114 protein-coding genes and 2 tRNA genes (2 of these 116 cut by a window edge) are annotated in these 113,097 nt (G+C 59.6%); 61 read left to right on the forward strand and 55 right to left on the reverse strand.

The genetic code is table 11. From position 1 onward, the window contains the following. The 10 genes from HU742_RS14130 to HU742_RS14175 form a co-directional block, all read right to left on the reverse strand. Positions 1-116, reverse strand: partial view of a HeH/LEM domain-containing protein gene (locus HU742_RS14130; protein ID WP_186642870.1) — the beginning only. 322 nt of this gene lie to the left of the window's left edge; 116 of the gene's 438 nt are visible here — the first part of the coding sequence; the start codon lies at positions 114-116; its stop codon lies off the left edge, out of view. Between the two features lie 51 nt (positions 117-167). Next, entirely contained in the window at positions 168-1,145 is a 978-nt protein-coding gene (locus tag HU742_RS14135) for a major capsid protein (protein WP_186642871.1), read from the reverse strand. A 3-nt stretch (positions 1,146-1,148) separates the two neighbouring features. Beyond that, a complete protein-coding gene (locus HU742_RS14140; RefSeq protein ID WP_186642872.1) occupies positions 1,149-1,886 on the reverse strand; it encodes a hypothetical protein in 738 nt (245 codons plus the stop codon). 93 nt (positions 1,887-1,979) lie between these two features. After that, the gene (locus HU742_RS14145; RefSeq protein WP_186642873.1) at positions 1,980-2,819 is read right to left on the reverse strand and encodes a hypothetical protein; all 840 of its coding nucleotides are present in this window, start codon (positions 2,817-2,819) and stop codon (positions 1,980-1,982) included. Positions 2,820-2,848: 29 nt separating this feature from the next. Beyond that, positions 2,849-3,334, reverse strand: coding sequence for a DnaT-like ssDNA-binding protein (locus HU742_RS14150; protein ID WP_186642874.1), 486 nt, complete (start codon positions 3,332-3,334; stop codon positions 2,849-2,851). An 8-nt stretch (positions 3,335-3,342) separates the two neighbouring features. After that, positions 3,343-4,455 (reverse strand): minor capsid protein, encoded by a 1,113-nt coding sequence (locus HU742_RS14155; RefSeq protein WP_186642875.1) that lies wholly within the window; start codon positions 4,453-4,455, stop codon positions 3,343-3,345. Then, positions 4,373-5,833 (reverse strand): DUF4055 domain-containing protein, encoded by a 1,461-nt coding sequence (locus HU742_RS14160; protein WP_186642876.1) that lies wholly within the window; start codon positions 5,831-5,833, stop codon positions 4,373-4,375. The genes HU742_RS14155 and HU742_RS14160 overlap by 83 nt, the downstream gene beginning before the upstream one ends. Continuing rightward, positions 5,833-7,152 (reverse strand): phage terminase large subunit family protein, encoded by a 1,320-nt coding sequence (locus HU742_RS14165; protein WP_186642877.1) that lies wholly within the window; start codon positions 7,150-7,152, stop codon positions 5,833-5,835. The genes HU742_RS14160 and HU742_RS14165 overlap by 1 nt, the downstream gene beginning before the upstream one ends. Beyond that, entirely contained in the window at positions 7,127-7,600 is a 474-nt protein-coding gene (locus HU742_RS14170; protein WP_186642878.1) for a DUF2280 domain-containing protein, read from the reverse strand. Before HU742_RS14170 ends, HU742_RS14165 begins: the two co-directional genes overlap by 26 nt. Positions 7,601-7,632: 32 nt before the next feature. Beyond that, positions 7,633-8,256: a putative metallopeptidase gene (locus HU742_RS14175; protein ID WP_186642879.1), complete on the reverse strand. Its 624-nt coding sequence runs from the start codon at positions 8,254-8,256 to the stop codon at positions 7,633-7,635. A gap of 120 nt (positions 8,257-8,376) precedes the next feature. On the opposite strand from HU742_RS14175, the gene HU742_RS14180 reads away from it, so the two are divergent. Together HU742_RS14180 and HU742_RS14185 are read left to right on the forward strand one after the other, a co-directional pair. After that, the gene (locus tag HU742_RS14180; protein WP_186642880.1) at positions 8,377-8,808 is read left to right on the forward strand and encodes a hypothetical protein; all 432 of its coding nucleotides are present in this window, start codon (positions 8,377-8,379) and stop codon (positions 8,806-8,808) included. A gap of 335 nt (positions 8,809-9,143) precedes the next feature. After that, positions 9,144-9,482, forward strand: a complete 339-nt coding sequence (locus HU742_RS14185; RefSeq protein ID WP_186642881.1) for a YceK/YidQ family lipoprotein — start codon at positions 9,144-9,146, stop codon at positions 9,480-9,482. Positions 9,483-9,552: 70 nt separating this feature from the next. Here the strand turns inward: HU742_RS14185 and HU742_RS14190 are convergent, their stop codons facing one another. The 16 genes from HU742_RS14190 to HU742_RS14265 all read right to left on the reverse strand — a co-directional run bounded on the left by HU742_RS14190 (position 9,553) and on the right by HU742_RS14265 (position 18,168). Then, a complete protein-coding gene (locus tag HU742_RS14190) occupies positions 9,553-9,897 on the reverse strand; it encodes a hypothetical protein (protein WP_186642882.1) in 345 nt (114 codons plus the stop codon). After that, entirely contained in the window at positions 9,894-10,223 is a 330-nt protein-coding gene (locus HU742_RS14195) for an MFS transporter (RefSeq protein ID WP_186639173.1), read from the reverse strand. The genes HU742_RS14190 and HU742_RS14195 overlap by 4 nt, the downstream gene beginning before the upstream one ends. 92 nt (positions 10,224-10,315) lie before the next feature. Further along, on the reverse strand, positions 10,316-11,143 hold the full coding sequence (locus tag HU742_RS14200) for a putidacin L1 family lectin-like bacteriocin (RefSeq protein WP_186639171.1): 828 nt from the start codon (positions 11,141-11,143) through the stop codon (positions 10,316-10,318). A 9-nt stretch (positions 11,144-11,152) separates the two neighbouring features. Next, positions 11,153-11,341: a Com family DNA-binding transcriptional regulator gene (locus tag HU742_RS14205; protein ID WP_186639169.1), complete on the reverse strand. Its 189-nt coding sequence runs from the start codon at positions 11,339-11,341 to the stop codon at positions 11,153-11,155. A gap of 385 nt (positions 11,342-11,726) precedes the next feature. Further along, on the reverse strand, positions 11,727-12,404 hold the full coding sequence (locus HU742_RS14210; protein ID WP_186642883.1) for a bacteriophage antitermination protein Q: 678 nt from the start codon (positions 12,402-12,404) through the stop codon (positions 11,727-11,729). Then, positions 12,401-13,015, reverse strand: a complete 615-nt coding sequence (locus HU742_RS14215; protein ID WP_186642884.1) for a recombination protein NinG — start codon at positions 13,013-13,015, stop codon at positions 12,401-12,403. Before HU742_RS14215 ends, HU742_RS14210 begins: the two co-directional genes overlap by 4 nt. Then, positions 13,012-13,479 carry a recombination protein NinB gene (locus HU742_RS14220; RefSeq protein WP_186642885.1) on the reverse strand — a complete coding sequence of 156 codons (468 nt, stop codon included), beginning with the start codon at positions 13,477-13,479 and terminating at the stop codon, positions 13,012-13,014. Before HU742_RS14220 ends, HU742_RS14215 begins: the two co-directional genes overlap by 4 nt. After that, entirely contained in the window at positions 13,476-13,667 is a 192-nt protein-coding gene (locus HU742_RS14225; RefSeq protein ID WP_186642886.1) for a hypothetical protein, read from the reverse strand. Before HU742_RS14225 ends, HU742_RS14220 begins: the two co-directional genes overlap by 4 nt. Beyond that, positions 13,664-14,062 (reverse strand): hypothetical protein, encoded by a 399-nt coding sequence (locus HU742_RS14230; RefSeq protein ID WP_186642887.1) that lies wholly within the window; start codon positions 14,060-14,062, stop codon positions 13,664-13,666. Before HU742_RS14230 ends, HU742_RS14225 begins: the two co-directional genes overlap by 4 nt. Beyond that, on the reverse strand, positions 14,059-14,355 hold the full coding sequence (locus HU742_RS14235) for a phiTE_015 family protein (protein WP_186642888.1): 297 nt from the start codon (positions 14,353-14,355) through the stop codon (positions 14,059-14,061). Before HU742_RS14235 ends, HU742_RS14230 begins: the two co-directional genes overlap by 4 nt. After that, positions 14,352-14,540, reverse strand: a complete 189-nt coding sequence (locus HU742_RS14240) for a DUF1382 family protein (protein ID WP_186642889.1) — start codon at positions 14,538-14,540, stop codon at positions 14,352-14,354. Before HU742_RS14240 ends, HU742_RS14235 begins: the two co-directional genes overlap by 4 nt. Next, on the reverse strand, positions 14,537-15,325 hold the full coding sequence (locus HU742_RS14245; RefSeq protein ID WP_186642890.1) for a hypothetical protein: 789 nt from the start codon (positions 15,323-15,325) through the stop codon (positions 14,537-14,539). The genes HU742_RS14240 and HU742_RS14245 overlap by 4 nt, the downstream gene beginning before the upstream one ends. Beyond that, a complete protein-coding gene (locus HU742_RS14250) occupies positions 15,312-16,283 on the reverse strand; it encodes an SIR2 family protein (RefSeq protein WP_186642891.1) in 972 nt (323 codons plus the stop codon). Before HU742_RS14250 ends, HU742_RS14245 begins: the two co-directional genes overlap by 14 nt. A 1-nt stretch (position 16,284) precedes the next feature. Beyond that, entirely contained in the window at positions 16,285-17,133 is an 849-nt protein-coding gene (locus tag HU742_RS14255; protein ID WP_186642892.1) for a BRO-N domain-containing protein, read from the reverse strand. Between the two features lie 70 nt (positions 17,134-17,203). Then, positions 17,204-17,722 (reverse strand): phage regulatory CII family protein, encoded by a 519-nt coding sequence (locus tag HU742_RS14260; protein WP_225923577.1) that lies wholly within the window; start codon positions 17,720-17,722, stop codon positions 17,204-17,206. A 209-nt stretch (positions 17,723-17,931) separates the two neighbouring features. Next, positions 17,932-18,168: a helix-turn-helix domain-containing protein gene (locus HU742_RS14265; RefSeq protein WP_047698707.1), complete on the reverse strand. Its 237-nt coding sequence runs from the start codon at positions 18,166-18,168 to the stop codon at positions 17,932-17,934. 113 nt (positions 18,169-18,281) lie between these two features. Between HU742_RS14265 and HU742_RS14270 the strand changes: the two genes are divergently transcribed. Genes HU742_RS14270 through HU742_RS14285 form a run of 4 tightly spaced genes read left to right on the forward strand, consistent with a single transcriptional unit; the run spans position 18,282 to position 20,871 of the window. Then, complete coding sequence (locus HU742_RS14270) at positions 18,282-19,136, forward strand: S24 family peptidase (protein WP_186639376.1); 855 nt, start codon at positions 18,282-18,284, stop codon at positions 19,134-19,136. Positions 19,137-19,196: 60 nt separating this feature from the next. Beyond that, the gene (locus HU742_RS14275; protein ID WP_186639155.1) at positions 19,197-19,673 is read left to right on the forward strand and encodes a hypothetical protein; all 477 of its coding nucleotides are present in this window, start codon (positions 19,197-19,199) and stop codon (positions 19,671-19,673) included. 46 nt (positions 19,674-19,719) lie between these two features. Beyond that, complete coding sequence (locus tag HU742_RS14280; protein WP_186639153.1) at positions 19,720-19,953, forward strand: hypothetical protein; 234 nt, start codon at positions 19,720-19,722, stop codon at positions 19,951-19,953. A 24-nt stretch (positions 19,954-19,977) separates the two neighbouring features. Then, a complete protein-coding gene (locus HU742_RS14285) occupies positions 19,978-20,871 on the forward strand; it encodes a DUF6731 family protein (protein ID WP_186639151.1) in 894 nt (297 codons plus the stop codon). A gap of 478 nt (positions 20,872-21,349) precedes the next feature. Here the strand turns inward: HU742_RS14285 and HU742_RS14290 are convergent, their stop codons facing one another. Further along, positions 21,350-21,658 (reverse strand): DUF1654 domain-containing protein, encoded by a 309-nt coding sequence (locus tag HU742_RS14290; protein WP_186639149.1) that lies wholly within the window; start codon positions 21,656-21,658, stop codon positions 21,350-21,352. Positions 21,659-21,773: 115 nt separating this feature from the next. On the opposite strand from HU742_RS14290, the gene HU742_RS14295 reads away from it, so the two are divergent. The 16 genes from HU742_RS14295 to HU742_RS14370 all read left to right on the forward strand — a co-directional run bounded on the left by HU742_RS14295 (position 21,774) and on the right by HU742_RS14370 (position 30,537). Beyond that, on the forward strand, positions 21,774-22,244 hold the full coding sequence (locus HU742_RS14295) for a hypothetical protein (protein ID WP_186639147.1): 471 nt from the start codon (positions 21,774-21,776) through the stop codon (positions 22,242-22,244). 422 nt (positions 22,245-22,666) lie between these two features. Continuing rightward, the gene (locus HU742_RS14300) at positions 22,667-22,867 is read left to right on the forward strand and encodes a hypothetical protein (RefSeq protein ID WP_186642893.1); all 201 of its coding nucleotides are present in this window, start codon (positions 22,667-22,669) and stop codon (positions 22,865-22,867) included. A 59-nt stretch (positions 22,868-22,926) separates the two neighbouring features. Further along, positions 22,927-23,190: a hypothetical protein gene (locus tag HU742_RS14305; RefSeq protein WP_186639144.1), complete on the forward strand. Its 264-nt coding sequence runs from the start codon at positions 22,927-22,929 to the stop codon at positions 23,188-23,190. A gap of 759 nt (positions 23,191-23,949) precedes the next feature. Next, positions 23,950-24,249 carry an XkdD/Y8K6 family phage-associated protein gene (locus HU742_RS14310; protein ID WP_186639142.1) on the forward strand — a complete coding sequence of 100 codons (300 nt, stop codon included), beginning with the start codon at positions 23,950-23,952 and terminating at the stop codon, positions 24,247-24,249. Between the two features lie 21 nt (positions 24,250-24,270). Next, complete coding sequence (locus tag HU742_RS14315; protein ID WP_186639140.1) at positions 24,271-24,483, forward strand: hypothetical protein; 213 nt, start codon at positions 24,271-24,273, stop codon at positions 24,481-24,483. Positions 24,484-24,504: 21 nt separating this feature from the next. Next, positions 24,505-24,927: a hypothetical protein gene (locus HU742_RS14320; RefSeq protein WP_186639138.1), complete on the forward strand. Its 423-nt coding sequence runs from the start codon at positions 24,505-24,507 to the stop codon at positions 24,925-24,927. Positions 24,928-24,929: 2 nt separating this feature from the next. After that, positions 24,930-25,136: a hypothetical protein gene (locus tag HU742_RS14325; RefSeq protein WP_186639136.1), complete on the forward strand. Its 207-nt coding sequence runs from the start codon at positions 24,930-24,932 to the stop codon at positions 25,134-25,136. Further along, positions 25,118-25,312 (forward strand): hypothetical protein, encoded by a 195-nt coding sequence (locus tag HU742_RS14330; protein ID WP_186642894.1) that lies wholly within the window; start codon positions 25,118-25,120, stop codon positions 25,310-25,312. The genes HU742_RS14325 and HU742_RS14330 overlap by 19 nt, the downstream gene beginning before the upstream one ends. A 29-nt stretch (positions 25,313-25,341) precedes the next feature. Then, on the forward strand, positions 25,342-25,608 hold the full coding sequence (locus HU742_RS14335) for a hypothetical protein (RefSeq protein WP_225923578.1): 267 nt from the start codon (positions 25,342-25,344) through the stop codon (positions 25,606-25,608). A 278-nt stretch (positions 25,609-25,886) separates the two neighbouring features. Further along, entirely contained in the window at positions 25,887-27,044 is a 1,158-nt protein-coding gene (locus tag HU742_RS14340; RefSeq protein ID WP_186639131.1) for a hypothetical protein, read from the forward strand. Between the two features lie 7 nt (positions 27,045-27,051). Further along, the gene (locus HU742_RS14345) at positions 27,052-27,798 is read left to right on the forward strand and encodes an ERF family protein (RefSeq protein ID WP_202883644.1); all 747 of its coding nucleotides are present in this window, start codon (positions 27,052-27,054) and stop codon (positions 27,796-27,798) included. Positions 27,799-27,800: 2 nt separating this feature from the next. Continuing rightward, positions 27,801-28,418, forward strand: a complete 618-nt coding sequence (locus HU742_RS14350; protein ID WP_186639129.1) for a lambda exonuclease family protein — start codon at positions 27,801-27,803, stop codon at positions 28,416-28,418. Further along, positions 28,415-28,657 carry a hypothetical protein gene (locus HU742_RS14355; protein ID WP_186642895.1) on the forward strand — a complete coding sequence of 81 codons (243 nt, stop codon included), beginning with the start codon at positions 28,415-28,417 and terminating at the stop codon, positions 28,655-28,657. Before HU742_RS14350 ends, HU742_RS14355 begins: the two co-directional genes overlap by 4 nt. Continuing rightward, positions 28,654-29,118 carry a hypothetical protein gene (locus tag HU742_RS14360; RefSeq protein WP_186642896.1) on the forward strand — a complete coding sequence of 155 codons (465 nt, stop codon included), beginning with the start codon at positions 28,654-28,656 and terminating at the stop codon, positions 29,116-29,118. Before HU742_RS14355 ends, HU742_RS14360 begins: the two co-directional genes overlap by 4 nt. Positions 29,119-29,193: 75 nt before the next feature. Next, the gene (locus HU742_RS14365) at positions 29,194-29,577 is read left to right on the forward strand and encodes a hypothetical protein (RefSeq protein ID WP_186642897.1); all 384 of its coding nucleotides are present in this window, start codon (positions 29,194-29,196) and stop codon (positions 29,575-29,577) included. Between the two features lie 399 nt (positions 29,578-29,976). Beyond that, positions 29,977-30,537: a Mu-Gp12 family protein gene (locus HU742_RS14370; protein WP_186642898.1), complete on the forward strand. Its 561-nt coding sequence runs from the start codon at positions 29,977-29,979 to the stop codon at positions 30,535-30,537. A gap of 1 nt (position 30,538) precedes the next feature. Here HU742_RS14370 and HU742_RS14375 read toward each other — a convergent pair whose 3' ends face one another. Further along, complete coding sequence (locus tag HU742_RS14375; RefSeq protein WP_186642899.1) at positions 30,539-30,730, reverse strand: hypothetical protein; 192 nt, start codon at positions 30,728-30,730, stop codon at positions 30,539-30,541. A gap of 139 nt (positions 30,731-30,869) precedes the next feature. Next, positions 30,870-31,532 carry a hypothetical protein gene (locus HU742_RS14380; RefSeq protein ID WP_186642900.1) on the reverse strand — a complete coding sequence of 221 codons (663 nt, stop codon included), beginning with the start codon at positions 31,530-31,532 and terminating at the stop codon, positions 30,870-30,872. A 47-nt stretch (positions 31,533-31,579) separates the two neighbouring features. Between HU742_RS14380 and HU742_RS14385 the strand changes: the two genes are divergently transcribed. Next, a complete protein-coding gene (locus HU742_RS14385) occupies positions 31,580-32,359 on the forward strand; it encodes a DUF2786 domain-containing protein (protein WP_186642901.1) in 780 nt (259 codons plus the stop codon). 19 nt (positions 32,360-32,378) lie between these two features. On the opposite strand, the gene HU742_RS14390 is transcribed toward HU742_RS14385, so the two are convergent. Beyond that, entirely contained in the window at positions 32,379-33,176 is a 798-nt protein-coding gene (locus tag HU742_RS14390) for a DUF2971 domain-containing protein (RefSeq protein WP_186642902.1), read from the reverse strand. Positions 33,177-33,298: 122 nt separating this feature from the next. Between HU742_RS14390 and HU742_RS14395 the strand changes: the two genes are divergently transcribed. From HU742_RS14395 to HU742_RS14430, 8 genes are all read left to right on the forward strand, one after another. After that, positions 33,299-33,940, forward strand: a complete 642-nt coding sequence (locus HU742_RS14395; RefSeq protein WP_186642903.1) for a phiTE_072 family protein — start codon at positions 33,299-33,301, stop codon at positions 33,938-33,940. Beyond that, a complete protein-coding gene (locus HU742_RS14400) occupies positions 33,937-34,248 on the forward strand; it encodes a DUF4406 domain-containing protein (protein ID WP_186642904.1) in 312 nt (103 codons plus the stop codon). Before HU742_RS14395 ends, HU742_RS14400 begins: the two co-directional genes overlap by 4 nt. Then, positions 34,245-35,219: a hypothetical protein gene (locus tag HU742_RS14405; protein WP_186642905.1), complete on the forward strand. Its 975-nt coding sequence runs from the start codon at positions 34,245-34,247 to the stop codon at positions 35,217-35,219. Before HU742_RS14400 ends, HU742_RS14405 begins: the two co-directional genes overlap by 4 nt. A 47-nt stretch (positions 35,220-35,266) precedes the next feature. Then, positions 35,267-35,530, forward strand: coding sequence for a phiTE_015 family protein (locus HU742_RS14410; RefSeq protein ID WP_186642906.1), 264 nt, complete (start codon positions 35,267-35,269; stop codon positions 35,528-35,530). Positions 35,531-35,579: 49 nt separating this feature from the next. Next, positions 35,580-35,984 (forward strand): phage protein NinX family protein, encoded by a 405-nt coding sequence (locus HU742_RS14415; RefSeq protein ID WP_186642907.1) that lies wholly within the window; start codon positions 35,580-35,582, stop codon positions 35,982-35,984. A 292-nt stretch (positions 35,985-36,276) separates the two neighbouring features. Then, positions 36,277-36,927, forward strand: a complete 651-nt coding sequence (locus HU742_RS14420; RefSeq protein WP_186642908.1) for a DUF1281 family ferredoxin-like fold protein — start codon at positions 36,277-36,279, stop codon at positions 36,925-36,927. Between the two features lie 44 nt (positions 36,928-36,971). Then, positions 36,972-37,178, forward strand: coding sequence for a DUF4224 domain-containing protein (locus HU742_RS14425; protein WP_186642909.1), 207 nt, complete (start codon positions 36,972-36,974; stop codon positions 37,176-37,178). 1 nt (position 37,179) lies between these two features. Beyond that, a complete protein-coding gene (locus HU742_RS14430) occupies positions 37,180-38,211 on the forward strand; it encodes a tyrosine-type recombinase/integrase (RefSeq protein WP_186642910.1) in 1,032 nt (343 codons plus the stop codon). Positions 38,212-38,292: 81 nt separating this feature from the next. Here the strand turns inward: HU742_RS14430 and HU742_RS14435 are convergent. Beyond that, a tRNA-Leu gene (locus HU742_RS14435) sits at positions 38,293-38,379 on the reverse strand. Between the two features lie 196 nt (positions 38,380-38,575). Beyond that, positions 38,576-38,649: transfer RNA gene (locus HU742_RS14440), tRNA-Cys, on the reverse strand. 340 nt (positions 38,650-38,989) lie between these two features. Between HU742_RS14440 and HU742_RS14445 the strand changes: the two genes are divergently transcribed. From HU742_RS14445 to HU742_RS14490, 10 genes are all read left to right on the forward strand, one after another. Beyond that, on the forward strand, positions 38,990-39,826 hold the full coding sequence (locus HU742_RS14445; RefSeq protein ID WP_186639106.1) for an SRPBCC family protein: 837 nt from the start codon (positions 38,990-38,992) through the stop codon (positions 39,824-39,826). Further along, on the forward strand, positions 39,826-40,998 hold the full coding sequence (locus HU742_RS14450; protein WP_186639104.1) for a zinc-dependent alcohol dehydrogenase: 1,173 nt from the start codon (positions 39,826-39,828) through the stop codon (positions 40,996-40,998). The genes HU742_RS14445 and HU742_RS14450 overlap by 1 nt, the downstream gene beginning before the upstream one ends. Positions 40,999-41,141: 143 nt before the next feature. After that, positions 41,142-42,371 (forward strand): MFS transporter, encoded by a 1,230-nt coding sequence (locus HU742_RS14455; protein ID WP_186642911.1) that lies wholly within the window; start codon positions 41,142-41,144, stop codon positions 42,369-42,371. 105 nt (positions 42,372-42,476) lie between these two features. Further along, positions 42,477-42,992 (forward strand): sigma-70 family RNA polymerase sigma factor, encoded by a 516-nt coding sequence (locus HU742_RS14460; RefSeq protein ID WP_186639100.1) that lies wholly within the window; start codon positions 42,477-42,479, stop codon positions 42,990-42,992. Further along, on the forward strand, positions 42,993-43,955 hold the full coding sequence (locus HU742_RS14465; protein ID WP_186642912.1) for a FecR domain-containing protein: 963 nt from the start codon (positions 42,993-42,995) through the stop codon (positions 43,953-43,955). Between the two features lie 87 nt (positions 43,956-44,042). Then, the gene (locus HU742_RS14470; RefSeq protein WP_186642913.1) at positions 44,043-46,478 is read left to right on the forward strand and encodes a TonB-dependent receptor; all 2,436 of its coding nucleotides are present in this window, start codon (positions 44,043-44,045) and stop codon (positions 46,476-46,478) included. Positions 46,479-46,540: 62 nt separating this feature from the next. Further along, the gene (locus HU742_RS14475) at positions 46,541-47,713 is read left to right on the forward strand and encodes an ABC transporter substrate-binding protein (RefSeq protein WP_186642914.1); all 1,173 of its coding nucleotides are present in this window, start codon (positions 46,541-46,543) and stop codon (positions 47,711-47,713) included. Next, the gene (locus tag HU742_RS14480; RefSeq protein ID WP_186642915.1) at positions 47,710-48,768 is read left to right on the forward strand and encodes a FecCD family ABC transporter permease; all 1,059 of its coding nucleotides are present in this window, start codon (positions 47,710-47,712) and stop codon (positions 48,766-48,768) included. The genes HU742_RS14475 and HU742_RS14480 overlap by 4 nt, the downstream gene beginning before the upstream one ends. Then, on the forward strand, positions 48,762-49,517 hold the full coding sequence (locus HU742_RS14485) for an ABC transporter ATP-binding protein (RefSeq protein WP_186642916.1): 756 nt from the start codon (positions 48,762-48,764) through the stop codon (positions 49,515-49,517). The genes HU742_RS14480 and HU742_RS14485 overlap by 7 nt, the downstream gene beginning before the upstream one ends. Before the next feature lie 115 nt (positions 49,518-49,632). Further along, positions 49,633-50,412 (forward strand): TSUP family transporter, encoded by a 780-nt coding sequence (locus tag HU742_RS14490; protein WP_186639090.1) that lies wholly within the window; start codon positions 49,633-49,635, stop codon positions 50,410-50,412. Here HU742_RS14490 and nudC read toward each other — a convergent pair. The 8 genes from nudC to HU742_RS14530 form a co-directional block, all read right to left on the reverse strand. After that, on the reverse strand, positions 50,380-51,210 hold the full coding sequence (gene nudC / locus HU742_RS14495) for an NAD(+) diphosphatase (protein ID WP_186639088.1): 831 nt from the start codon (positions 51,208-51,210) through the stop codon (positions 50,380-50,382). The two genes, HU742_RS14490 and nudC, sit on opposite strands and share 33 nt — an antisense overlap. Before the next feature lie 6 nt (positions 51,211-51,216). Continuing rightward, a complete protein-coding gene (locus tag HU742_RS14500) occupies positions 51,217-52,029 on the reverse strand; it encodes a crotonase/enoyl-CoA hydratase family protein (RefSeq protein WP_186642917.1) in 813 nt (270 codons plus the stop codon). Between the two features lie 153 nt (positions 52,030-52,182). Next, positions 52,183-53,664: an efflux transporter outer membrane subunit gene (locus tag HU742_RS14505; protein WP_186642918.1), complete on the reverse strand. Its 1,482-nt coding sequence runs from the start codon at positions 53,662-53,664 to the stop codon at positions 52,183-52,185. Next, positions 53,661-56,765 (reverse strand): efflux RND transporter permease subunit, encoded by a 3,105-nt coding sequence (locus HU742_RS14510; RefSeq protein ID WP_186642919.1) that lies wholly within the window; start codon positions 56,763-56,765, stop codon positions 53,661-53,663. Before HU742_RS14510 ends, HU742_RS14505 begins: the two co-directional genes overlap by 4 nt. 169 nt (positions 56,766-56,934) lie before the next feature. Next, positions 56,935-60,030, reverse strand: coding sequence for an MdtB/MuxB family multidrug efflux RND transporter permease subunit (locus tag HU742_RS14515; protein ID WP_186639082.1), 3,096 nt, complete (start codon positions 60,028-60,030; stop codon positions 56,935-56,937). Then, complete coding sequence (locus tag HU742_RS14520) at positions 60,027-61,343, reverse strand: MdtA/MuxA family multidrug efflux RND transporter periplasmic adaptor subunit (RefSeq protein ID WP_186642920.1); 1,317 nt, start codon at positions 61,341-61,343, stop codon at positions 60,027-60,029. Before HU742_RS14520 ends, HU742_RS14515 begins: the two co-directional genes overlap by 4 nt. A gap of 204 nt (positions 61,344-61,547) precedes the next feature. After that, the gene (tpx, locus tag HU742_RS14525; RefSeq protein WP_186609969.1) at positions 61,548-62,048 is read right to left on the reverse strand and encodes a thiol peroxidase; all 501 of its coding nucleotides are present in this window, start codon (positions 62,046-62,048) and stop codon (positions 61,548-61,550) included. A 115-nt stretch (positions 62,049-62,163) separates the two neighbouring features. Continuing rightward, entirely contained in the window at positions 62,164-62,835 is a 672-nt protein-coding gene (locus tag HU742_RS14530) for a DUF3313 domain-containing protein (RefSeq protein WP_186639078.1), read from the reverse strand. Between the two features lie 426 nt (positions 62,836-63,261). Here HU742_RS14530 and HU742_RS14535 point away from each other — a divergent pair, with 426 nt between their 5' ends. The 3 genes from HU742_RS14535 to HU742_RS14545 all read left to right on the forward strand — a co-directional run bounded on the left by HU742_RS14535 (position 63,262) and on the right by HU742_RS14545 (position 66,373). Then, positions 63,262-63,741: a DUF2599 domain-containing protein gene (locus tag HU742_RS14535; RefSeq protein ID WP_186642921.1), complete on the forward strand. Its 480-nt coding sequence runs from the start codon at positions 63,262-63,264 to the stop codon at positions 63,739-63,741. 245 nt (positions 63,742-63,986) lie between these two features. After that, entirely contained in the window at positions 63,987-65,372 is a 1,386-nt protein-coding gene (locus tag HU742_RS14540) for a hypothetical protein (RefSeq protein WP_186642922.1), read from the forward strand. Positions 65,373-65,443: 71 nt separating this feature from the next. Then, positions 65,444-66,373, forward strand: a complete 930-nt coding sequence (locus HU742_RS14545) for a halovibrin HvnC (protein WP_186642923.1) — start codon at positions 65,444-65,446, stop codon at positions 66,371-66,373. A gap of 440 nt (positions 66,374-66,813) precedes the next feature. On the opposite strand, the gene HU742_RS14550 is transcribed toward HU742_RS14545, so the two are convergent. From HU742_RS14550 to HU742_RS14580, 7 genes are all read right to left on the reverse strand, one after another. Then, positions 66,814-67,308, reverse strand: coding sequence for a hypothetical protein (locus HU742_RS14550; RefSeq protein ID WP_186642924.1), 495 nt, complete (start codon positions 67,306-67,308; stop codon positions 66,814-66,816). A 105-nt stretch (positions 67,309-67,413) separates the two neighbouring features. Continuing rightward, positions 67,414-68,211 (reverse strand): transglutaminase family protein, encoded by a 798-nt coding sequence (locus HU742_RS14555; protein WP_186639070.1) that lies wholly within the window; start codon positions 68,209-68,211, stop codon positions 67,414-67,416. Then, positions 68,208-69,158, reverse strand: coding sequence for an alpha-E domain-containing protein (locus HU742_RS14560; protein WP_186639069.1), 951 nt, complete (start codon positions 69,156-69,158; stop codon positions 68,208-68,210). Before HU742_RS14560 ends, HU742_RS14555 begins: the two co-directional genes overlap by 4 nt. 3 nt (positions 69,159-69,161) lie before the next feature. Beyond that, entirely contained in the window at positions 69,162-70,571 is a 1,410-nt protein-coding gene (locus HU742_RS14565) for a circularly permuted type 2 ATP-grasp protein (protein WP_186642925.1), read from the reverse strand. A gap of 641 nt (positions 70,572-71,212) precedes the next feature. After that, positions 71,213-73,252, reverse strand: a complete 2,040-nt coding sequence (locus tag HU742_RS14570) for a TonB-dependent siderophore receptor (protein ID WP_437179900.1) — start codon at positions 73,250-73,252, stop codon at positions 71,213-71,215. Between the two features lie 235 nt (positions 73,253-73,487). Beyond that, positions 73,488-75,257, reverse strand: coding sequence for a sodium:solute symporter family protein (locus HU742_RS14575; RefSeq protein WP_186639064.1), 1,770 nt, complete (start codon positions 75,255-75,257; stop codon positions 73,488-73,490). An 11-nt stretch (positions 75,258-75,268) separates the two neighbouring features. Further along, on the reverse strand, positions 75,269-75,535 hold the full coding sequence (locus HU742_RS14580; RefSeq protein ID WP_186639063.1) for a DUF4212 domain-containing protein: 267 nt from the start codon (positions 75,533-75,535) through the stop codon (positions 75,269-75,271). Between the two features lie 241 nt (positions 75,536-75,776). Between HU742_RS14580 and HU742_RS14585 the strand changes: the two genes are divergently transcribed. Next, positions 75,777-77,573 (forward strand): methyl-accepting chemotaxis protein, encoded by a 1,797-nt coding sequence (locus HU742_RS14585; RefSeq protein WP_186642927.1) that lies wholly within the window; start codon positions 75,777-75,779, stop codon positions 77,571-77,573. 236 nt (positions 77,574-77,809) lie between these two features. Here HU742_RS14585 and HU742_RS14590 read toward each other — a convergent pair whose 3' ends face one another. Together HU742_RS14590 and HU742_RS14595 are read right to left on the reverse strand one after the other, a co-directional pair. After that, on the reverse strand, positions 77,810-78,007 hold the full coding sequence (locus HU742_RS14590) for a YbdD/YjiX family protein (RefSeq protein ID WP_003201656.1): 198 nt from the start codon (positions 78,005-78,007) through the stop codon (positions 77,810-77,812). Between the two features lie 15 nt (positions 78,008-78,022). Next, the gene (locus HU742_RS14595; protein ID WP_217828368.1) at positions 78,023-80,083 is read right to left on the reverse strand and encodes a carbon starvation CstA family protein; all 2,061 of its coding nucleotides are present in this window, start codon (positions 80,081-80,083) and stop codon (positions 78,023-78,025) included. A 241-nt stretch (positions 80,084-80,324) separates the two neighbouring features. On the opposite strand from HU742_RS14595, the gene HU742_RS14600 reads away from it, so the two are divergent. The 5 genes from HU742_RS14600 (at position 80,325) to HU742_RS14620 (ending at position 85,939) form a co-directional block, all read left to right on the forward strand. Then, complete coding sequence (locus HU742_RS14600) at positions 80,325-81,686, forward strand: cache domain-containing protein (RefSeq protein WP_186640217.1); 1,362 nt, start codon at positions 80,325-80,327, stop codon at positions 81,684-81,686. Between the two features lie 31 nt (positions 81,687-81,717). After that, complete coding sequence (locus tag HU742_RS14605) at positions 81,718-82,350, forward strand: response regulator (protein ID WP_186613793.1); 633 nt, start codon at positions 81,718-81,720, stop codon at positions 82,348-82,350. A 107-nt stretch (positions 82,351-82,457) separates the two neighbouring features. Further along, positions 82,458-83,249 carry a transporter substrate-binding domain-containing protein gene (locus tag HU742_RS14610; RefSeq protein WP_186644552.1) on the forward strand — a complete coding sequence of 264 codons (792 nt, stop codon included), beginning with the start codon at positions 82,458-82,460 and terminating at the stop codon, positions 83,247-83,249. A 96-nt stretch (positions 83,250-83,345) separates the two neighbouring features. Further along, on the forward strand, positions 83,346-85,223 hold the full coding sequence (locus HU742_RS14615; RefSeq protein WP_186644553.1) for a DUF294 nucleotidyltransferase-like domain-containing protein: 1,878 nt from the start codon (positions 83,346-83,348) through the stop codon (positions 85,221-85,223). Beyond that, a complete protein-coding gene (locus tag HU742_RS14620) occupies positions 85,220-85,939 on the forward strand; it encodes a 3'-5' exonuclease (protein WP_437179883.1) in 720 nt (239 codons plus the stop codon). The genes HU742_RS14615 and HU742_RS14620 overlap by 4 nt, the downstream gene beginning before the upstream one ends. Positions 85,940-85,986: 47 nt before the next feature. Here the strand turns inward: HU742_RS14620 and HU742_RS14625 are convergent, their stop codons facing one another. The 4 genes from HU742_RS14625 to HU742_RS14640 all read right to left on the reverse strand — a co-directional run bounded on the left by HU742_RS14625 (position 85,987) and on the right by HU742_RS14640 (position 90,841). Beyond that, positions 85,987-87,657, reverse strand: coding sequence for a BCCT family transporter (locus HU742_RS14625; RefSeq protein WP_186644554.1), 1,671 nt, complete (start codon positions 87,655-87,657; stop codon positions 85,987-85,989). 285 nt (positions 87,658-87,942) lie between these two features. Beyond that, positions 87,943-88,962, reverse strand: coding sequence for a TRAP transporter substrate-binding protein (locus HU742_RS14630; protein WP_186644555.1), 1,020 nt, complete (start codon positions 88,960-88,962; stop codon positions 87,943-87,945). A gap of 56 nt (positions 88,963-89,018) precedes the next feature. Next, positions 89,019-90,299: a TRAP transporter large permease subunit gene (locus tag HU742_RS14635; RefSeq protein WP_186644557.1), complete on the reverse strand. Its 1,281-nt coding sequence runs from the start codon at positions 90,297-90,299 to the stop codon at positions 89,019-89,021. After that, a complete protein-coding gene (locus tag HU742_RS14640; protein ID WP_186644559.1) occupies positions 90,296-90,841 on the reverse strand; it encodes a TRAP transporter small permease in 546 nt (181 codons plus the stop codon). The genes HU742_RS14635 and HU742_RS14640 overlap by 4 nt, the downstream gene beginning before the upstream one ends. A gap of 993 nt (positions 90,842-91,834) precedes the next feature. Here HU742_RS14640 and wecB point away from each other — a divergent pair. The 6 genes from wecB to HU742_RS14670 all read left to right on the forward strand — a co-directional run bounded on the left by wecB (position 91,835) and on the right by HU742_RS14670 (position 101,347). After that, positions 91,835-92,998 (forward strand): non-hydrolyzing UDP-N-acetylglucosamine 2-epimerase, encoded by a 1,164-nt coding sequence (wecB, locus tag HU742_RS14645; protein WP_264082672.1) that lies wholly within the window; start codon positions 91,835-91,837, stop codon positions 92,996-92,998. 37 nt (positions 92,999-93,035) lie between these two features. Next, the gene (locus tag HU742_RS14650; RefSeq protein WP_186644561.1) at positions 93,036-95,249 is read left to right on the forward strand and encodes a hypothetical protein; all 2,214 of its coding nucleotides are present in this window, start codon (positions 93,036-93,038) and stop codon (positions 95,247-95,249) included. Between the two features lie 12 nt (positions 95,250-95,261). Next, positions 95,262-97,376, forward strand: coding sequence for a glycosyl transferase family protein (locus tag HU742_RS14655; RefSeq protein WP_186640200.1), 2,115 nt, complete (start codon positions 95,262-95,264; stop codon positions 97,374-97,376). Next, on the forward strand, positions 97,373-99,919 hold the full coding sequence (locus HU742_RS14660) for an NfrA family protein (protein WP_186644563.1): 2,547 nt from the start codon (positions 97,373-97,375) through the stop codon (positions 99,917-99,919). Before HU742_RS14655 ends, HU742_RS14660 begins: the two co-directional genes overlap by 4 nt. A 128-nt stretch (positions 99,920-100,047) precedes the next feature. Continuing rightward, positions 100,048-100,833, forward strand: coding sequence for an alpha-amylase family protein (locus tag HU742_RS14665; protein ID WP_437179901.1), 786 nt, complete (start codon positions 100,048-100,050; stop codon positions 100,831-100,833). Between the two features lie 184 nt (positions 100,834-101,017). Continuing rightward, a complete protein-coding gene (locus HU742_RS14670) occupies positions 101,018-101,347 on the forward strand; it encodes a hypothetical protein (protein WP_186644567.1) in 330 nt (109 codons plus the stop codon). Between the two features lie 90 nt (positions 101,348-101,437). Here HU742_RS14670 and HU742_RS14675 read toward each other — a convergent pair whose 3' ends face one another. Next, positions 101,438-106,306 carry an NAD-glutamate dehydrogenase gene (locus HU742_RS14675; protein WP_186640193.1) on the reverse strand — a complete coding sequence of 1,623 codons (4,869 nt, stop codon included), beginning with the start codon at positions 106,304-106,306 and terminating at the stop codon, positions 101,438-101,440. Between the two features lie 432 nt (positions 106,307-106,738). Here HU742_RS14675 and HU742_RS14680 point away from each other — a divergent pair, with 432 nt between their 5' ends. Further along, positions 106,739-107,092: a hypothetical protein gene (locus HU742_RS14680; RefSeq protein WP_186640191.1), complete on the forward strand. Its 354-nt coding sequence runs from the start codon at positions 106,739-106,741 to the stop codon at positions 107,090-107,092. Positions 107,093-107,257: 165 nt separating this feature from the next. On the opposite strand, the gene HU742_RS14685 is transcribed toward HU742_RS14680, so the two are convergent. After that, the gene (locus tag HU742_RS14685) at positions 107,258-109,411 is read right to left on the reverse strand and encodes a WG repeat-containing protein (protein ID WP_186644569.1); all 2,154 of its coding nucleotides are present in this window, start codon (positions 109,409-109,411) and stop codon (positions 107,258-107,260) included. A 345-nt stretch (positions 109,412-109,756) separates the two neighbouring features. Here HU742_RS14685 and HU742_RS14690 point away from each other — a divergent pair, with 345 nt between their 5' ends. The 4 genes from HU742_RS14690 to HU742_RS14705 all read left to right on the forward strand — a co-directional run. Next, complete coding sequence (locus HU742_RS14690; protein ID WP_186644571.1) at positions 109,757-110,275, forward strand: RICIN domain-containing protein; 519 nt, start codon at positions 109,757-109,759, stop codon at positions 110,273-110,275. Between the two features lie 375 nt (positions 110,276-110,650). Continuing rightward, positions 110,651-111,676, forward strand: coding sequence for a substrate-binding domain-containing protein (locus HU742_RS14695; protein ID WP_186640187.1), 1,026 nt, complete (start codon positions 110,651-110,653; stop codon positions 111,674-111,676). Between the two features lie 83 nt (positions 111,677-111,759). Further along, positions 111,760-112,542, forward strand: coding sequence for a sugar phosphate isomerase/epimerase family protein (locus tag HU742_RS14700; RefSeq protein ID WP_186644573.1), 783 nt, complete (start codon positions 111,760-111,762; stop codon positions 112,540-112,542). Then, positions 112,535-113,097, forward strand: partial view of a sugar kinase gene (locus HU742_RS14705; protein WP_186640183.1) — the 5' portion only. The gene runs 391 nt beyond the window's last position; only the first 563 of its 954 coding nucleotides appear in the window; the start codon lies at positions 112,535-112,537; its stop codon lies off the right edge, out of view. Before HU742_RS14700 ends, HU742_RS14705 begins: the two co-directional genes overlap by 8 nt.

The raw sequence follows: 113,097 nt of genomic DNA on the forward strand, positions 1-113,097 counted from the left end.
TTGTCGCCCTGGACGAATACATCCGTCGCCGCGCTGATGACGCCGAAGAACTCACTGAGCAGGCGATAGCAAACCCCAGGCTCATTGCCGGGCTTGTCGGTGTAAATAACCTTCATGATTCTCTCCATGTCGGCCAGGGCGCAATCAAGCGCCCTGCCGAGGCTGAGTTACGGGGTGACGGTGCCGCTGATCACGGCGGCGAAAGGAACCTGCTTGCGGTCGAAGACGCGCTCCCAGTTCGCAGCAGCCGCGTACTGAGTAGCGGTCGGACTGAGGTTTTGGTTGTTGCTCCCTTTCCAGCTGAAGCCCGCAGGTTGCAGGATGAAAGTCTTACGCTCCCAAAGCACTTCAGCGCCACCACCATTGCCGCCGCCTGGCTTACGCTCCAGTTCGACCGGTACGGCTGGAGTGCCTTCGCCGTAGCCGAACGCGCCTTGGCCGAAGAGCACCGACAGGTAACGGCCTGCGCCGTAAACGAGGCTGTCGTCCATGAACACCGGCTTGCCCAGGTAGGTGGCCAGAATGATGCGACCGTCAGAGTCCCGCAGGTACTCGATGAGGTCCTGCTTGACCATCTGGTTCATCACGACCGAGTGCACGCCGATCGCGGAGAACACGTCAGCAGCATCACCAGAAGTGAAGGCAGCATCCTGAAAGGCGCCGGCGCTGATGGTCGCACCCGCATCCACCACCATGTCACCGGCGTTGTTCGCGATGTTCGATGCGATCACACCGCGAGCCGCGCCAAGCAGGTAACGCTGCCAGCGGCGGGTCCAGTAGGTGCCGAAACGGTTGCGGATGTGCTGCATCGGCTCGGTGTTGGCCAGCTCAGACGTCAGGTCGGCAACGCCGTAGCCTTTGTTGAGGTAGAGCGTACGGGCGCGCATGCTGCCCTGCTCTGCCTTGCCGACTTCGCCCAGGTCATCCGGGTTGTCGTTGGAGATGTTGGGCTCTTCGTCAGCGTCCAGGTCCTGCCAGTAGCTAATTTCCGAGGTTCCCTGACCGTTCTGCGCGATGGCGTCCAGTTCAGGCGATTTGACGATGATCCCGGACTCGAAGACCGCAGTCTTTTCGGGGGAGTTTACCGGCGCGATAGTGCCGTAATAGTCGGCGACAAAGATGTCCGCCAGTTGGGTCGTTGCCATGGATTAGGTTCCTTTGGTGGCCAAGAGTTTTTTGAACGCATCTGGGTTGTCACGGGCCAGCGCTGCGCGCTCGGACTCCGTGTACTCGCCCCACTTCTTCGTGGCCTTGCCACCGTTGTCGCCGGTCTGCCCGGCACCCTGAGCCCTTGGCCAGAGGTGTGTTGCTGTTTCACGCAGCGATTCCGCCCATTCGAGCGGGGACAGCGGGGTTTTCCCGTCCTTCCCGTAAACGACCTCGCCATCACGGTCAGTGGCGATCGCCTCGCCGTCTTCACTGAGTTTGAAAGTGCCCCGGGCGCGCAGGATGATGTCCTCGGCAGCCTCAGGGAGCGCACCGGCCTTGATGGCGGCGGCGCGGATTGAGTCGGCCAGGACTTTGTCGCTGTACTTGGCGGCGAAGGCCTCGGCCTTGTCGGCCCGCTCTTTCTGAGCGGCCAACTGTTTGTCGTAATCGGTGCGCAGGCGCTCGGTGCGACGGGTGATGACCTCGTCGAGCTTGCCTTCTGCGATGAGTTTGGTTTCCTCATCCTGGCCGACTTTGTTCAGCAAGCCCTTCACCGCATCGATGTCCAGGCCTTCGAACTGGGTCTTGAAGCCGTCCAGCTCGGTCTTGGTGGTTTTGAGCGAGCCAAGCAGCTCGGTGTTTTTGTTCTTGAGGCCTTGAGTCGCTGCTTCTACTGCGGCAGCAATGGCGGTTTTGACTACTGGATCTTCAAGATCAATCTGGTTTTCGTCTGCCACTTGGTGCACCCCTTGGGTTTGTTTTCCCGCTTTGCGGACATAAAAAAACCCGCGGGCCTGTGCACGCGGGTTGAGCAAAGAATTTAGTTGTAGCTATACCGTATGGTCCGGTATGAGAACCTGAATCAGGTTAGACTCATAAAGATCAGACTCTCCAATAAGGCCTGTATAGCCCCAAGCCTTTAGCTCGCGGATCCGGTTTTTCAACTCGAACGCTTCAAGCCTTGGATCAAAGGTGACTTCATCGAAAAGACGGTTAGTGTCGAGTGTTACAGGTAGCACTTTGTCCTGTGATCTTGGTGGTCCGGTAAATACAGCCACCAATCTAACTTCGTCCTCATGAGCGAATCCAGCCCTCTTCATCATGAGAAGCTTTGCTCTGTTAACGGGATCATGGAAGACATTCGGCCCTTTCCCCCCTACTTCGTTCGCTATGTGCTGAATAAGCTGTGGTTTAGCGAGGTATCTAACCTTTCCGATAAAAGGGACCGCATGTTCTTGAATTTCCAGGCCGTGAATCAGCGCAGAGAAAAGTTTTCTTGGAGTGCTTCGGACGCGTACACCTTCTTCACCTGGATATAGATTTCGCTTATGGCGGGGATCTTTTACTACCCGTGAATAAGCACGCAGCAAAGTGTCAGAATCCATTGTTGCAGACCAGCTTTGAGCAAAAATGGGATGGAGTCCATTGCCAGGAAACATCTGCGGCCCCATCTTTCCGCCAGAAATTCGCTGTACGGCTATTCGGCTTTCAATAACTTCGAATGGATCCTCCCAAAAAGACGGAGGGACCAACGTAATGCACCGCAACCTCAGGGCCTCTTCCAGCGCCCATTGCGGGAAGATCCTATAAATCGGCTGATCAAGGTCATTGATATCCAAAACATTGTCTAACATCACGTTGTCTAAATTTTCGCTTGCCCCGCGGATCATCCTGAAGTTCCCGTACTGAATGCCAAGCCCTATTTAACGACTTGTAGCCCCCTCAACACCAGATAATCGGCGAACTGCGTCCTGCTCGGTGCATACGGTGGAGGTCGAAGCATGGCGCCAGGGTTGCCGCGCAGCAATGTCACGCGCTCCCCGTCTTTTTCGGTGCCGAAGGCAGGCTCAGGAATACCGAAGCCGTTATCCGCTGCGTACAGCTCTACTGCCAGCCGGAGTTGACCCCATTCAATTTCGAACGGGACAAACGTTTCAGACAGAATTTCCATTCCAACCCTGCACTGCCGCCGAGGCCAGGCCATCGCCTGCGCGTCTCGCGTCTTGGCGCCCTTCCATTCCATGGCGTTCATGTCGGCAGCAGCACGCAACAGCAAGGCCTTCTGCTCGTTTTCAGTAGCAGGAAGCGGGAAGCCATAGTAATTGCGGTAGAAGACCAGCTTCTCCAACGGCACAAAGCTGTTTGCGTCCGGTCTTCCTGTTCCATCTTCGACGATGACAAGCATAGGTAGGCTCAGCCTGATTGAACGCCGAGTGTAACGCCTGCTCGGGTGAACATGTCAGGCTCGAGTTCCTTGAGTTGAGCCAGGGTCAGCGGCTTGAATGACTTGTCAAGCTGCAGTTTGGCGAACTTTTCCGGCGTCAGGCCGCCGTTGCGAAACAACTTGCCGCGTACCGGCCCCAAGGCATGATCCTGAAAGCTCGCTGGTTGCGTTGCCAGCCACTCGTAATAGTTCAGGCTTGCGTCGACCTGGGCCCCGCCGTGGTCGCCAACCGAGGCGCGCGTGGCATCCTTGGCGAACATCTCCGAAATCCTGGTTGTCGGTACCGTCGTCGACCGGCAGTTGATATGCGCCGGCGGCAGCGGTCCTTTGCCAAGATCGAAGCGCATGCCATCCAGGCCCTTGCATTGCTGCGAGGTTTTGCGGTCGAGCGTCGACACCCAACGATAACCCAGCACCACGTCGCTGTTGGCCCTCAGCGTCCCCATTCGTGCCGTCGTGGCCACATGCTGGATTGCCGTCTGCACCACAGCAGCGGCATTGCGGTTGCTCACCGCCAGGACGCCATCCGTGAAGTTCTGCGCTGCGGTGCCGCGAATCGCCTGGATAATCTGGGCGTTTGTCTGCCCCTGGCCGAAGCCGAGCCTGATGGTGTTGGTGACTCGCATAGTTTCGGTTCGGGTCCAGCCGCTCAGGAAGCTTTTCAGCAGCTTGCCACCGTCGATCCCCTTCACCTGCAGCGGATAGGAGAACACTGCCGCGCGGATCACCGTGTTTGTCGGCACCACCGCGTCGATGGAGAGCGCATTGCTCAGGCTTCTGGCTTCAAAACTCGACTCGTACAACGCGATGTCAACCAAATCGGCTTGCACCAGGTCGCCGTAGGCCTTGTAGATGTCCAGCAGCTTGCCGTCCACGCGGCCGAGAAACTGCTCAAGGCGGTCCCGGCTGTAGGTGGTCAGCTCCTTGCGGGTCAACTGCTCCCGCACTAGCTTATCGATCTGGCGCAGGTACTTCTCGAACTTCTTGACCTCGCCAGCCTTAAGCCGCTCGATCATCACCGAGTGGCGGGTCGTCTGCTCTATTAGCTGGCTGTCCACCTGCGCCAGGTTTGTCGTCGGCATCGTCTTTGTCCAAGTTGATGCCGGCTGACTCACGCTCTTCGCTGATCAGATCGGCTTCTTCGTTGTATGGGCGCTCCGGCAGCTTGCCCGTGGTGAGGTACTGCCAGTAGGTGTCGGCGCTGATCGTGCCCGCCATCACCCCCTTGTGCAGTTCGGCGAGCACCTGGGCATCTACTTCAGGCATCACAAACTCTGGCGTCACCTTGAACGCGACCTGCTCCGGGTCGTAACCCTTCCACTCGGCGGCGTACCGCAATGCCTGCTCCACCGCTTCTGCCACCGTGATGACAATGCTGTGCAGCGTGGCGTGCTGGTCGTTCTGGCGAGTTTTACGAGCCTCCCCTGACTCAGTGCCGCCCACATCCATGACCTTGGCGCCAGCTTCAAGAGCGGCGTTCTTCTGGTCGTCCATGGCCGTGCGAACCGCTTCAATGCCAGCCCCCTGGAACTCGAGATAGCCGCACTTGCCATTCGGGCCTAGATCCCATGCTGCCGATGGGCCGGTTACGCTCAGCTCTACCGAATCATCAAGCCCGGAAACCCATGGTTGTGGGTGACTGGTCTGGTGCAGCGCGGTGAAGTAGTCAGCGCTGAGTTGGTAGGATTTCAAGGCGGCCCGCGCCATGGTCAGCAGCGGCACCTCGTCCACTTCAGGCGAGTTGTCTGTCGAGCCGCAATAGATCACCGGCAAGTAATACAGCCCCTTGATCAGGCGGGCATCAGCACCGGTGGTGCCAAGCGGCCTCAGGTCTTCGATAGTCGCGCCATCTTCCCCCAGTACTTCGCTGTGGCAGACGTTGTCGATCATCTTGAAGACGCGATAGACCATCTTGCTGTCGTGGTCGTACTCATCCTCCTTGTTGTCGCGGAACTCGAGAAACACGGAGAGGATCAGGTCCTGACGGCCGCCCTGGCTGCCTACCTTCCAGTTGATGGCGTTGCGAGTGGCATAAGTCGAGAAATACGGCTCACCACCCTCATCGATGTTGACCACCAGCGGCACCCGGCCATGGGAAATAGCCTGGCGCACCATTCGAAAGAACAGCTGCTTGAGGCCGAAGCCGTCAGAGGTGGCGTTTTCCTCCAGCCCCCGCATGCCAGATGGAAGCTTGATTTCGGGAATCAACCGCGATACCAGCCCCATCATCGAACGCAACGCATCGCGGACCCAGTGCTCGTACTGAGCACGGGCCGTGTAGTTCTCATACAGGTATTTGTTGCCCACGCCGTCGAGCTTCTCAGCTTCGGTCATGCCGCTGGGCTTGGGTAGATTGCTCTGGTTGCGCTTGACTGCGCATTCGCCCTCGAGCGCATCGTCCATCATTTTCCACTCGGCGATGTGCGCGTCGTAGTCGGGGTTTGTCGATTGCACTGGCATCAGGCCAAGCCTCCAATTCGGCGTGTTCCGCCTGTGCGTGTCTTGATCGGGTAGCGCTTGGCAATGAAGTAGCCGGGTGCGTCCACCAGGTGGTCATAGCCGGCCTTCTTGTCGGGCTCGCCCTTGTCGGTGTAAATCTGGCGCTCTAGGCACTGCGTGTATTTCGGGCACTGGTCGACGTTGACCAGGTAGCGATGCTCGCCGTATGTGTTGGCGAACATTGCGCACATGGCGTTGACGCGGTCCTTCACCGCGGGGTTTGTCGAGTCCACGACAACGGTGAAGCCCGCCTTCTTCAGTAGTGACAGGTCCGACTCGCTTGCGCTCTTGCTGCTGGTGTTCTGGCCGCTGGCGTCCGGGTAGATCGCAATACTGTGATCAGGAAACCGAAGCTTGATCTTCTCGATCATCTCGGGCGTGTCGCGCACCTCCGAGAACTCGCTGAGCGCCAAGGGCAGATCGTCACGAATGACGTGCACCACGGCCGCCATCTTCATAACGTTGAAGTCCATGCCGATGTGTAGCGCCTCACCGCGCTTAATCGTCTCGCTGGTGCGGTTCGCCTCACGGTTGAACGTGTAGTAGACGACGCCCTGGTAGTTCTCAAAGCTGGCCTCATACTCTTGCCGGAACGTCCGGGGATCCATCTTGCGACGGGCAGCCTCGATTTCTTCCGGCGGAACGTTGCCACCATCGAGTGACGTGTAAAGCCAGCTACGGTGGTCAGGCTCATGTCCTGGCTTACCGTCTTGAAACGTGTCGTAGCAGTGGTTGAATCCTTTTGGCGTGCCAATGCGCAGCGCATGGCCGCCCTTTCGAACTTCACCGCTCGGCAGTGTGTAGGTGCAGGTGGAAAGCATCGGCCGGATGACTTCTTCCCATGCCGCATATTTGCAGTCGGCCCATTCGTCCACAAGGATGAAGAACAGACCCGAACCACGCAGATCGTCGTAGTTCTCCAGACCGACACACCGGAGCAAGTGACCGCTCTTCAGCGTGATCAACATGTCCGTTTCGTTCGGCTTGGTCGCCAGCCAAGATTTCGGGATGGCCTGCTTCAGCCTGCGCCAGAAAACCCGACGGGCCTGCTTCTGTGTCGGCGCGGCGTACCAGATTTCATCCTCGACGCTGACGTTCCAGGCCGCAGCGAGCTTCGCGGCCCGACGCATTTCCGCCTTGCCCAGGAAGGTCTTGCCGAACCGACGGCCACACACCGCGTCGCGGAAGCGCGCCTCAGGCTGGAAGCCCCAGCAGTAAATGTTCGCCTGTTTCGGCGTCAGCGCGACCAGCCCATCAGAGATACGGGCTGGTAGGGACATCTTCGTCAGGCCTCAGTACGTATTCAGCGGCAGGTTCGGCCCCCGCCTCTGATCCAGGGGGCTTGATCGGTTCAAGGCGACGATTCACGAAGACGTCCCCCACCTCTTTGGCGGCCTGCTCCAGTAGTTGGGCAGTCAGCGCCATGTTCTTCATGTTCTCGGCTTTCTCAGCCATGCGCCCAAGCGTGCGGAGGCGAAACGCACGGTTGGCAATCGGTATGTCCGCGGTCTCTTCGCGGAAACGCTTTCGGGCAGCATGGAATAGCTCCACCCACTTCGCGCCAAGCCCCTGCCCTGCATACTTAGTCGGGTCGTGCGATTCACACTGCTGACGACTGATCTCTATGCCGAATTCCGTCTTGACCGCTGTCACCACCTGAGATGGCGTATCAAAGCAGGCAAGTGCCTGAACAATGAAGGCTTTGACCTCGCTTCGTAGTACTGCCATATGGGGTTCATCCGTCAAAACCTGTCACAGAATCAGGCCAACTTGAGCAGACAGGTTCCGCAGGCCCTCGCAATGTTCAATTTCCCCACCTCAGCAGGACTGTTTGCAGCATCCACCAACGCTTGAACGTCAGGGCTCGCACCGTAGCGGCGGACCACACCAACGAACTCTTCAACGTCGTGTCCGCGCATCTCGAGCTTGGGCAATCCTTCCTGGGTGAACTTGGGCTGGCCGTATCCATCCCGTGCTTGGGCTATGTGGTACAGCTCATGCTCTACCAGGGCGCAGAAGTCTGTGTCACTGCACTGGGCGCAGTAGTCGGCAGCCAGGGTGATGATGTAGGCCGGCACACCGCCGAACCAGTCACGCATCTGCTGCTCCATCCGGGCCTTCTGCCAGCCGCCGGCACGGAACGCTACCTGCTCAGCCTGGCCTAGCACTGTCCGTCCCTGCTTCTCGAAGCTCGACGAGGCCCACATGACGCGGATGTCCGCATCCAGTAGGTGGGCATGGTCTTCGTTGTGAATGCTGCCGGTATCGGCAAGGATCTCGGCTTGGAGCCATTCCCACACCTCTGGGGCCGGGGTTAGGTGGATGCCAGTATCGGGTAGATCGGACAACCCAAGCAGTGACATCGATGGCTGCGGTCTACCCATGTTTTTACTCTCATAAAATTTCATCACCCAGCATCAGTCCAGTTGAGCGATGTGCCCTTCCTAGCTTGTGGCGATAAGGCATCAGGGGTAGGGTTGCTGGTTTTGTCACAGGGGAAAAGAGTGAACAACACCACGAAATGGATAATAAGTACTGTTGTTGCAATTGTGATTGGATGTGGAGGCGGAGCGTTCGCATACCTTCAATATTCGTCGCAACAATCGCGGGAGATAGGGCGCACCGAGGCTGAAAATAGTTATCTGAGAGAACAAATCGCTCAGCTTAAACAAGAAAAAGAAAAGCTCATCGTCGAGTTGAACGCTTGGGACTCGGCATACCGTAAGATTGACACGGAACTGTCAACTACCAGATTGAGGCTCGCTGCTGTACAAAACGACGAATGCGAAGCAATCTGGGGCGAGGTTCTAAGCCTAGAAATTACCGCAAGTAGAGCTGATGGTTGGAACTACAGTTTGGAGCGAAAGCAGGAAGTACAAAAGCAGATCTCAGAAACTAAAAAAATTCATCAGACTTGCCTTTCTTCCAGGAAATAAAGCTCGAGCCAGGAATTCTCATATGAGATTACGATATGAAGTACAAACTGATAAAGACATCAAGAACGGGAGATGGACAGGCAAGATCGTGTACACCGTACTAGACATGCAAGATTTCAACGCACCTCGGGTAGTGGTTTCTCACGACACCAAAGAGTCTGCCCGTTCACATTGTGAACGTCTAAATAGTACAGGTAGCTAGCGCTCAGCGAGCGGCCGTAAAATGGCGCGACACGATCCGCTGATGCGCAAAACGTGTCGAAACCTATGAATTGAGAATTCGCGATTCCACCCACTCGTCTACAATCCAAAATTCTTCTAAAGGACTTGAATCAATGAATTTCAGGTGCACTCTGTTGGTGCTCGCGGCCGCTTCAGCGTCGGGATGCGGAACGATCAATACGACCTTTCGAGATGATGCTGTGGCTAGCGGTAAACTGGCTCGCTGGCATTCCCACTGTGACTCGGTTCCACGAATCTATAGTGGTGCAGTTTTTGATTACTGCACACTAGATGCGGAACCACGGCAAAGCACTGGTTTCGATGGATACCCCGCCCCAGCGCTCATTGTCCTCGACATGGGCCTCTCAGCTGTCGCGGACACTCTCTTATTGCCTTACTCCGTCTATTTGCAAAACAAACACGGTGACATCAGGAAGGCGCGTTTCGAATAGCAAGGCGAGCCGATCACAGCCGGGCCATTTGCATCTGTCACGTTTTTGCATAATTGAAGCGTACCCCGGCTTACTTGGGTCGGCGTTCGACCCCGTTGGAAGTCTTGTCACACCGCATGCAATGCTCACAGTTCAGATGCCGGCAGATCCAGGCTTTCACCCGCTGCCAGTACGTGACCATGAATAGGTGGCGGATGCCGGCCAAAGCCAAGGCGATGTGCAGGGTCAACCCGGCAGTAGTGGGGCCGAACAGAAAGCTGTCATGCCGAGTGGTGACCACGTAGGCGCTGATGGCGATCGTCGAGTAGATCAGCTTCCCAAGGATGCCGTCCTTCACCTTCCCGCTCACCACGCACCAGAACGCCCACAAGGCAATCATGCCGCAGGCGATGGAGTTGATCAGTTCAAGATTCATGGTGGATTGCCTCCCCCAAACCGCTGGCGGATGAACGCCCAGAGGTCAGCGGCTTTGATGGCCCGGGTGATGGCGGCGATAAGCGACCCGCCGAAGGTCCCCAGGAGGAAACCGACACCGGCAACACTGCGCGGCTCGACCACTCCGAAGTAGGAACTGATCAGGCCCGTCAGGTAATGGGCGCAGACGGCACCCGAGAAAATAAAGATGGCCCAGGCCTTTCGGTCTACCAGGTCATCGCGGTGCCAGAAGCTGGCGGCTATAGCGCCAAGCAGCCCAGCAAATGCCCAGTCGAGCTTCTCGAACAGGCGCTGTAAAAACTCCATGCCTTCGACTCCGACTGTGCATGATTGAATAAAAAAGGCCGGCGTAGCCGGCCAAACACTGGGGAGCATCATCGATACAAAAGTAGTCGGCTTTAGAAATGCCAGGTCCAGATGTCGTGGGTTTTCAAAGAGCCACCGTCGAACAAGCGAACAGCACGGTATTTCGGCGTGTAACCGAACCGCGCCCAAACAGGCAAATCCTTGATTACTGCCAGACCGCCATTCGGCTGCAAACGAAGAACTGCGTCAGGGTTTTTTGCGGTACCCGAGTTCCAGAGAACTTTGTTGCTGGCATCGTAGATCACAAAGTTGCCGTCGGCTTGGAACACCGCCCTCGCAGCACCTTTGTTCTGAGTGCGGCTGGACCACAGCATGCCCCCATCCGGACCGTAGCTCACGACACCGCCGTCGGCCTCAAACACAAGTGCGCAATTGCCTGTGGCATATCGAACCCCTCGTACCATTTCGAATGGACCAGAAAAGATCAACGAGTTCGTCGCGCCAGGTACCAGTGGAATCGACGGAGTGCCGTTCCAGATCGCTCGCGAGTCAAGAAGCACGATGTTCCCATCGTCCTGAAGGACCATATGGGTTCGGTTCCACTGGTCGTTACTGGTGAAAGTCGTGTTGTCGGTCAGCCAGGTGCGCTTACGAATCGGGTCGTCCAGGAACGCGCCGTATTGAACGTAGAGCTGTGGGGGTACCTTGTAGCGCAGGGGAACGTGCGAGCTGTAGGGCTGTGTATTGTCAGCTACCCATACCACCGCGCCATTGTCCTGCAGAACCAGGTTTCCATCAGCCTGAAGCAAAAGTTTGAAGCGGCCATTTGGCGAGAGAAGATACTGACCTGCGGTCATTGTTTGGTATGCGGGCAGAACTGAAGTACCGCTGCCGGCAAAGGGAATACGTGTACGAGCCATTTTATTACCTTAAGTCGAATGATTTTTCGCGGAGGATTCCGCATTCATGTCGCTCAAAGGCGATCGCTCGAGGCTCGGGGCCTTCACATGATTCAACGTCCCGCAACGGGAACATTTGATCTGGAGCTGGGTGTACTCGCCCACGCGGGCCAGTAGTCTGTTGCACTTTCCACATCTGCAATCTTTAAGCATCTGCAAAGCCTTGTCGTTTTCTGCTAGGCTCCGCCCCGCTCGCGCGAGCAGTGAGGGCCTTGGCTGGCTTGCAGGCTGGTTCTGCGATCTGGCGTCTCCCTTGGGTGTTCCCGCACCCTCTGGAGTCGCCCTCTCTTTTCTCCGCGCCGAAATGAAAAAGCCCCGAATCTGTCGGGGCTTTTTGTGTTCTGACAGGCACAAAAAAGCTCTGCAAGTGCAGAGGCCCTGAATAGGTCCCTCATCAGCGTGACAAGTCAGAGGCTCTGAGGGCTTTGGGGAAATCTTGACGCAAAAAACCCGGCGCTTGGCCGGGTTCAGGGTTTCGTGTGCGTTTCGCGTTACTTGTGCACTATGGGAAAAGTACCCTAAAAACCCCACCATGTCAATATCATTATGCCGCCTCCTGGTCTTTTTCCGCGTGAATCACCTGCCAGATCGGCTGCTGGGCCTGAACATCCACTTCCTTGATCACCTCTTTCAGGGATTCCCACAATGTCAGCCAGTCGCGATTCCAGTGCTTTGGCTCGATTGAAACGCCGAAGAAGGTTTCCATTTCAGCCGCAACCCTCGCCGGCCCCCACTCACTCGAGCCGTGAACCTCCCCCTTGTACGATTGCAGCGCCATGGTGACTAGATACTGGGCCTTCACACGCTTGGCTGATGTAAGGTCCGGCAGTGCCGCCTTGGCGGTGACCAGCAGCACTGCGTTCATGACGTGTCGCATGTTCATCGCCGGGTGGTACAGGTAGTGACCGAACTGCTGCACCTGGAACGGCAGCGTGTCAATTGCCCGGAGCACCTTGCCAATGGTCGCCAGGTGCGCAGCACGGGCGGTGGACCGGCCTACCGGCGTACGGCGCGTCTCGCTGATGCTGATCTTCTGGCGCACAACCTGGATGCGCTCCTCCTTGTCCTCGCCCAGGGCGGCGAACACGGCCTCATGGCGCCGCATACGGGTGCCCTTCTTCACCGGTGCGGATGCCGCCTTGTCGATCGCTGCAGCGCTGATCGAAGCGTTCGATTCATGCTGGGCCTCGGTCCATACTTGCCTTGCGTTGATCAGCTTCATGCAGCTTCCCCTTTTTTCAGTTCGCGAGTCTTGGCCCGGTATTCGGCGGTCATCGCCTTCAGCTGTTCGATGGTGTACTTCTTGGCCTCATGAGGGCCTTCCAGCCACTCGACCGCCTCGGCGCCGATGCGCTTCACCAACTCGATGCGGTAGTTCACGATGTCGCCGGACTTGTGGTTGTTGCATGGGGCACATTGCTTGTGCACGTTCAACGGTTCGAAGCGAAGCTCAGGGCTGGCAGCAACCGTCCTGTAATGCCCTGCGTGGTATTGGCCTTCATGGTGGCGACCACAGCTCACACACGGCAGATCGACATCGCGCAGACGAACCCACTTGTTGAACGCTTGCTGCGTATCGCGAGCATGGTCCGCCCTACTCTTCAGCTTCTCCTTGCGTACCTTGATCTCTCGGCGCTCGACCTGGGCCAGGGACTTGCGGGCGGCTTCCTTGCCCTTTTCCGACTGGGCGTGAGCGATGGCGCAGGCGATCTCCCCGCACACGGCTTGCGATTCTCGGGCCGGCGCGTACATCACGCGGCATTCTGGGCAGCGCTTGCGGCGTGGGACTGCGGACTTGAGCGGAGTTTTGCGCAGTAGAGGGGTGCGCTTCATGCTGCCGCCTCCCACTGCTCGGGCATCTGCCCTTTCGGCTCGCTCCAGTTCACGCCCTTGTCGGCGCCGAAGGCGTACATGCACTCGATCACGTCGCCCAGCTCGGCCACAGTCATGCGCTTGGTGCTCTCGCCTAGCATCACAACCCCACCGTTGATGCCCTGGGCCATGCGGATCTCCTGGCGGGCGGCTGCGGTCATGAGGGCTTTCCAGTCCTCGCTGTCCAGCTTCTGCATCACGCCATTGACCGGCCATTCAACCTGGCGGGATATGTCGCCCAGCATTGCCCACAGCTTGGCGTTCTGCTCCAGGGTGCGACGGGACTTAACCGGGCGGACAATGATCTCTACGGCGCCGGCGGCAGATAGCTCAGTGGCGAACAGGTAGGCTAGGCGAAATATCTCGCGGATGCGCGAAGGACCGGACGACCAGAAGTGGCGGGGTTTATGGATGACGTTGCTCATTGCCTGGCCCTCCCCTCTGCCAGGAAATCACGCAGGGACTTCTCAATGCCCAAGTGATCCAGGTAGGTGGCGGCGAGCACGGCCGGAACCGCGGCGAACATAAAGCTATCGTCCACCAGCATCACAAGGCCGATGAGGATCAGGCTGACCACGGACAGGATCACACTGAGGACGCTGAATGCGTTCATGACTGCTCTCCCTGGCCTAGGGCGGCGCCAATTTGCCCAGATCGAGTCTCTGGCAGTTCAGCCTGAGCCGTCACACGTATAACCGGGCACGGCAGACCACCCAGGCCGTAGTGATAACCACCGCACGCCAGGCACTTGGTATCGGGACCTGTCATCGGCGCACCCTTGAATGGCGACAGGTCGTCGATGCGTTTACGCAGCGCCTCGTTCTCAGCCTTCAGCTCAGCATTCACCCGCTCGTAGGCTTCGTAGCCGGTCTTGAGGCCGGCGATCTCTGCGCGGAGTTCGTCGTAGGCCCACGCCATGACAATATCCGGACCGTGCGGTTCGTAGCTGATCCGACCGCCCTCTTCGGAGAGCATCTGGACGACCGTGTAGCGATGGACTTCGCTCATGGCTTCACCTTCAGGCCGACGGCTTCGATGAACTTTGAACAGGCGTGACGCATTCCAACGGACGAGTGATAGGCGTCCATATGGCTATCGTCAATTGCGTCTTCAGGCTCTTCTGGCATTTCCGGCACAGGAGGCAGCTCAATCACCAGCGCCTCGCGGGATGCCTTCCATCCATCCCACCCACCATTTGCATAGGGGCTTTCGTAATATTCGGGGTGTGTGGCGGACCGGGTGAAATCCATGCCCCGGAAGCGCGGGCTTTTCTCAAACTCTTCACGCATCTTGTCGGTCATGTCCGCTTCTCCTGCGCTTCCGCGATCAATGCCATGCGCTCCAGGCGCTCGGCGGCCTGGCTGGCGAGGTTCGCGGCGTCCGCCTCGTCGATCACAGGGATGCACACGAAGTTGATTCCGTGCTTGACCAGGGTGTTGGCTACCTCAAGGGCTTGGCGTAGCTGTACTGGGGACGCTCGTTTCATGTCCGTTGCTCCAATTCCTGGGCCTGCTTGATCAGCAGCGCGCGGCGATCCGCCAGTTCGTTGGCAGCCTCAATCCGCATTTCGTCTTTTTTGTCAGCGCTGGCGGCGCGCATTTCCAACATCGAGGACTTCACCAGATGCAGTTTTTCGCGCAGGGATGGGGCTGGCCGGCTGACGGCGCCAGTGAGCAATCCCGCGATGGCCCGCCCGTCTTCGGTGATAGGCACGACGCTCAGGTCGGCCAGGTACTTCTGGGCGCGCTCCTGGGGGATGCGCTTCAGCTCCATGGCTTTGGTGACGGCCTGGATACGGCTATTGGCGTCGAAACCCACGGACACATGCCAGTTGACCGGTTTGGTTTCTTCCCGGGCCTGGGCGACGAAACGTTCGTAAGCGCTAATGAACGCCATGCGGGCACCGACCCTGTCGCCGGCGTCGAGGACAGGTTTCGCTGCAGCCAGGGCCAGCTGGATTTCATCAGTCAGCACCACGGTTTCGAATTCATCGTTCGTAGTCATGGCGATTGCCCAGGCCTCGTCCTTGCCTGGGCGGCCGTCGGATGACTGGACGCGCTGCAGGATGTCGGCCATAGCCAGCTTGCCCTTCACTTCGAAGCGGCACGCCTTCAACGCGGCTTTGACGACAGGAACCGAGTAGGCGCAGAGGTCTTCGGCCATCATCGCCGCGGTGCCGGGGTTCATTTCTTGCCCCATTGCCTCGGCCGTAGCGCAGATGGCGGCAGCCAGTCCGGCGACCTGTTGATCGTTCATTTCAAAGGTACTCATTGCGCTCTCCCGCTTGGCGCTTGGCCAAGACCATTTGCGCGGCCTGCTCCGCTGCGGATACGTTCGCCTCAGTGCGCTCCATCTGGCGGGCGGTTGTGCCGTTGATACGCTGCCCGGTAACCCACTGGGTGTGGTAGCTCTCGGCGTTGGCCAGCAGTTCGTTGAGGCTGTGGCACTTGCGCAGGACCGCGGCATCGCTGGTTTTCAGAAAGTGAGCCGCAACGTGGTGGGCGACATCGGCGCCGAGGCGGTCAACCAGTTGGCCGAGCTGACCACCGACCTTGGCGTTCCACACCGGCCAGGTGCTGTAGCGCTTGCGGTAGGCCATGGCGTAGTTCGCCCAGACCTTGAAGGTTTTGCAGGACTGGTCTTTGGGGCCAGGCATGTCGACGGGGATCTCAACCCGTGGCCCATCGGTGCGATCAATCACCAGAACCAGATTGCGGGCCGGCTTGTCCGGGCTGCCTTGCAAGTCCTGACTGGTATCCTGATTGGTACCCTGATGATTGGTATCCTGATTTGTCGGAGATTTTTCCGACCCTTGCCCGGATTTTTCTCCGACCTTGCCCGGATTTTTTTCCGGGGTAGATCGGATTTTTTTCCGACCTTCTTGCTTTGGTGGGGTCGGATATTTTTCCGACCCATCCAACTTCCGGTTCCACTCGACCGCCTTCTCTGTCAGGCGAAACAGTGTGATATTCGAAGTACTGGAAAGCTCAATCAAACCGGCCTCCTCCAGAGCCTTCAGCATGCGGTACGCGGTATCTGGCTTGTCAGTGAGCAGTGGCAACTCCTCAATGATCTTGGCCTTGCTCAGCGCGAAGAAGATGCCGTCGTCGGTCTTGATTGGCTTGGTCCAGCTTGGGCAGCCATAGACGAAGGCGAACAGCAGGGCCTGCTGAGAATTCAGCCCCCACTCCAGCGCCTTCACCTGGTTTATCGTGACGGTGTATTGCATGTCAGGCCTTCCCGACCATTGCGGCCAGTTCGAGGAAGCGATCCACATACCAATGAGGCTGCGTTTCGCGGGGGCATTGAGGACTGGTAAGGTTCTTGCCGTACTGCAGGCCCTTCTCAGTCACCGACCAGAAGCCAACGTATTCCTGCTTGGAGTTGCGGCGCTGCATTTCCTTGAGGTATCCGTGAGCCTCCAGCAGTTTGTTAAAAGCTGGAGCGGACGTTCGCAGGTCGAAGTCCTTGATCAGAGCGGTGACGGCCTTTGTTGGCATCGACGAGCCGCCGACAGCATCAGGGGCGGCGTCGACCGCGTAGCCTGGAAGAAACTTGGCGTCGAGACCGTTGTTGGTGGCGATCTGGGCGAGCATCATCATCTTGCTCGACGGCGCCGGCTTCAGCAGGCGGTCGAAGCACTCCAGAATCGCCAGCTCGCCGATGACTTTCGAATTGTCGATCGACCGCGCAGCGTATGTGCCTGTCTTGCGAATTGAGGGCAGGACCTGGCCGACCACCCATTCCTCGAACCTCTCGGCGGCTGGCAGCTTTGACTTCATCACCAGTCGGTAAAGGTCTCGCTCTGGAATGATGGTCAGGAACCCACCACCCTGTTTCGGGGTAGTGGTTGCAGCCTTGCAATGGCGAGCCACGGCATTTTCCGGCTTGGAGTAGCCCAAAGCGTCGGCGACGTCACGAGCAACAAACCATGGCTCCCCGAGCTTGTCAGTGATCACCCGGATGGCCGCACCATCGAAGTCGAACGGGATAACTGAAGAATCACGCGACACGTTTTCAGAATTGCTAAAACGTGTCGCGACCTGTCCGGTATTGTCCTGTTGTGGTTGTGCGTGCATAATCTTCTCCACTTGCTTTACCGCTGTAGAAAAAGCCGACCTCGTACGTCGGCTTTTTTGTGTCTGAAATTCAGGCGACCTTTAGCGATTCGCGCAGTACATGCAGCGCGTCGATGGCTTCTTGAATGGCTTTGTCGCCCTGGGCTTTTTCGTGCTGGCTGATGTGGTTGTCTGCGGTGGCATCGAAGATCAGTCGGCCTACGTCGCCGCACTCGGCGGTCAAGTGGCACAGCGCGGCCATGAGCGGCTTCGGCTCTGGGCGCTTACGCCGAATCACATCGCACTCGAACTCGTTAGCCAGCGAGCCAAGCACGGCAAGACGCCCTTCTTCGGAGAGGTGCGTGAGAACCTGCCCGAACATCTCCAGGTTCATGCGGTGCGCTTCACGATTCGGATTCGCGCAATCAAGCAGCCGGGTTTCATTGACGCCCATGCGCTTCGCGAGCGCGGTACCGCCGCCCGCCTTTACTTCGCGATGCAGGGTTCGTTCGAATTCTTCCATTGCGAAAACCTCTCTTCTTCTCGCGTGGCAGTCCGCCACTACTTTCACGATGATTTGCTTACCAAAACGAATCACGGAAAATTCCATGACCGACCAACCTGAACTCCAGGGTGAGATAGCTGCCCTCTTCTGCTTCATCGCTGCCTTGGGGTCCATCCTTCCGCTGTCTTGCCAAATAAGGCTTTCCCCAGCGTTCGAATCTCGATGTGAGGCGATGCGACAGCGACTGAAACCCGAGGAGCTGCCGGGCTTTGATAAGGCGGCGCTCTCCCTCAGATCAGCGCGCCAAGTCTCCCTTAAGCAGCGCCGCGCAGAACCTTATGGGCCAGATCAACGAGATCGGGCCGCAGGCCGGCAATAGTGATCTCTCCACCCGATGCATCCTGAAGGCGTTCAGCAAGCTCCGCAGAGGCTTTGCGATGGCCGCCTGCTAACTGCCAAAGGTGACCTACAGTGGTCTTTGCGGCGGCCGCGACGTCTTGGCGCCGATCATTCGCAGCATTAGCGAGCCAGTCGCGCAGATGGTCATTCATGGAATTCTCCTTACACATGTAGCGAATTTAGCTTAGGGCTAATTTCAGAGCAAGGAAATAATTTAGCTATGAGCACATTTAGCAATGAGCTAAACGCTGGCATTCTTGCGCGTATGGATATTTATGAAATTCGTAAACGCAACCTGGTGAAGCTGATAGGCAACCAGAGAAAGGGAGCTTGCGCTGAGCGCTGGGGGATGGCTCCTGCGCATCTCAGCCAGATCCTCTCCGACAAGACAGCCAAGAACCTTGGCGACGACGTAGCTCGCCGAATCGAAAGCGTCGAAGGATTGCCTAGGGGATGGTTTGATTCCGTACCTTTGAGCGATGCAATCGCTGTCACCGAATTGAGCGGATTCGAGCCAGCAACGGAGGGGGTAAAGGGAAGCGCCGTTTTATCTGCTGCTGACCTCGTTAAGCAGATGCTTGCAAAGCAGGGTAGCGGCTTGTCAGATCAGGCTCGCCACCGATTGTTGGCAGCTGCTGAAGCAGACGATGGCGGCGGCACGATCGAATTAGACTACTACCGCCCAGGCGTGGTGGGTGATGAGGTATGGATCGCCCACTACGACGTTCGCGCGGCCATGGGCGGCGGGCAGATCCCGCACGACTATCCTGAAATGCTCCAGGACATCCGCGTGAGTCCGCAGCATCTACGCGAAATGGGCGTCGAGTTCAAAGAACATTTCCATCTGAAGATGGTGACGGGCTGGGGCCAGTCGATGGCGCCGACCATCAAGCACCGCGACCCCCTACTGGTGGACGTCAGCATTCGTGAGTTCGTTGGGGATGGCATTTACATGTTCACCTGGGACAACCACCTGTACATAAAGCGGCTCCAGTGGATCGGTGACGATCAGCTCAGCATGATCTCGGACAATGCGCTCCACCCGGCGAGGACGATTCGTGCCGATGAAACCTACATCCAGGCGCGAGTGCTGCTGGTGTGGAATGCGAACCTTGTTTAGCGCAGTGTCGGGCATTTACAGCGCTACATAAATTTAACTGACCGTGGAAAAGGCTTTCCCATGCGTAAGATTGCGGCTCTTCTTTTGCTAGTGGCACTCACTGGTTGCAGCACTGCGCCAAGCGATCGGGTACCGGATGGGCTTTGGTACGCTGAGAGCGAGATACCGGATCAATTTCACTATCACGTTTACGTTTTGTTTTTGGACGATAGCCATTTTACGTGGTGGCGTGTCGATGAAGCGCCTGACACCGTCATCAAACGATTGGCGCACTACACCAACGATCATCCTGGGGTAAAAATTCTCACCAGCTACACGCGCGAAGGCGATCGGATAACCGGTGAGCGCCGATTTATACATGAGGGAACCCCCAGTCTAAAGGGTTTCACTTCCGTCCAGATTTTCACCGGACATTTCAGCGGCGACACGCTGGAAATGAAGGTGGAGGGCAATATGATCTATGACGATGGGAGGTCTTTTCCGGCTCAGATAATCAGATGGCCCCTGAAGCGTCTTAGTGATTCGGCCGGGGGGTAAGTCTGAGCTTCGATTTACATTACCTACTAGAGCAAAGGCCTGAGCTATGACTCTCACCAAGCCCAACCAAGACCTGCGCCGCGATCTCCAGGGCATCGCCTCCGACCTCAAGTGGTCAGCCGTCGAGCTGATGCGAATCGCCGAGCGATTGAGCCTGGCCGGAAATGAGGCCGACGCCCAGGCCGTGCTGAAGATCTGCACCGTGCTTCATGATGGGGAGTATCGCCTGGTGGGTTATGCGGATGAGGTGAAGGCTCGGCTTATTACGAGATCGGCATAATACTTTAGACTTAGGGAGTTTATGGTGAAACAGGAAAAGCAAAAGCGCTACATATTTGATTTTTATTCGATAGCGTCCGTTCAGCAAGACCTTTTCGCCATGAGCACAGAATCCGCATTCGAGAAAATAATAAATGGGGATCATCCTAAAAGTTATGCGAGTTATGGATGTATACGAGAAGTTTTCGGCCTTCACTATCGCATCAATACTAATTCATACGCGGGCCAGATCCGGAAAATACGGAAAGCAGACCTACCAGAAATTGGAGCATTGGGGAAAGACGGGAAAAAGATTGAGCTGGAAATAGACGAAGGCGTTATTGAAAAGAATTTTTTCGTTTACTACAAAGATAACTCCCTATTGGTTATACATAGGAACGATGATGGGAACACTGGCGTGCATCTTGCGCAACTGCTTACGTCTAGCGCTGGCGTGTCATTTTTTGCCAGCCCGATCATTAGACCAGACCAGGCAGAGATGCTCCTTAATAAAAAACTGAGCATAAAAAAGTTTTCCGTAAAAATCCCTAAACCAACCAACCCAGACTTGTACCCCCAAGACAATTTGAGCGCCAGAACTTTAGAGCTTCTAAATCAATCAGGCGCTGACTTTCTCGATGTAACCTTCACAATTGATAACAAGCTTGACACCAGCTCAGGAAAACTGAGTAGCGCCATACAAAGTTCAATTGGCCACCTTTTAACAATGGGCGCAACCAAGGCAAAAATTGAAACAGATGAAAATGGAAAAATACTACCTATAGACTTAATTGCCAATAGGATATACTCATCTCAGACCATCAGAACCAACTCATCTTTTCCGCCTCCTGAAAGCATGTATAAACTTGCTGATAAGGCTAGGGAAGAACAGAGAGAATCAGTAGATGATTATTTCGGCAAAGCTAATAGAATTGTTTAAACTATCCACTGCAATATTCATAACGTGGATGTTTCATAAATACAACTTCCGCTTCCAACCTGGCGAAATTTCTATGTTGTCCGGCGTCCTTGCGGGCGCTTCTGGAACGATACTCGGGTTTCTGATCACTGCGATCGCACTGATGGCATCAGTGATGGATCGGGATTTGTTGAAAAATCTCAGAGCGACCGGGGGGTACCGGATCCTTATCTCCGGGAGCTTTGTATGTGCATTCCTTTTTTTAGTGCTCCTTGCGTCATCAGTGTGCTTATTGCTTCCATGGTCAGGAGAGAAGCAACTTCTCTTGCTCCTGAACGTATTCATAGGGTCTCTGGCGGCAATACAGCTTGCGAGTACGGGCGTGGGTTTCTACCGAATCATTATGTCGATAAGTAAAGGCTGACCACCACTGCCCCGACAGCACCAACCTTACAAACTAAACAATAGCCCGCCACTGAGCGGGCTTTTTTCATCCCCGTCAGAAAGGCGCCGGCTCCTCTGCCCTTTCGAATACCTCTACGGGCCGATCCTCTTCGGCGCACGCCTCCCACCTCAGCGTCACCGACCCATCGTCGTTGAACGTCATGTCTATACCGTCCGTCTCGGTTAGAACGCCCATAACTTCATCCCATTCCCTGTCTCCATCGCTGTCCAGGCGATGAATCGTCACCCAGCGCTGAATCTGCGCGACCGGGTGATTGATCATATTGGAGACCCTCAATCCCAGCCTTTCGATTCCACTCACCCCCCGCCCTACTGCGGTCTCGTACTGATTTGCTTCCTTCATCGCCACCTCCAGATGCTGTATATTTATCCAGTATTACAAAGCATAGCGTAGTGCTAAACGACAGGTAAAGATCAGTGTTTGATAGATTTGGGGATCTACAGACAGGGAGGCGGCAATGAAAATTGGGTTGGCTTGCACAGTAATGGTCTGTGCTATTGCTGGTTCCGCATTGGGCGGACAATTAACTGAAAAGGTGGACAGGTTCAAAGGGACGAAGACCCTGTCTTGGGAATCGTTCCGAGATCAGGATCGCGGTTATTCATTCAACGTTTACGCTCACTTCTCAACGGCAGCTGACTCTGCCCCGTATGGCTACTACAGCCTTCTCGTCCCCCCACGAGGAACAGAATCTTTCGCCGTATGTCACCAGAATCACTGGTTGGTGGACGGTATCCCGGCTCCGGAATTAGAGGCTGCATACAGCACGCCAGGGCAAGCTCAAATATTCCGCTCCACCTTAACCAGGCAGACCCTAGAAAAGATATCCAGAGCAAAAACCGTCGAGTTCAAGATCTGCAATACGGAAGGCTCCGTAAGCGCCAGCGATCTTGGCGGCCTACGACAGCTCCTTGATGCAACCAATTAAAGCCGTCCCGGAAAAGGAGCCCGCCCCACCGCGGGCTTTTTTACGTCCAGCTCAATTAATTTAGCTTTCAGCTATTGACCAATGTTTAGCTTGAGGCTAAATTCACCTCAACGCCAACGCAAGAAGGCGCCAGGCCAGAAGGCCACCGCTCTTTAGCTCCACCCCTTGCCGGATTACCACCGGCCAAGATTCAAAGGCAGCGATGAACCGGCCTAAACGGTTCAGAGGGTTGGCAACTGACCCGGGCGTGCAGCGTAAAGCGCCAAGAACAGTTATCCAGCGGGAGAACAAGCCGAAAGGCCCGCGGCTGGAGGAACAACTTGATTGAGCCGGTGACCGACGCCAGTAGCGGGTCACGGCGGAAAGCATCACTGAAGCCCGTTCAATGAGCGGGCTTTGGGATGACAACCAGGAGACACGAAATGCCAACGAAACGCGGAAGTGAAATACAGGAAGGCGACCTGATCTATATCGGCCTTGGCGATCGCACAGGGAAGGTAATCGATTTCCGGGCCCATCCCCGTCTCGCTGATTTCAACCCAGGGCTGACTGCCCGGGTCGCGGTAACGGATCGCGGCTCGATAACGATCGTCGATCAGCAGCCGATCAGAGTGCCTGCATGAAGATTTCACTGGCTGGCCTTGGCGACAGGGCCAGACGGGAAATCAACAGGAGCAAGACCATGCGAATCAACGTGTATAGCCAGGAGCTGACCAGTGAAGTGGTCGAGATCCAGAAGCTTTCTAACACCGGCCTGACCTACAGCGCCGTCCAGATGATCCTGCACAGCAGTGAACGCCTCCACCACCCACCGGAGGACGACGACCGCAGCGCCGTAACCTTCTGGTTGCCGAAGTCGCGCAAGCGCCGCATTGAGCTGGCAGACACCTTCCGGCGCATGGCCCTGGCGGTTGAATTGGCGCCGCTGGAAACCGGTCTCGACTGAACAACCAGCGCCGAAGTCAGCCCTGACTATAACTGCCCGATCCTCTCTATGAGAGCGCATCGGATATAGCTCGGCCTTCTGCGTGATAGCAGGGTGGCCACCTTGCCCTGAGCCTGAGCGGGTCTTGTCGCGGCGAAGATGGGCAACACTCGGAGGGATTCGAGCTATATCCGATGCGGATGCACGCCCAGGCTGATGGGCAACCTATGCCATGTTCTAGCGCGCCTTGATGCGTAGTGCGGGTCTTGGCAACCCGGAGATCAGCACCGGGCATCTGCATCAATCTCCACTGGGTTGCGAGTTCGCGGCCGGGAGAAATCAACACGGCGGTGGAAGTCCGCGCTGGAGACGTAACCAGCACCTATAGAGAACGGCGAGCGCCCGCCAAGATGCCAACGGCGCGCACAAGAGGAGATATAGCCATGAAGCGCTAACCAGCCGTTGCCGAGCAACAGCCTACCCGGCCGCTACAGTGCCGGGCGCTTGGGCCGCCGAGAGAATATCGGTTCCGGAGAGCGCGCCTTGTCAGCGCCCCGAAGCGGGCATAGCCCACAGGATCTGCTGGTGACATCAGCGCCGGACAAGTAACCGGCACTTACAGTTGCCTGCGCGGGGGCCAATAGTACCGTGATGACAGCCGGGAAAGACCGGCACCCTTCCCCAACCAATCCCGCATGCACATGACACCGCGCCCAACGGCAACCAGCGGAAGGATCGTGTGCAGCCGGAATTTGTTGGATCAACCAGATGGAGAGAGTCATGGAAACGAAGCACACGCCGGGGCCCTGGTATGTCCAGGACGACCATGGCAGGCGCTACATCGAGACAGAAGGCAATGACGACACCATCGCGGAGATTCATCGGCGCCGGAGCAAAGGAAGCGTCTATAGCTGCGCTGAGGCTGGCGCCAATGCAAGCCTGATCGCCGCCGCCCCTGAGCTGCTGGAAGCGCTGCAGGCTGCACGTGATCTTTGGGGCGACTATTTGCCGCCGGGCAATAGCAATGCCATGAAAGCAATGAAGTTGGTTGATGCGGCAATCACCAAAGCCACCGCCTAACCCCAAACACTGGAGGTCGCCATGAGCGATTGGAAACCGATAGAAGAGCTTCCGCCGCAGGCCGGCGACTACCTGGTGCTGCTGGGCGATGGACAGATGGCTGTCGGGTATTTCGATGCTTGGAAGACCTGGGGTTGCAGCGGTGTTCATCAAACCTATGACGGCTGTGGAGGCGTTGCCTTCGATGCGGCGCCTAGCCACTGGATGCCACTCCCACCGATTCCCATCGACTGACCCGCCACCCTGGAGGCAACGATGAACTCAGCACTGAAGATTTGTCAGGCCATGCACGACGCGCAGTTGCCTCCGATGGTGAGCGAGACGCCTCGGGAGGTTGCTCGGGCTGAGTGGCTGTACAACGCGGTCGAAAGCCTACTCCGTGGCGTGGACGTGAAGATCCAGCGTCGTTGGCATCAAGCGCGGGTCGTCACGGTGGCCGACCTGGCCCTAGCCGTGGATGAGCATGTGAACAACCGGCTGGCGGACTGCAAGGTCCACACCCCGGCGCTGGGCTGGCTCCTGCTGTCGGCAGACGGCCGGGCCGACAAGAACGCCATCGCCGAACTCCTCGGCCCCAGCGACCACCCCTTCGGCAAGCTCGGCGAAATCGCACAGGCCCTACTTGAGCCCTTTGTCGATGACGCACTGATCGCCCAGGCAGAGGATGACTCATTGTGACGATGTCAGCGCACGTCCTCATCGGCGAGGAGCTGGACACCCTTGAGGATCCAGAAACGCCGGCCTGTTGGTCGGTGATGATCCAGAAAACAATCAACGAAATGATGCTCGACAATCGCATCACCATCGAAGAATTCAACCACTACTGCGGGCGCCTCAACAAGATCGTTGACCGGCGCAAGGAGTCGTCATGTCCACACCAATCGTGAAATCCCTGATCGACGAACAGATGGACGACATCGAGCGCCGAATCGCCATGCTCGGCTTCGGCCTGCCGTTCAATGAGGTGATTGGCCGCAAGCGCGAGGATCTTGTGAAGGATCTGCCGCAGCGCCTGGCGGTGACCATGAAAGGCGGCAGGATCTCGGCGAGGGTTCGGCCATGAGCAGAATGACAGCAGATAAGGCGCGAGACATGGCCAGGGCAAAGGACCCTGCATTCGCGGTTGACACCATCCTTGCGGGGATAGCCAAGGCCGCAGAAGCCGGCAAGTACGAATATTCGGTGCGCGACTACGGGTTTGGTACCAGCACCTATTGCAACGAAAAGGATTACCCAGAGCTCTGCAAAGTGGTCCTTCAGGAGCTGCGGGGCCTTGGATACCGTTGCGAGGTGCGCGCAGTTGAGCGGCAGTTCGTCGACTTATGGTTGGAAATTCGCTGGGACGAGGTGACGCCATGAAAGCCCTCACCTGGATCCTCGCCGCCTCAATCCTCTCGGCCATGCTTGCCTACACCGTTGTCCAGGATCGCCCGGCGGCCTGCCAGTCGCCTCAACTGTCCCAGGTGCTGAGGTGACTGCCCGTCAGCATCAACGCCGGCGCCTCATCTGGCGTGGCGCCGCACAAGCCCTGCTCGGCTGGTCCGGCTGGCTGTTTCTGATAGCCCTGGCCGATCTGATCGCGCCGAGATAAACCCTACACCTTCAGGCGCTGCGCATGTCGCGGCCAAGGATTCCCCGTGTCCGCAAATACCGAACTGGCCGTAGTGCCGCCCGCAGAAACTGCCCTGGCTGTGTACAGCACGCCGAACGGCCTGGAGCCATGGCTTCAACAGATCCGCGACAAGATCGACGGCTTCACACCGGACATCAGCACCCGAAAGGGGCGTGATGCAATCGCCTCAATGGCCTACGCGGTCGCCCGCTCCAAGACTGCCCTGGATGATGTGGGCAAAAAGCTTGTGGCGGACCTGAAGGAAGTCCCGAAGAAGATCGACGCCGAGAGAAAGCGCGTCCGGGACACCCTGGAATCATGGCAGGAAGAAGTGCGCCGCCCCCTGAATGAGTGGCAAGCCAAGGAAGATGCACGGGTCGAGTTTCACAGCTCCATGATTCGCCATATTGAAGATTGTGGCCTTGGCCTGATCGGCGGCCAGCCGCAGCCGTTCGAACTGCTTTTCAGAGAGCTTGAAGAGAAGATCATCGTCGACGAGAAATTCGAAGAGTTTGAGGCGGAGGCGCATCGAGCCAAGGCTGCTGCGCTGGCAAAACTCAAGACTTCTTTCGATGAGCACCAGAAGCGCGAAGCCGAACAGGCCGAACTGATCCGGTTGCGCGCTGAAGCCGAAGCCCAGGCCCAGCGCGACCGGGATGCAGAGATTGCTCGGGCGGCGGCTGAACAGGCCCGACTCCAAGCCGAACAGCAGGCCCAAGCTGAGCGCGATGCAGCGGCACGCCGGGAGCAGGTGCTGAGAGATCAGGCCGCAGCAGCCCAGCTCGCCGCAGAGCAAGCGTCCCGCGATGCAGAGGCTGCCGCCGAACGTCAGCTTCTACAGCTTCAATTGCAGGCCGAGCAAGCCCAGCGAGCAGCTGAGCAGGCCGAGGCCAATCGCATTGCCGCCGAGCAGCGCGCCGAGCAGGAGCGCATCGCCGCCGACCAGCGCGCAGTGAAGGCAGCAGAAGATGCCCGCGCAGCCGAAGTCGCCCGCCAGAAAGCCGCAGCGGACGAAATTATCCGCCAAGAGAAGCTTCGGGAGGCCGACAAGGCGCACAAGGCCAGAATCAACCGCGCCGCCCTGGAAGCATTCGTCGCCGGCGGCATGACTGAGGAATGCGCGAAGCAGGCAATCACCCTGATCGCCCAGCGCAAGATCCCTGCAATCTCCATCCAATACTGAGGTTTCCATGAGCACTGACATCATCATGCCAGAAGAACGGCACCAGTCCATTGCACTCCACCAGCAGGGCCAAGAGATCAGCATGCTGTCCACAATCAGCAGGCTCGCCCTCGACCCCCGCTGCGATATGGACAAGTTGGAGCGACTGATCTCGCTTCAGGATCGAATGGAAGCGAAGAGTGCGCTGGAGGCATTCAACGCCGCTTTTGCAGAGATGCAGTGCGAAATGCCTTCTGTAGAGAAACGCACCGAGAACACGCACACGAAAAAGATGTACGCCGACCTAGACGACATCAACTACGCGGTGCGCCCGGTCATGGCCAAGTTCGGCTTTGGCGTGTCCTTCAAGATCGTGAACCAGGCCAATGGCGTGAGCATTACCGGCATCCTGATGCACAAGGCCGGGCACCGCGAAGAAACGACCATGATCTTGCCTCTTGATGCCGGCGCGGGGCGCAGCGCTGTTCAGTCGGTTGGCTCGACCACCACCTACGGCAAGCGCTACGTAATGTGCGCCCTGCTGAACATCACTAGCGGCGACGACAACGACAACGATGGCTACAAGGAGCCGACCGATCCGCTTGTCACGCCAGTGCAAGCTCGCCAGGTTCAAGCTCTTCTGGACAAGTGCAGCGAAACAGCTAAAGGCAAGTTCGCCGATCTGTACGGCGAGCCGGCAAACGTCACCAAGGCCAACTTTGACAGCGTGCTTGCCGCACTTACCAAGTCGGCAAACAACAATCAGCAGGTGTAATCATGCAAATCATCACTGAAGTTGAACAGGGTTCGCCGGAATGGCTGGCCCTGCGCCTCGGGATCGTCACTTGTTCCGAGTTGGATTGCCTGCTGGTCAACGGCAAGGGCGAGGCCGGGTTCGGCGCTGGCGCGTTCACCTACATGAACACGCTGATCGGTGAGCGCATCACTGGCGAGGCGGCCGATCCCTTCCAAGGCAACCGCCACACCGAGCGCGGCCACGAATTGGAGGGTGTTGCGCGCAAACTCTACGAGCAGCGCAAAGAAGTAAAAACCACTCAGGTGGCAATCGTCCTCAACCACGGTTCCGGTTACTCGCCTGACTCGTTCGTCGATGCCAACGGCCTGACAGAGATCAAAACCAAGTTGCCTAAGTTTCAGGTGGAAGTGATTTTGTCCGGCGAAATACCGAAGGAACACGTCGCGCAGTGTCAGGGCGGGCTGTGGGTCTCGGAACGCGAGTGGATCGACTTCGTTTGCTACTGGCCGGGAATGCCGCTGTTCATCAAGCGAGCCTATCGGGACGAAGCAATGATCCGCAAGCTCTCGGAGCGTGTGAAGACCTTCTATGAAATCCTCGATGACCGCATGAACCAAGTACTGGGGATCGCAGCATGATCAGCAACCATCTCAGCCTGGTCGAGCATCATCGGCCACTGGCAGATTCCATTTCCGAGCGGATCGCCCTGTTCCTGGCGGCCGGCGGCCAGATCGACGAACTGCAAAGCCCGCCACGCAATCCTATCCCGCCGCCCCGCTCCACCCGGATAGACCCTGAAACGGTCCTCAATCGCAAACCCCGGCCTCTGTTCCTGGCCGAGCGCCGCGCTCTACGCAAGATGGCGGACTCGCTATGAAGTCGAAACGCAAACCCAATAACGGCTTTGCCCGGGCTGAACGCAGTTGCCGGGCGCTGCTGCGCACCAACCACGTTGCTGTCGTGAACATCGACCCCAGCGGCAGCCAGGTCATGGTGAACTGGAAGAGCTGCAAGCAGATTCGAAGCGTGGCAGTCGCCAACGCCATCTTCGACTTCTCCTACCGCTGGACGATTTATATCGCCGCCATGTGTCGTGGCGAGCGTGGTGATGAGTACATCAAGTCGGTAGAGATCTCGCCGGAGGGTATCTACAAGGTCGAGCGGCTGACGGATGCGATCGAGCATTACTACCTGGAGCTGCGCAACAGCGCGAACCCCAACCACCTGGTGGCGTCAGGCTGGATCGCCATACCGGATGAGGTTTCGATGGATGAGGCCCAGGCCGCAAAACTGTTCTACGCCGCCGGCGCCTGGCACCAGGTGAAGGTAGCAGCGTGAGACGTTTCCGCACCCAACAACGCAAACGAACGACCTGGCTGGCACTGCCGGCCAGCGGAATAGAAGGAGCAGGCCATGGCCGAGGAACAGCAGCCGACGGCGGAAGCGCTCAAGCAACGGCGAAAGCGCGAGAAGGCAGCGGCGAGGGCTGCCGCCCTGGGCATCGAGAAGTTCACGGTTGAGGTGGCCGGTGTCTTCAAAGCGGACCTGAAGCGGGTCATGAAAGCCCACGGCATCGACAACCAGCAGGACGTTCACCAGCGGCTGCTGATGAACCTGATCGCGGCGGATTTCGAGGATCAGGCCAAGATGCTACATCAGGTCACGACACCTTTTGTTGTTACCGAAAAGGTGTCGCGCATTATCCGGGCTGCTGGGCTGAAGTCGCTCGCCGATGATCTGCCAGAACCTGAAGACGAAATCATTGATGGATCAGCCATGGTGCTGGCAGCTCAGTAGCAGGCCAGCCGAGCAATCTTCCCGTGAGCACCTGAGGGCGGAAGTGAGCCTGAAAAACCACGCTATGCCTATCAACTATGGGCGTTAACGCGTGATCCTGGACCGGTTTGAACCGTTCACGCATGGCAGCAACGTCGAACTTCATGCCTACACATTCTTTCAACAACCGTCGGCTTATTTTGTAACGACCGCAACCGAAGCAGATCACGTCGTCCCAATCCCCGTAAATGCCCTTTCGGTACGCTTCCCCCCAGCAAATCCAACACATGCATCTCATAACGCGCCTCCTGTTGCCCAAATAGATTCCGGCAAAACGGCGCGGGTTCACTGAGAAATACCAACGAATCTACCACTTGTCGCATCCGGTCACGGAGGGCGGCGCCTGACTGGAGATAACCCATGAGCACCTACCTTTACAAAACGACAGCTCCCGCCGTTGTGGCCGCGGTCATTGCCTGGGACGCCAAGCGCGCTGCTTGGAATACACAACGGGCCAAGCTGGGCGAAGTGTTCGGCGGCGAGACATCACCTATGCGCTCGGGAAGTCGCAGCTACGTCGGCGGCGTCAAACTCAGTGCAAGTCGTGACCTGGATGTCCACTGGTGCCGGCCCGATCAATACGGCTACCGCGCGCTCCGATCAAGCGCCAAGCCAGCCAAGGGAACATCGAAAGAGGACCGCGCCGCGCAAGTCGCCGAACATGAGAGACTGAGCGTGCTGTGGAAGGAGCATTGCCCGACCAGCATTGATCAGGATGAGGCATGGGAAGCGATCGGCCTTAACCCAGGCTCGCTATGGCTTGGCGGTGGGGTATTTTTTGAGCTGGATGGGACGGTCTATCTGAACTTGAGCGTTCGCCTTGAGGATGGAGTGGAACGGATTGAGGGCGCCACCGAGATACTCGGCAGCGAGTTTGAAACAGCGCGCCAGACGGTCCTGGGACAGCGCAAAGCTGCATGAATTATTCCGGGAAGACCTCCGTAGTCGGAAGCACGCCAGCCACAGCCTGGCAGTTCAAATCGGCACAGATAATCATGCTGATCGCCTGGGTTGTCCTTGCCACGTAGCGGTTGTAGACCGCTGTGAATTCAATACCCCCGCATTTAGGGCAGGTTGGCTTGAATTCGTCGTCACGCATTTCTTCGATACCCATCTTCCTCTCCTTGATCCGGCCTCATGCCGGGCCATCAACCAATAGCCCACAAACTCGAATCACGCCAACCGGCGAGGCTAGGCGACAGAAGAGCGTGTATGCAATGCCGGGAAGGATTGGCCAGCACCATGACCACTCTTCAACCGTCCATTTCTTCATCGTTATAGATCTTCGCCCAATCAGGAGCCGGCGCAGCTTTCCGAGCGGCATATTCAAGACTCGGAAGGGCCATTAGTAGAAACTCCCGGGCGGATAAAATTGCTGCCCCCCAATGCTGACGATAGAAGTCTTTGCTCAGCTGAGAAATAAGATGCCACTCCTCGCTTTCTCTCTCAACTGAGACGATAACGCCTTCCACTTCGCCAATCGCTCTGGATAGATAATTTGCAACGATGATATCGATAGCGATTATTCGTTCAACATCCTGCATCATCATTCGATCAAGATATACGCGCAAGCGCTTTACTCTGTCCCGTATATCACTAATAGGTTCAGGCCCATCTAGATTGTCAAAGTAGGCCCATCCACTTAGCTCGGCCAAGTCGCGATTTAAAGCGTCAGCTGTAGGCCATAAGCGCGCGGCTACAAGTGACGAACGTTCCTTGCCCTCGGCCCGCTTATTACGCTCCGTAGACCTCGCCAAATAAAGTGAAACGACTACCGCGGCCACGGTTCCTATAGCCGAAAACGCTTCCCAACTTAACTCAAACTTAAAGGTTGCCGCTGGCAACAGTTTAAAAAATATTCCTCCGCAAAAAAACAGCAGCAAGCACCCCAACCACACAATCAAGTCACGCCTCATAACCCACTCTCCTGTAGATCCCGGAACTATACCGGCGAGGATCCCCTATGTCCGCAAAACAGATTGACGAAAAGAAGCTTGAGCGGGCTATCCGCAAGATCAAGCACTGCCTGGCACTGGCCCAAAGCGCCAACGAGAACGAAGCCGCAACGGCGCTCCGGCAGGCACAGGCATTGATGCGCGAGTACCGGTTGACCGAAATGGATGTGAAGTTGAGCGACGTCGGTGAAGTCGAGTCGGCACTCTTCCGTGCCAAGCGTCGACCAGCGTGGGACCAACAGCTGAGCTTAGCTGTAGCGCACGCATTCAACTGCACAACCCTGAGACGCCGGAAGTGGAGTCCCGCAAAGGGCCAGGTCATTGAGTGCGCAACATTTGTCGGCGTTTCGCCAGCTCAAAATATCGCCTTGTACGCGTATGAGTCCCTGCACACCAAGCTCACACAAGCGCGCAAGGAGTACTGCGCAGCGGTCAGGTCTGGAGCTCGCCGCAGTGAGTATTCGGCGGAAACTGCCGGTGACCACTTTGCACTGGCGTGGGTTTGGGAGGTCCAGTCGAAGCTGAAAGCACTTGTGCCTCAAGGCGAAGATGATCCGCTCGGCCAGCCAGCGACTGACCAAGGCCTCGTCGCGGTTCAGGCGCAGGACAAGAAGTTGATCAGTGAGTACCTCGCCGCCCAAGACATCAAAGAGGCGCGCAAAAGCACGGGTGTCGAGTTGGACACGAACGCCCAAATCGCCGGCATGCTGGCTGGGCGTGCAGTGGATCTCCACGCCGGTATCGCCGGTGGCGGTCAAGTGACCATGTCACTTCGCGCCCCCGTCTAATCGAGCATTAATTGTTTACCTACGGAAGCTCGTCAACCTTAAACTTAAATCGTGGAATCTTAATTTTGTACTGAGCTTTGCAAAACTCAGCTTGGTATAGGGAGACGTTTTTTCCGATCTCGGCGCTGATTTTTCGTAGGAGCTTATCGAAAAAGGCCCCTCTACGATTTTTTGCGCCCAATATCAATCCATTAAGCAAATACGGCCGAAAAGGGAATATACCTTCACCTCCGTCATTTTTTATAACTCTGCTTTCCTGCTCGTATTCCCATTGTTTTGCTTTCGTGAGATACAACGTATTTAGGATGGTATTAGGATCAGACTTCGAGCCGTCATGCTTGAAGATCGGGCGTTCCTTGCTATACACGACATCTAACGCTATTAAATCCCCATGGTCGAAACGCATTCTTTCATCAGGCCAAACATTGGTTGGAATCTTAAATTCCACCACCGCGCCTGTGTGGAAATCCGCATAATGGGACCACATTAAAATACTGTCAGGGATTTTCGAGAGCGATAAAACTGAGGCGTCTTTTAGTAGATCGCTCAACAGCTCTCCGCTACGAGAACGAGACTCTAAGCGCTTCTCAATTTTGTATAATTCGTTGACTTTTTCCACCCCTTTCATAGCATTTAATCCAAGGCGTTCATACAAAACAGGATTGACGCTCTTTAGTGCTGCTAATTTTGTGCGGGGCATAGATGGAAGACAGTCGAATGGATCGTTAAACTTTGACGGATGCGTAAACTTTACGGTGCGATCCGTTAGCAGCTTGAGAAGACCTTCGCCGTCCGGCACGTATTTATACCGATACATGTAATTTACCAATCGTTGTTCTCCCTGGCACGGTCAGTTCAGGCCGAATTCTACAGAACATATAGATATCCCACCTCAGAAAATAACGTCAGGCCCGGGCATGCCCCGGCAAGGACATAGCCATGCCCGCAGAAAACAAACAGGTCGAGCCACTGAAGGTTGAGCGCTCGACAGTCACAAAGCTGGTGATCACCGGCGCCCCGCGACTCGGTGCGATAACGGTGTTCCTCGAGGACTTCGGCCGGCGCGACTGCCCGATTGAGTCGGACCCGCACTACCAAACCGCCCAGGGCAAGATCACCATCAACTGCTGGGACAATAGCTGGAACGCGTACTGGGGCGGTATGGGCCCGCGCACTGTCGCCGAGTTCGTCGCTGATTGCGGCTGGGACTACGTCCTGAACTGCTTGGATCGCGGCATCAGCTCCACGGTGTTCAGTGGGGACGCGCTTCACGCCCTCGCCAAGAAGTGCATCGTCCAGCGCCGGCGGCAACAGACCGGCCGCCACGACTGGGAGTTGGGCGAGCTGAGCAAAGAGGAAGCCCGCGAGCTCTGGCAGGACATCGACGTGCTGCGCAGCATCGAGAGCTCGAGCGAATGCTGGCATCAAAGCGCGCTGCTTACCGAGTTGTTCGGCGATGAGTGGCACTATCCGCTAGACGGAAAGGCCGTCGAAGAGAACCACAAATTCACGTACCTCCGGCGGGTTGTCGAGGCCGTCCAAGCTGCACTTCGGCAAGAAAAGCAGCAGGTGGCAGCATGAAGCGCATCTACCTCAGCGGTCCCATGACCAACATGCTGGACCTGAACTTCCCGCTGTTCCATTCCACGGCTGCCAGCCTGCGCGCCGCCGGGCACAGCGTCATCAACCCCGCCGAGCTCAACCCAGACCCGGGCACCTGGAGCGATTGCATGCGCCGCGACATCAAGGCGCTGATGGATTGCGACACCGTGGCCACCCTGCCCGGCTGGCAGGACTCCCGCGGCGCCAGCCTTGAAGTGCACATCGGCAAGGAGCTCGGCATGAAGGTTGTGAATGCCCATGATCTGGTATCGAAGGAGGCTGTATGAGCGAAGCCCATTGCAACAACCTGGCACAGCGCAAGGCGCTTGGCCTGGTTACCCACGACAATACAGGCGGCCCGTTCGTCGTCGAGTGCCACGGGTGCGGCAGCGTCTACCCAAGCTTCCAATGCAGTGGCGGCAGCCAGATTGCTGACACGAGCGACTATGACGACACGCGCTGCCCGCACTGCGAGCATGTTGATCCAGAGGAATGCGACAACGTGGGCCTGGCCTGGAACACGCAGCAGCTGAAGATTAACGCCCTGCAGCTGCTGCTGAATGAGCGCGACGAGCAACTCCACACCCTGGAACAGCGGCGCCAGGCCGAACAGGCAGCGTGCCAGGCGGCAGAGCGACGGGTTGATGAGCTGAACCAACGCAACAGTGAGCCGGTGGAATGGGGAGCGCCGAAGACGGTTCGACAGCTGATCCGGCAACTCGAAACACTCGTCCAGGAGCTTCGCCCGCTGTCGATGCTGCGTGTTCCCGGCGAGGTCTTTGAAGACGGCAAAGAGCGAACTCGCGCCGTTCATCTTTCCTTCTCCCATGAGCGTGTTGACGGTCAGTGGCTTGCTCCATTCAAAGGTGAGGGCGAAAAGGTGTTGGCCTTCTGGTGCCGGACTGAGCAGCCCGCCACTGCGTTCGGCTTCCCGGTTGTCGTCGACCCGACCCTGGCGCCAGATGAAATGCGCTTGGTACAGCCCGCTCCGGCAGCGGTGGAGATGCGTGAGCGGTCACCAGAGGACTATGCCGTCGAGCATGCCGAGTACATGGCTAAGTCAGCCGATGACGTGTTGGCGAAGTTCCAGGCATATGGCCTGGCTCTGCTCGCCGTAGATGAGGGCGGCGACGACGGTGAAGACGAGCTATTCGAAGCGATCGATACCGCCCGCGGCGACCTGCAGGAGTCCCTGGTAGATCTGCGCGGCATGGTTTACGAGTTCCGCAAGCGCTCCAACCGCTGCACATCCCTGTAACCCCTCCCCCCTTCAAAGTCAGCCGCTATAGCGGCAAAGGAATCGCTATGCCTGAAGAAACGATGCGCGAGGCGTTCGAGCGGACCAACGTCCGCGATCATCGCCGACAACCGCCGAAGGGCAACAACTACATCGACCCGATGGCCCAAGCCGATTGGGAGTCTTTCCAGAAAGGGTGGAACCAATCCCGCGAGGCACTGGTGATAGAGCTGCCGGAAGCTTATGCGACCGACAGCGATGGATTCTGGATGCTGTATCGAAAAGATGTCCGGGCAGCCATCGAAGCCGCAGGCCTGAAGGTGACGCCATGATCCTCCCCCTGCTCTACATGGCCCACCTGATATATCGGGGGACGAGGCCATGAGCGACATGATCGAAGTGAAGACGGCGGAACTGGAAGGGGTCGCGCTGGATTGGGCCGTGGCGCTCGCCGCCGGATGGGTTTCAGCGCGTCTGACCCCAATAATCACGCCCAGCAAAACGTATTATGAGGTCCACGCCCCTTCCGGCCTACAGCTCCGTCCATCCACCGACTGGGGGCAAGGCGGCCCGCTGATTGTTAAATATCAAGTGGCCTTGGTGCCGGAGGCGCATGACGGCCTCGAAGGCACGGAAATGTCCGAACGCTGGTATGCGGACATCTACTACGGCGGCGGCCAGCAATACACGACCGAGCATTGCAACACTGCACTGGTTGCTGCCTGCCGCGCCATCGTCTGCGCCGAACTTGGTGACACCCTAAGCATCCCCGCCGAACTCATCTAACCCCAATCCACCTACAGCCTGCCGGTGAACGGAGCTTTACCTATTCCGCTGCAGCCAACCTATCAGCATGAAAGCCACGCCAGGTATCAATAGACCCGGCGCGACATAGGCAAGGGTTCCGCTCGCTAGCAGACCAGTAAGTCCGAATACGAAGCCACAAATTGTAAGCGGTAGCCCCACTACAAACATTGGCTGTTTGAAAGCCTTTTCCATCGCTCGACTCCATTCAAGAAATTTTCCTATTAAACCATATGTGCCTGCCGGTGAACGGCGGGCGAGGAATTCTATTGCCATGCCAAACCATGTGACCAACAAAATAAATGCGCCAGCCCATGTCCTGAAAGCACTGATTAACGAGAGCGGCAAGATCGACTTCAACACGGTCCTTCCGTTTCGAGGGGTGTTCCCTTGGGATGGGATTAGCGGGCAAGCCGAGACCGCTGCGGAAGCAATCACTGCCGAGCCGCTCAACGATCACCCATTGATCGCCGGACTCGAAAGGCGCAATCGCGCCGAAGCCAACGTAATGCAACTGAGCGAAGAGTGCTTTGAGCAGTTCATTCAGATGCTGCGCAACAAGCGCACCTCGGGGCACTTTCACTCCTTGGACTTCGCGCGCGAGGTTTGGGGAACGAAGTGGAACGCTTACGACCAGGTGATCAGCCTGGACGCCGGCGAGCTTTCCTTCGATACCGCATGGTCGTGCCCTATTCCCGTGCTGACGGAGCTTTCAAAGCGCCACCCAGAGCACCTGATCACCGTCCGGTATGCAGACGAGGATCTCGGTAGCAATTGCGGAACCGTGAGGCTAAAGGCTGGGGAGACTGTGTCGTTTGAGGTTGCCGGGCGCTGGGATGACATGAGCGAGGAGCAACGGCGGCAGTGGACGGCCTGGGCTCGCGAGCTGAAGGGCTGGCCAGAAGACGAAGAAGACGACGAATAACCCCCTCACCACCTTCTGCCGCCACGCGCGGCATGGAGCAGCTCATGAGCATCCAGTTTCTTTCCCACGAGGAGGTTTGCGAGCTTACCGGCGCGCGAACCAAGGCAGGGCAAATTCAAAACCTGAAGAAAAACGGCATCCGGCACACGATCAAAGTGAACGGATGGCCGAGCGTTACGGCCATGGCCGTTACCGCCGTTGGCATTTTTGAAGCAGAAAAACCTGTATGGACTCCTCGCAAGGCTAGCTGACATGGGACGAAGACCGAGCAAACCAGGCTCTATAGCCCGGCTGCGTGAGCGCAAAAAGCGCAGCGGCCGGGTCTATTACTACTACGACACCGGCGGAAAGGACCGTAAAGAAATCCCGCTGGGCAGTGACTACGGCCTGGCGATCATGGCCTACGCGAAGCTCGAGCGTGATCGTACCGCGACCGACCTGGTCGCGAAGGTGATCACCTTCCGCTATGTCGCAGAGAAATACATGGTCGACATCGTTCCGACGAAAGGCAAGCTGACGCAACTGGACAACCAGCGGGAAGTGAGAAATCTGCTCGCTTTCTTCGATGACCCGCCGGCGCCGCTGGAAACAATCGAGCCCCTTCACGTAAGGCAGTACCTCACCTGGCGAAAGTCTGCGCCAGTCCGGGCGAACCGTGAAAAGGCTTTGCTCAGCGCGATATGGAACTTCGCCAGGGACAAAGGCTACACAGCCCTCGCCAACCCGTGCGCAGGAATCAAGGGCAACAAGGAAACCGGCCGGAACACTTACGTCGAAGATGAGCTGTTCAAGCGCGTCTATGAGAAAGCAGACGTCGGCTTACAAGATGCGATGGACCTTGCCTACCTGACGAGCCAGCGGGTTACCGACACCAGACTGATGGACGAGCGTGATCTTCGGGGTGGGCAGCTGTGGGTTCTGCAGGGTAAGACGAAGGCGAAGCTGCGAATTGAAGTCACAGGGGAATTGAAGGCTTTGATAGACCGGATCATGGCCCGAAAATCAGCACACAAGGTGCGATCAACGCGGCTGATCGTTACAGAGGACGGCACACCGATGACGGTGGCCATGTTGCGAAGGAGATTCGATTTGGCGAGGGAAGCGGCTGGGGTCGCGAAATCTGATTTTCAGATGAGGGACCTGCGGGCCAAAGCCGGCACCGACAAGGCCGAATCTACCGGGGATATTATGCAGGCGAGGGATCAACTTGGGCATACTACAGTCGTTATGACCGAACAGTACATCCGCAACCGGATAGGCAAAAAGGTATCGCCTACGAAGTAATTGCGGACCATCGTCAAAATTGCGGACCAGAAACGAACAAGGGTTTACGTTAGCTTTCGCTCGCAAACCCTTGATTTTAGATGGTGCCCGAAGCCGGAATCGAACCGGCACGCCCTTACGAGCGGGGGATTTTAAGTCCCATGCGTCTACCAGTTTCGCCATTCGGGCGGTAGCGCGGCCAAGCCGTGTGAAAACTGCCAGATGTGCATCTGACAGGATCGAGGCTGGTGCAACAGAGGGGGAAATATATACATCCCTCCCCGGTGAAGCAAGGATGCCCTTGCCCTTTTAAAGACAAAACCTTTCACTGCTTCTTGAATAAAAAAAGCTCTGTAGATCATGGATCTACAGAGCTTTTTAAAAGTGGAGGCCGAAGTCGGAATCGAACCGGCGTAGGTGGATTTGCAATCCACTGCATAACCATTTTGCTATTCGGCCTCAAGACGCTTGATGTAATGCAACCACACCAACCGCATACAAACTGATCAGGACAAGAGCTCGCCATTAGCGAGCTATCTCCTTGAAAACATTAGGTTTTTTAACACCCCAATGCGTTCGATGGGCGCAATTATGTACTCATTTGCCTGGACTGACAACCCCTTGATTTCAAAAAAAATTTAGCTGACGGCCGGCCTTCCGGCTCTCTTTACCCGGCAATACCACTGAGCGAAACCCGTCCCACGTCCGGCTCATCGGAAACCGCCAAAGCCAACGGAACAACCCCGTGCGCCCTCGGTTCATTCCTTATGTCGTCCCTGGATTAATAAGGAGAATCATCATGACCGAACGTCCAAAACTGGTGGCGAGCCGGGCCCCGGTTCCCACGCCTTCGCACCCTAATCTCGGCACGCCGGAGCGTTTGGTGTCGCTGGTTGCAGGTTCATTGCTGATCGCCAACGGCTTGCGCCAAGGGGGCCTGAAAGGTTGGCCGCAGGTGCTGCTAGGTGCGTGCGCGGCCTGGCGTGGCTACAGCGGTACATGCAGGGTCAAGCGCGCGTTGACCCACAGCCCGTTCGAGCAAACCTTCGAACAGGATCGCGACTGGGACGGCAGCAAAGTCATCTCCCGCAGCATCACGGTGGGCAAGCCCAGGGAAGAGGTGTTTGCGTTTTGCCACAACCCGGCCAATCTCGGGTCGTTGATGCCCTGGGTCGATGCCATCGAGCAGACCGGCGAGCGCACCTATCGCTGGGTCGCCCATGGGCCGATGGACAAGACCCTGCACTGGGACCTCGAAGAGTGCGAGCCCAAGGAGGGCCGCAAACTGCACTGGATCGCCGGGCCGGATAAACGATTCAAGCATGACATCCAAATGCATTTCAGCGATGCGCCGGCCGGCCGCGGTACCCAAATCAAAGTCATCGTCGCCTGCCAGACGCCCCTCGGCGCGGCTGGCTACGCCCTGGCTGCGGCCATTTCACGGTTCTCGGACAAAGCCTTGCTGAACGTGTTGCGCAGCATCAAGCAACAGCTGGAGACCGGGGAAGTGAGTACCAACAAAATGCGCGAGCAAACCAAGGATTTTCTCTTCGTGCACCCGGCCAGCAACGCGACTCAAGCACCGGCCAATGATTCTCCCACTGACAAATCCGGACTCAACGGAGGTACCGTCTGATGCGCGCACTGACTTGGCAAGGCCCCAACTCATTACAAGTCGAGACCGTCGACGACCCGTCCATCCTCAACCCCCGCGATGCCATCGTGCGAGTCATTCTGTCATCAGTCTGCGGCTCGGATTTGCACCTGCTCGGCGGTTACGTACCGACCATGCAGGCCGGCGATATCATTGGCCATGAATTCATGGGCGAAGTGGTGGAAACCGGCTCGGCTGTCACCCAATTCAAGAAAGGCGACCGGGTTGTCACGGTGTCGATTGTCGGCTGCGGGGAATGCGAGCACTGCCAGCGCTCGGACTTTTCCTGCTGCGACAACTCCAATCCGAACCCCACCGCTACAGACATTGCCTACGGCCAGCCAGCTTGCGGCATCATTGGCTACAGTCATGCCTTTGGCGGTTACGCCGGCAGCCACGCGACTTACATCCGCGTGCCTTTCGCCGACGTCAACCTGTTTACCATCCCCGACGGCGTCAGCGACGAACAGGCGGTGTTCGTCTCCGACGCAGTGCCCACCGGTTATTTCGCCGCCGACAATGCCGACATCCAGCGCGGCGATACAGTGGCCGTCTGGGGCTGCGGCGGAGTTGGGCTGATGGCAATCTCCAGCGCCTATCTGCTGGGCGCCGAACGAGTGATCGCCATCGACCGCTTTCCCGATCGCTTACGCCTGGCCGAAGAAAAGGCTGGCGCCATCGCCCTTAATTACGAGACCACCGATGTGCACGCCGCCTTGCTGGAGCTGACCGGCGGCCGCGGACCGGATCGCTGCATCGATTGCGTCGGCATGGAGGCCCACGGCACCGAGGTCGATTATTTCTACGACAAGACCAAGCAGATGCTGCGCCTGCACACCGAGCGCGGAACCGTCCTGCGCCAGTCGATCCGCGCCTGTCGCAAAGGCGGGACGGTGTCGGTGGTCGGGGTGTATGGCGGCTTGCTGGACAAATTCCCGATGGGGGCGATCGTCAACAAATCCCTGACCCTGCGTTCGGGCCAGCAACCGGGACAGCGCTACGTGAAGCGGTTATTCGAGCACATCCAGAAAGGTGAGCTGGACCCCTCCTATCTGCTGACCCATCCCATGGGGCTGGAGCAGTCGGTGGAGGGCTATGGAATGTTCAAGGACAAGCGCGAGAATTGCTTGCGCGCGGTGTTTCGGCCGGAGTGAAGCGCCACTGGGAACCCTGGGGCGAGAGCGCTTGAATCTCGCCCGGGGTTAACCGCACTCGCATCAAGCACTGCATTTTTTTCTTGCCCATATCGACGCACTGTCGGATAAGACACAGCCTTAACCGCCTTGCGAGTCTGCCCATGCCCCGTGTTGGTATCCCGAAGGGTTCCAGTGTCCGCCTGCTCGTCTTGCTGTTGTTTTCGATTCAACTGGTTTCCATGGGCGCCATGGAAATGAGTGGGCCGTTCTGGCCCGTTCATCTGCGGCAACTGACCAGCAACGATGCACTGTTCAGCTTCGCCAGCACGGCGGTGTACGTCGGTCCGATGCTGGGCATCATCCTGACCAGCGCCTTATGGGGCCGCGTCGGTGATCGCTACGGGCACAAGCTGATGATGATCCGTGCGCTGGCGGGCCTCTCATTGACCCAACTCGGGCTGGCGTTGACCAGCGATATCTGGATAATCCTCATCCTGCGTTTCCTGCAAGGTGCTTTCGCCGGTTATATCGCCCCGGCCCAGGCCTATGGGGTAAGCATCGAGGCACCGTCGCGACGGGCCAGGCTGTTTGCCATCCTGCAGATTTCCACGAATGTCGGCTCGTTGCTGGGGGCGGTGGTGGGCGGGCTGATTCTGGACCAGGCAACGTTTTTCTGGATCAACATCGTGGCCTCCGGCTTATGCGCCTTGTGCACGGTGGTGGCGGCATTGACATTGCCCTACGTGGCGCCGGTGATAAAGGTTTCTTCGGCAGACAATGAGACCGAGTCCTCGCGGCGCGGCCTGTTCAACCCCGCGACGGCTTGGTTGCTGGGCATCATGGGCCTCCTGCTGCTGGCCCGGATGCTGCCGCAGACGTCATTTTCCTTGTATGTGGCTTCAACCTTCGAGGTCAGCAATGCCATGGTCGGGCTTTGCTACGGCTTGCTGGCCCTGGGGTTCATTCTTTGCGCGACGTCCTGGTCGCGCTACTTCGAACAGCGCAACCCGGCGCAAACGCTGCACGCCATGACCGGCATCGTGTTGAGTTGCATCGCTGTCACCGCCTTGGCCGGCCTGACTCGGCAGCCAATGATCTTCGCCCTCGCCTATTTCATCTGGGGCTTGCTGTTGGGCGCGACAACGCCCGTGCTGACGGCGCTCATTTCCAAGAGTACCGACAACAGCCGCCAAGGCCAGGTGCTGGGTTTGTCCCAAGGCGTTTCGCAGACGGCGTCCATCATTGGGATTTCCCTTGGCGCCTTACTCAGCCAAGTCTATGGCCTGCAAAACATTTATCTCTACGTCTGCCTCGCCTATGCAGTGGCGCTGATGCCATTGATCCTGCTGCGCTACAAACCGCTCGGGATACTCGGCAAGGCCGGCGAGTAGCGCCAACGCACCCTAAACGCCCCCACCGGCAATATGACCTTGCGCGGCACTGAGCGCCTCCACTACCATTGGGAATAATTCTCACTATCAAAAAACACAACAGCCATGAACGATCCAGGGTCAGTGGTCAATGATTGTCACCTGCGCACCGTCGCAGACCTCTATAGCGGACACCATGGCTGGTTGTACGCCCGGCTTTACCGAAAACTGGGCAACGCGCTGGACGCCGCCGACCTGGCCCATGACACCTTCATTCGCATACTCGCCTCGAAGGTGGCGGTGATCGAAGAACCGCGGGCGTACCTGAGCTGTGTCGCCGGGGGCATCCTGGTGAACTGGTTCCAGCGCAAGGCACTCGAGCGTGCTTATCTCCAGGCGCTGGCTTCGTTGCCGGCGCCTGAAGTGCCTTCGCCCGAGCGACGCTTGCTGGTGCTTGAGGCGCTGTACGAGATCGACGCCATGCTCGATACCCTGCCGACTCAAGTAAAGCGGGCGTTCCTGCTCTCCCAACTCAACGGCCTGAAATATGACGACATCGCCACGCAACTCGGCGTTTCGCTGATCACCATCAAGCGCTACATGAAACAGGCTTTCCTGCACTGCCTGATGCTGGTGGACTGAATGCAACTTCACGACCAAGCGCTCGACCCGGCCATCCTCAGCGAAGCCGCCGACTGGCTGATGCGCCTGAGCGAAGGCAGCGTCAATGACGCCGAACGCCAGGATTGGGAACGCTGGCGAGCCAGCAGCCCGGCACACGGCCAGGCCTGGGCCCGGGCCGAGCTACTGCTGTGCAAGCTGCAGGGCTTGCCCCCTGCGCTGGCGATGGCGGCACTGGACCGCCCCAACAATCCCTCTCGCCGTGCCGCCATGGGTAAGCTGGCCACCCTGCTCGCCCTGGCTCCCTTGGCCTGGGGCAGTTGGAAGCTCAATGATTGGCAGCAGTGGACCGCTGATTATCGCGCCCCCGTGGGCGAGCGGCGCGACGTGACCCTGGCCGACGGTAGCCATGTCACCTTGAACACCGATACCGCGATCGATGTGTATTTCGACGAGCGCCAGCGCCTGCTGCTGTTGCGCCGCGGCGAGGTACTCGTCCAGACCGCGGCGGATCCGTCACCGGTGGCGCGCCCCTTCCGGGTACAAACCAGCGAAGGCCGGATGCAGGCGCTCGGGACACGCTTCAGCGTCCGCGAAGAAGCCGGACACACGTGTCTCGCGGTATTGGAAGGCGCCGTGCGCATCGAAGTCAGGGGCATCGGTGAGCAAGTGGTCGAGGCTGGCCAAGCCAGCGGTTTTACCGCACGGGGCATCGATGGACTGAAACCTGTCGACAAGTCCTCGCTGGCCTGGGCCCGCGGCATGCTGATGGCCGACAACATGCGCCTGGGGGACTTCATCAACGAACTGAGCCGCTATCGCAACGGTGTTCTGCGCTGCGATCCGGCCATCGCCGGCTTGCGCATATCCGGTGCATTTCCTGTCAACAACACCCGCCGAACCCTGAAGATGCTCGCCCAGACCTACCCCATCAGCGTGACGTCCCGCCTCGGCGATTATTGGGTCATGTTGGCGCCGGCGTGAATCCGAAAAAATAATCGTGCGGGGATGATACTTTTTTCAATCCTGGCTGGCTTAGGGAACAAACCCTCTACACAGGATCCTCCCGCCATGCCCGTTGCCCGCCCCCTGCGTTCGGATCGCAAGCTGAATCTGGCGATTCGCAGTGCCATGCTCAGCGTCGCGCTTACCACCTTGAGTCCAGGTACCTGGGCGGCCCCGGGCGCGCCGCTGGACAGCGTTGCCAGCCAGTCCTACAACATCCAGCCCGGCCCCTTGGGGGCAACGCTTTCGGCGTTCGCCGTGCAGGCCGGTATCGCCTTGTCGTTCGAACCGTCACTCACACAAGGCTTGAACAGCCCCGGACTGTCCGGCCAGTTCACCGCCCGTGAAGCATTTGCCCGGCTGCTGACGGGCAGCGGCCTGGACCTGGTCGCACGCGACGATGGCACCTACACCTTGCAAAAACGCGACGGCGACGGTGAGCTGACCTTGTCGCAAACCACGATCAATGCAGCCGAAGTACGCCCCGGGGATTTGCCGGCGGCCTACAGCGGCGGCCAAGTTGCCCGTGGCGGCCGGGCTGGCCTGCTGGGCAACAAAGACTTGATGGACACCCCCTTCAGCGTCAGCAACTACACCTCGACCTTGATGAAGGACCAGCAAGCCGTGACCGCTGCCGATGTATTGGAGCGTGACTCCTCGGTGCGATCGACCGGCCAGGCCGGCGGCATCGTCGATTCGTTTTTCATTCGCGGTTTCCCGGTGGGCGAAGGCAACCTGGGTGAGCTGGCATTTGATGGTGTGTATGGCGTGGCGCCGAACTACCGGGTCTTCACCGAATACGCCGAGCGCATTGAGGTCATCAAGGGTCCGGCTGCGCTGTTGTACGGCATGTCGCCCAACAGCGGCGTCGGTGGTGTGATCAACATCGTGCCCAAGCGCTCGTTGGATCAGGACCTGACCCGGGTGACGGCCAGCTACGCGATGGACACCCAGGCAGGCGGGCATGTCGACATCAGCCGGCGCTTCGGCGAGGAACGCCGCTTCGGTGTGCGCGTCAACGGCAGTCTGCAAGGTGGGGACACAGCGATTGACAAGCAATCGCGTGATGTCGGTATCGGCGCCATCTCCTTGGATTACCAGGGCGACCGTTTCAGGACCAGCCTGGACCTGATCAGCCAGGAAGAACAATGGGACGCCCCGTCCCGGCCATTCGCTATCGCGAACGGTGTCGAGGTGCCTTCGGCGGCCAACGGGCGCCGTAACGTGACCCAGGACTGGGGCTGGTCCGAAACCCGCGACAAGTCGGCGCTGCTCAGTGGCGAATATGACCTGAGCGACAACCTGACGGTATTCGGCCACGCCGGGGGTGGCAAGTCCGATGTAGCGCGGCTATCGGACCAGCTGCCGACGATTCTGAACGACGCCGGGGACACGCGCTCGACTCCGGGTTATTACAAGTTCGAAGTCGAGCGCTACACCGTAGACGCCGGCGCCCGGGCTCGGTTCGAGACCGGTCCGGTCAGCCACAGCGCTACTCTTCAGGCCAGCCGCTATCGCGATGAACTGCGCCGCGGAATCAATTCCGGCGCCCCGGTCTTTTCGAATATCTATCACCCGGTCGAGCGCGACAAACCGTCCATCGCATCCCCCGATGTGGCGAAGGTGTCAGACACCGAACTGTCCGGCGTGGCCTTGGCCGATACACTATCGATCCTGGACGAGCGCGCTCAAGTGACGCTTGGCCTGCGCAAACAGAGCATCAAATCGACCAATTACAACACCTTCGGAAACGTCACCAGCGCCTACGACGAAAGCGAAATCACGCCGCTGTTCGGCGCGGTGATCAAGCCATGGGAACATGTCTCGTTCTACTACAACTACATCGAAGGCTTGAGCAAGGGCGACACCGCGCCGGCCAATGCGAGCAACTCCGGGGAAACATTCAAGCCGTACATCTCTCGCCAGCAGGAAGTCGGGGTCAAGGTCGACTACGGCACTTTCACCTCGACCCTTGCGCTGTTCCAGATCAAGAAGCCTGCCGGCGAGTTGACCAACGGCACCGCAGGTAACGTGTACTCCGTGCAGGGCGAACAACGCAACCGCGGTATCGAACTGAACATGTTCGGCGAACTGCGCGAAGGCACGCGCCTGTTGGGCGGCGTCACCTTGCTCGACGGCGAACTCACCAAAAGCGGCACCGCCGCCAATCGCGGCAACAAACCAGTGGGGGTGCCTGAAGTGCAGGCCAACCTCTGGGCCGAATGGGACACCCCGTGGGTACAAGGCGTGACGCTGACCGGCGGGGCAATCTATACCGGCAGCCAGTACGTCAATCAGGCTAATACCCAAGAACTCGATCCGTGGACGCGCTTCGATGCCGGCGCCCGCTACAGCACCGTGCTCGATGGCCGGCCTACAACGTTGCGCGCCACGGTGCAGAACGTGTTCGATCGCGAGTATTGGTCCGGCGTCGCCTCCTACGGCGCGTTCTCCCAAGGCGCGCCGCGCACCCTCTTGCTCTCGGCGACAGTCGACTTCTGATTGCGCTTCGCCCCGGCAGCGCGTGCACCGCTGCAGGGGCTGGTACTGACAAGGTTCAAACAATGCTGATTCCACCTCTGACGCGTTCATCGCTCACCGCCTGGCTGCTGGGTGCCGCAACCTTGCTGCTGAGCGGTTTTGCTTTTTCAGACACCCCGCCCGCCACCAAAACCACCGTCACCGACTTGCTCGGCCGCCAGGTCCAGGTGCGAATTCCGGTACGCCGGGTGATTCTCGGCGAAGGCCGCCAGTTGTATCTGGTGGCGGCATTGGACACCGACAACCCGATCCGCCGCATCGTCGGCTGGCGCAAGGATCTGATCCAGTCCGATCCGGATACCTACGACGCCTACCTGCGGCGCTATCCGGCGATTGCCAAGGTCCCGACCTTCGGCGGTTTCGAAGACGGTACCTTCGACATCGAGCAAGCGATCAGCCAGCAACCGGATGTGATCGTCCTCAACATCGAAGCCCAACACGCCACCGAGGACGCTCGCTACATCGAGAAGCTCGATGCGCTTGGCATCCCGGTGGTCTACGTGGACTTTCGCAATAACCCGATGCAGAACACCGAGCCGACCATGCGCCTGTTCGGCCAGTTGTTCGGCGAAGAGACCCGCGCCGAGGCATTCATCGCCTATCGCAACCAGCAGATCCGTCGCGTCACCGATGTGATCCAGGCCCGCCAGCCGCCCCGACCCAAGGTGTTCATCGAGCGTATCGGCGGCTACACCGACGATTGCTGCCTGAGTTTCGGCAATGAAAACTTCGGTCGCTTCGTCGAGCTGGCCGGTGGGCGCAACATTGCCGGCTCGATAATTCCCAACACCTTCGGCCAGTTGAACGCTGAGCAAGTGATCGTCGCCAACCCGGAACAGGTGGTGGTCACCAGTGCCAACTGGGAGGCCTTTGCCCCAGGCGGGCGCTGGGTCGGCGTGGGGCCGGGGGCCGATCTGGCCGAGGCCCGGCGCAAATTGCAGTGGTACACCCAACGCCCTGCCTACGCCGGGATCAAGGCCCAGCAAACCCAGGAATTCCATGCCATCTGGCACCAGTTCTATAACAGCCCCTATCAGTTCATCGCCATCCAGCAACTGGCCAAATGGTTCCACCCGGAGCTGTTCACCGACCTGGACCCCGACGCTACGTTTCGCGAATTCCATGAGCGTTTCCTGCCAGTGCCCTATGAGCCGGGCTACTTCGTCAGCCTCAAGCCAACGCAGGCCCAACCATGAATGGCCGCATCGATGATATCGCCTTGGGCACGATTTACCGCGAGCAAGTCTGGCGTAAACGCTTGATCCTGATCGGCCTGGCCGTGTTACTGCTGTGTAGCGTGCTGCTGGACCTGGCCCTTGGCCCCGCCAGCTACAGCCTGGATGAAGTGCTGGGCGCGCTGTTCTCTCCTGATGCCGCGGCGCCCCAGGTGCGCGTGGTGATGTGGGAAATACGCCTGCCGGTGGCGCTGATGGCGGTGGCCGTGGGGGCCGCATTGTCCCTGGCCGGCGCGCAGATGCAGACCATCCTCAACAATCCGCTGGCGAGCCCGTTCACCTTGGGCATCTCTGCGGCGGCCAGCTTCGGCGCGGCCTTGGGGCTGGCATTCGGCGTGGCCCTGGTGCCGGTGATCGCCCAGTACATGGTGCCGCTCAATGCCTTTGTCATGGCGATGCTTTCGGCCCTGCTGATTCACGTTCTCAGCCTGCGCCGGGGCATGACCAGCGAAACCATCGTGCTGTTGGGCATCGCCCTGGTGTTCACCTTCAACGCGCTGTTGGCACTGGTGCAGTTTTTCGCCACCGAGCAGGCCGTGGCTGCGGTGGTGTTCTGGACCATGGGCAGCCTGACCAAGGCCACTTGGCCGAAACTCGGCGTGGTCTGCCTGGTCATCCTGGTCACCTTACCGATCTTTGCCCGCCGCGCCTGGGCGATGACCGCCCTGCGCCTGGGGGATGAAAAAGCTGCGAGCTTCGGCGTCAACGTGCGCAAGTTGCGCTTGCAGACACTGGTCATGGTCAGCCTGCTGGCGTCGTTTCCCGTGGCGTTTGTCGGCACCATCGGCTTCATCGGTCTCGTGGGTCCGCACATTGCGCGAATGCTGATCGGCGAAGACCAGCGCTTCTTTCTCCCGGCCTCACTGCTGACAGGGGCCTTGATCCTGTCGGCCAGTTCGGTGGTCAGCAAGACCCTGATACCTGGAGCGATTTTCCCCATCGGCGTGGTCACGTCGCTGATCGGCGTGCCGTTTTTCATCTCACTCGTACTCGGCGGCAGGAAACAGTCATGGTGACGATCGAGCTGGAAGACGTCGGTGCTCGTTATGGTCGCCGATCGATACTCGAGGGGATCAGTACCCCGCTGCTCAGCGGTGGCGAGGTCGTGGCCGTGGTAGGCCCCAACGCGGCAGGGAAATCCACATTATTCAAACGCATCGCCGGCCTGATCGAAGGCCCGGGCCGGGTTCGCCTGGAAGGTTCGCGCAGGGGCCAGGCCGGTATCTGCTACATGCCGCAGAACCTCAATACCAGCGCGCGACTGACCGTGTATGAATCGGTGCTGCTGGCGCGCAAGCAACAGGCGCCCGGCTGGGCCGTGCAAGCCGATGAGCTGGAAGTCGTCGACCGTATCCTGGAATCCCTGGGCATCGGCGACCTGTCATTTCGTAATCTCGGCGAACTGAGCGGCGGGCAACAGCAATTGGTGTCCATCGCGCAGACGCTGGTGCGCGAACCCGAAGTCCTGCTGATGGATGAGCCTACCAGCGCCCTGGACATGCATCGCCAAGTCCAAGTCTTGAGTTTCATGCGCGCCCTCGCCCGCCAGCACTCGATTATCCTGTTCATCGCCATTCATGACCTGAACCAGGCGTTGCGCTTCGCCGACCAGGTGCTGGTCATCGCCCATGGAACCCTGCGAGGCTGCGGTCGAAGTGAGGATGTGATTACGGAGCAAATGTTGCGTGAGGTGTATCGGGTCCAGGCTCGGATCGAGCGGTGCTCCCGGGATGAGCGGCACATCATTGTCGATGACGTGGTTTGAAGGGCTGCTCGCCACTGGAATAAGTAAGGTCTTGCAGGTCGCGGGCCGGCGTCGTTATGGGTAACATAACGGCCTTCCCGCAGCCTTTCTGCGACCTGCCCAATAAGCCCATTCCATGCCTTTTGAACTCAGCGTAGACCTCTCCACCCTCGCTATCCTGGCCGTTGTCGCGTTCATTGCCGGTTTCATCGACGCCATTGCCGGCGGTGGCGGCCTGCTCACCACACCTGCCCTGTTGACCGCCGGCCTGCCGCCGCACCTGGTCCTGGGCACCAATAAGCTGAGTTCGACCTTTGGCTCGGCCACGGCCAGCTTTACCTTCTACAGGCGCAAGTTGTTTCATCCACGGCAGTGGACTCACGCGATTGTCGGCACGCTGGTCGGTGCGCTGGCCGGCGCGATCGTCGCCCATTACCTGCCCGCCGAATGGCTGAACAAGATGCTGCCGGTGATTGTCTTTGCCTGCGGCTTGTACCTGCTGTTCGGCGGCACACCCAAGGCGCCGCTGGACAGTGACGCGCCGATCAAGAAGACCTGGCAGTCGCCCCAAGGCTTCACCCTGGGTTTCTATGACGGCGTAGCCGGCCCGGGAACCGGCGCGTTCTGGACCGTCAGCAGCCTGCTGCTCTACCCCATCGACCTGGTCAAGGCCAGCGGCGTAGCCCGCAGCATGAACTTTGTCAGCAACATCGCGGCACTGTCGGTGTTCATCTTTTCGGGCCAGGTGGATTGGATCATCGGCCTGAGCATGGGCCTGTCGGTGATGGTCGGTGCCTTCTTCGGCGCGCGCACCGCCATCAGCGGCGGCGCGAAGTTCATCCGCCCGGTGTTCATCACCGTGGTGCTGGGCCTGACCGTGCGTCTAGCCTGGCAACACTGGTTCAGCGTGGCCTAGCCGGCGAGCCACATAGAGGTCGATCAGGTAGCGGGCAATGGAACGCGAGGCCGGCAGTGGCGGCAGGTCGTGAACGTTGAACCATTGGGCGTCCTCGATTTCGTCTTCCTGGGGTACGATGTCGCCCCCGGCGTACTCGGCATGGAAACCCAGCATCATCGAATGAGGGAACGGCCAGCACTGGCTACCCATGTATTGGATGTTCTTCACCTCAAGGCTGACTTCTTCGCGGACCTCGCGCACCAGGCAATCCTCGACCGACTCACCCGGTTCGGCAAACCCCGCCAAGGTGCTGTAGACACCGCTGACGAAACGGGGCGAACGGGCCAGCAGCACTTCATCGCCACGGGTGATCAACACGATCATGCTGGGTGAGATGCGCGGGTAGTGCCGCAGATCGCACGCCTGACAATGCATCGCCCGCTCCCGCGGAACCTGGCTCATGCGCTGCCCGCAACTGCCACAAAAGCGATGTTCCCGGGCCCAAGTGCCGACTTGCGCCGCATAGCCCAGCACCTTGAACAGCGTGTGGTCGTCCTCGAGCATGAACGCCCGCAGGCCTTTCCAGTTGCAGCCGGGAATGTCCAAGGGGCTGTGCAGTTCCAGCAGGTAGACCGGTTCGCCATCCAGGTGACCGATGCCATGTTCGGCGAGGATCGACAGGTCCTGGCGCTTGAGCCAGTCGCGGGGAAACAACGCGCCGTTGTCATCGTACAAAAAACCTTCCGGGCTGCGAGCCACGGCCCAGCCGCCGGGAAGGTCGGTGTCGAGTACTGCGGTGGTCCAGCGTGAAATCATGATCGATCAATCCAGAAATTCAGGTTTCTGTTTGCTCATATGGGCGGCCATGGCCACGCGCAGGTCGTTGGATTGCAGCATGGCGGCGTTCCACGTGGCGACGTATTCCAGCCCGTCGTCGATGCGGTGATCGCGCATGTAGCTGATCATTTCCTTGGTGCCGGTGATAGCGATCGGCGACTTGGCGGCAATTTCCCGGGCAAGGCCCATCACCCCGTCGAGCAGGCTGGCAGTATCACTGTAGACACGATTGACCAGGCCAATGTCCCGCGCTTCGTCGGCGCCAAAGGTACGTCCCGTATAAGCGAGTTCACGCAGCATGCCGTCCCCGATGATCCGCGGCAAGCGTTGCAATGTGCCAACATCGGCGGCCATGCCGATGTCGATTTCCTTGATGGAGAATTGCGCGTCCTGCGCGGCGTAGCGCATGTCGCAGGCGGAAATCAGGTCGATGGCCCCGCCCAGGCAATAGCCCTGGACCGCCGCGAGTACCGGTTTGCGGCAATTGTCCACGGCGTTGAACGAGGCCTGAAGTTGCAGGATCTTGCGCCGCAGCACGCGAGCGTTACGGCCAACGTCCTTGCCCAGTTCGTTAGCCACTCCAGCCAACATCATCAGGTCGATGCCGGACGAAAAGTGCTTGCCCGCACCGCTCAGGACCACCACCCGCACTTCGTCGGTATCGTCGACCCACTGGAAGATGTCGATGATCTCAGTCCAGAACGCAGCGTTCATCGCGTTGATCTTGTCCGGGCGATTGATCTGCACATGGGCGATGTTGTCTGCAAGTTCGACGTTGAACGCTTTGTATTGCGACATGGCAGTGATCCTTTACCGTGCTGGGAGAGGCCTGAACTATAACAAGCCAGCGTGAAAGGACGTAGGCAGTGCATCGGCCAAAAGCGGGACTGGTGGCCAGCGAATCCCCCGTGGCGAGGGAGCAAGTTCCCTCGCCACAAAAGCCTGACGCGATTATGGTTTGTCGCTTGCCTGCAACTGCCCATCCCAACCGCCCCCCAGCGCCGCAATCAACTGCACGCTGGCGATCAACCGACTCTGTTGCAAGCTAAGCACACTGCGTTCGTTGCTCAGGGCGGTGGCCTGGACGGTCACGACGTCGAGGTAGCCGATCAACCCCGCCCGGTATTGGTTCTGCGTCAGGCGCAGGGACTCACGAGCGGCATCCAGCGCTTCCTGGCGAACGCGAGCCTCATCTTCGAGCACCTTGAGCTGGATCATGTAATTCTCGACTTCACGGAACCCGTCGAGCACGGTCTGCCGATAGGTCGCCACGGTCTGGTCGTAGGCCGCGACGCTGCGGTCGACTTCCGCCGAGCGCTGGCCGCCGTCGAACAGGGTCATCGCCAATTGCGGCCCCACCGACCAGAAACGGTTCGGCACGCTCACCCAGTTGTCGTAGGTACTGCTGCTGTAGCCGCCGCTCAGGCTCAGCGTCAGGTCTGGATAATAGGCGGCCTTCGCCACGCCAATGTTGGCGTTGGCGGCCATGACCGAGCGTTCCGCCGAAGCGATGTCCGGACGGCGCTCGAGCAACTGCGAAGGCAGCGCCACCGGCACTTGTGGCAGTGTCGGAATGTCCTGGGTTTCGACCAGGCTGAACTCGGCCGGAGGCAGGCCAATCAGCACGGCAATGGCATTTTCGAACTGGGCCCGCTGCCAGATCAGATCGATCAAGTCGCCCTGGGTGGTCTTGAGCTGGTTTTGCGCCTGGGCCACCGCGTCCTTGCCGGACACCCCGGCGCGGTACTGGTTTTCGGTCATCTTCAGCGAGCGCTGGTAGTTGTCGACGGTGGTCTGCAACAAGCGCTTCTGCTCGTCAATCACCCGCAACTGCAAATAATTTTGCACCAGCTCCGATTGCTGGCTCAGGCGCATCGCCGCCAGATCGGCAAAACTGGCTTGTGCGCTGGCCTCGTCGGCCTCCAGGGTGCGGCGCAATTTGCCCCAGACGTCCGCTTCCCAGCTCACGCCCGCCTGGGCGCTGTAGGTGTCGCGGATGCCGCTGGAGGAGCTGCTCAGGCTCGAACTGCTGCTGCCGGTGCCCTGGCTGGAGCGGGTCTTGCCGACGGAAAGGTCCACCGTCGGGAAAAACGCCCCACGGGCACTGCGCGCCAGTGCCTGGGCCTGACGATACTGGGCCTCGGCCTGGGCCACGGTCTGGTTGGAGGCGTTGAGCTTCTCCACCAGTTCATTGAGTCGGGTATCCGCGTACAGCTCCCACCAGGCGCCACGGGCCAGGGCGTCGCTGGGGTTGGCCTGGCGCCAGCCCTGGGCCTCTTTGTATTGCACAGGTGCGGCGGCGGCCGGACGCTGGTAATCCGGGCCGATCGCGCAAGCACTAAGCATCGCCACGCACAGGGCCAGGCTCAGTACCCGCGAGCCACGGGCAGTCGCCAGCGGTGCGGCAAGGTTGGAAAGCGAACGGTCGGTCATAGCGGAGTTTCCAGGGCAGCATCAGTGCGCACCCCACGCCAGCGGTTGAAGCGATGGCGCAGGTTATCGAGATAGAGGTAGACCACCGGGGTGGTGTAAAGCGTCAGGACCTGGCTGAACACCAGCCCGCCTATGATGGTCAGGCCCAGCGGCTGGCGCATCTCCGAACCTTCGGCACCGCCGAGCAACAACGGCAAGGCGCCGAGGATCGCCGCCAGCGTCGTCATCAGGATCGGCCGCAGCCGCAACAGGCACGCACTGCGGATCGACTCCAGCGGCGTCTGGCCGGCGCGCTCCAGCTGCAGCGCAAGATCGATCATCAGGATCGCGTTCTTCTTCACCACGCCAATCAACAGGAACAGGCCCAGCAACGAGATCAGGCTGAATTCACTGCCCAGCACGTAGATCGACAGCAACGCGCCCACCCCCGCCGAGGGCAAGGTGGACAGGATGGTCAGCGGATGAATGTAGCTCTCATACAACACGCCAAGTACCAGGTACACCGCCAGCAACGCCCCGAGAATCATGAACGGCTGGCTTTTCTGGGTGGCAGCAAAGGCATCGGCAGTGCCGGCCATCTTCGCGATGACGTCCTCCGGCATCCCAAGCTTGGCAATGGCCCGCTCAATGGCGGCCGTGCCCTGCTCCACCGTGACGCCTTCGGCCATATCGAAGGAAATGCCCTCGGAAGCGAACTGCCCTTCATGACTGACCCGGTCGTCTTCCAGGCTGTTTTCATAATAAGCAATCGTTGACAGCGGGACCCGCGCCCCGTCGGCAGTGATGACCTGGACCTGCTCGAGTGTCTTGGGATCCTGGGCGTATTTGGGGTTGACCTCCATCACCACCTGGTACTGGTTGAGGCTGTCGTAGATCGTGGATATCTGCCGCTGGCTGTAGGCGTTGTTCAACACCGACGTGACCATGTCCATGTCGATACCCAGGCGCTTGGCCTGGTCGCGGTCCACAATCAGCGTGACTTGCTGCGCCCCGCCACCATCACGGGCATCGATGGCGGTGAGTTCCGGCAGGGCGCGGAAAGCGGCGACAACCTTGGGGTACCACTCGCGCAGGGAGGCCAGGTCGGCGCTTTGCAGAATGTAGGAGTATTGCGAGGTGGTCTGCTCGCGACCGCCTCCAAATTGCAGGTCCTGGTCGGCCATCAGCATCAATTGGCCGCCGGGCACCTTGGGCATTTCCTTGCGCAGGCGCTCAATGACTTTCTGCGCGGAAATCCCCCGCTCCTTGATCGGTTTGAGGCGCACCAGCATGAAGGCATTGTTGGTGCCGTTGTTACCGCCGATGAATCCCGCCACGCTCTGCACCGCTTCGTCCTTGAGCACCGCGCGGCGGAAGATTTCCATCTTCGGCTGCATGACGTTGAACGACAGCCCGTCGTCACCGCGCACAAAGCCGATCAATTGGCCGGTGTCCTGTTGCGGCATGAAGGTTTTAGGCACCACCACGTATAACGCGATGTTCACGCCGATGGTCACCAGCAGGCTCAACAAGGTCAGGCGTCGATGGCGCAGCACCCAATCGAGCGTGCGCGCGTAGCCACGGACCATTCGCTCGTTGAGGCCATGGCTCCAGCGCTGCAGGCGATTCTCCTGCCCCGGCACGTGAGGCTTGAGCCAGCGAGCGCAGAGCATCGGCGTGAGCGTCAAGGAGACGATAAGCGAGACGACAATGGCGGCGGCCAGGGTGATGGAAAACTCGCGGAACAGACTCTCGACAATCCCCCCCATGAACAGGATCGACAGGAACACCGCCACCAGCGAGGCGTTCATCGACAGCAAAGTGAAGCCCACCTCTTCGGCACCGAGGTAAGCGGCCTTCATCGGCGGCATACCTTCGTCGATGTGGCGGGAAATGTTCTCCAGCACCACGATGGCGTCGTCCACGACCAGCCCCGTGGCGAGGATCAAGGCCATCAGCGACAGGTTGTTCAGGGAGAACCCGTAGAGGTACATGACCGCGAACGTGCCCACCAGCGACACCGGCACCGCCAGGGTCGGGATCAGCGAAGCGCGGAAGTTACCGAGGAACAGGAATACCACCAGCACCACCAGCGCCACGGCAATCAGCAGGGTCATTTCCGCCTCGTGCAGCGTGGCCTTGATGACCGGCGAGCGGTCCATGGCCAGGTTCAACTTGACGCTGGCCGGCAGCACAGCTTGCAACGCCGGCAGCTGGTTCTTGATTTCGTTGACGGTCTCGATGATGTTGGCGCCGGCCTGGCGGTTGATCACCAGCAGCACGGCGGCATCGTTGTTGAAGAAACCGCTGTTATAGCGATCCTCGACGCTGTCGCTGACCTTGGCGACGTCCTTGAGCCGCAACACCGAACCGTCCTGATAGCGGATGATCAGTGTTTCGTAGTCCTTGGCTTTTTCCAGCTGGTCATTGGCCTGGACTTGCCACATCCGCTTGTCGTCTTCGACCGAGCCCTTGGGCCTGCGCACATTGCTGTCGGCAATGGCCGTGCGCACGTCATCCAAAGCCACGCCGTACTGGTTGAGCAACTGCGGCTCCAGTTCGATACGCACCGCTGGCAGGGAACTGCCGCCGATCTGCACTTCACCAACGCCCGAGACCTGGGACAGGCTCTGCGACAGGATCGTCGAAGCCAGGTCGTAGAGCTGGCCTTTCTCCAACACGTCCGAGGTCAGCGACAACACCATGATCGGCGCCTGGGACGGGTTGACCTTCTTGTAGGTCGGCATGCTGCGCATACCGCTGGGCAGCAAGTTGCGCGAGGCGTTGATGGCGGCCTGCACCTCGCGGGCGGCGCCGTTGATGTCGCGGTCCAGGTCAAATTGCAGGATCACCCGCGTGGAGCCCTGGCTGGAGCGGCTGCTCATGGTATTGACGCCGGCGATGGCGCCAAAAGAGCGTTCCAGCGGCGTCGCCACCGTGGAGGCCATCACTTCGGGGCTGGCCCCCGGCAGATTGGCCTGGACCACGATCACCGGGAAGTCCATCTGCGGCAATGGCGAAACCGGCAGCAGGCCGAAGCACACGCCGCCGAGCAGCATGATGGCAAAGCTCAGTAGCATGGTTGCTACCGGGCGACGGATGAAGGGGCCGGAGAGGTTCATCGGCCGCCACCCCAGGCATCAAGACACCGGCCACAAGCGTTGGCGAGGCTTTTGTGGCGAGGGGATTTATCCCCGCTGGGGTGCGCAGCAGCCCTTTTGGTGAGTGCTGCGCACTCAAACGGGGATAAATCCCCTCGCCACAAAAAGCCGCTGCAATCCTGGGAAGCCATCATACCCCCACCTCTTTCGCCTCAGGCCGGGCAAAGCGCCGCCCCAAGCGGTCGAAATACAGGTAGATCACCGGCGTGGTGAACAGCGTCAGCACTTGGCTGACCAGCAAGCCGCCCACCATCACCAAACCCAACGGCTGGCGCAGTTCGGCGCCGGAGCCGGTGGCGAGCATCAGCGGTACCGCGCCGAACAGCGCCGCCAGGGTGGTCATCAGGATCGGCCGAAAGCGCAACAGCGCGGCCTGGTAGATGGCCGTCTGCGGATCCAGGCCCTGGTTGCGTTCGGCGTCCAGGGCGAAGTCGATCATCATGATCGCGTTTTTCTTGACGATGCCGATCAGCAAGATGATGCCTATGATCGCGATCATGCCCAGGTCATTACCGCTGAGGATCAACGCCAGCAAGGCGCCGATGGCCGCCGACGGCAACGTGGAGAGAATCGTGATCGGATGGATATAGCTCTCGTACAAAACCCCCAGCACGATGTACATGGTCACCACCGCTGCCAGGATCAGCAGCAACGTGCTCGACAGCGACGCCTGGAATGCCTCGGCCGCGCCCTGGAACTGGGTCTGCACACCTACCGGCATGCCGATGTCTTGCTGGACCTTTTCGATCACATCGACGGCGTGCCCGAGGGCAACGCCCGGCGCCAGGTTGAAGGACATCATCACCGCCGGGAACTGGCCGATGTGGGCGATAGCCAGTTGCGCCTGGCGCTCTTCCACCCGGGCCAGGCTCGACAACCGCACTTGCCCACCATCGGTGGTCTTGACGTGTATCTGGTCCAGGGCCTGGGGACCGATCCGTTCGCCGGCCTGGGCTTGCAGCACCACCCGGTACTGGCTGGCCTGGGTGTAGATGGTTGAGATCTGGCGCTGGCCGAAAGCGTCGTACAGCGCATCGGTGATGTTCGACACGGACACGCCCAGGCGCGAAGCGGCGTCGCGGTCGATCACCAGGTAAACCTGCAAGCCCTTGTCCTGCAAATCGCTGGCGACATCGGTCAGTTCCGGCTGCTGGGCCAAGGCCTCGACCAGACGGCCGCTCCACAGGCTGAGCAACTCGGCGTCCGGTGACGACAGGCTGAATTGATACTGGGTGCGGCTGACCCGGTCCTCGATGGTCAGGTCCTGCACCGGTTGCATGAACAGGCGGATGCCCACCAAACGGTCCAGCTGCGGCTGCAAGCGGGCGATGATTTCGGTAGCGCTGTCGTCCCGTTCGCTGTGGGGCTTGAGGTTGATCAGCAAACGCCCGCTGTTGAGCGTGGCATTGTCGCCATCGACGCCGATGTACGACGACAGGCTTTCCACCGCTGGGTCGGTGAGGATGACCTTGGCCAATTGCTGCTGGCGCTCGCTCATGGCGGCAAAGGATATCGATTGCGGCGCTTCGGAAATGCCCTGGATCACGCCGGTGTCCTGTACCGGAAAAAAGCCCTTGGGCACGGCCAGGTACAACACCACCGTCAGCACCAGACTGCCCAAGGCCACCAGCAACGTCAGCGGCTGATGCTTGAGCACCCACTGCAATTTCCGTCCGTAGGCCGCGATCAGCCAATCGATCCAGGCTCCGCTGGCGCGGTAGAAGCGGCCCTGCTCTTCTTCCTTGGGCTCGCGCTTGAGCAATCGGGCGCACATCATCGGCGTCAGGGTCAGCGACACCACCAGCGAGATCAGGATGGCCACCGCCAGGGTGATGGCGAACTCACGGAACAAACGTCCAACCACGTCGGCCATGAACAGTAGCGGAATCAACACCGCGATCAGCGACAGGGTCAGGGAAATCAAGGTGAAGCCAATCTGCTTCGCACCCTTGAGCGCCGCCTGCATCGGGCTGTCGCCCTCCTCAATGTAACGGGCGATGTTCTCCAGCATGACGATAGCGTCGTCCACCACGAAACCGGTGGCGATGGTCAGCGCCATCAGCGTCAGGTTGTTGATGGAGAAACCGGCCAGGTACATCACGCCGAACGTACCGATCAGCGACAGCGGCACGGCCACCGAAGGAATGAGGGTGGCGCTGACCCGACGCAGGAACAGGAACGTCACCATCACCACCAGGGCGATAGCGATCAGCAGCTCATGTTGCACGTCGGTGACCGAGGCGCGGATGGTCTGGGTGCGGTCGGTGAGCACGGTCACGTCGAGGCCGGCCGGCAAGTTGTCGGTGATGCTCGGCAACAGGGCCTTGATCCGGTCGACGACTTCGATGACGTTCGCCCCGGGCTGGCGCTGGATGTTCAGCAGCACGGCCTGGTTTTCGTTGGCCCAAGCCGCAAGGCGTTCGTTTTCCGCGCCATCGACGATCTGTGCCACGTCCTTGAGCCGCAACGGCGCGCCGTTGGCGTAGGCCAGGATCAGTTCGGCGTAGTCTTTGGGTGAGGTCAACTGGTCGTTGGCGTCGAGCATCGAGACCCGGGTCGGGCCATCGAAATTGCCCTTGGGCTGGTTGACGTTGGAAGCGCCGATCAGGGTGCGCACGTCCGCCAGGTTAAGGCCGGCGGCCGCCAGGGCCTCGGGGTTGACCTTGATCCGCACGGCCTGGCGTTGGCCGCCGGCAATGGTGACCATGCCGACGCCACTGATCTGGGCGATTTTCTGCGCCATGCGCGTATCCACCAAGTCATTGAGCTTGGGCAACAGCATGGTCTTGGAAGTAATCGCCAGGGTCAGCACCGGGGTGTCCGCCGGGTTGACCTTGTTGTACACCGGCGGCGCCGGCAGGTCGTTGGGCAACAGGTTGGTGGCGGCGTTGATCGCGGCCTGCACCTGCTGCTCGGCGACGTCCATGTTGACGTCGAGGCTGAAGCGCAGGGTAATCACCGAGGCGCCGCCGGAACTGGTGGACGCCATCTGCGTCAGGCCCGGCATCTGCCCGAACTGCCGCTCCAGGGGCGCGGTCACGGCGCTGGTCATGACATCGGGGCTGGCGCCCGGGTACAGGGTCATCACGCGGATGGTCGGGTAATCGACCTGGGGCAACGCCGACACCGGCAGCAGCCGATAGGCGATCAGGCCGGCCAGGACAATGGCCAGCATACTCAGGGTCGTGGCGACCGGGCGGAGAATGAACAGCCGCGAGAAATTCATGCGCCGCCCTTTTTCGCCTTATCGGCCACGGCCGGTTCAGTCGGGGCCGCGGCGCTCTTGCCTTGCAGGTGCCCGGTCGGCGTGGTCGGCACGTCCTGGCTGTCGTTGACCACCTCCACTTCGCTGCCTTCCTTCAAGCGGTCGGTGCCTTCGAGCACTACCCGGTCGCCGGCTGCCAGTCCTTCGGTAACGACCGTGTGCTCGCCATCGCTGGCGCCGACCTTGAGCTTCCTGATGGTGACCTTCTTGTCGCCGTCCAGGGCATAGACGAAGGTGCCGTTGGTGCCGAACTGAATCGCAGCGGTCGGCGCCAGGACCACGCCTTTGAGCGTGTCGGCCAGCAGGCGCACGTTGACGAACTGGTTGGGAAACAACGATTGATCGCGGTTTTCGTAGCGGGCCTTGAACTTCAAGGTGCCGGTGGTCACATCGATCTGGTTGTCCAGGCTTTGCAGCACACCGCTGGCCTGGAGCTTGACGTCGCCCCGGTCCCACGCCTCGACCGGCAGTTTCGCCCCGCTGCGGTAGCGGGCCAGCACGGTTTCGAGGCTATTTTCCGGGAGGGTGAATACCACGCTGATCGGCTGGGTCTGGGTGATGACCGCCAGGGCCGTGGTGTCGTTGGCCGCCACCAGGTTGCCGACGTCCAACTGACGCAAGCCTACGCGACCGGTGATCGGAGCGCGGATCTTGGTGAATTCCAGGTTGAGCTTGGCGTCGTTGACCGCCGCCTGGTTGGTCTTGACCGTGCCTTGGTACTGACCCACCAACGCAGCGGCGGTGTCGAGGGTCTGCTTGGCGATGCTGTCTTCGGCGTACAAGCCGCGATAGCGCTCCAGATCGACCTGGGCGTTCTTCAATTGAGCCTGGTTCTGCAGCAGCGTGCCTTCGGCCTGGAGCAAGGCGTTCTGGTACGGACGGGGGTCGATTTCAGCCAGTAGATCTCCGGCCTTGACCATTTGCCCTTCTTCAAAGGCAATCTTCACCAACTCGCCGCCCACCCGGCTGCGCACGTTGATGGTGTTGAGCGCCGTCACCGTGCCCAGCGCCTTGTAGTACAACGGAAAATCCCCCGTGGCTGCTGGCGCCACCCGTACCGGAATCGGTCCGGTCGCCCCACCAAATCCGGGCCGCATGCCGCCCGCTCGTCCCGTATGACCAGCGGTTGCTTTCTGCCCGGCCCCGGCTTTCTGATCGGTGCCGGCGGGCCAGAACTTCCAGGCCAGCAGCGCGACGACCAAGACGACGAACAGGCCGAATAACCAGCGACGGGAGTTGCGGGATACAGAGGATTGCATTGAATGGTCAACCATTGGGCGCGTGGGCTTCTTTTACGGGAGGCTGAACGATAAGCACTGGCGAGGTTTTAGCAAAGCGCCTTTACCGGCAATTTACCTTTGGCTTACGTTCCGCTAAGTCGGCTAAAGCCTTGAAACAAAAATGAAAACGGCCTGGACAGGCCAGACCGTTAACAATTGTAATAAATACTTTATTGGTGACGGCTTATTTCAGGCCACTTATTTCAGAGCAGCAAGCGCAGCGTCATAGTTCGGCTCTTCGGCGATTTCCTTGACCAGTTCGCTGTGCAGCACGTTGTCGTTTTCGTCCAGCACGACCACGGCACGAGCAGTCAGGCCGGCCAGCGGGCCGTCGGCGATGGCAACGCCGTAGTTCTCGATGAATTCGCGACCGCGCAGGGTCGACAGGTTCTGAACGTTTTCCAGACCTTCGGCACCGCAGAAACGCGCTTGGGCGAATGGCAGGTCGGCGGAGATGCACAGCACCACGGTGTTGTTCAGCTCGTTGGCCTGGGCGTTGAATTTGCGCACGGAGGTGGCGCAGGTTGGGGTGTCAACGCTTGGGAAAATGTTCAGCACCTTGCGCTTGCCGGCGAAATCCTTCAGGGAAACGTCCGACAGATTGCCGGCAACCAGGGAAAAGGCTGGCGCCTTGGAACCGGCTTGTGGCAATTGGCCGTTGACTTGGACCGGATTGCCTTTGAGGGTGACTTGAGCCATGAACGGATTCCTTCTGACAGGTTTGAAAATGATGAGGCCGGAGTTAACCACGAATTGGATCCGCGACCTATGCCTGCGCATAAAAACTCACGGATCCTACGAGCGAAGGGACCTGTTATTCAGCCTTGAGTTTCACATATGACTGATGAAGATCAGATGCCCATCCATCGATCACAGCTTTGACGTCATCGGCCTTCATGACCTGGGACTCGTTCGACAACGGCTTACCCGTGCCCTTGCGCACCACTTGGGCAATGGCCGTGTTGCTGCCGCCATCAAGGAACACCGCCTCGGTGCCCAGCGTGGTTTCCTGGTCGCGAATGCCGCTGGCAGTGCTGACCGCGGCGGCCACCAGGGCGATCGGGATCACTTCATACGGTTTCAATCCCTCGGTCTTGCTGCTGACGGCCGTGATGGCGGCGCGCACCACCAGCACCCCCGGCCCTGGGCTGGTCGCCAACGGCAGGGAGCGGCCCACTTCGCGCTTGAGCGCCTGGTCGTAGTAGCTGGTGATTCCGGCCAACGTGGCCGCCGGGATCTTCACCGTAGGTTGCGGCTTGGGATAAAGCTGTGTCGGTTCGATATAGACGCTGGAGTACTTGGCCAGGTCGATCTTCGGATCGATCCAGCGCATCACCGCAGCCCCCGACGGCGACTTCTCCTCCTTGAGCCGGCTGTAATCACCCAGGAAACCGGAGTATTCATCCGGCTGGGTGATCTTGCTGGAGCACCCCGCCAAGGCGAGCGAGGCGATGCAAACGGTGCCGATCATAGACGCGAACTTCATGCTGTCACTCCTGTAGGCCGCACCTGACGGGGGCGGAACTACAGGTATAGCCAACGATAAGAAAAAGATAAAACGTGGCTCCAAAAAAACCGTCTTGCCAAGGGAATGCGACGAACGGAATGGGAATATCCCATTTTTATCAAGCTACCTGTCAGACCTGACAGTAGCCAAAGCCCAACGCCAGAGGTTAGATGGAGGCACTTGCCAAATGGAGAAAGTATGCACATGGCAGCGGGAGTTTTCGGCATATCAACGTTAACCCATAGTTCAGGAGGGTCGGCATCGTTCATTCATAAACTTGCAGACCAGTTAACTAGCATTAAAAAACATCGGCAACTGGACGCCCCACACCCTTCCGCGCCGGTGTCTTACTAACCAGCGCCAGTGGCGCCTTCTTTACCTATGTTCCAACAGACAAAGGTGTTCATGAATACCTCATTGCATTACTCCAGTCATTCGACGACGCGCGCGTGCCCGCCCCTGCTGTTGAGTATCGGCCTGATACTGCATATGGGGTCGACCAGCGCAGAGCAAATACCGCAGGCTGCGCCCAGACCTGCCGACAGTTTCATACAAACCGTCGAGCGCTGCGACAAGTACATTGAAAGCGCACAATGGATGTATCGAGACTTTGAATGGTCGTTCTCCATCACGCCTACAACCTGCGCAAGAAGAACACCGCCGGAGGGAACCGCCTATCTATGGGACGAGCTCACTCGCGACTATTCCAATAATCGCCTGTGGACCAACACCCACGGACTTCGGCATCAGTTGATCTGCCACGTTGTCACCGCTCGAGATAAGCCGCAATGGAACCTTGAGCCATGGAGACCCGACGTGGGCTACAGCCTGACCGTGGCCGCAGGCTGTAACCACGGCACGCCCTTACCTGAAGTCGCACCCTGACTTTACGGCGGCGCACCCATTTTTAGATGTCCGTTTCGCGTCCATTGGTCCAAAGCACCTGGAGCCAAGACGCTGGAATCACGCGCATGAACCCCCAAGCCAGTCCCTAGCGATGGCTACCTTTTGTCGGGTTTCTAGCTCACCTGTCAGACTTGACAGTAGAGAAAGCTAGCTGCTGGAGGTTTGATGGAACAACTCGCCAAGACGATAAAGCTGATCGCCCTTAACAAGCAGGAACACGCGAAATGACCAGCCGGAACGAAGACAAAGAAATCCTGATAATTGACCCTGTCATCATCCTGGGGATGGTGTCGGTTGTGCACCCAGCGAACCCACACGGCGGTGTCCCGCTGCGTTTACTGTCCAATGGGTTTTTGCCCCTGTTGGTGGAGCCTTGGATCAACCATTTCGCCTATGACGACGCCCGCCTGTTGCTGGGTAATTCCGACATCCCCGTCCTGAACAAGACCATTCTGCCGGGCGAAGAAAATCAAAATTTCACGTTCCCGTTGCCGGATGCCTTGCTGAGCAACGGTATCAACCAGATGCGCCTGAGCGTACTCCGTGTTGGCCAGACAGTTCCCGTAACATCGTCGCCTTTGACCGTACTGTTCCACCGACCACAGCCGGGGGGCGAGGTCTCTACACCCGGCGACAACACGTACCTGTCTCTGGCCCTGCCCGCCGACGTCATCGCCAACGGCGTGGATGCGGCAAGGGCAGCCCAAGGGGTGATCGTGACCCTCAGCTACCCCTACATGAGGGAAAGAGATGTCATCACACTAGATCGTGACAGCCGGGAAATGGAGTACCCCGTTAATGCCAACGAGGCCGCTGCCGGCAGAGTCGAGATCATTCTGAGAGCCGCCGACTTCTGGCAAGACAATCCCAGGTTCGCCTTGCGGTTCAGGGTCACCGATCAACTGGGCAACTCCAGCGGCCCACAAGCGATATGGTCTAGAACCACTAACATCGATGTGCATGTTCGCCAACCGGCACTCGACCTGAAAAAACCCAGGGTAGTGGAGGCCAGGGAACTCAACGGCGAGCGCCTGAACTTCGAAAGAGACTTCTACGAGGCTCAATTCGCCAACGTCGAAGTGAACTACATCGGGTCAGCTCCTGGGCAGACGGTAAAGGTGAGTTGGCTTGGGCGTAACTCGACTTACGGAAGCGAAGTCCAGACCGTATCGTTTGCCGGACAGACCCTGAACTTCCAGGTGCCCCGGAACGAAGTGGTGGATTGCATCGGTACCCGTGCAGAGATCCGCTATACCGTCAGGCTGCCTGGCACGGCGGCGGATATCCCGTCGAAAGACCTGGACATTACGGTCACGCCGCAAAAATACCCGCTACGGGAGCCGACGCTGAACGACAGCAAGACCAATCTCAGGGCTTACCATCCCGCGCTGTTCACACCCCATACCGCACGAGCGGCCCTGCATGGCGTGACTACACGTTACGGCGAGGAAATCCGAATCACAGCCGGTACCAGCCAGACCGACCTGGCCGTGCCCCCGGCCTGGATAGCCGAAAACCGGGGGCGTCCCATCATGGTCAACTGGACGCTCAGGGAAACCGACACCAACACGCCGATTATTTTTTCATGGCTTCTGAGACTGATTGCCTGACCCGGGCTTTCGACTTGACCACCATCTCGATCAATACCTGACGCTGCTGTTCCTCTGCAGGAGAACGTACCGTGCGTAAATCAATGGGTCTGCTGTTAATCGCGTTAATGTTCGGTTGCTCGCAAGTCACCACGGCACCGCCTAGCGTCGCAAACTTCGATTGGGTCCTGGTAATCAATGGGCCGGAGACCGCTGCCTTTCTGACCACGCTTTACGAGCGCAAATATGCCAACTGCAATAGCTCTGACTCCCAACCTTCATTCCTTTGCTCGGGTGTCACTCTGAGGGTGACGGTAAAAGACCCCGATGGAGTTTACAAAGTCTGGGACCCCAGCCCAACCTCCATAGCCAGTGGCGGCGTATCCTTCTCTTATCTACGGGCAGATGTCAATTTTGGAAGGCTGGCATGGGGGCATGGCAACGGCTATATCCTTTATCCTATCTTCGGCGCACCGCCTGACAAGATTGACCTGGACTATCTGTGCGCCTATCCAATGGATGCGTGGGGCTGGCACCGGAGCTTGACCGAGGTATGCGGGCCTCACAAGGATTATCCAGTTCAAAGCCAACTATGCCAGAACGCTGGCGTGACCACCGCGCAGCAGTGGACGGACGTCTGGAGCATCCCCGGAGGGCAGCCGTATCTGCGCCAATGCGGTTTTGATGTCAGCGATGGTCGCAATCAGCTCGCCGGGCCTGCGTTCTACCAGTCGTTGCTGGCCAAGGGCTTGATTGGTGCGACCGGCTTCAATGGGCACAACGAAGTCATACTAAAAACCTGGACGCCAGGGCGGCCTAACACGTTTCCCCTCATGGCGTTCTTTTTTGTGGCGGGGGGCGACAACGCAGGATTGGCTGATGCTCGATACAACCAACGCGACTTCTACAACTCCACCGATCCGAAAATTGTCGTGCCGATCATTCGTGTGACGCCTGCCAGTAGCGCTACCGGAAGCGCCACCTTCGCTTATGTCGCATCCGATCAGGAAGTGACACAGTGAGACACTTGTTACCTCAGCGAAGGGGCAAAGAGCTGCGGCAACTGATGCAAGGATCAATGGGCTGCTGTTGATCGACTTGCTATTCAGTTGCACGCCGCTTGCGACAAAGCCACCTGAAATCCCCCATATCAACGGTGTGGAAATACACGATGGACCTGGCACCGCCGCCTATCTGACCACCCTCTCCCATCGCAATTTCCCCAACTGCAATCGAACCGACTCTCAACCCGCGTTCCTTTGTTCGGGCGTGACCCATCGGCTCACTGTAAAAGACCCCGTCAATGTCTATAAAGTCTGGGACCCCAGCCCCGTCTCGATCGCCAATGGCGGGGGGTGTCCTTTTCCTACTTGCGGGCAGATACCAATTTTGGAGGAGATGCTTTTGGTTGGGGTTATCAGGGTATAGCCAATGCGCAGGGTTTTGCCCGGTTCTAGTGTATTCAGCCTCGCTCGCGCGGTATCAGGCTCTGCAACTGCTGGGCGAGAAAACCCGCATCGAAAACGAACGTATCCGGATCCTTCAACCCGTTGGTCCGACGCCATTGCCACTGTGTCGATGGCGGTTGGCAAACCAGGGAAATGCTGCCGTGGCGGGCGGCGGTCAGGCCCATGATTGACAAGGAAATCAATCCGCCCGCCCCCATCACATCCGGCACAAACTCAACCGGCTTGCCGGTAATGGACAATGTCAGTTTTTGGGTCTTGAATCCGGACGTCTCGGCAGGAACACTCGGCCCATGAGCGACATACGCCTCACGATGCAATTCCAACAGGTTCGGCGCCATGACCGGCGCCAACCACTGCTCGATTTGTCCGTACAACGCCTCGATCTGCTCAGCCCAGACCGCGGACTGGGCCTGGTGCTGTTGCTGCTTGTGCGCTTCGCTGTCGGCGTAGTGGCGGAGCATTTCGCCCAATTGCTGTACATCGTCCATGGCGCTGTTCCTCGATTAAGGGCGTGTTGCGAAGCGCGATGATGACAGGTTCTGGGTTGCCCGGGCGAAAGTCATCGCGATCTGGCCTTAACTGCGACAGACGAATTACTGATGCTGCACCTGCACCATCGAACTCACCTGCACCCGCGCGTGCATCTGCTCCGCCCCGCCGCCGCGACGCATGCCGCGCACCGGGCAGGCGTCGAGGTAGTCCAGCCCGACCGCCAGTTTCAGGTGTCGGTCGGGGCGGGTCAGGCGGTTGGTCACGTCGAAGCTGTACCAGCCGTCGCCCAGCCAGGCTTCGGCCCAGGCATGACTGGCCAGGTGATTTTCATCTTCGGTGCACAGGTAGCCGGACACATAACGCGCCGGTACGCCCAAGCTGCGGGCGCAGGACACGAATGCATGGGTATGGTCCTGGCAGACGCCCGCGCCACCGGCAAATGCTTCGGCGGCGGTGCTGCTGACGGCGGTGGTGCCAGGGCTGTAGGGCATGCGCTCGGCGAGGCCGTTCATCAAGTCGGACAGCGCCGAACGATCGCGCCGTGCTCCGCATTGGGCAATGGCAAAGGCGCTGAGGTTGTCATCAATCTGCGTCAGGTGGCTGGTGCGCAGGAACGGCAGCGGCGATTGGCTATCAGGTTCCATTTCCACCGCCTGGTGGATTTGCACCTCACCGTAAGCGGTCAGCACCAGGGCGCCGTGAGGTTCGTCCATGGTCATCACATGCAAAATGTTGCCGTAAGGGTCGAGCTGACTGCGCACCAGGCGCGGCAATTCCAGGTGCCATTGCAAAATCCGCTGGCGCTGGCTGTCCTTGGGCGTCAGGCGCAAGAACTGGATGCTGGTGCAGACTTCATCGGCGTAGCTGTAAGTCGTGTCGTGGCGTATGGACAGTTTCATACCACCTCCAGATAGGACTCGTGGACGGTCTGGCCCAGATGACGGATCTGGCCGATGAGTTCGGTCAGCCATTGATGCAGGCCCGACGCAAGGATTTCATCGATCCCCGAATAGCGCAGGCGCGCGTTCAGCTCGGCGGCCAGGCGCTGGGCTGGACGGCCGTTGTTGCCCGGCAGGCTGGCGAGGATATGGTCCAGTTCTTCGATGCAGGCGTGCAGCGAGCGCGGAACGTCGGCTCGCAGCAGCAGCATTTCCGAAACCTGCTCGGCATTGGGCGCGTTGCGATAGATCTCGTTGAACGCCTCGAACGAGGACAGCGCCCGCAACAAGGCACTCCATTGATAGTAGCCACGGGCCGAATTGTCGCTGACCTCCTCCGACTCCTCGCCGAACATTTCGTAGCGCGCGTCCAGCAGGCGCAAGGTGTTGTCGGCCCGCTCGATGAAGGTGCCCAGGCGAATGAAGCAATAGGCGTCGTTGCGCATGATCGTGCCCGACGTCGCGCCACGGAATAGGTGCGAACGTTCCTTGACCCATTCGCAGAAATGGCTGATGCCGTAGCGGCCCAGGCCGTTGCTGGCGATGTTGCGCATCTCCAACCAGGTGGCGTTGATGTTCTCCCACATATCGGCGGTGATACGCCCGCGCACGGCATGGGCATTGGTTCGTGCAGCACGCAGGCAGCTATAGATACTGCCGGGGTTGGTTTCGTCCAGCGCAAAAAAGTGCAGCATGCGTTCGGTGTTGAGCGCGTCATAACGGGCGTTGTAATCGTCCAGCGTACCGGCCGACAACAGCGACATCGCCAGCTCGGCGTGCCCATCGCTGCGCCCGGCCTGGGGCATCAGCGACAGCGAATAACTGACTTCGAGCATGCGTGCCAGGTTCTCGGCGCGTTCCAGGTAGCGGGACATCCAATAGAGGTCAGAAGCGGTTCTTGAAAGCATGTCTTAATCCTCCACTACCCAAGTGTCTTTGGTGCCGCCGCCCTGGGACGAATTCACCACCAGCGAGCCCTCGCGAAGGGCCACACGGGTCAGGCCGCCGGGTACCAGGCGGGTCTCCTTGCCCGATAGCACGAACGGACGCAAATCGATGTGGCGCGGGGCGATGCCGCTTTCGACAAAGGTCGGGCACGTCGACAGGCTCAAGGTCGGTTGGGCGATGTAGGCCTCGGGCCTGGCCTTGAGGCGGGCGCGGAAGTCTTCGATTTCCGCTGCGGTGGCGGCAGGCCCCACGAGCATGCCGTAGCCACCGGAGCCCTGGGTTTCCTTGACCACCAGATCGGGCAGGTTGGCCAGCACATGGGACAGATCCTGTGGTTTGCGGCACTGCCAGGTGGGCACATTCTTCAGGATCGGTTCTTCGGTGAGGTAGAAACGGATCATCTCGTCGACATAGGGATAGATCGACTTGTCATCCGCCACGCCAGTGCCGACCGCGTTCGCCAATACCACGTTGCCGGAACGATAGACTGAGATCAGTCCGGGCACACCCAGCATGGAATCGGGATTGAACGACAGCGGATCAAGATAGGCATCGTCGAGGCGACGGTAGATCACATCGACCTGCCGGGGACCGGCGGTGGTGCGCATGTAGACGTGGTCATCGCGCACGAACAGGTCCGCACCTTCCACCAGTTCGACGCCCATCTCCCGAGCCAGGAACGCATGTTCGAAATAGGCACTGTTGAAACGCCCCGGCGTCAGCACCACGGCGGTCGGATTTTCCAACGGACTTGAGCTTTTGAGGGTATCGAGCAGCAAATTCGGATAGTGGTCGATGGGCGCCACGCGCTGGGCGGCGAACAGCTCGGGGAACAGACGCATCATCATCTTGCGATCTTCGAGCATGTAGCTCACGCCACTGGGCGTACGCAGGTTGTCCTCCAGCACGTAATAGCTGCCATCGCCGTCGCGAACCAGGTCGACGCCAGCGATATGGGCGTAGATGCCACGGTGCAGGTCCAGGCCTTGCATCGCGATCTGGTAACCCTCGTTGGCCAGCACCTGCTCGGCCGGAATGATGCCTTCCTTGAGAATGCGTTGCCCGTGGTAGATATCGGCCAGGAACATGTTCAGGGCCTGGACGCGCTGGATGCAGCCGCGCTCGACCATCTGCCATTCGCTGGCCTTGATGCTGCGGGGAATGATGTCGAACGGGATCAGGCGCTCGGTGCCCTGCTCGTCGCCATAGAGCGTGAACGTAATGCCCGCCCGATGGAACAGCAGGTCGGCTTCGCGCCGGCGTTGCTCCAACAGCTCCAGCGGCGTGTCCGCCAGCCAGCGCTTGAAAGCTTGGTAATGCGGGCGGCAGTCACCCTTTGCGTCATACATTTCGTTGAAAAAAGCGTGGGGCATAGCCAACTCCCAGCCGTGTCGTACACGGCATTTCTTATTACGTCGTCATTCCACCAAGTCTGGCCTTGCCTTGTTTTTATGAGCCCTGTTTTTCTGAGCACCTCGATAGGCATGGGTCTCTGGTTAAGGCCGTTGCGTCTGGATGACGTGCGCCCCCCTTGTGTTTACGTCTCGAATACCTCGCTGGTTCGTTCTCTCGGAGCCGAAGCAAAGGCTGTGCCTAAGTGCCATGGATCGAAACAATGCTGGAAAAACCGTCGCAGGACGACGAAAAAGCGAAATTTCCTTTCGATTTCGCGACGCAAGGGCGTTTGAAGGCTGAAACGTTTGTTTCGAATCGCCGCGACGGGTCGACAAACGGGTCGAATCGGTGCAACGAGACGGGACGGCAACCTTAAATGCCCTGAAAAGGGGAAATTTATACCCATTCACTGTAGGCACGTTTCATCTGTGGCGAGGGGATTTATTCCCGTAAGGGTGCGAACCGCCCATACAGCGGGCGCGCTTAGGTGCGTCTGCTCGATGCTATAAGCCGGCACTGTTCGCGACAGCGAACTAAAGAAAAGTGACCTGCGAAAAAAATGCCCGGATTTTGAAGTCCGGGCATTTTTTGTGGGTGCCTTCTGATCAGGATGTCACGATTAAAACGTCACGCTGGCGCTCAACCTGGCGGTACGCGGCTCGCCGACGTTGACCTGCAACTCGCTGCCGGTAGACGACGGGTAGTACTGCTTGTCGAACAGGTTGTCGACGTTCAGCTGCAACGAGGTCTTGTGACCGAACACCGGCGATTCCCAGCGCACGAAGGCGTCGGCAACGGTGTAGCTGCTGAGCCAGAAATCGTTGGCAGCATTGGCGGCCCGCTCACCGACATAGCGAGCACCGGCGCCAGCGTGCCAGGCACCGAATTCGGCTGGGACGTTCAGGTGATGGGACAGATACAGGCTGGCGGTGTGCTTAGGGGCGTCGGGCAAGCGGTGACCTTCATTATTCGGGTCATCGAGGATTTCCGTGTGGGTATAGGCGTAGGTGCCGATCAGGTCCCAGCGATCGGCGAGGCGACCGGTGATGTCGAGTTCCAAGCCCTGGGAGCCGACTTTGCCGGCGGCTTCGGAGACATCCTCAACGGTGGTCACGACGTTCTTCTTGACGATATCGAATAAGGCCAGATTGATGTTCAAGCCCGGCAGCGGATCGTATTTGGCGCCGATTTCGTAGCTGCGGCCTTCTTCCGGTTTAAAGGTGCGGCGATCCCTGTCGACTACATCATTGGGTTTGAACGATTCACTGTAGTTGCCATACAGCGACAATGTTTCGGTGGCTTTGTAAACCAAACCAAGAAAGGGTACGAAGGCGTCGCCGTTGTCATCGCGATTGACATCATAATCACTGCCTAGACCTTGATCACTGTACTGGTCGTAATGCTGATAACGACCACCGAATACAAGAATCCAGCGGTCATCCAGATGCCAGTTGTCTTTCAAGTACACGGAGCTGGAATTCAACTGGTTTCGCAGGTCACTGTCGGTAGTGCTGACCAAACTCGGCTCTGGCAGGTTGCCGTAAACCGGTGAAGTTATGTCGAAGCCAGGCCGCGGATTGCCACGATAGGTCTTGCCCCGGAATTGATCAGAGACCTGGTTATCAACGCCGAACAACAAATCATGACGTTGGCCGAGCAGCTCTTGCTTACCGATGAAATCCCAACTGGCGTAACGGGTCTCATCATCGTAATGAGCGCCATTGGCCCTGCGACGCAGAACATTTCCTGTGAGCGTAGCGGGCTGCGCAATCGAAAGACTGTACCGATCATTGTTCCAGCCATAAGTCACCCGCGTCTTCCACGCATCGCTCAGCTCATATTCGAACCGCGCGGTAGCCGTCTCACGAATCCCCACACTTTTGGCCCATGGCTCATCCATGCGCTTGTCATAGTCGATGTCGGCCGGATGCCCATCGGTGAACATCGTCCCCCGGTCAAACGGGTTGGAATATTCGTTGTACTCGTAACTCAAGTTCAACGAAGCCCGCTCGCCGGTCCAGGCCAACGACGGCGCCACCAGGGTGCTTTCGTTGACGCCATAGTTGCGCCAGTAATCCTCATGGCCGCGCTCGGCGATCAGGCGATAGGCCAAGCCCGTGTCGCCCAGCGGCCCCGTGGTATCGAGGGCCATGGTGCCGCCGCCCTCGCTGTAGGCCGAACCGCTCAATGTGGTGCTCTGGCTATATTCCGGCTTCTTGCTGATGACGTTGATCAACCCGCCGGGTTCCAGCGCGCCGTAGAGCATCGACGCCGGGCCCTTGAGCACTTCGACCCGCTCGGTGGTGGCGCTGAAGTTGTGGCCCAGGTTCGAGCGCACACCGTCGCGCAGGATCGAACCGTCGTCGTTGGTGCCGAAACCACGCTTGACCAGCGAGTCCCTGGAGTTGCCCAAGGTGTTGCCCTGACTGACGCCGCTGACGAATTTCATCGCTTCGTCCAACGAGCGTACCTGATAGTCCACCAGGGTCTGCTGGGTCACCACGTTGATCGATTGCGCCTCTTCCTTGATCGGTACGTCGCTCTTGCTCGCCGTGCTGGCTTGCGACGCCGTATAGCCTTCGTCCTGAATGATCCGGCTGCCTTGCACGTCCGTGGTGGGCAGTTCGAGGGTGTCCTGCGCCCTCAAGGGGCTCGCCATGAAACAGCAGGACAGCGCGGGCAAGACACATTTGACGAGGGCATTGCGATAAGCGAGAGGGGTGGAACGATTCAAGACGCTGCACTCTGGAGGGGATGTGAATGAGAGCGAATATACTTTGAGAATCATTCCCAGTAAATCTTTCTAACATCTACGCGCTTGACTCAACGCACACAAAAAGACGCCGGATGGTGAGTCCGGCGCCCTTGTCTCCCCTTGTGTCGCTGATTACCGGTCAGTGGTCGACCGCGGCACCGGCGCCCCTCGGTACACGAATGTCTTCGACCAAATGCTGGATGTGCTCCGGCGGTGGCGCGGTAAAGCGTGAGACCACCACGGCAGCGAGGAAGTTGAAGAGCATCCCCAGCGTGCCTATGCCCTCAGGGGATACACCCAGCCACCAATGCTCAGCCGTGTTCATCGTCGGGTTGATGAACTTGAAGTAGACGATATAGGTGAAGGTGAACGTCAGCCCGACGATCATCCCGGCAATCGCCCCTTCACGATTCATGCGCTTGGAGAAAATCCCCATGACGATGACCGGGAAGAAGGAAGACGCCGCCAACCCGAAGGCGAACGCAACCACCTGGGCAACGAATGCCGGTGGATAGATGCCGAACAACCCGGCGATCAACACCGCCACGCCGGCGGCAATACGTGCCGCGAGCAACTCCTGCTTTTCGTTGATCCTGGGCATGATGTTGCTTTTGAGCAGGTCGTGGGAAATCGAGGTGGATATCACCAGCAGCAGTCCCGCTGCGGTCGAAAGCGCCGCCGCCAAGCCACCGGCTGCGATCAATGCAATCACCCACCCCGGCAGGCCGGCGATTTCAGGGTTGGCCAAGACCATGATGTCGTTGTCGACATACAGTTCGTTGGCCACCGGCGAGACTTGGTTCTTGAGCAACCGCTGCTCATGTGCGCCGCGCTCGCCGGTAAAACTCGGCGCGCCAACCAAAGCCGCCCCCGGGCCGTATTGGATGATGCCGTCGTTGTTCTTGTCCGCCCACGCAATCAGTCCGGAATTTTCCCAGGCTTTGAACCAGGTCGGTGCGGTGGCGTAACTGATATTCGGGATGGAGGTCAGCAGGTTGGTGCGGGCGAAGGCCGCCACGGCCGGTGCAGTGGTATAGAGAATGGCAATGAACAGCAATGCGTAGCCCGCCGACTTGCGCGCATCCCGGACGGTAGGCGTGGTAAAGAAGCGCACGATGACGTGGGGCAGGCCCGCCGTACCAACCATCAGCGCCATGGTGATGAAAAACACATCGGTGGTCGATTTGGTGCCGTCGGTATAGGCGGTGAAGCCCAGCTCGGCGCCCAGACCGTTAAGCCGCTCGATCACGCTCTGCCCCGAGCCGGTCACTTCGCTGATAAAGCCCAACTGCGGTATTGGATTACCGGTGATCATCATCGAGATATAGATGGCCGGCACCATGTAGGCAAAGATCATTACGCAATACTGTGCCACCTGGGTGTAAGTGATGCCCTTCATGCCGCCCAACACCGAGTAGAAGAACACAATGGCCATGCCGATCATGACACCGGTGTTGATATCCACTTCCAAGTAACGGGAAAAGACGATGCCCACACCGCGCATCTGGCCGGCCACGTAAGTAAAGGAAATGAAGATCACGCAGATCACCGCCACCACCCGCGCCGTCTGCGAGTAATAACGTGCCCCGACGAACTCGGGCACGGTGAACTTGCCGAATTTGCGCAGGTACGGCGCCAGGCACATCGCTAGCAGCACGTAGCCGCCGGTCCATCCCATCAGGTAGACCGAACCGTCATAGCCGGCAAAGGCGATGATCCCGGCCATGGAAATGAACGAGGCCGCCGACATCCAGTCGGCGCCGGTGGCCATGCCGTTGAGGACGGGATGCACGCCTTTACTGGCAATGTAGTACTCGCTGGTGGAACCGGCCCGCGTCCAGATGGCAATCGCAATGTAAAGGGCAAACGAGGCGCCGACGAACAGGTAGATCAGAGTTTGGGTTTCCATGCTCGTCGGCCTCAGTCTTCGTGAACGTCATATTTGCGATCGAGCTGATTCATCTTCCAGACATAGAAGAAAATCTCGAGCACAAAGACATAGATGGAACCCTGCTGGGCAAACCAGAACCCCAAGGGCGTGCCGAAGAAACTGATGGTGTTGAGGGAATCAACCAGCAAGATGCCAAAGCCGAACGACACCAAGAACCAGATGGCCAGCAGCACCAGCATCCAGCGTAGGTTTTCCGTCCAATAGGCACGCGCAGCCTGTTGCTTTTGAGTGGACATGGAGGTGTTCTCCCGTTTGTTTTTATTGTTTTCCCACACAAACCGTAGCAGTCGCTGGGCAAGGCGCTAGTACGACTTTCGTCTAATCCAATCCGCCGAGTATTGACATCCCTGCCCCACTGCTGCGACAGGGCCAAAACGCACCGGAATCCGAGAGTGATATCAAATCGCCCGAATACGCTAAAGCTTTGGCGCTATCGGTCGAATGTATGCCATCGAATCTTTTTTCCCTGGAGCAGTGATGCAGACGTTAAAGGCCTTGTATGAGTCTATCGAGATGCAGTTTTTCGATACCCTCACCAAAAAGCTCTCAAGCCTTTTCCTGCTGGTCCTGGTCAGTGGCCTGCTGTATTGGGTGGCCCTCAGTGCCCGCGCCGACATTGTGCTGCAGTTGCGCACCGCTCAACTGGACGGCGCTTTGCTGGGACAAATCGAAGAGCGGCTCGACAGCCTCACTCATGCCTTGCTCTTCGGCGCGTTCCTGACGCTCGGCATGATCAGCTTCATGGTCTGGTATTTTCGCCACCTCATCGTGCGCCCCGTCACGGCCATGACCAAGGCCCTGGAAGAGATCGCCAATGGCGAAGGTGACTTGTCCAAGGACCTGCCGCTGGTGACCCACGATGAGATCCGCACCCTGGCCGCGACTTGCAACCGTTTCCTGGCCAAGCAGCGCGAGATCATCAGTAACGTCCAGGCATTGACGGTGCACATCGCCGTCGAGTCGGCCCGCTCGCTGAAAAACATCAGCGACTCCAGCGACAGCGCTACTCACCAGGCACGCTTCGCCAAGGAAGTTATGGACCAGAGCAACACCGCCGTAGGCCGTATCGAAGAGGTTTCGCGCCAGACCCAGGGTATTTCGGGGACCACCGCGCAGAACCTGAGCATGGCCCGTGATTCCTACGCCGAGCTGCTGGAAGTGACCGGCAACATCAGCGAGATCTCCACCAGCCTCGGCGAGTTCGCCACGCTGGTGGATGCCTTGAACCAGCGCTCCTCGAGCATCAAGTCGATTGTCGGGCTGATCCAGCAAATTTCCGCCCAGACCAACCTGTTGGCCCTCAACGCCGCCATTGAAGCGGCGCGCGCCGGGGAAAGTGGCCGTGGTTTCGCCGTCGTGGCCGATGAAGTGCGCACCTTGGCGCAGAACGTCAGCCGCGCCACCGACGATATTTCGCGCGACATCGACGCGATGCTCCAGGAAGTCAGCTCCACCCACCAGCAGACGACCCAGATCAGCCACAGCGCCCGGGAAACCCAGAAAGTCGTGGAGCGCGCCTCCGGTCATTTCGAAAGCATGATCATCGACTTCGAATCCACCAACGGCAAACTCGCCGACATCGCCGACCACATCCAGCAGTTTGCCGACACCAACACCGGCATCAACGAACGGGTCACCCAGATCCACGCCGATAGCCAGTCCATCGACCAGCGCATGCAGCAATCGGCGACGGCTACTCGCGACCTGTCCGGCGTTGCTGAAAAGGTCCAGACGCTGTTGGGTCGCTTTGTGCTCGGCCACGGCAAGCTGGACGCCGCCATCACCCGCGCCAGCCAATGCCGCGACACGCTCCAGGTGCGTCTGGGGGCGCTGCAAGACGAGGGCCTCAACCTGTTCGACCAGAGCTACAAACTGATTCCGGGTACAGATCCCAAGCAATACATGACCAGCTACACCGAGCGCTTTGCCCGGGTCTGCCAAGAAGAATGCGACAAGCTCACCCGCAGCACGCCAGGTGGCAAGGTTTCGTTCATTGTCGATACGAAGGGCTACTGCCCGGTCAACAACAGCTGGGTTTCCAAGCCACCGACCGGCGACCGTGCGGTGGACTTGCCGGTTTGCCGCAACAAGCGGATCTTCAACGACCCGATCGGCCTGCGCGCGGCGGGCAACGTCCAGCGCTTCCTGCTGCAGACCTACCTGCGCGATACCGGGGAAATCATGACCGAGATCGACGTACCGTTCTTCTTCGGCGGCCGCCACTGGGGTAACTTGCGGGTAGGTTTCGATGCGGCGGTGTTGTTGGCGGACTGATTCATAAAGCAATCAAGCCAGACAACGACCCGTGGCGAGGGAGCTTGCTCCCGCTCGGCTGCGCAGCAGTCGCAAGACCGGTTGATGCGGTCGCCCTGAAGAACCGCTGGGGCCTGCTTCGCACGCCAGCGGGAGCAAGCTCCCTCGCCACAAGAAATTTGTGGTGCATGCAAATCCTGAAACCAGCCCAAAAACAACTGTGGGAGCGAATTCGCTCCCACAGTCATCACCTCAACTCAACAACACTTGGGCCCACCCTTGCCACCGTAACGGGCCTCCTGGCGTTCTCGGAAGAACGCCTCGTAGTCCATCAGCGGTTTGTCCGGGTGCTTGGTTTGCATGTGCTCGACGTAGTTGTCGTAGTCGGGCATGCCGACCATCAGGCGCGCGGCCTGACCGAGGTATTTACCGAGGCGACTCAAGTCATTGAACATCGTTGCAATCCTCGATCAAGCGTCCGGCAGGGCCTGGAATGGCGCTTCTTTGTCCGTGCGTTCTTTCGTGCCCCAGGCGGCGATGCCGACCTTGAGCGCGTAGAACAGGATGCTGAAGACCACAAGCAGGAACAACACCGTCAGCGTTGCGTTGGTGTAGGCGTTGAACACCACGTGCTGCATCTGCTCGATGCTCTTGGCCGGGGCCAGGATCTGGCCGGCGGCCAGGGCATCGTTGTATTTGCGCGCCAGGGCCAGGAAGCCGATCGCCGGGTTGGCGTCGAACAGCTTGATCAGGCCCGCGGTGGTGGTGCAGATCAGCAGCCAGGCCGCCGGCAGCAGCGTGACCCAGACGTAGCGCTGGCGCTTCATCTTGATCAGCACCACGGTGGCGAGCATCAGGGCGATACCGGCCAGCATCTGGTTGGAGATGCCGAACAGCGGCCACAAGGTGTTGATGCCGCCCAGCGGATCGATCACGCCCTGGTACAGCAAGTAACCCCACAGCGCGACGCAGCCGGCGGTGGCGATCAGGTTGGCGGTCCAGGATTCGGTGCGCTTGAGGGCCGGCACGAACGAGCCCAGCAGATCCTGCAGCATGAACCGCCCGGCACGGGTGCCGGCGTCTACTGCCGTGAGGATGAACAGCGCTTCGAACAGGATCGCGAAGTGGTACCAGAACGCCATGGTGTTCTCACCCGGCAGTACCGAGTGGAGGATCTGCGCGATACCCACCGCCAGGGTCGGCGCACCGCCGGCGCGGGCCAGGATGGTGGTCTCGCCGATGTCCTTGGCCACCGCTTGCAGCGCCTCGGGGGTGATTGCAAAGCCCCAGCCGCTGATGGTTTGCGCCACGGCCACCACGTCACCGCCGACGATCGCCGCCGGGCTGTTCATGGCGAAGTACACGCCCGGCTCGATCACCGAAGCGGCGACCATCGCCATGATCGCCACGAACGACTCCATCAACATGCCGCCGTAACCGATGTAGCGGGCGTTGACTTCGTTATCCAGCATCTTCGGCGTGGTGCCGGAAGAGATCAGCGCATGGAAACCCGAGACCGCGCCGCAGGCAATGGTGATGAACAGGAACGGGAACAACCCGCCCTTCCACACCGGTCCCGTGCCGTCGGTGAACTGGGTCAGCGCCGGCATTTTCAGCTCGGGCATGGTGACCAGGATGCCGATCGCCAGGGCGATGATGGTACCGATCTTGAGGAACGTGGACAGGTAGTCCCGCGGCGCCAGGATCAGCCAGATCGGCAACACCGCAGCGACGAAGCCATAGCCGATCAGCATCCAGGTGATTTGCACGCCGGTGAAGGTGAAGGCCTTGGCCCAGACCGGGTCCGCGGCAACCTGGCCACCGAGCCAGATCGAGCCCAGCAGCAACAGCACGCCGATGAGGGAGATTTCACCGATGCGGCCCGGGCGGATGTAGCGCATATAGATGCCCATGAACATCGCGATCGGGATGGTCGCCATCACCGTGAAAATGCCCCACGGGCTCTCGGCCAGGGCCTTGACCACGATCAGCGCCAGCACCGCGAGGATGATGATCATGATCAGGAAGCAGCCGAACAGCGCGATGGTGCCGGGGATGCGGCCCATTTCCTCGCGCACCATGTCGCCCAGGGAGCGACCGTTGCGGCGGGTGGACAGGAACAGGACCATGAAGTCCTGCACCGCACCGGCCAGCACCACGCCGGCGATCAGCCAGAGCGTGCCGGGCAGATAGCCCATCTGCGCCGCCAGCACCGGCCCGACCAGCGGACCCGCGCCGGCAATGGCCGCGAAGTGGTGGCCGAAAAGAATGTGTTTGTTGGTCGGGACAAAGTCCAGGCCATCGTTGTTGAGCACGGCGGGCGTGGCCCGGCGCGCATCGAGTTGCATTACGTTGTTGGCGATGAAGAGGCTGTAGTAGCGGTAGGCGACCAGGTAAATGGCCACGGCTGCGACGACGATCCAGAGGGCGTTGATCGGCTCTCCGCGGCGCAAGGCCACGACACTCAGCGCACAAGCTCCCAGAACAGCCACGGCAAACCAGGCGAGGTGTTTAACCAGACGGGTTGTCATTGCGTGTCTCCTGCCGATATCCAGTGGATTGCGGCGATTGTTTTTATAGTGTGCCCCGGCTATTCGGAGCCGACCCAATATCCCTGCAAGCCGTCAATAAATAAATCCGCAGTACTACGTACGGCTTACCTACGTAGTACTACGTAGACACCCGTTCCCACAGGTCTTATGCCAGCCACCCAGGTTTGGCATATGATGCCCGCCATCCACCTCCCCCCGCCGAATCCGGACAGGAGTACAGATGCTGCTCAAACACAAGATCGTCGCCCTCGGGATTTTGCCGCTGGTCCTGGCGATTACCGTTATTGGTGCCTTGGTCATCTCGCTCAACCGCCAGCTGGGCGATCAACAGGCGCAACTGATCGAAGACAGTATCCTGGCGAGCAAACGCGCCGAGCTGAAGAACTACGTGGAAATGGCCCAGAGCTTGATCGCCCCGCTTTACGACGACGGCAAGGGCGACGCACGGGCGCAGCAACAGGTATTGGAAGAACTGCGCAAGCTCAGCTTTGGCATCAACGGTTATTTTTTCGTCTACGACCGGCAGGGTCGCAGCCTGATGCACGCCCGCCAATCGGAGCTGGTGGGGCAATACCTCTGGGACATGAAAGATCCGCAAGGCCTGCCCGTGATCCAGGCGTTGCTCAAGAGTGCCGAATCAGGCGAGGGCTTCCAGCGTTATGCCTGGAACAAGCCCTCCTCCGGACAAGTGACCGACAAGCTCGCCTACGTCGTGATGCTGGATCGCTGGGGCTGGATGCTCGGCACCGGGATCTATCTGGAGGACGTCGAACGCGCCACCCAGCAGGCACGCGACGAAGTAGCCCAAGGCATCCACACCACCATGCAGGCCATCGCCGCCATTGCGCTGGTGGCGGTGCTGCTGGTATTTGCCGGCGGCATCACCCTCAATGTCAGCGAACATCGCCTGGCCGACAAGAAGCTCCAGCGTCTGAACCAGCGCATCGTCAGCTTGCAGGAAGAAGAACGCTCACGGGTGTCTCGCGAGCTTCACGACGGCATCAGCCAACTATTGGTGTCGATCAAATTCCAATTCGAACTGGCCAGCCATGTGCTCGAAAATGGCCAGGAAAACGGCCTGGGCATCCTGAAAAACGCCACGGATCGCCTGGGTGAAGCCATCGGTGAAATCCGCAGCATCTCCCACGACTTGCGCTCTTCATTGCTCGACACCCTGGGCCTGCCGGCCGCCATCGGCCAGCTCGCGGCAGAATTCGAGCAGCGCAGTGGCCTGGAGGTTGCCTACCGGAGCAACGAATTCGATTGTCGCCTGGAAAACGGCGCCCCCGTCTCGCTGTTCCGCATTGCCCAGGAAGCGCTGACCAACATCGAGCGACACGCCGGGGCGAAACGTGTCGCCATCACCCTGTTCGGCTCGAGCCAGTCCTTGCGACTGACCGTGGTCGACGATGGGATGGGCTTCAACGTCCCGCAGGTCGAACGTGGCCATACGGGGATCGGCCTGCGTAATATCCGCGAACGGGTCGAGCATTTCGGCGGACGGCTGGAACTGACATCGGTACCGGGACGAAGCGAACTGGATATCCTGTTGCCCATGACCATGCCCGCCACGGAAAGCTGATGCGCATTCATTTCAACAAGAGCACCTGCCCATGAACCTGCCTGCGGCTATACGCGTCGCGTTGGTCGACGACCATTCCCTGGTCCGCGACGGTATCCGAGCCCTGCTGTCGGTCATGCCCCGGCTGGACGTGGTCGGCGAAGCGGAGAATGGCGTGCAAGCGATCGAAATGGTGGAGCGCTGCCAGCCGGACCTGCTGCTGATGGACATCGGCCTCAAGGACATGAACGGCCTGGAGCTTACCCGGCTGCTGGGCAAGCAGTACCCCAGCCTCAAGATCCTGATCTTGAGCATGTACGACAATCATGAATACATCAGCGAATCGGTGCGCGCCGGTGCCAGCGGCTATGTCCTGAAGAATTCACCGTCCAAGGAAATCGTCGCCGCCATCGAAGCCATCATCAGCGGCGGCACTTTCTACAGCGCCGAGATTGCCCAGCGCCTCGCCACCGACCCGAACACCGACAGCGAGCTGACGCCGCGCGAAAGCCAGGTCCTGGCGAAAATGGTCCAGGGGCTGAACAACAAGGAAATGGCCCGGGAACTGGACATCAGCGTGCGCACCGTCGAAACCCATCGCCTGAGCATCCGCCGCAAGCTCAACATCGATAAACCCGCCGCCTTGGTGAAATACGCGATCGACCATGGGCTTATTTCGCGCTGATACGTTTGTGGCGAGAGGCCTGGCTCACTCGCCACAGCTTTCGCTCAACCAACAACCTTTACTACACTCCCCGTCTTGTCCCTTTCCCTCGCGAGACGTCCAAGCAAATGAAAACCATAACAAGCACGATGACGTTCTGTGGCCTGCTCGCGTTCAGCGCCAGCGCCTTGGCCGAGCCAACCCCTTCGCACCTGGACCAGGTGCTGCAACAAGGTGAACTGCGGGTGTGCACCACGGGCGACTACAAGCCCTACACCTACAAGGCCGAATCGGGTGAATACGAAGGCATCGACATTGACATGGCGCGTTCGCTGGCTACCAGCCTGGGCGTCAAGGTGCAATGGGTGCAGACCAGTTGGAAGACGCTGATGCCGGACATGCTGGCGGGCAAATGCGATGTCGGGATGGGCGGGATTTCGGTGACGCTGGAACGCCAGAAGAAAGCCTTTTTCAGCAGCACCCTGGACGTCGACGGCAAGATTCCCCTGGTGCGTTGCGAAGACCAGTCGCGCTACCAGACCATCGAACAGATGAACCAGCCTTCGGTGCGTCTGGTCGAGCCGGCCGGAGGCACCAACGAAGCGTTCGTGCGGGCGTTCCTGCCCAAGGGCCAACTCGCTTTCCACGACAACGTGACGATCTTCCAGGAGCTGCTGGAGAAACGCGCCGACGTGATGATCACCGACGCCTCGGAAGCGCTTTACCAACAGAAACTCAAGCCGGGTCTGTGCGCCGTGAACCCGAGCCGTTACTTGCAATATGGCGAGAAGGCCTACCTGCTGCCCCGTGACGACACCACCTGGAAAATGTACGTCGACCAGTGGCTGCATTTGAGCAAGGCCAATGGCAGCTATCAAAAGGTAATTGGCCAGTGGTTGGCGGTGCCTGCAGGCCAGTGAGGAACCGGTGGCCATACGCGCGTGCCCACCCAGGGTTTGTGTACGGCGACACGGTCTGGCATGTTGGTCGTGTCAACCAAACAACCACGAGGCCCCATGCAGATCGAATTATTGGAAATCAGTGAGCACCTTCATCGTTTTCCCCCATTCGATGCCCTGCCCCAAGAAACCTTGGAAGACATTGCCCGGCGTGTCGAAGTCGCCTATTTCAAAGCCGGTAGCCCGATCCTCGAGGCGGGCGCGGCCATCCGTGACTTGCATTACGTACGCAGCGGCGCCGTCGAGATTTATCGGCGCAGCGGCGAGCTGTATAACCGCCTGATGGAGGGGGATATCTTTGGTCAGGCAGGCTTGCTGCGCAGCAATAAGGTGCGTTTTCCGGCCAAGGCCCTGGAAGACAGCCTGATCTATTTCATCCCGGCGGACGTTTTCGCCCAATTGTGCGAGCGGCACGATAGCTTCGCCGATTTCGTCGAAGCCGAAGGCCATTCCAGGCTCAAGTCAGCCGTCGAGGCCCAGGGGCGGGCAAGCGAACTGATCCAGCTCAAATCCCGCGCATTGATTTCCAGGGATCTGGTCTGGATTACGCCGCAAACCACTGTCCAGGAAGCCGCACAGCTGATGACCGAGCAAAGCGTTTCCTGCGTCGTGGTCCTGGAACCCGCCGGGAAGAGCCCCGAGCAAATGCTTGGCATCGTCACCGACCGGGACCTGCGCACCCGCGTAGTGGCCGCCAACCGCAGCGGCGACACCACCATCGGCGAGGTGATGTCGAGCGATCCAGTGGCCATCCAGGCCGATGATTCGTTGTTCGAGGCGATGCTGTGCATGCTCAGAGGCAACATCCACCACCTTCCGGTGGTGCATAAGGGCCGTACGCTGGGCTTGATCAACCTGTCGGACATCATCCGGCACGAGTCCCAGAGTAGCCTGTACCTGGTCAATAGCATTTCCAACCAGACCAGCGTCGAAGGCCTGCGCTCTCTGTTGCGCGATCTGCGCGGCACTTACATTCGCATGGTGCGCGACGGCGCAACCGCGCACATGATCGGCAGCGCAATCTCGGGCATTGGCCGCGCGTTCACCCAGCGTCTGCTTGAATTGGCCGAGCGGGAGCTGGGGCCACCACCGGTTCCGTACTGTTTCATGGCCCTGGGCTCCATGGCGCGAGACGAACAACTGCTGGTCACCGACCAGGACAACGCCCTGGTGCTGGACGATCGTTTCGACCCGGCCCTGCATGACGAATACTTTCGTGCCCTGGCTGAGTTCGTCAGCGATGGGCTGGCCCAGTGCGGCTACAGCTATTGCAAGGGCGGGATCATGGCGACCAATGCCCAATGGCGGCAACCGTTGCGCGTCTGGCGTGGCTATTTCACACAGTGGATCGAAAAACCGAAAGCGGCCACCCTGCTCAACTGCTGCATTTTTTTTGACCTGGACGGGGTCTACGGCGAACTGTCCATGGTTGAATCGCTCAAGGCACTCTGTGCAGAGAAGTCCCGGACCACGCCGCCTTTCCTGGCAGCGATGGCGCGCAATGCACTGAATCGCACGCCCCCCTTGGGTTTCTTCCGCACATTCGTGATGGAGACGGATGGCGAGCAAAAACAGATCATCAATCTCAAGGGCCGTGGCACGGCGCCCCTCACGGACCTGATCCGCATCCACGCGCTGGCGTGCGGGAGCACCGCACAAAACTCCTTTGATCGACTCGACGCCATCAGCCATACGCAGCTGGTACAACCCGAGGCCGTCGAGCATCTGCGCTACGCACTGGAGTTTCTGTCCATGGTGCGCATACGGCATCAGGTCGAAGCCATCGAACAGGGCCTCAAACCGGACAATTACATCGAACCCGAGCGCTTCTCCAGCACTGAACGACACAACCTCAAGGAAGCGTTCCAGGTGTTGAGCAATGCACAAAAATTCCTGCGTTTCCGTTATCCCGGTCACGCCCGGCCACCACGATGAGCGCCCCACGAAACCCGACGGAACAGACGATGCCGGACTGGGCGGCGCGCTTCGAACAACTGGCGCAGCACGCCCGACATCCCCTGTTGCAGCGTTTCTACCAAGCCGGCGTGGCCAGCGGCCAGACCCCGCTGGAACAAGTTGAGTTGCTGGCAATGGACTTGGAAACCACCGGCCTGAACGCCCGCAGCGACAGCATTGTCAGCATTGGCCTGATGCCCTTCACGCTCAAGCGAATACGTTGTGGCGAAGCCTTGTACTGGGTCATCAAACCCTCGCAACTGTCTAATGAGTCAGTGACGTTTCACCGCATTACCCACGCCGACGTACGCCATGCTCCCCGGTTACCGGACGTGATGGAGGATCTTCTGGAGGCGATGACGGGTCGAATCATGGTCGTGCATTATCGGGCCATCGAGCGCAACTTTCTGGATGAGGCGTTTCGTCGCCACCTTGGAGAGGGCCTGCAATTTCCGATCATTGACACCATGCAGCTGGAGGCACGGCAGGTTCGAGGGCATCGCAGTTGGCTGGATCGACTGCTGCGGCGACCGCCCGCCTCCATCCGGTTGGCGGACTCTCGCTTGCGATATCAACTACCGCCCTACCACGCCCACCATGCATTGACCGATGCGCTGGCCACGGCCGAGCTGCTGCAAGCGCAGGTAGCGACTCACTACAGCCCGTGCATCGCCGTCGGGCAACTCTGGGACTGAGCGCAAAGGCGAGCCAAAACGGCTCGCCCAAGCCGGTCCTCGGTCGATCAGGATCGCGGTTCTGACATCAATCCTTTGACCAGGGAAATGCAGCCCAGCAGCAGAACGATGGCAAAGGGCAGACCGGTGGAAACCGCCATGGCTTGCAAGGCAATCAGACCGCCACCCAACAACAGCGCAATGGCGATCACACCTTCAATGACGGCCCAGAAAACCCGCTGCGGGACAGGCGCATCGACCTTGCCGCCAGCCGTGATCGTATCGATCACCAGGGAGCCGGAGTCGGACGATGTGATGAAGAACACGATCACCAGCACAATGCCCAGCAACGAGGAAATTTCCTTGAGGGGCAACCCTTCAAGCATCGCGAATAACTTGAGCTCCAGGACCGCATCCTTCACACCGCTCAGTCCCTGCAACGTGGCCTGGTCTATGGCCGTCCCGCCAAAGGTTGTCATCCACAATACCGACACCAGCGAAGGCACCAGCAAGACAGAAATCAGAAACTCGCGGACGGTCCGGCCACGGCTGACCCTCGCAATGAACATGCCTACAAAAGGCGACCAACTGATCCACCAGGCCCAATAGAACGCGGTCCAGCCCTGGGTGAATTCGGTGTCGGTGCGCCCGAAGGGGTTGGACAGTGCTGGCAAATATTCAGCGTACGTCACCAGGTTCTTGAAGAATCCGCTGAGGATAGCCAGGGTCGGTCCGACGATGATGATGAAAAGCAACAATAGAAGCGCGAGGCCCATGTTGATTTCGGAAAGCAGCTTGACGCCTTTTTCCAATCCGGCCAGTACCGACCACAAGGCGATCAGGGTGATGCCGATGATCAACACGACCTTGCTGACGTTAGTCGACTGAATGCCAAACAAGTGCTCGATCCCCGCTGCGGCTTGCTCGGCACCGATGCCCAGTGACGTCGCCAGCCCAAACAGCGTGGCGAAGACCGCCAGGATGTCGATGATATGGCCGGGCCACCCCCAGACACGCTCGCCTAACAAGGGGTAAAAGATCGAGCGTATGGACAGCGGCAGGCCTTTATTGAAGGAAAACAGCGCCAGGGATAACGCCACGATGGCATAAATCGCCCAAGGGTGCAGGCCCCAGTGAAAGATGGTCGCAGCCATCGCCAGGTCCGCGGCGCCCTTCACGTCCCCGGCAGCGCCGCCCAAAGGTGCCCAATCGGTACGCGCCCCACTGGCATCGAGCGTGACACCGCCCATGGCGGCGGAAAAGTGTGACATCGGCTCGGCGACGCCATAGAACATGAGCCCGATGCCCATCCCGGCGGCGAACAACATGGAGAACCAGCCAAGGTAAGTATGATCGGGGGTGGCTTCACGGCCACCCAAGCGGACCTTGCCCAGTGGCGAAACAATCAGCGCCAGGCACAGCAAAACAAAAATATTGGCCACGCTCATGAAGAACCAGGCCAGATGCTTGGTCAGCCAACTGCGCATTGCGCTGAAGAGTGGCTCGACTTCATTTTGCAGCGCTAGCGTTATGATCACGAAAAGCAAAATGGTAGCAGCGGAGATCAGGAAGACTTTGCCGTGAATATCCAGGGAAAACGAAAACTCACCCCGGATATTGTCCTGTCCGATGACATAGTCGGTATCGATGAGATTGGCATCGCCGCTGGGGGCTGGTATGCCCTCCGCACCGGGCGATTGGGGGTTTCCTGATAGATCGTCTACAGGATTTTTACCCACGAGAACCTCCTTTTGATGGTTAGCACGCGTCTGCGCGCGATGGTCTGAAAAGCCCCGCTGTTCCAATGGTAAAAACGAGATATGTGCCCCTATCCTAACAAGCTTGGGCGCTTGACTGGGACATCGAGTGGTTTTAACTGTTCCACAAACGCCTGATCAACGCTGGCGGACTCGGTGACAGGTATGGATCCGGCCAGATAAAAAACGGGTTCCAGATGCAACGAAGGGCGCCGAGACGGTACTCGACGCCCTTGCGAATCAGTCGTGGGCGGACGTAGCGTCAGCTCACTGCCCAGCACGCACCTTGGCGATTTCGGCATACATCATCTTCACCAGGTCGCCGTCCAGGGACTTGGCGAATTTGTCGATCACCGGCTGCACGCGCTCGCGGAAGCGATCTTTCTCGGCCGGCGTGATTTCGTTGACGGTCATTGCGCCCGCCAGCGTCGCTTTTGCCTTGTCCATGCTCGCTGCCGTGACCTCGCGCTGGAACGCCTGCGCCTCGGTTGCCGCGGCTCGAACCAGCGCCTTTTCATCATCGTTCAGACGATTCCAGGTTTTCTGGCTGATGATCAGCGACTGCGGATTGAAGATGTGGCCGGTCACCGAAAGGTATTTCTGTACCTCGTAGAACTTGTTGCCTTCGATCACCGTGAACGGGTTTTCCTGCCCGTCGATGGTGTGTTGTTCCAGGCCGGTGTAGACCTCGGGGAATGCCATCGGCACCGGGTTCGCGCCCAGGGCCGTGAAGGTCTCCAGGTAGATCGGCGATTGGATGACCCTGATCTTCAGGCCTTGCATGTCCTCCAGTTTCGCCACCGGATGCTTGCTGTTGGTCAGGTTGCGGAAACCCAGGTCCCAATAACCCAGGCCGACCAGGCCCTTGCTGTCCAGTTGCGCTGCGAGTTTCTGTCCGACTGGCCCGTCGATGACGGCATGCGCTTCCTCGGCGTTGTTGAACAGGAACGGGAAGTCGAGCATCGCGAAATCCGCGGCCTGGGCGGCGAGGATGCCGGAGTTGAGCACGGTGATGTCCAGCGTGCCGCCTTGCAGGGCCGAGACGGTCTGCACATCGCCGCCCAGGGTTCCGCCAGGAAACAGGCGAACCTTGATTTTGCCGCCGCTCTTTTCGCTGAGCAGGTCGGCGAATTTTTGCGCGCCCTGCCCTTGCGGGTGCTCCTTGACGTTCTGGAAGGCGAAACGCAAGGTGCGCTCGCGGATCTCGTCCGCGTGGGCGGCCACGCTGCCCAATAGCAAGCCCGTCGCGCACGCCCCGGCCAGCAAGGTTTTCATCAGTTTTTGCATTTCAGTCTCCGATCATTATTGTTGTTAGCGTAGAGCGGTCATGGTTGTCACCGGCGTCAACCAGTGAAGAATTTCAACGGTCCCAGGACCAGCTGGGGGAACAGCACCAGCAAAAACAGCACGGCAAACTGCGCCAGCATGAACGGCCATACGCCGCGCACGATCTCTTCAAAGTCGAGCTTCGCCACGCCGCACACCACGTTCAGCACCGTGCCCACTGGCGGCGTGATCAGGCCAATCGCCGTGTTGATCAAAAACAGCACGCCGAAGTACACCGGATCGATGCCCGCCTGGATCACGGCCGGCATCAGCACCGGCGTGAGGATGAGAATGGTCGGGGTCATGTCCATCACCGTGCCGACCAAGATGATCAACGCCATCATCACCAGTAGCAGAAGGGTCTGGTTGTCCATGAACGGCGCCAGCAGTTCCGCCAGTTGACCGGGCAAGTCGGCGATGGTCACCAGCCACGATGAAACCATGGCCGCCGCCACCAACAGCATCACCACCGAGGTGGTCCTGGCCGAGGACAGGATCACTTCGTAGAGCTGGCTGATCTTCATTTCCCGGTAGATCACCAACGACACGAACAACGAGTACACCGCCGCGACCACCGCCGCTTCCGTGGGCGTGAAAATGCCGAACTTCAGACCGAGGATGATGATCAGCGGCAGGCCCATCGCCCAGCTGCCATCGAGCAATGTGCGCAGCACTTCGGCACGGGAGCGCTTGGGTGGCGTCTCGACGATTTCGCGACGGGAGATGAACCACCAGGCGACGGCCAGCCCGGCGCCAAGCATCAGCCCTGGCACGATCCCAGCCAGGAACAACTTGGAGATCGACACGCCGGACGCCACGCCAAAGACGATGAAACCGATGCTTGGCGGAATGACCGGGGCAATGATGCTACCGGCAGCGATCAGCCCGGCCGAGCGCCCCCGGTTGTGCCCGGCCAGCACCATCATCGGCACCAGCAGCGCTGCCAGTGCCGCCGCATCGGCCACGGCCGAGCCAGACAGCGACGCCAACAGGCAGGAGGCAATAATCGCCACGTAACCCAGGCCGCCGCGCTTGTGCCCCACCAGCGCCATGGCAATGTTGACGATGCGCTTGGAGAGCCCGCCGACGTTCATGACTTCGCCGGCCAGCATGAAGAACGGCACCGCCATCAGCGGGAAGCTGTCGGCGCCATTAAGCAGGTTCTGCGCGATGATCTGGGCGTCGAACAGGTCCAGGTAAAACATCAGCGACACGCTGACCACCAGCAAGGCAAAGGCAATCGGCATTCCCAGCGCCATGCTGCCCATCAACGATCCCAGGAAGATGGCCAAGGTCATGGGCGGGTACTCTTGATGGTGTCGGGATTGATTGCCGGGGTATCGCTTTGCTCAACCATCACCAACTCCTCGTCCCTGAGTTTGCCGGACAGTGCCAAGTACAGCTCGTACACCAGGATGGCGCCGGCGCTGGCACCGAACACCAGTCCTGCAGCGTAGAACAACGCCATCGACAGGCCCGAAGCCGGCGCGACCACGTCCAGGTTGATGACCGCCTGTTGCCAACTTCCACTGACGATCAACCAGCAGATGTACAGCATCAACAGGTGGCTGATGATCAGGCAGGCACGCTGGCCCGCCGGCGGCAAGCGCTTGACCAGACTGTTCATGCCCAAGTGGGCGCGGTCCTTGAGTGCCACCAGGGCGCCCAGGAAAATCATCCAGACGAAGAACCAACGCGACAGTTCTTCCGACACGCTGATGCCGGAGTTGAAGGCATAGCGCAACACGACGTTACCGAACACCAGCACGATCATCGCGACCATGCATAAGACGATCAGCAGCTTTAGCAGCTTGAAATACAAATCGACGACTTTTGTCATCTTCGAGACCTCTCGGACTTTAGGTGCCGACATCCAGCCGGCTCGCCAGTGCAGCTATTAGCGCGGTCGCTAGCGGGTCGCTTGAGAGGTACTGGACGTTGCTTCGGGACGCGAGCAACGGCTTGGGGGAAAGGCGCTTGGCGCTGATGGACGGGTACGCATCGGGTGTTCCTCTTTTTATTATGATCTCGACCCTGCCGGACGAGACGTGTTGCAACTAAAATGTACCAACCGGTTAGTTCGGTCAATACGCCAGACGCGAGCGGCTGAAAAAACGTGCGATTATCGGCTAGACAACTACCCCGGCCCTACGATGGCTCCGATGATTGAATTGACTGCCGAGCCAACTCCCAACCTATATAAGCAGGCGAACCCAACAGCATTAATTGGATCCAAGTAACCGGTCATCACGAATATTAAAAATAAACTGAACTAAATCGAATTACAGACTTTTTCTTATAGACTTAAATACAACAACTGCCCCGCCTTAGTTCGCCGTTATACAGGCGCCATTTTGCTGACTAGCAAACTCTATCGACCCGATCGTGCGTTCGACAAAAATCCAGCGCCGAAGTAAAAAGGCCTGACTCACCTCGAGCACGCAAACAGAAAAATAAAATAAATCCAATTAAATCATAAGGTAATGCTCTATATGCATTCAAATCCACGAAAAACCCGACGCACGCCAAAGCCCGGCTAAAAAAAATATTAATTAAACTTTTCATATAAAACTTTGCGACAGCAATCTTTGATGTTATTAATCTGCCGCTCCACAAACAGCATGATGCCGCTACGCCACCTCTAAGCGCGTACAGCCCCTGTTGGTCCGTTGGAAGTTACTTAACTTAAATCGCTTGTTTGCTCAAACGCCTCTTCGCGCTTGGGCGAACTGTTGTGCGGCGCAGTCACTGCGCGAGGAAGGGCGTCATCGCAACTTATCAGTCTCGGCTCCGGGTGCTGTCGATTTTTGGTACCCGTCCGGAAGCCATCAAGATGGCACCCTTGGTCAAAGCCCTCGCCGCCGAACCCGGCATCGAGTCGCTGATCTGTGTCACCGGCCAGCATCAAAGCATGCTTGAACAAGTGCTCGACCTGTTCGATCTGAAGGCCGATTTCACCCTCGATGTAATGACGCCACACCAGACGCTCAACTCCCTGACCGCCGCGCTGTATGCCGCCATCGACCCGGTGCTGGAACAGACTCGCCCGGATCGCGTACTGGTCCATGGCGATACCACGTCGGCCATGGTGGCATCGATGGCGTCTTTCCATCGACGTATCCCTGTGGGCCATGTGGAAGCTGGCTTGCGTACCGGCGACATCTACAGCCCATGGCCGGAAGAAATGAACCGCCGCTGCATCGACCTCAGTGCCGATCTGCTGTTCGCTCCCACCGGACAATCGCGCGACAACCTGTTAAATGAACGCGCCCAAGGGCGCAGCCTGGTGACGGGTAACACGGTGATCGACGCGTTGCAGATGACCGCCGCGCGCATCGACCAGGACGCACGGCTGCGTGACGAGCTGGACCGCCAGTTTCCGTTCCTGCAAACCGGACGCAAGTTGCTGCTGGTAACCGGTCACCGCCGCGAAAACTTTGGCGAGGGTTTTCTCGACATTTGCAAAGCGTTGCGCCACCTGGCCCAGCGCACGGATATCCAGATCGTCTACCCGGTGCACCTCAACCCCAACGTGCTGGGCCCGGTGACCGAACAATTGGGCGACCTGCTCAACGTGCATCTGATCAAACCGCTGGACTACCTGGCGTTCGTGCGCCTGATGCAACACGCCCATGTGATCCTCACCGATTCGGGCGGTGTGCAGGAAGAAGCACCGTCATTGGGTAAACCGGTGCTGGTGATGCGCGACGTCACCGAACGCCCCGAAGCCGTGGCGGCGGGCACCGTGAGACTGGTCGGGACTTCTCCGGCCTCGATCATTGCCGGTGTGGATGCGCTGTTCGACGACGACACCTTGTGGCGCCGCGCCTCACAAGCAGCCAATCCCTACGGCGACGGTCATGCCAGCCAGCGCATCGTCGACGTCCTGATGGGCAGAGTAGTCGAGGACTTCGTCGCGGGTCAGCTGCAGTCGCAACACGAGCCTCTTCATCCGTTGCCGCGCGAGGCGCGCGAGTTGTCCGCCGATTTCTCCTAACCACTGCCCCCTTCTTATCGAATCGAGATTTGCCTGAATGAAGCCTTTCGTTGCCCTCCCTACGGGTGCGCTCAGCGCCTTTGCCTGTGGCCTGAGCCTGCTTGCCCTTATGCCGTCCTTTGCCCTGGCTGCGGACAGTCCGCTCACCCAGGCGATTCATCGTCTCAATGCTGACACCCGCCAGGAGCGCGTCGTGCGCCTGAGCGACCTGGGCATCACCGCGCCGATTCTGCTGGGCGCCAGCGACGCCCGACGCGAACTGTATCTGCCGGTGCCCGCCGGTGTTGTCCTCAATGACGCGACACTGCAAGTGGACGCCAGTTATCTCAACGGCGAAGGTGGCCGCAACACGCTGCTGTTGTCGCTTGATGGATATCCGGTACGCGCCGAAGGGCTCAGCGAGGCACAGGGCGACGCCAGCGCGACATTGGGCGTTGACAAGGCACCGCGTGAAAACGGCTTGGTGCGCTTGGGCATCGCCTGGTCGTCAGTGGTTCCTCGTCCATTGTGCGAAGACGACCGAGTCATCGGCAACGTCCTGCGCATTCAGCCCGAGACGCGCCTGACCTACAGCTACGACGCCAGCCAATTGCGGGACGTCAGCGCAGCCTGGGCCGCACTGCCGAGTGAACCGGGGATCCTGGTCGCGCCGGGCTCATTGTCCGCCACCAGTTACGACGCCGCCTGGAAACTTGGCGTAGCCCTGGCACGTATCGGCAAACACAGCCGCATCCTGCCCTTCCCTGCCCTGCAGGACAGCGTGGACCTCAGCGGCCTGCGCATCCCCGCCGAGCTGCTGAGCATTCCAGCCTTTGCCAGCCTCAATGGCAAAGGCCAGCATACCCTCGCCAACCCGGCCGAGATCGGCGCCCTGTTGATGCTGGGCCAGACCTCGAACGTACAGGCCGACCTGGCGATCAACGACCCGCAACTGCTCCAAGCCGTCAACCAAGCGCTGGATGCCTTGCAGAGTCAGGTCCAGGGAGTCGAAGCGACTGCGGCCAGCGCACTGACCCAGTGGCGTGAACAGCACGTCAACGCAGGTCTGGCCGCTGCCGGCAGCGACAATGTACGCTTGGCGCTGCTGGGCACCCGCCCGGTGCTGATGATCGCCCCGGACGCCACCGGCAAAGCACTGTCATTGCTCGGTTCGGCGTGGAGCAAATTGGCCCGCAGCCGCCAACTGACGGTGAGCGAAGCGCAGACGCCGTTGAGCGACGATAACCGCGTGGCCCTGTCGCGACTGGGCGGCGCCCCTGGCACCTACGATGTCGCCTCGCGGTTCGACTGGAGCGCCTCGTTCCCGTTGGGCAGCGTGGCCTATGACGGTCGTTTGCCGGTCGCGGCCGTGGTGGACGTCTCCGCAGCGCCAGGTGCTTCGGACACCGCGCCGGTGGCCTCGCTGTTCTTCAATGACTACCTGATTGGCGCCCAGCAGTTAAGCGCCAATGGTGAATCACAACGCATCCAGGCCCATATCCCTCGTTATGCGCTGGGTTCGAAGAACGTGTTGCGCGTGTCGTTCCAGCGCCAGCCAGTCAGTGATCGGTGCCTGGAAACGCCTCAGGCTTTCCCGGTTTCGGTTTTGCCCACCAGCCATATCGTGCTGGACGCCAGCGCGTTGGCCGACGACTTTTCCGGCATGGCCGCACGTTTCGCGATGGACACCCAAGTCCTGGTGCCCCAGGCGTACCTCGACCATCCCGCCAGCAGCCTGGCGCGGGTGATTGCGGTCGCCGATGCCGCCGGCGTTTCGCCGCTGCGCGCACAGCTGAAAGTCAGTCCTGACGCCAAAGCCGTGGCCCGCCCGGACAAAGCCTTCCTGGCTTTCGAACTGCCGCTTAAAGACAGCAAGGAATCGGTCCAGGTCGATGATCAGGGTCGCCTGCGCATCAACCACAAGGATCAAGTGCTCCTTGACGTGCAGTCGCTCAACCATCTGGCGTCGCTGCAAGTGGTGCAGACCTCGGGTCAACACGGCCTGGTCTATCGGACCCTGGGCAGCCAGGCGCCGAGCCTGGCCGAACCGATCGTGCTGACCCGTGGTGACGTGGCGATTCTTGGCGATAGCGGCGCCGTTGCCGTCATCGACAGCCAGGATCCCAGTGGCAGCCAGTTGATCGACCGTGAAGAACCCAAGGGCCTCGACGCCTGGCGTAAACCTTCGCTGCTCTGGCTGATTCCCGGCGGCATCGCCTTGTTCTTCATCTTGTTGCTGGCCGGCCGTCTCGCCCGTCGCAATCGCCAGTAACGGAAACCTTCGATGACGTCGCTTTATTGGCCCTATTGGCTGGCCCACTACTACAACTACCTCGAGGTCGCGACCATCGTGGTCGCGGTGTTGATCCTGATCTCCAGCCTGGATGATCTGATCATTGACGTGTGGTACTGGTCTCGCCGGCTGTACCGCAAGTTCACCGTGGACCGTAGATACCGGCCATTGACCGTCGAACAACTGTTGGCCCGGGACGAGCAGCCCCTGGCGATCATGGTGCCGGCCTGGCTGGAATACGACGTCATCGCGCCGATGATCGAAAACATGGTCTCGACGCTCGACTATCAAAACTACGTGGTCTTCGTCGGCACCTACATCAACGACCAGCGCACCATCGACGAAGTCGAGCGGATGCGCCGGCGCTACAAACAACTGCATCGCGTGGAAGTGCCGCATGCCGGGCCGACCTGCAAGGCCGACTGCCTGAACTGGGTCATCCAGGCGATATTCCTGCACGAGAAAACCCACGGCATGACATTCGCCGGCGTGGTGTTGCACGACAGCGAAGACGTGCTGCACCCGCTGGAGTTACGCCTGTTCAACTACTTGCTACCGCGCAAGGACATGATCCAGCTGCCGGTGGTGTCGCTGGAGCGCAATTGGTACGAGTGGGTCGCCGGCACGTATATGGACGAGTTCGCCGAATGGCACGGCAAGGACCTGGTGGTGCGTGAAAGCATGACCGACACCGTGCCCTCGGCCGGCGTCGGCACGTGCTTCTCCCATCGCGCCCTGCGGGTGCTGGCCGGTGAAACGGAGAACCAGCCGTTCAACACCGACAGCCTCACCGAGGACTACGACGTCGGTGCACGGCTGGCCAAGGTCGGCATGAACGCGATCTTCGTGCGCTTCCCTGTGCAGTTTCGTGTGCTGCGCAAATCCTGGTTCCGCAAGCCCTACGAATCGACGTTGAACATGCCGCTCTGCGTGCGTGAGTTTTTCCCCGACACCTTCCGCACGGCGTTCCGGCAGAAGGCCCGTTGGACCTTGGGCATCGGCCTGCAAGGCTGGGAACAAATGGGCTGGAACGGTTCGTTGGCCAACCGCTACCTGCTGTTTCGCGACCGCAAGGGCGTGGTGACAGCGTTCGTCAGCATCATTGCCTACGTCATCCTGGTGCAACTGCTGGCCCTGATTATCCTGCGCCAGAGCGGCTTGTGGGACGTCAGCTTTCCAACACCGTTTGAAAACGGCGGCCTGATCAAGTACCTGCTGTTGGCCAACGGCGTCGCCTTGGCCTGGCGGATCTTGCACCGCTGTTATTTCACCACCGTGTTGTACGGCTGGCAGCATGGGTTGTTGTCCATCCCGCGGATGCTGGTCGGCAATTTCGTCAACTTCATGGCCGCCGCACGGGCCTGGCGCATGTTCCTGGTGGGCAAGGTGATGAATCGTAAATTGGTCTGGGACAAGACCATGCACGACTTCCCGTCCACCGACCTGGTCGCCATCGCGCCGCGCCGCCTGGGCAGCGTGTTGCTGTCGTGGCAAGCCATCACCGACAGCCATTTGCAAAGCGCCCTGGATGAACAGCAGGCGCGGGATGTGCCGTTGGGGCGGATTCTGCTCAACAACGGCTGGCTGGACGATGAAACCCTGGCCGAAGCGATCGCGTTCCAGAACGACCTGCCCCGGGTGTTCGACGTCGCCGAAAAAGCGGCGGCTTCATCGTCCTCGCTCAGCAGCGAGTTTGCGTTGCGCTGGCGGGTGATACCGCTGGGCCGCAACAGCGAAGGTTGTGAACAGATTGCCGTAGCCAACCCGCTTTCCGAGGAGGGCCTGCAACAAATCAGCGCCGAACTGGGCAGTGAGCCGGTGCAACTGATCGCCCGTGAGAGTGAAATCCTCGCGCTGTTGCGTCGGTTGCCAGCGGACAACGGCCACGCCGTACCGGATGCCCGTGCCCCGCTGCTGGGCGACCTGTTGATCGAGATGGGCCTGCTCGACCGCGACCAGTTCAGCCGCGCCATGTTGCAGTATCGGCCGCAGCATCATGGCCGGATCGGCGACTACCTCGTCGACAGCGGCGTCTTGCCGCGAGCCACGATCGAGCAAGCGGTGGCGCGCCAACACAGCCTCTACCCAACGGAGCTTCCGGCATGAACCGCCCCCTTTTTACCCTTTTGGCGGCGGGGCTGAGCCTGATACCGGTGCTTGCCGTTGCCGAGACACTGCCGCTGCCGCTGACCGGTCCCGCCTACGTGGCCGCCAACGAAGCCTACAGCGCCTATGAGCGCAAAGACTACGACCTGGCCATCGCCAAGGCACGCGAAGCCTTGCGCCAGCGCGCCGATGTGACGCGCCTCAATACGCTGATCGCCCTGGCCGAACGTGACAAGCAGCTGCGCGACCAACCCAGGACTGCCGCCTCGGGCCGCGCGGCTGCCGCAGCACCGGGTTTCGTGGCTGCGAACCGGGGCTTCAAGGCCTATGACCGCGAACAGTTCGGCCTCGCGGCGCAATCGGCGCGCACGGCCATCGCCCAGGCACCCCGGCGCCGGGAATATCGCTTGCTGCTGATTGATGCCCTGCAACGCCAGCAGCAACTGGAAGCCGCCGACCAGGCCGTCACCGACGCGCTTGGGACCTTTGCCAACGACAATACGTTGTTGCTGCGTCGCCAAGCCATTCGCCGCCAACTTGCCGTGCCGCCGGCTGTCCAGGGCTACCGCGCCCTGGAGCAAGGCAACGCAGTGCTGGCCGTGACTCAGGCGCGCAAGGCCGTGGCCTGGGCGCCGGAAGTTGCCGCGAACCAGCAACTGCTGATCAGCGCCCTGCTCGCCGCCAAGGATTATCCAGGCGCCGAACAAGCCGCCTCGGCCGCGCTGGCTCGGGACGAGCGTAAAGCCGCGCCATGGATTCTGCGCAGCTATGCCCGCGATCGTCAGGGCAAGGCCCAGGCGGCCCAGACTGACGTTAATCGCGCCCTGGCCCTCAAAGGCCTGTCGGCAAGCGAAGTCCGCGATATCCAGCTCTTTGCCGCCGACGCCGCGCTGGCCCGCGGCGAGCCTCAGCAGGCGTTGAATCAGTTGCAGGCCTTGGGCAACGACGCTGACGATGCCATTGCCAGTCGACGCGCCACCGCGCGCGCGGCGCTGCGCCAGAAAAGCAAGGGCTTGGACAGTGTCGTCCAGGCGCCGCCACCGGCGTTGGATTGCCAGGAAAGCCCTTTCGGCCTGACCTGCGCCATCTGGCCGGGCACAGTGCGCGACGCGGGCACCGCCCCGGCTTCCCAAGCCTATGCCGCCCTCGCTCGCAAAGATCCGGCAGCAGCCTCAGCCCTGGCCAACCAAGCGGTAGCGCGGGCACCGCAGAACCCGGCTTATCGACGCTTGCTGGTCAGCGCCCTGACGGAACAAAACCGCCTGCCGCAAGCCATCGCTGCCGCCAGTGAAGGATTGCAGGCCCACGGCGACGACGCGCGACTGTTGGTCATGCGCGGACGCCTGCGCCAACAAGTGGCCGACGAGGACGGTGCGCGGGACGACTTCAGCCGCGCGCTGGCCTTGGGCAGCCTACCGGCCTATGAAGAGGCCGGACTGTATGCCGCCATCGGCCAGCGCCGCACCGCCCGCGAACGCCTGCAAGAGGCACGCAGCAACGGCGAACTGGCCTCGGCAAGCGATCTGCAACTGGCCTATATTTCGGTCCAGGCGGGCGACGACGAAAGCGCCCACGCGGCATTTCGCAAGGCCGACGCGAGCCACCGGTTGCCGCCGGCGGCAGCCCAGGATGCGGCTTATAACGCCATGCGCGTCCATGAAGACGATGAAGCCGTGGCGTATTTCGAGCGGGTGATCGACGGGCAGAAAACCGCTGAGTCGCCGATGTCCAAGCAGCAGTTGTTCGATACCCGGCGGGCCGTGGGCGATATTTCCCGTACCTGGGGGCTGACCAGCACCACCAGCTATCGCGGCAACAGTTCCAGCGGCCTGAGCGCCGCACCGAACTCGACCAGCAGCGGCAGTGAAAGCAACGACCTTCTGCAGAACAGCACCGAACTGTCCTGGCGCCCGCTGGGGTATCGCAATGCTCGTTTTGTCGAACTCTACGGACGCGTCACCGATACCCTGTGGAGCAAGAACAGTGATTCGGACACCGGCGCCGACGCGCTGCAAGGCGCCCTCGGGGTACGTATCAAACCGTTCAGTTCCGTCAACATCATGGCTGCCTTTGAACGCACCTTCCCCTTGGGTTCGTCAAACGTCGATGGCGACTGGCTGGTGCGCCTGGGCTACGGTTCCAGCATCGGCACAGACCTGCGGGTCGATGTGCCCAGCTGGTGGACCTCGCAGCTGTACGCCGAAGTCGGTCACTACATCAATGATTCACGGGATTACTTCAACAGCGAATGGCAAGTCGGCCGCAGTTACGCAATCGGCGGCACCGGTTCGCGCTGGGTGGCGTTCCCTCATGTCGTGGCGGCGATTGACTACGATTCGAAGATGAAGAGCAACAACAGCGGCGGCTTCGAATCCGGCGACGCCGGGGGCATCGGGGTCGGCAACAACGTGCGCTACTGGTTTCGTGAAGACGCCTACAATGCACCGCGCTCCTACGTGGATTTCTCCCTGCAGTACCGGGCCCGGATTTTCGGCGAGGAACGGGCCAAAGGCGTGTTCGCCCGCCTGACCTATTCTTATTGAGGACTTGATGTGATGTGTATCTGCAACAAGGCGCTTGCTTGAAAATCCTTGGCCATATCGTCAATCGCGTCGCCGTGGCGGCGCTCGCCGTCACGGCGGCGCTTGGCGCGAGTACAGGGACGTACTACATGATGAACAGCAGAGCTGCACCGGACATTGTCGGCATCGTCTGGCAGCCGGACAACCAGACCGTCGGCATCAATGGCCATTGGGAACAGCTGGGAGTCCGCGAACTGCTGGTGCAATGGACGGTGGTGGACGACCAGGCGTTTGTTCCCGGCACCGGTCTGCCCAACGTACCGGTGCTGCCGGATTGGGCGCGGATCGCCAAGGCGCCATGGGCGCAGGATGTCATCCTCGGGCTCGCCGGTCACTTCAGCGAAAACCGTTCACGGGACAACATCGAGCAACTGGCTGCGGTGTCAGAACGTATTGCTCGATTGCCAACACCGCTGCACGTCACCGGCTGGTACTTTCCGGCCGAAGTCGACCCCAGCTGGACTCGCGCCAAAGAGCTGCCTGCATTGCTTGCCAACCTGCCGCGGCCACTGTGGATCAGCGTCTATGACGGCGCCAATATCGGCCCAGCCGCCACCGCCGACTGGCTCAAGCAGTGGCTGCCAGACGACATTGGCGTATTTTTCCAGGACGGCGTCGGCGTCTACGCGCGCACCGCACCGGTGGCACGAACCTATGCCGACACGCTGCGTGATCGCCTCGGCGAGGATCGGGTGCGGATCATTGTCGAAGCCTTCCGTCCCCAACAGGGCGGCGGCTTCCGTTCGGCCACCGCAGCCGAGCTCCTGCCGCAACTGACCGCGTATGACGGCTACCCGCTCTACCTTTTTGACGGGCCACACTACGTGACGCCCGACTTGGTCGGCGAACTGAAGCGATCCTTAGCCAAGCCTTGAGGTGCGCAGCGTTTTGCGGATGGATTTGTATCGTTCTGTATATCAAGGGCCATCAGATACGAAGCCGCCGATTTCAGGCCATTGCGATACACATCCGCGATACACCCGAGCGTTTAACTGTGACTACCGAACAGCAGCACACCCGCTGCCACGGCTAATCCAACCAAGCGCAAGGAGAATCACCATGTTCAATTTCTCGAAACTTTCTTCCCTGGCCATCGCCCTGACACTGGTTGGCGGTGTTGGCTTGTCGAATGTTGCCTCGGCGAGCGCGCAGGCCGACAGCCCGTCTGCCCAACAACTGGCAGAAGGTGGCTCCGATCGCCTGATTCAGAATCGCGTGGCCGAAGGCGGTTCTGATCGCCTGATCCAGAATCGCGTGGCAGAAGGCGGTTCTGATCGCCTGATCCAGAATCGCGTGGCAGAAGGCGGTTCTGATCGCCTGATACAGAATCGCGTTGCCGAAGGCGGGGCCGATCGGTTGCAGGAGCTTCGCGAACGCAGCGCGGTCTGAAGGCGCTGTTGTGGCGAGGGGGCAAGCGTTTGAACAGCCAAGAAAAAGCCCCGCGTCTTTCGAGGCGGGGCTTGTTCACACAGCTATGTATCAGTTGGCCGTGACGACCGCCTGACCGCTCAACGCGAGGTCGAGCAGTTCGCGGTTGGCCACCGCGTACATGGCGTAGTCGGTGCCGCTGGCGGCACGGATGTCCACCAGCATGGCGCGCCAGCGCTCAACCATTTCGCGGTGCTGTTCCAGCCACAGCGCCAGGCGTGTTTCCACGTCCTGGGTGCCGTCGCCCTCTTGCAAGACCGAGATGGTGATCGCCCGTTGCTGCCAGTCGATGTCATCGCGGAACGCTTCGCGGGCCAGGGCCTGCCAGTTGTTTTCCACCGGCAAGGCGCTGATCTGTTGCAGGTACCAGGTGATGTCCAGCGCGCTGCCCACGGCGAAGTACGCCTTGGCCACATCGGCGGCGTTCTGGCCAGTCACGTCGGACGCCTCGATGATCGGCAGCAAGGTGTACAGGTGCGTGGTGCCGGCAACCATGCGCGCGAGCAACTCCGGCACGCCAGCCGCCACGTAGGCTTGATAGCGGGTCTGCCAGCCTTCACGGGTCGGGCCTTCCAGCAACTCGTCGAGCTTGAGGCCCAACGCCGCCAGGTGCGGACCGAAGTGAGCGACGTCACGGGCAGCGTTCTGCTCGTTGCGGCGGCTGCGCAGGAACCAGCGCGTGGCGCGACGGCCCAGGCGCATCAGCTCGTCCATCAGCTCCAGTTGCACGTCGGCCGAGACCTGATGGTCCAGGGCTTCGATCTGGCGGAACCAGTGTGGGAGGTGGAAGATATCCCGCACGATCACATAGGCGCCGGCCACGTTCGCCGGGCTCATGCCCGTCGACTCTTTCAACCGCTGGACGAAGGTGATGCCCATGTGGTTGACCAGGTCGTTGGCGATCTGGGTGCTGACGATCTCGCGTTTCAGGCGATGACGACGCATGGCCTCGGAGAACTTGCTCACCAGCATTGGTGGGAATGCAGTCTCCATGTCACGGGTCAGGTAATCGTCATCCGGCACCTGGGAGTTGAGCAGCGCTTCCTTGAGATCGATCTTGCTGTAGGAGATCAGCACCGACAGTTCGGCACGGGTCAGGCCATGGCCCGCCGCGACACGTTCAGCCAGCTGCTCTTCCGTCGGCAGGAACTCGATGGCGCGGTCCAGCTTGCCACGCACTTCCAGGTCGTTCATCAGGCGCTTGTATTCGGCGATCCGCACGAAAGCGCGGCGTGCCGCCAGGGACAGGGCCTGGGTCTGCTTGTAGTTGTTGCCCAACACCAGGCCGCCGACTTCGTCGGTCATGCTTGCCAGCAACTGGTTGCGTTGCTTGTCGGTCATGTCGCCGGCCTGCACCACTTCGTTGAGCAGGATCTTGATGTTCACTTCGTGGTCGGAGCAGTCGACGCCGCCAGCGTTGTCGATAAAGTCGGTGTTGGAACCGCCGCCATTGAGGCCGAACTCGACACGACCCAGCTGGGTCATGCCCAGGTTGCCGCCCTCGCCCACCACTTTGCAGCGCAGTTCGTTGCCGTTCACGCGCAGCGCATCGTTGGCCTTGTCGCCGACATCGGCGTGGCTTTCGGTGCTGGCCTTGACGTAGGTGCCGATACCGCCGTTCCACAACAGGTCCACCGGCGCCTTGAGCAAGGCGTTCAGCAGTTCGGTCGGGGTCAGTTTGTCGGCCTTGATGTCGAAGCGTTCTTTCATCTGTGGCGAAATCGCGATGCTCTTCGCGCTGCGCGAGAAGATACCGCCGCCTTCGGACATGATGCTGGTGTCGTAGTCGGTCCAGGCCGAACGCGGCAGTTCGAACAGACGCTTGCGCTCGGCAAAGCTGCTGGCAGGCTCCGGGTTCGGGTCGATGAAGATGTGCAGATGGTTGAAAGCCGCGACCAGTTGCAGCTTGTCGGACATCAACAAGCCGTTGCCGAACACGTCGCCGGCCATATCGCCGACGCCCACTACGGTGATGCTGTCTTCCTGGACATTGATGCCGCGCTCGCGGAAGTGGCGCTGAACGCCGACCCACGCGCCCTTGGCGGTGATACCCATTTTCTTGTGGTCGTAACCGGCCGAACCGCCGGAGGCAAACGCATCGCCGAGCCAGAAGCCGTAGTCGATGGCGATGCCGTTGGCGATGTCGGAGAAGGTCGCGGTGCCTTTGTCCGCCGCCACCACCAGGTACGGGTCATCGTCGTCATGACGCACGACGTTGGCCGGCGGCACCAGCGCGCCGTCCTTCAGGTTATCGGTGATGTCCAACAGGCCCGAGATGAAGATGCGGTAGCAGGCGATGCCCTCGGCCGCGATCTCGTCCCGGCTGCCGCCCAACGGCAGGCGACGTGGCAGGAAACCACCCTTGGCGCCCACCGGCACGATCACCGAGTTCTTCACTTGCTGGGCTTTTACCAGGCCCAGTACTTCGGTGCGGTAGTCTTCTTCACGGTCGGACCAGCGCAGGCCGCCACGGGCGACGTTGCCGAAGCGCAGGTGCACGCCTTCGACCCGTGGCGAGTAGACGAAGATCTCGAACTTCGGCACCGGCTTCGGCAGTTCCGGAATCAGGTGCGGGTTGAACTTGAAGCTGAAGTAGGACTTGTTCTGGCCGTTGGCGTCGGTCTGGTAGAAGTTGGTCCGCAGGGTCGCCTTGATCAGATCCAGGTAGCGACGCAGGATGCGGTCTTCGTTGAGCACCTGCACGTCGTCCAGGGCCGAGAGGATCGCCTGTTCCAGACGCAGCTGCTTGTCTTCCAGGTCATCGCCACTGAGCTTGCGCGCCAGGTAGAAGCGGGTCTTGAACAACCGGGTCAGCTCACGAGCAATGTCGGTGTGGTTGTTCAGGGTGCTGGCGATGTAGCCAAGGTCGAAGCCCAGGCGGATCTGCTTCAGGTAACGGGCGTAGGCACGCAGCAACGCCACGTCGCGCCATGGCAGGCCGGCGGTGAGCACCAGGCGGTTGAACGCATCGTTCTCGGCATCGCCACGGACGATGTGGACGAAGGCGTCCTGCAAGGTGTCGTTGAGCTGCTGGATATCGAGGTCCAGGCCTTCGGCGGCGGTGAACGCAAAATCATGGATCCAGAACTCGCGACCATTGGTATGGCGCAGGCGATACGGGAATTCGCCCAGCACGCGCAGGCCGAGGTTTTCCAGGATCGGCAGCACGTCGGACAGCGCCAGCGGCGTGTCGGCGTGATACAGCTTGCAATGCAGCTCACGCTGGCCGGACACCTGGCCCAACGGCTGGTAGAAGCTCATCACCAGCGGGTTGGTTTCGTTCAGGCTCAGCAGGTGTTGCATGTCCACCACGGCGGAGTGCGCGGCAAAACGCTCGCGGTAGCCGGCCGGGAAGCCTTTCGGGAAGTCCGACAGCACGTTGGTGCCCTGGGCTTCGCCGAAGCTCTCGATAACCAGGCTGGCGTAGTCGTCTTTCCAGCTGCGGCAGGCCTGCACGACTTCTTTTTCCAGCAGGACCGGGTCGATGTCGAGACGGTTTTTCGGGTCCACCCGCAGGATCAACTGCACGCGGGCCAGTACCGATTCGGAGAAGAAGGTCCAGAACTCGCAGTCCGACGCCTTCAGGCGATCCATCAGCACTTGCTGGATCTTCTGGCGCACTTCGGTGGAGTAGATATCACGCGGCACGTAGGCCAGGCAGTAGCAGAATCGGCCATACGGGTCTTTGCGCAGGAACACGCGGATCTTGTTGCGCTCCTGGATCTGCACGATCGACATCACGGTGGTGAACAGCTCGTCCACCGGGGTCTGGAACAGGTCGTCACGGGGCAGCACTTCGACCACCTGCGCCAGTTCCTTGCCCAGGTGCGCCTTGGCCTGGAAGCCCGAACGACGTTCGATTTCCTCGACCTTGCGGCGGATGTACGGAATGACTCGCACGCTCTCGCCATACACCGAAGAGGTGTACAGGCCCATGAAGCGGCATTCCTTGATGACCTTGCCGTCGGCGTCGATTTCACGGATCGACACGTAGTCCGGGTACGCCGGACGGTGCACGCGGCTCGGGTGCGCTGCTTTGGCGAACGACAGCAGGGTCGGTTCGCGCAGGTAATTGACGGCGTAGTCTTCGATGCGCAGGTCTTCGGCGGTGAGGCCGGCGCGCAGCAATTTGGTCAGGCCAAGGAAGGACTCAGGGTCGTACTCGATATGGCCGCCATCGGCTTCATCGCGCACCACAAATTCTTCATAGCCCAGGAAGGTGAAGTGGTTGCCCACCAGCCATTCCAGGAAGCTCTTGATTTCGGCTTTTTCGTCGGCGTTCGTGGCGTAGGCACTGTCGTCCAGACTCGCGAGGATTTCCTGGACCTTGGCTTTCATCGGCTCGAAATCGGCCACGGCCACCCGCACTTCGCCCAGCACTTGCTCAAGTTCCTTGCTCAGGACATTGAGTTCGGCGGCGTTGGCGCAGCGGTCGATCTCCAGGTACATCAACGACTCTTGCAGCACGTCGTCGCCCTGGGTGCCCTTCGGCAGAATTTCCAGCAACTCGCCCTTGCTGCCGCGACGCACGCTCAGGACGGTGGTTTGTAGGGTATGAATGCTGTAGCCGCGACGGTTCAGCTCGGTGCGGACCGAATCCACCAGGAATGGCAGGTCGTGGTGCAGCACTTCGACGGCGGTGTGGGTCGACTGCCAGCCGTGGCGTTCGTAATCGGGGTTGTAGACACGCACCTGCGGTTGCGCGTGATCGAAGCGCTCAAGCAGGCGCCAGGCGGACAAGGTGCAGCCGGCGAGGTCGGACAACCGGCGCTGGGTGAGTTCATCGAGGGAAATGATGCCGAAGAATTGTTCAGCGAACAGCGCCACTTGTGGCAGTGCCTGTTCACTGATGTGCTGCGCCAGTGCCGCTTGCAGTTGGTGCTGGAAGTCGGCTTTGCTGGCTGCGGTGAAGAACGCCATCTGTGGTACTCCGCTTGGGCTTGTTATTGATGGTAGCGTCGCGTGCAACCCCTTTCGGGGCCGTCGGCCATCCCGTTCCTGATTCTCGGGCAGAGGAAACAGGATGACAGGTGGGTGAAGCTGGACGAGACCCGCAGGTCACATCCTTTTTCCATGTAATTTCACTGTGATGACCACCTGCAAAAAACACTCCGCGATGCCCTTTGCAGGTACACATCCGTTGCGCAGCTTAACGAGTGCGACAACGTGCCTGCTTGCAACGCTGCGACATATTCGGTCATCGGCTAGCTTTAATAGCGACTCAGCATCGAACAACCCTAGCAGCCTGGAGCCCAAACGGCACCCTGCGCGGGTAATCCAGCAGAAAATCGTCCAGGCTGGCAGAATTCGGTTTTTCGCGTTTTGACGGCTCATCGAGCCAGGAGCCACCCGATGAAAATGACAACTGCCCTGCTGATCGCCAACCCGTGCGATGACGAAGAGGACAACATGGCCATGCTGTGTTGCCACAGCAGCCAGGGCGACATGTTCCTGATGACCCGCTACCCCGACGAAGACGAGCTGGAAATCACCCTCGGCGACGAACCCTCGACGCTGGATGGCGTGAAGGTCACGCTCAGCGCGACGCTGTTGAAAATCGAAATCGCCGCGGCGGATGCCGACGCGCTCAACGGCGATGATGTGCTGGAAATCACTCATAGCAGCGATGCGGCGGACCTGGCGGAAGTGGAATTGACGTTGCAGAACATCCTCAAGGGAACCGGCACCTATATCAGCCAACTCTGAAACCAAAGGCGAATACGCTCCTGTGGCGAGGGAGCTTGCTCCCGCTGGGTTGCGCAGCAAACCCAAAACCAGGCACCACGAATACGGCAGATAAACCGCATCGGTCGACTTGCGACTGCTACGCAGCCGAGCGGGAGCAAGCTCCCTCGCCACGGGGTCGGGGTGTCACTCGGATTGCCGCACCTGATTGCCATCGGCGTCATAGACCAGGTATTCATCGCTGTTACCCGGCCCCCTCACGTAATAACGGGCTTCATTGCCGTTATCCGGAACCTTCATGCTGGTGTAGGAGCCGAGTTCCTTGATTAACTTGTTGTCTTGACTGATCAAGACCAACCCTGAACCATCGCCAGCCCGGGTAGCAGCGGCGTAGCGGGTCTGGAATGCGTTGATCTGGCTGTAATCCAGCGGAATCTGCAACTTGCCAGTCCGGTCGATGGCACCGTAGAGGCTGTCACGCCCGACCACTGCCATGCCGTTGGAAAACGGTTCCACCTCGTCATACGGCAGTTTGATCGGCAACCGCGCACCCTGGCGATTGATGAAGACGAACGTCCCGTTCTTGTTGTCCTGCAGCAGCAGCGGTTGTTGCCCGACAAAACGACCTTTGACGTTGTAGCCTTCAAGATTGATCCGCTTGCCTTGAAGGTTGAAAACGTCCTGGCGATTGCCGTCGGGGGAGCTGGTGTAAAGGTAGCCGTCGCTGTGCTCGATGCTTGAAAACCGCGCGGGCAGGACTTCCTTGCCGTCCAGGGTGTAGGCGCCGTAGAGCCCCTCCGTCGCATAGGTACGAGTGCCGAGACGGGCGATGAACAGGTTGTCGGTCACCGTGGGGTTGACGAATTTCATCGGCAATATGAAACGGTGCCCCTTGGCATCGTAGAGTCCATAAGGTCCGTTGGTTTCACGCTCCACCAGCAGCAGGCCATCACGCAACTCTTCGGTGATGTGTTCGAACGGCAGGTCGACAAGCTTGTTGCTCCCGGCGGGGAAATAGGCGAACTGGCTGCGTAACGCCTGTCCGTCCGACTCGGGGTCGCTGGATTTTTCCGCGATGAACAGGGTGTAGGCATCGGCCATCAGACTGTCCTGCACCTGCACCCAACGGGGCTTGATCAGCCACTGTCCGGCCGGATCGACGAAACCGTAGCGCTCGGCCTCGCGATCCAGGGCGATGTAGCGCGCTTGTTCCGCCAGGACGTTGTCGACCGCGGCGAATTCGACGGTGTTGTCTTCCATCGGATCGAGCACATGAATGACGATACGCTGCGGGGTAGCCTCGAAGCGGTAGTCGACCTCGGTGTTTTTCAATGGCCCGGCCTGAGCGACCAGCGCTTGGGTGACGCGCTCCAGCTGTTGTTGTACTGCCTGGCCGGTCTTGAGCTGAGCAATATCATCCTTGGTTTGCAGCAGCGCGTCGTAATAAGTACGCAATGCCGCAATATCGCCTTCAGACGGGAAGGCACGGGAGTTGTTACCGTTGCTGTAGAGCGCCTTGCCCTCCTCGGTCAGCCCTTGCAACACGAAGGTCGACATCTTCGGCGTACTCAGGCGCACGGAAGCGCTTGCGTCACCCAATGCCGTGAGCTGGAAGGACTGGCCGTCGTCCAGGGTCACGCTTGGGTGATCCTTGTCCAGGACCACTTTGCGGAACGCCGGATAGCTGCGGTAAGAAACCGTCAGGCCCAGACTGGCCAGGGGTTTGTTGACCGAAAGCGCGAAGGCGTCATGGGACGAGATCATGTCGTCGGGCTCGACCTGCGGCGGCGCCTTCAGGTCGGCAAAGCTTTTTTCGCTGCCATCGCGAAAACGCAGGCGCTGCGGCAGGTACTGCTCGGCAGTCGGTTCATTCGGCATGGCCGCGCGCTTCCAGAGCGGATCGAGGCTGTTGGTATCCAGTCTCACTTCGGAACCGTCGGCAAACAGCCGCTGGGCAAAACGCAGGCCTTGGATCGATGCCAGCTCAGCTTTCAGTTGCGCGCTGGTGAACGGGACGAACAGCGTCTCGTACTGCAACGATTGCTCCTCGGCTGGCTCGCTTGTCTCGATACTCAAGCTCAACTGCGCGTCACTGAACCGTTCCAGGGACCTGAGGGTTTCACCGGTGTCCTGGATCAAATAATTGAGGCGTTTCTTGACATCGGGCAGCGCCAATGTGCCGATGTCCTCGAGGCCGCCTTCGTTCAAGTCCTCGGCGACGAAACCTTCATCGGCCGGCGCCCCGCTGTGGTGAAACAGGGTGTAGGACGCAAAGCCCACCACCAACAGGGTGGCCGTCAAAATCGACAGCAATCTCAAACGAGGCTGGGTAACATTCATGGTGGCTTCGGTCGTCAAAGGGCTGGGAAGGCAGGCAGCTAACCACACGGCCTGGCGCGCTGCAAATAGCTTGGCTGGCCCGAGTTCTCTGTCACTTCGGCCTGCCAACACGCGGGAAGCGATGGCACGCTGTGCGGTGGTCAACTGGCTGGTGGTGTTGGCGGGTATGCGGCCGATGAGTCTGCTGAATTCGGGCGGCGGGAAAGTGTGATTCCCTTACGCGGAAGGCATACCGTCTATCGCCACTGTCAACTCTAACAGCTGACACGCGTCGACTATCGGGTCCTAACTGGTGGAGCAAATAACGAAGACCCCATCCCGTTTACCTAATGGATAACCGCAATCATGAACGATGACGCCACTCCTCGTGAAGACGAAGTTCCCCTGGAGACAGTACAAGGTGCCCCCGGCCCCGTGGTCACAGTAGACGAACGTTATATTTACCGAATCTATTCATGTTTGAACCCAGCAGTGAAGCTTGTCGACATGAGTCATCAAAGCACACCTAATGGCATGCACAACGTCAAACTTTTCAGTTCCACTACCGACAAGGCATCCCAATGGCGATTTACCGAACGAACCAATGATGGCTACTACTTAATTCTCAATCAAAGGGACGAAAACCTAGCACTTGGAGAGGCCAGCGATGACAGCGTAATCGCCTCCAAACTTACCCGTAGCCGAGGCCAATACTGGATTTTGAAAGAGGTCGGCAACGGATATTTTTTCTTCGAAAACAAATACGATGGCCTGGTAATGGATGTCGCTGGCGCTAACACAGCGGATAACACCAACATTTGCGTGTACCGCCATCACGCACAAGGATCATCGGCACACCAGCAATTCAAACTCGCAAGAGTATGAGCACAAGCGTGGACCAAACCAAGGAAGGCAGGCATCTCCCTGCCTTCAATCTCTAACTTCATAAGGGGTTTCGAGGTCTCTCATTTGCCACCGAACGCCTTCGGTGTAGTTTCGGGAGCCTCCTGCAACGGTTTGATTGTTGACGATGGCCATTGGCAGGAGCTGGTCGACAGTCCGGCAATCCAGTTGTTGCTAAGGACCTCCGGGCATAGAACTGACCAAACCGCAGGGTTCTGTCGCTAGCGGGCGGTTTTACCGAGGAGGCAACCGTCGGTCGCTCCTCTGAACCAACGCTATTGACGAAAGAATGGGTTCTGGTGTTTCCTGAAACCGGTTTCAGAGCCGCTAATAAATCCAATAAGCAGGTTTCAATCCGTGAATTCTTTCTCCGCCGCCCAGCGCAGCCGCGTGACCATGTTAGATGTCGCCGAACGCGCCGGGGTCTCCAAGGCCAGCGTCTCGCGTTTCATCGGCGAGGACCGCGCGCTGCTTTCCGAAGCCATCGCCCGGCGCATAGAACAGGCGATAAGCGAGCTGGGTTATCGGCCGAACCAGATGGCCCGCGGCCTGAAACGCGGGCGCACACGCTTGATCGGCATGCTCGTGGCCGATATCCGCAACCCCTATTCAATTGCCGTGATGCATGGCGTAGAAACCGCCTGCCGTCGCCACGGCTACAGCCTCGTAGTGTGCAACACCGACCGCGATGATGAGCAGGAGCGCCAGCATCTGGCGCTGTTGCGCGCCTACAACATCGAAGGGCTGATCGTGAACACGCTGGGCCATCACCGTGATGAACTGTTCGAACTGCGCAGCGAAATGCCCATGGTGCTGGTGGATCGCAAGGTCGATCGGCTCGACAGCGACTTGGTGGGACTGGACAACCCGGCGGCCGTCGAAATGGCCCTCGACCACCTCGGACAGCGGGGCTACCGCGATCTGCTGCTGGTGACCGAGCCGTTCGACGGCACCAGCTCGCGCATCGAGCGAGTCGAGAGTTTCAAGGCCGGCATCGAGCGCCGCCCTGCCCTGGCCGGCGCCGTGGTGGAAACCTGCGATCAACTGGCCGGGCGCATCAAAGACTTCCTTGCCCAGCCAGGCCACGGCCCCAAGGCACTCTTTTGCGCCAACGGCATCGCCGCGCTGGCCGCCACCCAAGTATTGCGCCAATTGGGTTGCCATTTGTTCGACGATGTTGGGCTGATCGCCCTCGACGACCTCGATTGGTATCCCTTGGTAGGCAGCGGCATCACCGCCCTGGCACAGCCGACGGCGCAGATCGGCGCCAGCGCGTTCGAATGCCTGCTCAAGCGCTTGCGTGGCGACAACGGGCCGGTACGGACCCTGGATTTTGCGGCGCAGTTGATTGAGCGTGGATCGACGCGCGGGGTCCTTCGATGATTGCCTGGCCTGCAGGTGATGAAATCCAAGGCTAAGCCCTTTTTTTGAACAAAACTGAAACCGGTTTCAGAGGTACAAGAACAATGCATAACCCACCCGTTTCCATCAGCCTCTCCAGCTACGGCGCCGACCTGGTGCGCCAGCACGGCCAAGGCAGCTTCATCGCGCTGCTGGCCGCCGCCGGTGCCTCGCGAATCGAATGGCGCGAAGAACTGCTCACCACTGAACAACCCACCGAGCTGGCCGCCGACGCGCGCGCCCAAGGGCTGAAGAGTGTCTATTCGTCGCCCCTTGAGCTCTGGCTTCCCGGCCAGTCCAAACCCAATCCCGAATTGATCGTTGCCCTGCAACGCTGCGAGGCGTTCGGCTCGACGTGGCTTAAGGTTTCCCTCGGACACTTCACCGACTCCCAAGACCTGTCGGCCCTCGCCGACAGGCTCGCGGCGAGTCCCGTGCAACTGCTGGTGGAAAATGACCAGACCTTGCAAGGTGGGCGGGTCGAACCCTTGCAACGTTTTTTCGCCGCCATCGAAGAGCGCGGATTGCCTGTCGCCATGACCTTCGACATTGGCAACTGGCAATGGCAGGACCAATCGGCCTCGGTGGCGGCCCGACAACTCGGACGGCATGTGGCGTATGTGCACTGCAAGGCGGTGGCCCGGTGCGCCGACGGCAAGCTGATCGCCGTGCCCCCGGCCCTGGCAGACCTGCATCTGTGGGAGCAACTGTTCAAGCACATGCCCGTCGGCGTGATGCGTGCCGCCGAATACCCGCTGCAAGGCGATGACCTGCTGGCCTTGACCGCGGAACATGTCACCACTTTGTCGCGCCTCGGACAATCGCGCCGGGAGCCTGCCAATGCGTGAATTCGATGTGTTGTCGTTCGGCGAAACCATGGCGATGCTAGTGGCCGACCAGACCGGCGACTTGGCCGGCGTCAGTCAATTTCACAAGCGCATCGCCGGGGCCGACAGCAATGTGGCTATCGGTTTGTCGCGACTGGGCTTCAATGTCGCCTGGCTCAGTCGGGTCGGCGCCGACTCTCTCGGACGTTTCGTGGTGCAGACGCTGGAGAAAGAAGGCCTGGACTGTCGCCACGTGGCGGTGGATCCGGCGCATCCCACCGGTTTTCAGCTGAAGTCCCGCACCGACGATGGCAGCGACCCGCAAGTCGAGTATTTCCGTCGCGGTTCGGCGGCCAGTCATCTATCGATCGAATCCATCGCCGCGCCGTTGCTGGGCGCTCGTCACCTGCATGCCACCGGCATCGTACCGGCGCTGTCGGCCACGGCCGGTGAAATGTCCTTTGAATTGATGAGCCGAATGCGCGAGGCCGGTCGCAGCCTCTCGTTCGACCCCAACCTGCGCCCGAGCCTGTGGGCCAGCGAAGCCATGATGATCCGCGAGATCAATCGTCACGC

It is taken from the genome of Pseudomonas marvdashtae (assembly GCF_014268655.2).
GTDB classification, from domain to species: domain Bacteria; phylum Pseudomonadota; class Gammaproteobacteria; order Pseudomonadales; family Pseudomonadaceae; genus Aquipseudomonas; species Aquipseudomonas marvdashtae.

What these genes read in the sequence shown, in the direction of transcription:
- HU742_RS14565 (WP_186642925.1), bottom strand. Translation starts at nt 70,571, where the DNA reads ATGCCCCACGCTTTTTTCAACGAAATGTATGACGCAAAGGGTGACTGC.
- HU742_RS14430 (WP_186642910.1), top strand. Translation starts at nt 37,180, where the DNA reads ATGGGACGAAGACCGAGCAAACCAGGCTCTATAGCCCGGCTGCGTGAG.
- HU742_RS14670 (WP_186644567.1), top strand. Translation starts at nt 101,018, where the DNA reads ATGTTCAATTTCTCGAAACTTTCTTCCCTGGCCATCGCCCTGACACTG.
- HU742_RS14395 (WP_186642903.1), top strand. Translation starts at nt 33,299, where the DNA reads ATGCCCGCAGAAAACAAACAGGTCGAGCCACTGAAGGTTGAGCGCTCG.
- HU742_RS14320 (WP_186639138.1), top strand. Translation starts at nt 24,505, where the DNA reads ATGAACTCAGCACTGAAGATTTGTCAGGCCATGCACGACGCGCAGTTG.
- HU742_RS14535 (WP_186642921.1), top strand. Translation starts at nt 63,262, where the DNA reads ATGAATACCTCATTGCATTACTCCAGTCATTCGACGACGCGCGCGTGC.
- HU742_RS14685 (WP_186644569.1), bottom strand. Translation starts at nt 109,411, where the DNA reads ATGAATGTTACCCAGCCTCGTTTGAGATTGCTGTCGATTTTGACGGCC.
- HU742_RS14660 (WP_186644563.1), top strand. Translation starts at nt 97,373, where the DNA reads ATGAACCGCCCCCTTTTTACCCTTTTGGCGGCGGGGCTGAGCCTGATA.
- tpx (WP_186609969.1), bottom strand. Translation starts at nt 62,048, where the DNA reads ATGGCTCAAGTCACCCTCAAAGGCAATCCGGTCCAAGTCAACGGCCAA.
- HU742_RS14500 (WP_186642917.1), bottom strand. Translation starts at nt 52,029, where the DNA reads ATGTCGCAATACAAAGCGTTCAACGTCGAACTTGCAGACAACATCGCC.
- HU742_RS14490 (WP_186639090.1), top strand. Translation starts at nt 49,633, where the DNA reads ATGCCTTTTGAACTCAGCGTAGACCTCTCCACCCTCGCTATCCTGGCC.
- HU742_RS14335 (WP_225923578.1), top strand. Translation starts at nt 25,342, where the DNA reads ATGGCCAGGGCAAAGGACCCTGCATTCGCGGTTGACACCATCCTTGCG.
- HU742_RS14470 (WP_186642913.1), top strand. Translation starts at nt 44,043, where the DNA reads ATGCCCGTTGCCCGCCCCCTGCGTTCGGATCGCAAGCTGAATCTGGCG.
- HU742_RS14250 (WP_186642891.1), bottom strand. Translation starts at nt 16,283, where the DNA reads ATGCAATACACCGTCACGATAAACCAGGTGAAGGCGCTGGAGTGGGGG.
- HU742_RS14540 (WP_186642922.1), top strand. Translation starts at nt 63,987, where the DNA reads ATGACCAGCCGGAACGAAGACAAAGAAATCCTGATAATTGACCCTGTC.
- HU742_RS14415 (WP_186642907.1), top strand. Translation starts at nt 35,580, where the DNA reads ATGAGCGACATGATCGAAGTGAAGACGGCGGAACTGGAAGGGGTCGCG.
- HU742_RS14455 (WP_186642911.1), top strand. Translation starts at nt 41,142, where the DNA reads ATGCCCCGTGTTGGTATCCCGAAGGGTTCCAGTGTCCGCCTGCTCGTC.
- HU742_RS14680 (WP_186640191.1), top strand. Translation starts at nt 106,739, where the DNA reads ATGAAAATGACAACTGCCCTGCTGATCGCCAACCCGTGCGATGACGAA.
- HU742_RS14530 (WP_186639078.1), bottom strand. Translation starts at nt 62,835, where the DNA reads ATGAAGTTCGCGTCTATGATCGGCACCGTTTGCATCGCCTCGCTCGCC.
- HU742_RS14360 (WP_186642896.1), top strand. Translation starts at nt 28,654, where the DNA reads ATGAAGTCGAAACGCAAACCCAATAACGGCTTTGCCCGGGCTGAACGC.
- HU742_RS14380 (WP_186642900.1), bottom strand. Translation starts at nt 31,532, where the DNA reads ATGAGGCGTGACTTGATTGTGTGGTTGGGGTGCTTGCTGCTGTTTTTT.
- HU742_RS14425 (WP_186642909.1), top strand. Translation starts at nt 36,972, where the DNA reads ATGAGCATCCAGTTTCTTTCCCACGAGGAGGTTTGCGAGCTTACCGGC.
- HU742_RS14505 (WP_186642918.1), bottom strand. Translation starts at nt 53,664, where the DNA reads ATGACCGACCGTTCGCTTTCCAACCTTGCCGCACCGCTGGCGACTGCC.
- HU742_RS14520 (WP_186642920.1), bottom strand. Translation starts at nt 61,343, where the DNA reads ATGGTTGACCATTCAATGCAATCCTCTGTATCCCGCAACTCCCGTCGC.
- wecB (WP_264082672.1), top strand. Translation starts at nt 91,835, where the DNA reads ATGGCACCCTTGGTCAAAGCCCTCGCCGCCGAACCCGGCATCGAGTCG.
- HU742_RS14165 (WP_186642877.1), bottom strand. Translation starts at nt 7,152, where the DNA reads ATGTCCCTACCAGCCCGTATCTCTGATGGGCTGGTCGCGCTGACGCCG.
- HU742_RS14185 (WP_186642881.1), top strand. Translation starts at nt 9,144, where the DNA reads ATGAATTTCAGGTGCACTCTGTTGGTGCTCGCGGCCGCTTCAGCGTCG.
- HU742_RS14215 (WP_186642884.1), bottom strand. Translation starts at nt 13,015, where the DNA reads ATGAAGCGCACCCCTCTACTGCGCAAAACTCCGCTCAAGTCCGCAGTC.
- HU742_RS14675 (WP_186640193.1), bottom strand. Translation starts at nt 106,306, where the DNA reads ATGGCGTTCTTCACCGCAGCCAGCAAAGCCGACTTCCAGCACCAACTG.
- HU742_RS14570 (WP_437179900.1), bottom strand. Translation starts at nt 73,252, where the DNA reads ATGGCGAGCCCCTTGAGGGCGCAGGACACCCTCGAACTGCCCACCACG.
- HU742_RS14630 (WP_186644555.1), bottom strand. Translation starts at nt 88,962, where the DNA reads ATGCAAAAACTGATGAAAACCTTGCTGGCCGGGGCGTGCGCGACGGGC.
- HU742_RS14410 (WP_186642906.1), top strand. Translation starts at nt 35,267, where the DNA reads ATGCCTGAAGAAACGATGCGCGAGGCGTTCGAGCGGACCAACGTCCGC.
- HU742_RS14355 (WP_186642895.1), top strand. Translation starts at nt 28,415, where the DNA reads ATGATCAGCAACCATCTCAGCCTGGTCGAGCATCATCGGCCACTGGCA.
- HU742_RS14255 (WP_186642892.1), bottom strand. Translation starts at nt 17,133, where the DNA reads ATGCACGCACAACCACAACAGGACAATACCGGACAGGTCGCGACACGT.
- HU742_RS14620 (WP_437179883.1), top strand. Translation starts at nt 85,220, where the DNA reads ATGAGCGCCCCACGAAACCCGACGGAACAGACGATGCCGGACTGGGCG.
- HU742_RS14370 (WP_186642898.1), top strand. Translation starts at nt 29,977, where the DNA reads ATGAGCACCTACCTTTACAAAACGACAGCTCCCGCCGTTGTGGCCGCG.
- HU742_RS14170 (WP_186642878.1), bottom strand. Translation starts at nt 7,600, where the DNA reads ATGGCAGTACTACGAAGCGAGGTCAAAGCCTTCATTGTTCAGGCACTT.
- HU742_RS14555 (WP_186639070.1), bottom strand. Translation starts at nt 68,211, where the DNA reads ATGAAACTGTCCATACGCCACGACACGACTTACAGCTACGCCGATGAA.
- HU742_RS14210 (WP_186642883.1), bottom strand. Translation starts at nt 12,404, where the DNA reads ATGAAGCTGATCAACGCAAGGCAAGTATGGACCGAGGCCCAGCATGAA.
- HU742_RS14640 (WP_186644559.1), bottom strand. Translation starts at nt 90,841, where the DNA reads ATGACAAAAGTCGTCGATTTGTATTTCAAGCTGCTAAAGCTGCTGATC.
- HU742_RS14160 (WP_186642876.1), bottom strand. Translation starts at nt 5,833, where the DNA reads ATGCCAGTGCAATCGACAAACCCCGACTACGACGCGCACATCGCCGAG.
- HU742_RS14405 (WP_186642905.1), top strand. Translation starts at nt 34,245, where the DNA reads ATGAGCGAAGCCCATTGCAACAACCTGGCACAGCGCAAGGCGCTTGGC.
- HU742_RS14385 (WP_186642901.1), top strand. Translation starts at nt 31,580, where the DNA reads ATGTCCGCAAAACAGATTGACGAAAAGAAGCTTGAGCGGGCTATCCGC.
- HU742_RS14400 (WP_186642904.1), top strand. Translation starts at nt 33,937, where the DNA reads ATGAAGCGCATCTACCTCAGCGGTCCCATGACCAACATGCTGGACCTG.
- HU742_RS14510 (WP_186642919.1), bottom strand. Translation starts at nt 56,765, where the DNA reads ATGAACCTCTCCGGCCCCTTCATCCGTCGCCCGGTAGCAACCATGCTA.
- HU742_RS14330 (WP_186642894.1), top strand. Translation starts at nt 25,118, where the DNA reads ATGTCCACACCAATCGTGAAATCCCTGATCGACGAACAGATGGACGAC.
- HU742_RS14310 (WP_186639142.1), top strand. Translation starts at nt 23,950, where the DNA reads ATGGAAACGAAGCACACGCCGGGGCCCTGGTATGTCCAGGACGACCAT.
- HU742_RS14560 (WP_186639069.1), bottom strand. Translation starts at nt 69,158, where the DNA reads ATGCTTTCAAGAACCGCTTCTGACCTCTATTGGATGTCCCGCTACCTG.
- HU742_RS14260 (WP_225923577.1), bottom strand. Translation starts at nt 17,722, where the DNA reads ATGGAATTTTCCGTGATTCGTTTTGGTAAGCAAATCATCGTGAAAGTA.
- HU742_RS14135 (WP_186642871.1), bottom strand. Translation starts at nt 1,145, where the DNA reads ATGGCAACGACCCAACTGGCGGACATCTTTGTCGCCGACTATTACGGC.
- HU742_RS14245 (WP_186642890.1), bottom strand. Translation starts at nt 15,325, where the DNA reads ATGAGTACCTTTGAAATGAACGATCAACAGGTCGCCGGACTGGCTGCC.
- HU742_RS14270 (WP_186639376.1), top strand. Translation starts at nt 18,282, where the DNA reads ATGGATATTTATGAAATTCGTAAACGCAACCTGGTGAAGCTGATAGGC.
- HU742_RS14230 (WP_186642887.1), bottom strand. Translation starts at nt 14,062, where the DNA reads ATGAGCGAAGTCCATCGCTACACGGTCGTCCAGATGCTCTCCGAAGAG.
- HU742_RS14610 (WP_186644552.1), top strand. Translation starts at nt 82,458, where the DNA reads ATGAAAACCATAACAAGCACGATGACGTTCTGTGGCCTGCTCGCGTTC.
- HU742_RS14190 (WP_186642882.1), bottom strand. Translation starts at nt 9,897, where the DNA reads ATGAATCTTGAACTGATCAACTCCATCGCCTGCGGCATGATTGCCTTG.
- HU742_RS14485 (WP_186642916.1), top strand. Translation starts at nt 48,762, where the DNA reads ATGGTGACGATCGAGCTGGAAGACGTCGGTGCTCGTTATGGTCGCCGA.
- HU742_RS14600 (WP_186640217.1), top strand. Translation starts at nt 80,325, where the DNA reads ATGCTGCTCAAACACAAGATCGTCGCCCTCGGGATTTTGCCGCTGGTC.
- HU742_RS14175 (WP_186642879.1), bottom strand. Translation starts at nt 8,256, where the DNA reads ATGGGTAGACCGCAGCCATCGATGTCACTGCTTGGGTTGTCCGATCTA.
- HU742_RS14665 (WP_437179901.1), top strand. Translation starts at nt 100,048, where the DNA reads ATGATGAACAGCAGAGCTGCACCGGACATTGTCGGCATCGTCTGGCAG.
- HU742_RS14225 (WP_186642886.1), bottom strand. Translation starts at nt 13,667, where the DNA reads ATGAACGCATTCAGCGTCCTCAGTGTGATCCTGTCCGTGGTCAGCCTG.
- HU742_RS14590 (WP_003201656.1), bottom strand. Translation starts at nt 78,007, where the DNA reads ATGTTCAATGACTTGAGTCGCCTCGGTAAATACCTCGGTCAGGCCGCG.
- HU742_RS14595 (WP_217828368.1), bottom strand. Translation starts at nt 80,083, where the DNA reads ATGACAACCCGTCTGGTTAAACACCTCGCCTGGTTTGCCGTGGCTGTT.
- HU742_RS14650 (WP_186644561.1), top strand. Translation starts at nt 93,036, where the DNA reads ATGAAGCCTTTCGTTGCCCTCCCTACGGGTGCGCTCAGCGCCTTTGCC.
- HU742_RS14150 (WP_186642874.1), bottom strand. Translation starts at nt 3,334, where the DNA reads ATGCTTGTCATCGTCGAAGATGGAACAGGAAGACCGGACGCAAACAGC.
- HU742_RS14475 (WP_186642914.1), top strand. Translation starts at nt 46,541, where the DNA reads ATGCTGATTCCACCTCTGACGCGTTCATCGCTCACCGCCTGGCTGCTG.
- HU742_RS14460 (WP_186639100.1), top strand. Translation starts at nt 42,477, where the DNA reads ATGAACGATCCAGGGTCAGTGGTCAATGATTGTCACCTGCGCACCGTC.
- HU742_RS14605 (WP_186613793.1), top strand. Translation starts at nt 81,718, where the DNA reads ATGAACCTGCCTGCGGCTATACGCGTCGCGTTGGTCGACGACCATTCC.
- nudC (WP_186639088.1), bottom strand. Translation starts at nt 51,210, where the DNA reads ATGATTTCACGCTGGACCACCGCAGTACTCGACACCGACCTTCCCGGC.
- HU742_RS14235 (WP_186642888.1), bottom strand. Translation starts at nt 14,355, where the DNA reads ATGACCGACAAGATGCGTGAAGAGTTTGAGAAAAGCCCGCGCTTCCGG.
- HU742_RS14280 (WP_186639153.1), top strand. Translation starts at nt 19,720, where the DNA reads ATGACTCTCACCAAGCCCAACCAAGACCTGCGCCGCGATCTCCAGGGC.
- HU742_RS14305 (WP_186639144.1), top strand. Translation starts at nt 22,927, where the DNA reads ATGCGAATCAACGTGTATAGCCAGGAGCTGACCAGTGAAGTGGTCGAG.
- HU742_RS14655 (WP_186640200.1), top strand. Translation starts at nt 95,262, where the DNA reads ATGACGTCGCTTTATTGGCCCTATTGGCTGGCCCACTACTACAACTAC.
- HU742_RS14450 (WP_186639104.1), top strand. Translation starts at nt 39,826, where the DNA reads ATGCGCGCACTGACTTGGCAAGGCCCCAACTCATTACAAGTCGAGACC.
- HU742_RS14615 (WP_186644553.1), top strand. Translation starts at nt 83,346, where the DNA reads ATGCAGATCGAATTATTGGAAATCAGTGAGCACCTTCATCGTTTTCCC.
- HU742_RS14585 (WP_186642927.1), top strand. Translation starts at nt 75,777, where the DNA reads ATGCAGACGTTAAAGGCCTTGTATGAGTCTATCGAGATGCAGTTTTTC.
- HU742_RS14240 (WP_186642889.1), bottom strand. Translation starts at nt 14,540, where the DNA reads ATGAAACGAGCGTCCCCAGTACAGCTACGCCAAGCCCTTGAGGTAGCC.
- HU742_RS14195 (WP_186639173.1), bottom strand. Translation starts at nt 10,223, where the DNA reads ATGGAGTTTTTACAGCGCCTGTTCGAGAAGCTCGACTGGGCATTTGCT.
- HU742_RS14480 (WP_186642915.1), top strand. Translation starts at nt 47,710, where the DNA reads ATGAATGGCCGCATCGATGATATCGCCTTGGGCACGATTTACCGCGAG.
- HU742_RS14290 (WP_186639149.1), bottom strand. Translation starts at nt 21,658, where the DNA reads ATGAAGGAAGCAAATCAGTACGAGACCGCAGTAGGGCGGGGGGTGAGT.
- HU742_RS14515 (WP_186639082.1), bottom strand. Translation starts at nt 60,030, where the DNA reads ATGAATTTCTCGCGGCTGTTCATTCTCCGCCCGGTCGCCACGACCCTG.
- HU742_RS14690 (WP_186644571.1), top strand. Translation starts at nt 109,757, where the DNA reads ATGAACGATGACGCCACTCCTCGTGAAGACGAAGTTCCCCTGGAGACA.
- HU742_RS14220 (WP_186642885.1), bottom strand. Translation starts at nt 13,479, where the DNA reads ATGAGCAACGTCATCCATAAACCCCGCCACTTCTGGTCGTCCGGTCCT.
- HU742_RS14265 (WP_047698707.1), bottom strand. Translation starts at nt 18,168, where the DNA reads ATGAATGACCATCTGCGCGACTGGCTCGCTAATGCTGCGAATGATCGG.
- HU742_RS14580 (WP_186639063.1), bottom strand. Translation starts at nt 75,535, where the DNA reads ATGTCCACTCAAAAGCAACAGGCTGCGCGTGCCTATTGGACGGAAAAC.
- HU742_RS14315 (WP_186639140.1), top strand. Translation starts at nt 24,271, where the DNA reads ATGAGCGATTGGAAACCGATAGAAGAGCTTCCGCCGCAGGCCGGCGAC.
- HU742_RS14635 (WP_186644557.1), bottom strand. Translation starts at nt 90,299, where the DNA reads ATGACCTTGGCCATCTTCCTGGGATCGTTGATGGGCAGCATGGCGCTG.
- HU742_RS14300 (WP_186642893.1), top strand. Translation starts at nt 22,667, where the DNA reads ATGCCAACGAAACGCGGAAGTGAAATACAGGAAGGCGACCTGATCTAT.
- HU742_RS14275 (WP_186639155.1), top strand. Translation starts at nt 19,197, where the DNA reads ATGCGTAAGATTGCGGCTCTTCTTTTGCTAGTGGCACTCACTGGTTGC.
- HU742_RS14390 (WP_186642902.1), bottom strand. Translation starts at nt 33,176, where the DNA reads ATGTATCGGTATAAATACGTGCCGGACGGCGAAGGTCTTCTCAAGCTG.
- HU742_RS14155 (WP_186642875.1), bottom strand. Translation starts at nt 4,455, where the DNA reads ATGCCGACGACAAACCTGGCGCAGGTGGACAGCCAGCTAATAGAGCAG.
- HU742_RS14200 (WP_186639171.1), bottom strand. Translation starts at nt 11,143, where the DNA reads ATGGCTCGTACACGTATTCCCTTTGCCGGCAGCGGTACTTCAGTTCTG.
- HU742_RS14365 (WP_186642897.1), top strand. Translation starts at nt 29,194, where the DNA reads ATGGCCGAGGAACAGCAGCCGACGGCGGAAGCGCTCAAGCAACGGCGA.
- HU742_RS14145 (WP_186642873.1), bottom strand. Translation starts at nt 2,819, where the DNA reads ATGATCCGCGGGGCAAGCGAAAATTTAGACAACGTGATGTTAGACAAT.
- HU742_RS14700 (WP_186644573.1), top strand. Translation starts at nt 111,760, where the DNA reads ATGCATAACCCACCCGTTTCCATCAGCCTCTCCAGCTACGGCGCCGAC.
- HU742_RS14550 (WP_186642924.1), bottom strand. Translation starts at nt 67,308, where the DNA reads ATGGACGATGTACAGCAATTGGGCGAAATGCTCCGCCACTACGCCGAC.
- HU742_RS14375 (WP_186642899.1), bottom strand. Translation starts at nt 30,730, where the DNA reads ATGGGTATCGAAGAAATGCGTGACGACGAATTCAAGCCAACCTGCCCT.
- HU742_RS14325 (WP_186639136.1), top strand. Translation starts at nt 24,930, where the DNA reads ATGTCAGCGCACGTCCTCATCGGCGAGGAGCTGGACACCCTTGAGGAT.
- HU742_RS14345 (WP_202883644.1), top strand. Translation starts at nt 27,052, where the DNA reads ATGAGCACTGACATCATCATGCCAGAAGAACGGCACCAGTCCATTGCA.
- HU742_RS14295 (WP_186639147.1), top strand. Translation starts at nt 21,774, where the DNA reads ATGAAAATTGGGTTGGCTTGCACAGTAATGGTCTGTGCTATTGCTGGT.
- HU742_RS14350 (WP_186639129.1), top strand. Translation starts at nt 27,801, where the DNA reads ATGCAAATCATCACTGAAGTTGAACAGGGTTCGCCGGAATGGCTGGCC.
- HU742_RS14465 (WP_186642912.1), top strand. Translation starts at nt 42,993, where the DNA reads ATGCAACTTCACGACCAAGCGCTCGACCCGGCCATCCTCAGCGAAGCC.
- HU742_RS14575 (WP_186639064.1), bottom strand. Translation starts at nt 75,257, where the DNA reads ATGGAAACCCAAACTCTGATCTACCTGTTCGTCGGCGCCTCGTTTGCC.
- HU742_RS14420 (WP_186642908.1), top strand. Translation starts at nt 36,277, where the DNA reads ATGCCAAACCATGTGACCAACAAAATAAATGCGCCAGCCCATGTCCTG.
- HU742_RS14445 (WP_186639106.1), top strand. Translation starts at nt 38,990, where the DNA reads ATGACCGAACGTCCAAAACTGGTGGCGAGCCGGGCCCCGGTTCCCACG.